The sequence below is a fragment of the Flindersiella endophytica genome, from assembly GCF_054779015.1.
Genome location: NZ_BAAGYY010000015.1, coordinates 216,176 through 331,518, shown reverse-complemented (window position 1 = coordinate 331,518; position 115,343 = coordinate 216,176). Strand labels below are relative to the sequence as shown.

Genomic DNA, 115,343 nt, shown 5'->3' with positions numbered 1-115,343 from the left:
TTGCCGCGGATCTGGTTCGCGGCACCGGCCATCAGGCCGGCGCCGGAGTTGTCGCGGATCGTGTTGTGCTCCACGACCCAGCCGTCGCCGGAGTCGTGGTTGACCACGCCCTCGTCCCGCGGCGCGACGAAACCGGTGATCGTGAGGTACTGGATGGTGACGCCGGTGGCCTGCTGCGTGAACGCGTAGCGGTTCAGTCCCTGCCCGTCCAGCACAGCGCCGGGCGCACCGACGAAGGTCGCGCCGTCGCCGGGCATGATCTGGGAGTACGGATCGGTGCCCAGCCGGTGCGTACCGGTCTGGAAGTAGTACGTCGTGCTCGCCTGCCGGAAGTTCACGCCGCTGTTGTCGCCCGCCGGCACCACGACCGCACCCGAAGGCGGAGTGGCCGGCCCGGTCAGCGACGAGCTGCCGCAGACCACCGCCGGCGGCGCCGTCGGGTAAGCCGTCGGTTCAGCCGCGTCACCGCTCGCCGGCGCCGCACCCGCCACCAGCACAATCATGGCGACGGCCGCGAACGTCCCAGGCCCTTTTCCGCCCATTCCCTGCCTCCCCATCAGTCCTGGCCAGCCTTGGCCGAGAGGACCATAGGGCCGGAGCAGGTGTCCCCGCTGGGAAAGGCAGCAAAGTGTCTCGTCCTTCTCGCTGTGTGAGGCAGCTGTGAGAGAACCGCGAGCACGGCGCCAGAGCTCCCTGGAAGAGTCGTATTCGCAGGCGTCCGCTACGAGGGGAGCCGACATGCCGTGCAACGACAAGGAGGAACTGCAGCAGATCGCGACTCGGGATCTGCCGCAGGTCGCGGGTGCGATACGCGCTGCCCAGCAGGCGGTCGCGGACACGTCGCATGATTGGGGCGCGCCGTTCGCGGAGTCGGCGCCCGGTGGCTGGCTCCGGTTGTACGAGAAGACCGGTCCGGAGTGGGTCAAGTCGCGAACCGCTCTCCAGAAGATCCTCACCGACGCCGCGGCGAACGTCGATCGTTCGGCGCAGGGCATCGTGACGATCCGGACGAACTACATGCGCGCCGAGGACGAGGGCGCCGCCCGCATGCAGGGAATCCTCCAGCGGCTTGGCCACGGGTGAGCGGATGGGCGATCCCGTCACCGACGACGCCGCCTTCGGGCAGGCGATCGAGGAGAAGTTCGACGCGATCAACCACGCGTTCACACATGAGCTCGGCGTGCCCATCAACGACGAGCAGCTCAAGGAGTACCAGGAGGCTCTGAAGGAGCCGTGGTATCTCCTCGAGCAGCTCAAGGGTGCGAGCACGGCAGCCGCTGTCGCCGCCATGCACAACATGGCCGACGCCGCGCTGGCACTGAAGCCGGAAGCGCTCAACGAGTACGGCAGCGCCATCAAACGCATCAGGGACAACTGTGTCTGGGACGGTGGCGCGGGCGACGACTTCCGGGCCAAGTACCTCGATCCGCTGGAGAATGCCCTCCAGTTCCAGGTCGAGGCGATCGCGGCCTTGCACGGTCTGATCTCGGCGCACTGCGAGCTGGTGTGGGCCGCCCGCGAGGGTGCGTTGCAGATCTGCGACGAGGCGCTTGTCGCGTTCAAGAAGATCGAAGAGGATCAACGGGGGAAGTACGAGGACAAGCGTGGACAGGACTGGGGCGCGATCCTGACCCAGGGCTTCTCGATCGCCGGCGCGATCGCCGGTGCGCCCGCAGGTGGCGCTCTGGTCGCCGGCGTGGCTGCGGGCGTCTCAGGGTTCGGGGGAATCATCTCCGGCGCCATCGCGGACGTGAGCACCGGCCCCGACCCGAAGGAAATCCTGCGGACGATGGCCGAGGCGGTGATCGACCTGCGCTGGAAGACCCGTCGCGAGGAGGACAAGCTGCTGATGGGCTTCGTCGGTGACGGTACGGGGACCGCTGTGCTCCAGGCGTTCGTCTCCGACGAGGGCTCACGCCGTCCTGAGATCGTCGGCCCGGTGATCGGCTAGCACATCTAGTCGAAATCGCCATCATCTGTTGACCGTTCGGCTACCGGGGCGTATGAATCAAAACGATTCACGCGCGCGGTCGGGCCACGGATTTCGACGGTTCGGAAAGGTCGACGATGGGCGTCAGATCACGACTCTGGCTCTGGAGAACCGCACTACTGCCTGCGTTCGCCGTTGTCGCGTTGGCGGCGGGCGCGTTGAGCAGCGCTGGTCCGTCGCAGGCGGCGGGGGTGCTGCCGTGCGATATCTACGCCTCCGGCGGTACGCCCTGCGTGGCCGCGCACAGCACGACGCGGGCGTTGTTCGGCGCGTACGCGGGCAACCTCTACCAGGTGCGGCGGGCCTCCGACAACGCCACCAGGAACATCGCCGCGCTGTCGGCCGGCGGTTACGCCAACGCCGCCGACCAGGACTCGTTCTGCGTCAACACCACCTGCGTGATCTCGGTGATCTACGACCAGACGTCCCGGCACAACGACCTCACGCCGGCTCCGCCGGGCGGCGTCGGCGGCCAGGACAACCCCGTACCCGCGGACGCTCTACCGGTGACCGCCGGCGGTCACATCGTCTACGGCGCGGAGTTCTCCGGCGTGATGGGCTACCGCGACAATTCCACGTCCGGCGTGGCGACCGGCAGCCAGCCGGAGGGCATGTACGCGGTCATGTCCGGCACGCACTTCAACAGTGGTTGCTGTTTCGACTACGGCAACGCCGAGACCAACAACCTCGACAACGGCAACGGCCACATGGACGCCATCTACTTCGGCACGCTGTGCTGGTTCTCCCCGTGCAATGGCAGCGGCCCCTGGGTGATGGCCGACCTGGAGAACGGCCTGTTCCAGTCGAACACCGGCGGCAGCCAGAACACCTCGAACACCGGCAATCGGAACCCCTTCGTCACCACCGCGCTGAAGAACAACGGCACGAACTTCTTCGCCCTGAAAGACGGCAACGCGCAGTCCGGCGGTCTGGCCACCCGGTTCTCGGGTGCGCTGCCGACCTTCCGGTCCGGCTACTCGCCGATGCACAAGGAAGGCGCGATCATCCTGGGCATCGGCGGTGACAACAGCAACAGCGCCATCGGCAACTTCTTCGAGGGCGCGATGACCGCGGGCGTGCCGTCGGACGCGACAGAAAACTCCGTGCAGGCCAACATCGTGTCGGTCGGCTACGGCGGACCGAGCCCGGTCGCGGCCGGAACGCTCAACGCCGGTTCGACGATCTCGCTGCGGGCGACCACCGCCTGCTGCACGACCCGCTACATCCGCCACCAGAACAACAACGCCGTCACGGCCGTTGTCACCTCGGGCAGCGCGGCCCTGGACAAGAACGACGCGACGTGGATCGTACGGCGAGGTCTGGCCAACAGCTCGTGTGTGTCGTTCGAGTCCAGGAACTATCCCGGAGACTTCCTGCGGCACTTCAACTACCAACTGCTGAAGCAGCCGATGGACGGCAGCGCCATCTTCCGCGCCGACGCGACGTTCTGCCCGCAGGCGGGCCGGAACGGGCAGGGCACGTCGTTCGCGTCGTACAACTTCCCGACGAGGTTCATCCGGCACTTCAACAACACGTTGTACATCGCGAGCAACGGTGGCTCGAACGCCTTCGACTCCGCGACCTCGTGGGCCGACGACGTGAGCTGGGCCGTCAGCTCGCCCTGGACGCCGTAGCCGAAACCGGACCGCGCGCGGCAGGTTCGCCATCTGCCCGCGGCACTGCCCGGCGGGACGCGATACTGGTGGCCCGCCGGTAGCGGCGTATGCGGACAGGAGCAGGACGATGCCACGCGACCCCAACATCCCCGACGCGTTCGACGTCTACACGGTCGTGGTTCTGCGGCGCCCGCCCGACGCGCCGGACCTGCCGGAAGAGGAGCTCGACGCCCTGCAGGCAGGCCACCTGGCCTACCGCGCCGGGCTCGCGCGGCAGGGCAAGATCGTCGTGAACGGCCCGTTCGGCGAGCAGAGCGACCCGTCGTACCGGGGGATGTCGATCTTCGCCTGCGACCCCGCCGAGGCCGCGAAACTGTCCGACGGCGACCCGTCCGTCGCTGCCGGAAGGCTCGCCTACGACGTCATGGAGTGGTGGGTACGCGCCGGCTCGCTGGCGTTCCCGCAGACAGACGGCCCGGTCGGCGACCGCCGTTCGATGTCTGACGACTGAGCCCAGGGGGACGCCCAGCCGATCCGCGGGATGCCATGATTGCCGCGTGGTGGACCCTTACGACCCAGACACCGGCACAGACACCGTACGTCCGGCGCCCCCGCAACGGTCCCGCGCGCACCGCCTGCGGGTGATGTCGGGCCGTGACCCGCACGAGTCGCACCGCACCGCGACGCCGCTCGAGCTGCTGTACGACCTGACGTTCGTCGTCGCGTTCGGCCAGGCCGCCAACCAGCTCGCCCACCTGCTGGCAGAAGGTCATCTGGCAGCGGGCCTGGCGGGCTTCGGATTCGCGGTGTTCGCGGTCTGCTGGTGCTGGATCAACTTCTCCTGGTTCGCCTCCGCCTACGACACCGACGACTGGGCGTTCCGGATCGCGACGATGGTGCAGATGGTCGGCGTGATCATCCTGGCCCTCGGGGGACCGCAGGTCTTCCACTCGATCGACGAGGGCCACGCGATCGACAACCGCGTCGCGGTCGGCGGATACGTCGTGATGCGGGTCTCGATGCTGTTCCTCTGGCTGCGCGCGGCCCGCCAGGACCCGTCTCGCCGGCGTACCTGCAAGACGTACGCGCTGAACATCGGCATCGTCCAGGTCGGCTGGGTGCTGCTGGCGTTCGCGCACACCGGGATCATGACGTTCTTCGCCCTGGCCGCGCTCCTGATGCTGCTCGAGGTCAGCGGGCCGGTGCTGGCCGAACGGAAGGGCGGCACGCCCTGGCATGCCCACCACATCGCCGAGCGCTACTCGCTTCTGGTGATCATCACCCTCGGCGAGGGTGTGATCGGCACAGTCGCCTCGCTGACCGCGGTCGTCGAGGCGAACGGCTGGAGCCCGGACGCCGTCCTGATCGCGGTGGCCGGCATCGGGCTGACGTTCGGGATCTGGTGGACGTACTTCATGATGCCGTCCGCCGAGATGCTGCACGCCCACCGCGGCAGGGGCTTCCCGTGGGGCTACTCCCACCTGTTCGTCTTCGGCTCGATCGCGGCCACGGGAGCGGGCCTGCACGTGGCCGCGCTGTACATCGGGCACGAGTCGCACATCGGTGCGGTCGCGACCGTGCTGAGCGTCGCCGTGCCGCTCGCGATCTACCTGCTGACGCTGTACGGCCTCTACACCTACCTCGTCGACGCGGCCGACCCGTTCCACATCGGCCTGCTGGTCGGTACGGCGGCGGTGCTCGTCCTGGCGGTCGTGCTCGCGGCCGCCGGTGTGCCCATGACGATCTGCCTGATCGTGCTGATGCTCGCCCCCGTCGTCACCGTCGTCGGGTACGAGACGATCGGGCACCGGCACCAGTCCGAGGCGGTCGCCCGCGCGCTCGCCCCGGGCTGAGCGCGCTGGCCTCACCCCGAGTCGAGCCCTGCGAGCTTGCCGCGTACGGCATCGGCGTCGGGGTGACCGAGCTCCTCGAGGGTGGCCAGCGCCTCCAGCCAGCTGTCGCGGGCACCGGCCTGGTCGCCGACGGCCTGCTGGGTGTCGCCGAGGTGGACGAGGATGTCGGTCGCGTTCTTGCGTTCGCCGAGCTCACGGCACAGCGCGAGGGCGTGCCGATAGCAGGCGAGGGCCTCGTCGTAGGCCCCGAGCCGGTGGTGGACATAGCCGAGGCTGTCCGACGCGTTGGCCTCGCCCGTACGCTCGCCGAGCTCCTGGAACAGCTCCAGTGCGCTGGTGCAGTTGGCGAGCGCCTGCTCGTACTCTCCGAGCTCGGCCTGGCACCAGCCGACCGCGTTGAGCCCGCTGGCCTGGCCGCGCCGGTTTCCCGCCGTGATGAAGTGCTCGAGCGCGCGCTCGGAGTTGTCCAGGGCCTCGGCGTGTCGGCCCTGCTGCGCGCTGATCAGAGCCAGTGAACGGTACGTGTGCGCCTGCCCCTCGTGGTTGCCGACCTCGATGAGGAGACGGAGTGCCTGCTCGAGATGCGCACGTGCGTCGTCGACCCGGCCGAGTTGTGTCTCCGCGCCGGCCAGCCCGTGATAGGCGCGGGCCTCTTCCGACCGGTTGCCGAGCCGGCGGGTGGCTGTCAAGGTGAACTTGCCGGTGACGAGCAGGTCCTGCCACTGACCGCGGCGCAGCAGGTACGGATCGAGCGACCAGGCCAGCTGCCAGACGTGGGTGTCGAGTCCGAGCCTGGTGGCGTAGCCGAGCACGGCGATCAGGACCGCCTGCTCGCGGCCGAACCAGGCCATCGCCTGGGCGTAGTCGCCGAAGGTTTCGGCGGTGCTGCCCGGCGCCGGCGCGGGAGGCGTGATCGGGTTCCTGGCCGGGGACAGCAGATCGTCCGCCGCGAACGCGGTGTGGAGGTAGTGGTCGAGCATCCTGCGGATGGTGCCGTCGCGTACCTCACAGCTGTCGACGGCGTTGGTGAGCTCGGCGGCGTACGCGCGAAGGAGGTCGTGGAGGGTGTGACGGCCGGGCGTGGGCTCGGTGACCAGATGCGCGTGGACCAGTTCGGCCAGCACGGTCCTCGCCAGCTCGGTCGGGACGCCGGTCAGGCTCGCCGCGGCCGGTGTGGAGATGTCGGGGCCGGGGTGGAGCCCCAGAAAGCGGAACAGCCGTTGGGCTGCCGGCGTCAGGTGCCGCAACGACCACGAGAACACCGCCCGTACGTCCGAGCTCGGATCGCCCGTGACCGTGAAGGGATCAAGGCTGTCGCGGCCCGCTGCGCGCAGGTCGTCGGCCAGGCCGCGAAGGGGAGTACGCAGCTGGGCGACGGCACGGGCGGCGACGATCGCCAGGGCGAGGGGCAGGCCCGAGCAGGCGGTGATGATGTCGTCGGCTGCGGCTGGTTCGGCCGCGATCCGGTCGGTGCCGAGCCGCCGCTCCAGGAGCTGCCGGGACTCGGCGCGGGTGAGCAGGTCGAGCGCGAGCGGACGGGCGCCCTCCTTGACGACCAGGCCGGTGAGGTCGTTCCGGCTCGTGACCAGGGCGAGGCAGCCGGGGTCGCCGGGCAGGAGGGGACGGATCTGGTCGACGTCGCGGGCGTTGTCGAGCACGACGAGGACGCGCTTGCCGGCCAGCAGCGAGCGGTACAGCGCGGCCTGGGCGTCCAGGTCGGCAGGGATCCGCTGGGGTGCGATCCCGAACGCGTCGAGGAAGCCGCGGACGGCATCGGCGGGTTCCACGAGCGTGCCGGTCGGGTCGAAGCCACGCAGGTTGACATAGAGCTGGCCGTCGGGGAACCGTTCGACGGTCCGATGCGCCCAGTGGACGGCCAGCGCCGTCTTGCCGACGCCCGCCGTACCCGAGACGGCGGAGATCACTACCGCGGCGGGCTGTCGTTCGTCGGTTGCGAGCATGGCGTCCAGCCGCGCCAGCTCATCGCCGCGGCCGGCGAAGCCGTACACGTCGGCGGGCAGCTGGGCGGGCGCCGGCGACAGCGGTGGTTGTGGCTTTGGCGGCGGGGCTTTCGGCGCGTCGAGCTTGCCGCGGAGGATCGCCTCGTACAGCTGCTGCAGGTCGGGAGTGGGATCCGCGCCGAGCTCGTCGGCCAGGTGGTTCTTCGTTCGCCAGAAGACGTCCTGGGCGTCGGACTGGCGGCCGGCGGCGTACAGCGCTCGCATGTACAGGCCGGCGATGCGTTCCTGGCGCAGGTCGTTCTCCAGCAGCTGCGCGAGCTCGGGGATCAGCTTGGTGTGCCGGCCGAGTGCGAGGTAGACCTCCGCCCGGCCGATCGAGGCATGGAGCCGGAGGTTGTTCAGGCGTTCGATCTCGGGTTTGAGGAACAGGCAGTCCTCGAAGCCGGCGTACGGATTGCCGCGCCACAACGCCAGCGCCTGGTCGAAGAGACGGGCCGCGTCGCCGAGCCGGCCGGCGGTTTGGGCCGCTTCGGCCTCGTCGAGCAGCCGGACGAAGTCGTACGCGTCGAGCTCCTCCGGCCGCAGCCGCAGGACATATCCGGCCGGACCATGCTCGATCCGGCGCGGGTCTCCGAGAGCGGTTCGCAGCCAGAAGACGGTGCGCCGGGTGTTCTGCCGTGCGGAGACCGGCGGGTCACCGGGCCACTGTGCGCCGATCAGATCGGTGACGGAGACGTATTCGCCGGCCCGGGACAGCAGCACGCACAGCACCCGCTGGGTTGCACCCGGGCGGATGCCGACCGCCCCGTCGTGACCGTGGACCTGAAGTGGACCAAGCACCTCAAACCGCACCGCCGCACCCCCTCCGTCAGCCATCATAGTGACGGAAAGAGCGGTGAGATGTTGTCTGTAAGCGATCTGCGTACCCGGCTGAAGAGCACGTTCCAGTGGCTGGGCGACCGGACCGACAGTTCTTACCAGGCCGAGCTCTCCGGCTGGTGGCGCGATCCGGACCTGCTGGCGGCGCTGGGCCCGGCGCTTGCCGCCCCGTTCGAAGCTGCCGCCCCGACGGTCGTGCTCGGCCTGCAGTCGAGGGGTTGCCTGCTCGGCTCGCTGGTCGCGGCCCACCTCGGGCTGGGCTTCGTGGAGGTGCGGAAAGAACCGACTCGCAGCGCGAACAGCGAACGGCTGTGGGAGCGCACCACGTCGCCGGACTACGAGGATCGGCAGCTCCGGCTGGGCTTTCGGCGAGATCTCCTCGACGGCAACGACCGGGTGCTGCTCGTCGACGACTGGATCGCGACCGGATCGCAGGCCGCCACCTGTCAGGCGATCGTCGCCGATGCCGGTGCCACGTGGCTGGGTATGTCCGTCATCGTCGACGCTCTGGAACGTCCCGAGCTACGCCGGCCACTGCGCCTCCAGTCGATTCTTCACGAGCGGGATCTCTGAGCGAAACGCGCCGTTGCCGTTGTTTCCAGGACATCGGCATCCGCCGTGGTGAACAATCGCCCGGTGGCGAACAGCGACTCGAGTGCGTTCCTCGACAGGCTGGAACGAATGTGGGTGGGGCAGCCGTTGCCCTGTCCCGCGGCCGGCGACGCATCCGAGAACCCGACCTACCTCGCGTACGAGCCCGCGCAGGGCCTCGCGGTACCGGCCGCCGGTGACTTCGGCTGGCTCCGGGCTGCCGGTGAGCCACCGCGGTTCGACGGCCAGTCGGTGACGACGCTCGCCTCGCCGGTGTTCGGCGTACCGCGGCACACGCCCCTGGCGCCGTCGACGCTCGCCGACCGGCTCGGCGACGACGTACCCGTCGACCTCGCGGCGTTCGCCGTGAGCGAGCTGCCCGGCCTCGTTCCGACCGTGACCGACTGCTACCTCGACCTCGCCCACCACGTGGTCGACGCTCCGGGCGGCGGGCGTCTCCTGCATCTGCTGGCCGACTCGCAGGGCGTCCTGCACTGGCTGCTCCACCTCGCCTGCGACGGTACGCAGGCGATCCTCTGCACCGACGCGTGGTTCGGCTACGACCTCGGCGCCGAGACACCTGCACTCGACCCGGACGACCTTCCGCTGCTGGTGATCGTGGCCGGCTCGTTCACGGAGTTCATCTGGCGGTTCTGGCTCGACAACACCGTCTGGCTGCTGGCCGAGGCCGGGCTGCCCCTCTCCACTGCGGAGCAGCGCTACGTCGACTCGCTCGTGCCTCAGACCTAGGCCGCGTTTCGTCAACGAATGCTTGGCGTCGTGGGCGATTGCCGAGCAGACTGGCGATGCCGACGACTGAGGGAGATCGATGTACCCGCTGGCGGAGCTGGATCCGACGTGTGCGCCACCCCTGCTGCCGGCAGGCGACCCGGCCGCCTGGCCGGAGCGACGAGCGCGGATCTCGAAGGTGTGGCAGGAGTACGTGGGAGCCCTGCCCGAGCCGCTGCCGGTGAGCTGGCGAACGCTGGGCGAAGAACGGCTTCCGGCCGCTGATGCGTCGGACGCCTCGGAGGCGTCGGATGCCGTGACGCGACTGCGCATCGAGTACGACGCGCCGCCCGGATGGGACGCCGCCGGTGCGGAACGCGTGACCGCGTACCTCCTGATCCCCGACAGTGCTCGTCGCGAGCCCGCGCCCGCTGCGCTGGCACCGCACCCGACGCACCAGCGCGGCAAGGACGTCGTGTCGATCCCCGGCGTCGGCGTGAACCGGGACTACGGCTGGGAGTTGGCCCGTCGCGGCTACGTCGTCCTCGCGCCCGACATCGTCGGCAGCGGCGACCGGCTCGCGCCCGGCGAGGATTACTGGGACACCTCCGGCTTCTACCGCCGAAACCCGGGCTGGACGATCATCGGCCGGATGTTGGTGGACCACCGGCAGGGCGTCGACCTGCTCGCCGGCCTGCCCGAGGTGGACGCCTCGCGGATCGTCGCGATCGGCCATTCGCTCGGCGGCTACAACTCCGTGTTCCTGGCGGGCCTCGACGAGCGCATCCGCGCCACGGTGTCGAGCTGCGGCACCTCGATGTGGGCGGGAGATCCGCACCCCGGCCGGTGGTTCCGCGGCCAGCCGTTCATCCACCTTCCGCGCCTGGCCGACGACTTCGATGCCGGCGTCATGCCGTTCGAATGGCACGAGATCGCGGCGCTGGTCGCCCCGCGTCCGCTCCTGGTGTTCTCGACCCGCGAGGACGACTGCTTCCCCCACTACGAGTCGGTCGCCGCGGGCATGGCGGAAGTGCGGAAGCTGTACACCGCTCTGGAACGGCCGCAGGACTTCGAGTTCCTGCTCGGCAGCGGCCGCCACGACTTCCCGCCGTACGTCCGGCAGGCCGCCTACGCCTTCCTCGACGCGGTGGTGCGTCCGCGATGAGAGTGGGAGGCCGGCGGCCAGGCCAGGCCCGGGCGTGCGGGGGCCTGGCCTCGCGTACCTACGGCTCGATGATCAGCAGCCGGTCGGCCTGGTCGAGGGGGAGCTCCGGCACCGAGGCGTCCTGCCCTGGCGCGACCTCACCGACGATGACCGGCTGGCCGGTGTCGATGTCCTGTAGCTGCACGGGAACGTTCGTGTTGTTGATCAGGCGGTAGACGCCGTTCGCCCAGGAGCCCGTCGGTCCCGGACCGGGTGTGTAGCGGAAGAGGTCGATCATCTGGCCGGTCGGCTGGTCGAAGGTGAACTGCTGCGTGCCGTCCTGGCTGAAAACACAGACGTCGCCGGCGTCGCACGCGGCGTTGGTCGCAGCTGCTGACGCCACACCGGGTAGCAATGCGAGGCTGACGACTGCCGAGGTGGCTACTGCGCCCACCGCCCGTCTGAGCGTTCGGCTCATGCGAAACCTCCATCGTGGTAGGGATGCCCACGAGTATGCGGACGCGCGCTGGCGCGGTGCTGGCGTCGAGGTGGCACTCGCATGAGGGGTGGCGATGGTGTCCTTCTTGTCGTGCGGCCATGATGGGTTCGTGGAGTTCGAGCCGTATCGGAACGAGTTGGTGGCGTACTGCTATCGCATGGTGGGCACGTTCCACGAGGCCGAGGACCTCGTGCAGGAGACGATGCTGCGCGCGTGGAAGGCTCGCGACCGCTACGACAGCGCCCGGGCGTCCGTACGCACCTGGCTGTACCGGATCGCGACGAACGTGTGCCTGACCGCGTTGGAGGGTCGCGCGCGCCGGCCGCTGCCGTCGGGCCTCGGTGCGCCGAGCGACGATCCGGGGGCGCCGCTGACGCCGGCATTCGACATCCCTTGGCTGCAACCGTTTCCGTCGGCGCGCTTCGACCTGGACGCACGGGCTGACCTGCGGCTGGCGCTGGTAGCGGCGCTGCAGGTGTTGCCGGCCCGGCAGCGGGCGGTGCTGGTGCTGCGGGACGTCCTGGAGTTCAGCGCGGCAGAGGTCGCCACGCAGTTGTCGACGAGTGTCGCCGCCGTCAACAGCACGCTGCAGCGGGCCCGGGCGGCCGTTGGTTCGGTTGGTGGCCTGGACTCCGTGCCGGAGCCGTCCGATCCGGATGTACGGGCGGTTGTGCAGCGTTATCTGCGGGCGTTCGAGGCGGCCGACGTACCTGCTCTGGTGGACCTGCTGACGGCCGACGCGGTGCTCGAGATGCCGCCGGTGCCGCTGTGGTACCAGGGCGCCCGCGACTACGGGCGGTTCATGGATCGCGTCTTCGAGCTGCGCGGGACCGGCTGGCGGGTGCTCGAGCTCACGGCGAACGGCCAGCCGGCGCTGGCGGCGTACGCCCCGGCACCCGGCGGTGGTGGGTATCGGCTGCACACGCTCCAGGTGCTCACGGTCACGGGCGGCCGGGTCGCGCACAACGTCGTGTTCGCCGATCCCGCGGTGTTCCCGGCGTTCGAGCTGGCTCCGGAAATTTCTTCTTGAATGTTCTGCCGCGCGCGATGAGTCGGCGAGGTGCCGCCGGTATGTACCGGCGAAACCACAACGACCAAGGAGACACCATGAGCGTCATCGTCATCGAGTTCGTCACGCTGGACGGCATCGTCACCGACCCCGACGGCGCCGGAGGCACCCCGCTGGGCGGCTGGGCCTTCCGCCACGGCCCGGCGACCGTCGCGGGAGACAAGTTCCAGCTGGGCCGCACCCTGGACGACGGCGTCATGCTGCTGGGCCGGCGTTCCTGGGAGCTCTTCTCGCGGATCTGGCCGGGCCGCGACGAACCGTTCGCCGCCCGCATGAACGCGGTGCCGAAGCTCGTCGCCTCCCGTACGCTGACCGACGTCTCGGCCTGGCAGAACTCGCAGGTGCTGTCCGGCGACCTGGTCGACGCGGTGAAGCGCGAGCAACGCGACATCGTGATCACGGGCAGCCTGAGCATCGTGCACACGCTGATGGCCGCCGACCTGATCGACGAGTACCGCCTGCTGACCTTCCCCACCGTGCTCGGCGCGGGAGAGCGGCTCTTCCCCGAAGGCGGCGCGCCCGCCTACCTCGAGTGCCTCTCCGCCGAGCCTTCCGGCGCCGCCGCGCTGACCCGCTTCGGAAGGCCGGCAGCCCCGTCCGCCTGACCCCCGCCCGGCAGCGACCCGAGGACGGCGATGCTTTCCCGGGTCGCTGCTCGCCCCGCCCACTGATTGGCCAGGCCGGACGTCACGGCGCCTGGAGGAGTGCGGACAGCGCGGCGAGCTTAGGGCGAACGGCGGTGTAGTAGACCCATGTGCCCCGGCGTTCGGAGGTCACCAGGCCGCTCTCGCGCAGGACGCGGAGGTGGTGGGAGATGGTCGGGGCGGTGAGGTCGAACGTGCCGGTCAGGTCGCAGACGCAGGCCTCCCCGGCCGGGAAGGAGGCGATCAGCGACAGCAGTCGCAGGCGTACGGGGTCGCCCAGGGCTTTGAAGCCGCGGGCGAGCTCGTCCGCGGCCGCCTCGCTGACGGGGGCCGCGGCCAGCGGTGTGCAGCATGTGACCGTCGCCGTGTCTACCAGGGGCAGCTCCTGCTTCGACATGCATCTATCTTGACAACTATCGAATCAAGAGGCAAGCTCCTGCTTAGACGTTCATCGAAACAAGCGAGAGGGGAGCCCGCGCTCATGGCCACCACCGACACGCCGGACCAGACCGCGCTACGCGAGCAGGTCCGCGCCAACTACGCCGCCTCGGCGCTCCGGGTCATCGGCACCGACCAGGCCGGGCCGGCCTGCTGCGGTCCGAGCACCACCACCACCACCACCAACACCGCTTCCCAAACGGGTGCGTCGAGTTGTTGCGGTGACGCCGAGGTCGAGGAAGGCTTCGGCGCAGGCCTGTACTCCAAGGAGGAACAAGCCGACCTCCCCGCCGAAGCCCTGCTCGCCAGCCTCGGCTGCGGCAACCCCCTCGCCGTCGCCGCGCTGAACCCGGGCGAGACCGTGCTCGACCTCGGCTCCGGTGGCGGCATCGACGTCCTCCTGTCCGCGAAGCGGGTCGGCCCCACCGGCAAGGCCTACGGCCTCGACATGACCGAGGAGATGCTCGCCCTCGCCAACGCCAACAAGGCCAAGGCCGGCGCCACCAACGTCGACTTCCTCAAGGGCGAGATCGAGAGCATCCCGCTCCCGGAGGCCACCGTCGACGTCGTGATCTCCAACTGCGTCATCAACCTCTCGGTCGACAAGCCCGCCGTGTTCGCCGAGACCTTCCGGGTGCTCAAGCCAGGCGGACGAATCGGCGTCAGCGACGTCGTGGCCGAAGACCGGCTCACGCCGGCCGACCGCGCCGAACGCGGCCCCTACGTCGGCTGCATCGCGGGCGCGCTGTCGATCAGCGAGTACCGCCAGGGCCTCACCGCCGCGGGGTTCGCCGACGTCGAGATCGAGCCGACCCACGAAGTAGCCGACGGCCTGCACTCCGCGATCGTCCGCGCCACCAAGCCCGACGTCTAGCCCTGCCGGCGGCCGCATACGGGAAGATGGGGCCCGGATCGGAGGGTTGGCCATGCGTTTCGAAGTACTCGGGCCGGTACGAGCCGTGCGCGGCGGCCAGCCGGCCGGCCCGATCTCCGAGCTGCGTCGCCGGCTGCTCGCCGTCCTGCTGGTCCGGGCCAACCGGTCGGTGTCCTCCGACGTCATCGCGCGGGTCTTGTGGGGGAGCGCGGTGCCGGAACGGCCCGGCAACAGCCTGCACATCCACGTTCACCGGCTACGCCAGGTCCTCGACCGGCCCGACCGCCTGCTCGCCACGCCGGGTGGCTACCAGCTGAACCTCGCTCCCGACGAGCTCGACGCGCTGGTGTTCGACCGCCTGCACGCCGAGGCCCGGCAGGCGCTCGCGGACGGCGGCGACCGGGCCGAAGCGGCCGCCCAGCTACGCGAGGCGCTCGCGCTGTGGCGGGGCGCTCCCTACGCCGGCGTCGACGAGCACGAGGTGATCACGCCGGAAGCCAAGCGGCTGGCCGAAGCCAGGTTGGTGGCGTACGAGGAGCTGTTCGACACCGAGCTGAGCCGCGGCCGGGCGCGCGAGGTCGTGCCGGAGCTGACCGAGCTGGTCGCCGAGTACCCACTGCGCGAGCGGTTCGCGGGCCAGCTGATGCTGGCGCTGTATCGCTCGGGTCGCCGGCCCAGGGCGGAGGCGGCCTACCACGCTGTCCGGCAGCGGCTGGCCCGGCAGCTGAAGTCGCAGCCCGGCCGGGAGCTTCGGGAGCTGCACGACGCGATCCGCGCCGAGGACCCCGAGCTGGACCTCCCGGCGAGCGGCTCCCGTCCGGCCCGAAGCCAGGACGAGCCGGCCAGGCCGCGACGGCCCGCCCTTCTGCCGCCCGCACCCGGAGCGTTCTTCGGACGCGAGACCGAGCTCGCCGAGCTGGAACGGATCGCGAGCCAGGCATCCGACGACGGTTCGGGTGGCCTGGTTCTGCTCACCGGCATGGCCGGGATCGGGAAGACCGGCCTGGCCGTCCGCTACGCGCACTCCGTCGCCGCCCGGTTCCCCGACGGCCAGCTCTACCTCGACCTGCGCGGGCACTCACCCGGCCCGGCGCTGGATCCGCTGACGGCGCTCGGCCAGCTGCTGCGTGCGCTGGGCGCGGATCCCAACCGGGTCTGGGAATCCGAGGCGGACGCGGCCGCGGAGTACCGCTCGTTGCTCAGCGGCAGGCACCTGCTGGTGCTGCTCGACAACGCAGCGTCCGCCGACCAGGTACGCCCGTTGCTGCCGGCCACGCCCGGCTGCCTGACGTTGGTCACCAGCCGCAACCGGCTGTCGGGCCTGATCGCCCGCGAAGGCGCCCACCGCATCGGCATCGGCGAGCTGCCGCCGGCCGTCTCGCACACGTTGCTGGAACGCCTGGCCGGCAAGGAACGATTGGCGAACGAGCAGCAGGCCGCCGCCACCCTGATCGAGGCGTGCGCCGGCCTGCCGCTCGCACTGCGGCTGGCCGCCGCGCAGCTCGCCGACGAGCCGCACCGCCCACTGGCCGACTACCTCGCCGAGCTGCGCGACCGCGGGCTCGCGACGTTCGTCCTGGAGGACGACGAGCACTCTGCGGTCGCCGCCGCGTTCGACCTGTCGTACCAGCACCTCGCGCCCGCGAACCGGCGCCTGTTCCGGCTGCTCGGGCTCGTACCCGGCAACGACTTCACCGCCGGCGCGGCCGCCGCCCTGAGCGGCAGCCCGGCCGCCGAGGCACGAGCGGTCCTGCGCGCGCTGGCCGGCGTACACCTGCTGGAGGAGCACGCCGACGGCCGGTACCGCTTCCACGACCTCGTACGCGACTACGCCCGGCACCACGCCGAGTCGGCGGAGACCGAGGCCGAGCGCGACGAGGCGCTGGAGCGTCTCTTCGCGTGGTACTACCAGGGCAAGCGGGCCGCGGTCGCGCACCGCAGCTCGATCCGCCGCCACCCACCCGCGCCCGCGTTGCCTGCCGGCATCCCCGGGACCGCCGTCGTCGACGGGGAGGCGGCGATCGGCTGGTTGTGCGCGGAGTTCCCCAACCTCGCCGCCGCCGTCCACGCGGTGGTGGACCGGCCCGGCCAGGCGCACTGGAGCTGGCATCTCACGGTGGGCCTGGTGGTCGCGATGGCCGAGCAGGGGTACGCGAGCGAGGTCCATGCGATGGCGGAGACCGCGGCGGACGCGGCCCGCAAGGCGGGCGACCGGCACGCGCTCGCGAACGCGCTGACCGAGCTCGCCGCCGGACTGCACCGAAGCGACCTGCCGGTGAACGTCGCCCTGATGGCCGAGGCGCTCGAGCACGCCGAGCAGGTGGGCGACCGCGCGCTGCTCGGCTACTGCCTCAACGTCGCCGCGGTCGTCCACAAGACGAAGGGCGATCTCGAGGTCGCCGAGCGGTACCTCACCCGTTCACTCGAGCTGCAGAGCGCGGACGGCGACCAGTCTGGGCAGGCCAGGGCACTCGACAACCTCGCGCTGATCGCGTACCAGCGAGGCGACCTGCGGCGAACCGAGCGGCTGTACGAGCAGATCGTGGCGCTGTCGGGCGACCAGGCCACCAGGCTGACCGCGCTGGGGCTGCCCGGTCTGATCTGGGCCCGGGTCATGCTCGGCCGGGTCGACGGCATCGACGACCTGATCGCGTCAGCGGAGGAGGTGACGGCCCGGTTCGGGCACCGGATCAAGCAGCACCTGCTCCGGCTGTACCGAGCGATCTGGTATCGCGACACGGGCCGCTTCGCCGAGGCGTACGAGCAGGCGTCGGCCGCGGTTCGTTCCGCCGACGAGCTCGACCAGCCGCTGGCTCGCGGCGACGCGCGCTATCAGCTCGGCAGCTGCCAGTTGCTGGACGGCGATCTGGCCGCGGCCCGGGCGACGTTCGAGCGGGCTCGGGAGCTCGCCACCTCGACACAGGTCGCCGGGTGCCTAGCACCGGCGTTGCGTGGGCTGGCGGAGACCGAGCTGGCGGCGGGCCGGCTGGAGCTCGCGGAATCCCTTGCGGCACGGGCGATCGAGTACGCCGAGGAGCGGCCGTGGAGTCCGGTGCAGGTGGCCGGTGCGACGGTGACACTGGCGCGGGTGGAGCTCGCGCTCGGCAGGCCGGAGGCGGCGGTGGCGCATGGCCGGCGGGCATTGGCGATCCACCAGGAGACGGGGCACTTCCTGGGACTGGCGCGGGCGCATCGAGTGCTCGGTGAGGCGACCGTCGGTGCGGAGGGCGTCGAGCATTTGAGGGAGGCGCTGCGGAGGTTCGAGGCTTACGGGTCTCCCGAAGCCGCCGACGTACGGACCCGGCTGGCCCGGCCGGCGCGGTCGGCACCTTCGGCAGGGTCGGCACGGCCGGCGCGTTCGGACGAGTAGGACAAGTCCTGGCCGGCTCGGTCGCACTGTCCGGCTGGTTTCTGCCCGCTTTCCACCTGCTTTCCGCTGGAGGCGGCGAGCGCCGATCGGCGGCTACCTTCCTCGGGTGTCCGTTCAGCCGCCGTACCCGCACCGCCCTCCAGGCCCACCGCCGCCACCACCCGGGCAGTACGGGCCACCGTCGGGGCCCTTTCCAGGAACACGGCCAGGACCACCGCCCGGGTCACCGCCACCCGGCCCGGGCGGTTTCGGCCCTGGCGGCCCCGGCGGTCCGTGGCCGCCGCACGGACCGCAGCCCTATCGCGGGAATCGCAAGAAGAAGAGCCGTGCGGGCCTGGTCGTCCTGCTGATCGTGCTGCCCTTCGTCCTGATCGCCGCGGTCGTCGGTGGCGGTGCGTTCTACTTCCGCGACCGGCCGGGCGGCCTCATGAGCCTGTTCAGCCCCTCCCGCCTCGACGTCGACCAGGAGCTCGCCACCGTGCTGGAGGCGCGGTTCGACGAGAACTATCAGCCCGCGGAAGGTCTCGGTCTCTTCAAGGAGCGTTGGTGGACCACGAAGCACCTGGTCCGCACGATGCCGAACGAGGTCGTGGCGTACGACCTCGCGAGCGGCAAGGTCGCCTGGAAGGTCGACGTTCCGCGGAACCACTACTGCAGGGCGTCGGGACAGCAGTCGGCGAAGGGCTACGTCGCGGTGCTGAGCGGCACGCGGGAAGACGGCTGCCGCAAGCTCACGATCGTCGACATCAACAACGGCAAGGTGGTGTGGACGAAGGACCTGCCGCCCGCGGATCCCGGCCGCGGTAAGAACGCCCTCGTGACCGACTTCCCGCGCGCCGACCATCGCCCGGTCGTGCACGGCGAGCGGGTCTACGTCCCCACCGACAAGGGCGGGCACATCCTGAACGTCGCCGACGGATCGGTGGTCCAGAGCCCGAACCCGAAGAACAAGTGCTTCACCACCCACTACGACGCGATCGGCGAGGTCGGGCTGGCGTACCGGAACTGCTCCCACACCGGCGACGAGGGCCGGCACCTGACCGGGTTCGACCCGGCGGGCAAGGTGATCTGGCGGTGGAACCTGCCGGAGGAACGCGGCAAGACGTACAAGCTCGTCGGTGTGCTGTCGAACGATCCGTTGCTGGTCAGGGTGTTCGGCGAGTACGGACGCAAGGAGATCTGGCGGGTCAAGCCCGGCAAGCCCGACGGCACCGGGGGAGAGCACGTCGTCGTGGCGGACGTGTCGGAGAACAAGAAGGCGCTGGCACCGCAGGACCCGTGCGAGATCGCGGGCAGCGACGGGCTCTACGACTGCTCGCGCGCCGCGGTCGCGGATGGCACGCTGTATCTACCGCAGCGTAAGGGATCCCAGTCGAACGACATCCGGCACGGGATGGCGGCGTACGACATCGAGACCGGGAAGCAGTTGTGGTACAGCGAGTGGGACATGTCGCACAACATCACCGCGCCGCTGGGCCTCGACGACGCCGGTCACCCGATCGCCTACCTCTTCCCGACCGAGGAGGATCCAGCCGCACTGGTGCGCGTCGATTCGAAGACCGGCGCGATGACGCCGGTCGCGAAGCTGCCGCCGCCCAACGAGTCGCTGTCAAAGCTTGGCCAACGGGGGTTGGCAGAGGCTCCGGAGGCGGGGAACGTCGAGTGGCACAACGGATATCTCGCGTTCTTCCGCACCCAGGCCGGCGAACGGGAAGCGGGGTACGGCGCCACAGTCGTCTACAAGTGACCCATCGGCCCGGTGACCGGCTTCTCGCTGGTTCATCATCGCCTTGTAGCTGGGAACCGGGTCGGCGTGCGAGCCCAACGGGATCACGCCTTCCACGGCCTCGCTGCGGTGCGGCTGCGTACACGGAACGACCCTGGTCGCGTCGTCGAGCGGCTCGCCGGTGAGGCATCGGCGCAGCGTTCCGAGTCCGTCGCGCAGGACGCCGGCGCGTGAGCCGGTCCACGAAGCGGCCTCGTCCCCTGGGTTTCGTTCGAGGACCGCGCAGGCGTACCAGCGCCGGCCTGCCTGCCACTGTTGCGGCGTGGGCCAGATCACGCGGCGTTCGAGGCGGGTCGCGTCGGCGTTCGGGCTGCCGAGGTAGGGCGTGAGAGCTGCCTGGCAGATCGGTGAGACCTTCGGGTCCTGAGGCGGGAAGTCGTCCGGCGGCTCGGCACCGGCCGGCGGACGACCGGACCTGGTCACCTCGGCGTAGTGCTTCTTCTCGCAGCCGATCTTCTGGTAGCCACTGCCGGAGCTACCCTGCATCGGGAATTCCACAAGAATACTTGTACAAGTTTTCTTGTCGATATAGGATCCACCGGCATGGAGCCGGAGGACGTGGAAGAGGCCATGCCCGCACCCCGTCGAGTTGTCGACCCGGCGGTACTGAAGGCGCTGGCCCATCCGCTGCGACGCCGGGCGATCGAGGCGCTGATGGTCGCCGGGCCGGCAACCGTGGGGATGCTCGCCGAGACTCTCGGCGAAGCGGTCGGCAAGGTCTCGTTCCATGTCGCTCAGCTGGCCAGGCACGGCCTGGTCGAGGAGGTGCCAGAGCTCGCCAAGGACCGGCGCGAACGCTGGTGGCGTACGAGCGGCTTCAGCTGGTCCGACGCCGACTTCCTCGACGACCCGGTGGACAAGGCCGTGGCCGACGCGGCGTTCGCGGTCAACGTGAACGGCCACCTCGAGCGCGTCCTGCAGTACCGCGAGGAGATGGCCGGCTGGGGGAAGGACTGGGCCGATGCGGCCTACAGCACCGGCAACTGGCTGGAGTTGACACCGGCGGAGCTTCGGCAGTTCACCTCCGAGCTCGAGGAGGTCTTCGCCCGCTGGGCGAAACCTGGGACACGCGGCGAGGACGAGCACCGGGAACGCGTTTACTCGTTCATCTACGCGTTCCCCCGCCGGCTCTGAGTCGACCGAGCATTCGTTACAGGGGAGGGCATGCGAGTGGACGGCATCGTGGACCGGTTCCTGATCAACCCGCGATTCGCCAGGATCTGGCTGGCCGGGGCGATCTCGTGGGTCGGCGACTTCGTGTTCGATACGACTGTGCTGCTGTGGATCTCCACTGAGCTGGCGAAGGGCAAGCCGTGGGCTCCGGCCGCCGCGTCGGGGGTGATGATCGCGATCCTCGTACCCAACGTCGTCGTCGGTCCGCTGGCCGGTGTGTTCGTCGACCGTTGGGATCCCAGGCGCACGATGCTCTGGTCCGATCTGATCAGTGCGATCACGGTCGGAGCGCTGGTCGTGCTTCCGCTGTTGCCGAATGGCGTTCTGCCGTTGAGGGTTCAGCTCATCCTGCTCTACACCGCGATCGTGCTGATCACGGTCGTGTCGCGGTTCTTCACGCCGGCCAGGTTCACGATCATCGCCGATATCGTGCCCGAAACCCAGCAGTCGCGGGCGGCCGGCATCACGCAGGCGACCAGCGCGACCGCGGCGATCATCGGCCCGCCACTGGCCGCGCCGTTGCTGTTCACTGCCGGCGTGCAGTGGGCGCTGGTGCTGAACGCGTTGAGCTTCGTGGTGTCGTACCTGCTGATCCGCGACGTCCGCGCGACCCGGACGGCGTCTGCCGCGGGCGGCGCGCGAGCCGGCTTCTGGCAGGAGTTCCGGACCGGGCTGAAGACGATCGTGGACAGCCGGGTCGTCCGCACGGTCCTGATCATGGGCGTGATCGCGAACATCGCCATGCAGGCGTTCAGCGCGCTCGGTGTGTTCTTCGTGATCGACAACCTCCACACCGAGGCGAAGTTCTTCGGCCTGCAGGACACGATGCTCGGCCTCGGCGTCGTCATCGGCGCCGCGATCGCCGGCGCGTTCGGCGAACGCCTCGGCCTGGTGCGGGTGATCTGGGTCAGCATGGTCTTGCTCGGCGTGGGTTTCGGCTTCTACGCCAGGACGGCGAGCTTCGTCGTGGCGCTCGGCATGCTGTTGCTGACGGCAGTTCCGCTCGGTGTGATGAACACCGCGTTCAGCCCGCTGCTGATCCGTACCGTGCCGAGGGACGTGCTGGGCCGGGTGTTCGCCACCACCACACCGGCCGTCCAGGCCATGGGAATCGCGGGTGTCGCGGTCGCCGGCTGGCTGTCGAGCTCGGTGCTTCGCGACCTCGACGCGGACGTCCTCGGCGTGCACTTCGGCACCTACGACACGATCTTCGTCGCCGGTGCGGTGCTCATCGTGCTCTCGGGCCTCTATGCCGCGGCCGCGTTGCGGCGTACGGAGTGAGCCCGGGCATAACGCCGCCGGGCCTGAGTCGTTGACTTCCTGTATCTGCAGAAGGAAGTTTGCGATGATCGCACCATTGACGAGCAATCAGTTACGGGCCATGTTCATTGATGACCGTTTTTACGGTTATGGCCTGGATCTTTGCGCTTTTTTGCACTATCCGTCACTGTCCGAGGTTGCGGCTGTTGTTCCGCACGGCAGCGCACAACTCCTCGAGCTCACCGACCTGACCGGCGTCGAGCCCGACACCGTGCCGTCCGATCATCCGTTGCGCGCGCTGCACGAGGAAGGCGAGCCCTCGGTCTGGATCAGCCTCGCCGGAACCCTCCTGCTGCTGCAGTACTCCAATCATCCAAGCGCCTCGGCGTTCGCCGACTGGGTGGGCCGCCAGCGTGACTACGAATCGTTCTTCGACGTCCCGCCGGACCTCTTGGACGAAGGCCTCGATCTGCTGGCCTGGGCCTTCGGCCCGACGGTGACGATGCTCGCCGAGATCATGCTCACGGAGGCCGGACGTACGATCGACCCGATCGCCCGGGTGCTGGATCCACCGCCGGTCTACAACCTGACGGACCTGCTCGGCTCCTGCTTCGAGGACGAGGCCTTCGAGGACCAGAACGCCGGCGTCTGAACGGCAACTAGGCGTTGTCGGACGGCTCGTCGTCGTTCCGGCGACGTTTGCCGCGCAGCCGGCCGGCGTGGGCACGAGCGGTCGGATCGCTGCGAGTCCTGAGCAGGCTGGCGATCGTGGTGATGGCCAGCGTGATGCCGATCACCACCAGCGACAGGCCCGTCGAGATCTCGGGGATGCGGTCGTCGAGGTCGACGTGGGCCCAGTGCAGGATCAGCTTGACGCCGATGAACGCGAGGATGAGCGCGAGTCCCGTCGAGAGGTAGACCAGCCGGTCGAGCAGGCCCTTGACCAAGAAGAACAGCGCGCGCAGGCCGAGCAGCGCGAACGCGTTGGCCACGAAGACGATGTAGGCCTCGTCGGTGACGCCGAACACCGCGGGGATGGAGTCGAGCGCGAACAGCAGGTCGGTTCCGCCGATCGCGACGAGCACGACGAACAGCGGCGTGACCACCCGGCGCCCGTCGACGCGGGCGATCAGGCGACCCTCGACGTACGACGTGGTCGACGGCAGCGCACGCCTGGTCAGGCGGACGAGGAAGTTGTCCTCGACGTCGGGGTCCTCGTTGCGATGGCGGTAGAGCTGCACCGCGGTCCAGATCAGCAGCAGCCCGAAGATCAGGAACATGAACGAGAACAGGGAGATCAGCGTCGCGCCGACCGCGATGAAGATCACACGCATGACCAACGCGGCCACGATGCCGAACGTCAGAACCTTGTGCTGATGCCGGTCCGGCACCGCGAACGTGCTCATGATGATCACGAACACGAACAGGTTGTCGATCGACAGGCTCTTCTCGACCAGGTAGCCCGCGAAGTACTGCGCGCCGAAGTCCCAACCCGCCAACGCGCCGAAGACAACGCCGAACAGCAGAGCGACGCCGATGTAGAAGACCGACCACGCGGTCGCCTCACCGAAGCCGACGGCGTGCGGCCGGAACGTACCAAGGAACAGGTCGAGTCCGAGCAACGCGACGATGATCCCGATCGTCACTGCCCAGCCGAGCGCGCTCACCTCCAGCATCGGGCCATGGTACGTGGAGTTTCCCGGAACGCAGGGGATGCTCGGTGCGTGGCGCTCGCGCCGGTTGCCTGGCGCGACTGTGAAATGCTCGAGGCATGTCGCTCGGCAAACACTCCGCCGGTGAGATCGCCGCCATCGTCGTTCCACCGTTCTCCCTTGTCGCCCTGGGCTTCGCCTGGGGACGCAAGCCCGGCCCGATCCTGGTCGTCATCCTCGCGGCGATCCTGGCGAGCGCGGTGCTGGCCGCGGTGCAGCATGCCGAGGTCGTCGCTCACAAGGTGGGGGAGCCGTTCGGGTCGCTGGTGCTCGCCGTCGCGGTCACGGTGATCGAGGTCGCCCTGATCGTCACGTTGATGGTGTCCGGCGGGCCCGAAACCGCAACGCTGGCACGAGATACGGTCTTCTCCGCCGTCATGATCACGATGAACGGCATCGTCGGGCTCTCGTTGCTCGTCGGCGCGTTGAAGCACGGGCTCACGATGTTCAACGCCGAGGGCACGGGGGCGGCGCTGGCCACTGTGACGTCGCTCGCCACGCTCAGCCTCGTCGTACCCACGTTCACCGAGGGCAAGGCCGGACCGGAGTTCACGCCCGGACAGCTGGCGTTCGCCGCGTTCGCATCGATCGCGTTGTACGGCATGTTCGTGGTGACGCAGACGCTCCGGCACCGCGACTTCTTCCTTCCGGTGCAGCCGGAGGGCAAGCCGGCGACGGCTCCGAACGAGGAGGAGCATGCCGCTCCGCCGTCGAAGGGCGTGGCGCTCACGAGCCTCGGCCTGTTGTGCGCGGCGTTGGTGGCCGTGGTCGGCCTGGCCAAGGTGGAGTCGCCGGCGATCGAGGCGGGTGTCAAGGCGGCCGAGCTTCCCGTGTCGTTCGTGGGTGTGGTGATCGCGTTGGTGATCCTGCTGCCGGAGACGATGGCGGCGACCCGCGCGGCGGCGCGCAACCGGGTGCAGATCAGCCTCAACCTCGGGCTCGGTTCGGCGATGGCCAGCATCGGGTTGACGATTCCGGCGATCGCGGTGGCGTCGATCTGGCTCGACGGGCCGCTGCTGCTCGGCCTGGGCTCGACCCAGATGGTGCTGTTCGCGTTGACGGTCGTGGTGAGCGTGCTCACCGTCGTACCCGGCCGGGCGACGCGGCTGCAGGGCGCGGTTCACCTCGTCCTGCTCGCCGCGTTCCTCTTCCTCTCGGTCAGTCCGTAGGTCCTACCGCGTCGCCGCGCGGATGTCGTCGACCGTCAGCCCGCGCAGCTCGTCGGCGTCCGGCATCCGCCCGAGGCCGCGCAGCCGTTGCGCCTGGGCCTTCCGCGCCGCCTCGAACAGCCGCCGGGCCTCGCGGGCGTTGCCGAAACTCGCGTCGCCCGACAACCGGCCGAAGTACTCCGCGAGCACCGGCTCGGCCCCGGGCGAAAGGTGATAGTCGCCGGCCGCGGCCATCCGGTTGGAGATCAGCACGAGCTCTGCCGGCGTGTAGTTCTCGAACTCGATCGTCCTGGCGAAACGGGACGCCAACCCGGGGTTGGCGGCCAGGAACGTCTCCATCTCCGTGGTGTAGCCGGCCACGATGATGGCGATCTCGTCGCGATGGTCCTCCATCAGCTTGACGAGTGTGTCGATGACCTCCTGGCCGAAGTCGCCGCTGCCGCTGGCGGACCTGGACAGGGTGTACGCCTCGTCGATGAACAGCACACCGCCGAGCGAGGACTCGAACGCCTGCGAGGTCTTCTCGGCCGTGTGCCCGATGTACTGGCCGACGAGATCGCGCCTGGCCACTTCCCTGAACGTCCCGCGCGGCAGTACGCCGAGCGCCTTCAGCAGCTTCCCGTACGCCCGCGCGACGGTCGTCTTTCCCGTACCGGGCGCGCCGGCGAAGATCAGGTGATGGCTGGTGCCGCCGACGGCCAGGCCCGCGGCCTCCCGCCACGCGTTCACCTGGATCTCGTCGACCAGCCCGCGGACCTCGGCCTTCACGCCGGGCAGCCCGACCATCGTGTCCAGGCCGGCGAGCAACTCCTCGACCGAGTCACCAACCGCGTCGGCCGGCCCGCCCGCGGGCGCGTCGACGACCACGGGGTCGGCGGTGTCGGCGAGCCGGATGGCGGGTTCGGCCGTGTTGGACGTACGGCAGCCCTCGACCTGGCCACCGCAGCCCGCACCGAACGACAAGCCGCAGCCGCGGGTGTCGTGCACCGACAGCCGGCGCAACGTCGGACGGCTTCCGTGCGCGACGGCGACTCCTTCGGCGCCGGTCTGGGAGATCTCGCACGACTCGATCACCGGCCTGCCGTACTGGTAGACGTACACACCGCGGCCGCCGCACTGGCTGATCGTTCCGCCCCGGACCAGCGGGTCGGCGCCGAGCCCGATCACCAGGCCGTCGCCCAGGGATTCGGCGATCGTGGTGTCGACGACCTGACCGCTGGACGCCAGTACCTGCACGCCGGTCTCGCCGCCGGTGACCGTGCAGCGGGCAAGCCGGAACGAGATGGCCGCGTCGATCACGACGGCGGCGGCTGTACCGCCGCCGACCTGGCAGCGCTCGGCGACCAGCGTGGAGCGGCGGGCCAGGATGCCGGGACCGTGGCCGGCCCGGACCCAGATCCCTTCCAGGGTAAGCGAACCGTCAACCATCGACACCGCGGGCGGCTCACCTCCGGTGGCGTCCAGCACGACGGCCGCGCCTGGCTCGGCCCGCAGTGTCACGGCGCGACCGGAGATCTGCAGGATCTCGGCGTACGTGCCGTCGGCGATCGCGACCACCGCACCGTCGGGAGCTTCGAGCACAGCCTGCCCGATCGTCGGGTACGCGCCCGGCCGCCCGGGCGCGACAACGAGCGTGCGCGTCGAGCCGGTTCCGGGCGGGGCGGCCGGGTTGGCCATGGCGCTCACGCCTTTCGTCGTTGTGTTGGTGTGTGGTCAGCTGGCGCGGTCGAGGAGCCAGCCGCGGTCGGCGGCTTTGGCGCCGGCTTGGAAGCGGCTGCGTGCGTCGAGCCGGTTCGTCAGGTCCGCGTCGGCTGGTTGTGTGGGGGTGGCTTGGTGGGTGGGTGCGTGAGGCGGTTCCGGGCGGAGCTGGTCGGGGCGGCTGGGTTGGCCGGGTTGGTCGGGTTGGCCATGGCGCTCACGCCTTTCGTCGTCGTGATGGCCGTGGTCAGCTGGCGCGGTCCAGGAGCCAGCCGCGGTCGGCGGCTTTGGCGCCGGCTTGGAAGCGGCTGCGTGCGCCGAGCCGGTTCATCAGCACCGCGACCGTGCGGCGGACGGTGCGGACCGCGACGCCCAGTTGGGCGGCGACCACCTCGTCGGTCGCGCCGGCGGCGAGCAGGCGGAGCGTCTCCTGCTCGCGGGGCGTGAGCTCGAGGCCGTCGGGGACGTCCTGGTCGGCCAGGGGTACGGCATCCGGCCACAGTCGTTCGAACAACTGCCTGGTCGTGGCCACCACACTCGGCAGCCGCAGCGCGTCGATGCTGCCGACGGCACGTTCGGCCGGGAGCAGGGCGACCCGCTCGTCGACGACGACGGCGTCCATCGGTACGTCCGGCATGGTCCGTACGTCCGCTCCGGCGAGCGACAGCGTGGCGAGATGTCGGCACAGCTTGGGCGCGGTGCGCGCGACGTCGGGGAACAGCGCACGGAACCGCACGCCGCGCCGGACCGCGTGCCCGCCGAGGTAGCGGAACGAGACGTTCGCCGGCGACAGCGTGCTCATCGCGAGCACCTCGGTCGTGGCCGTCGCCAGTACGTCGGCGATGCCGGCCGGCCCATGCAGCGGCCGGATCGGGGCTTCGACCGGCTCGGGCTGCTGCCCGACGAGGGTCAGTGGCGCGGGCTGGAGGAGATCCGCCCGGTACAGCGGCTCCGCGGTCATACCAGGGTCCTCGCAATCGGTAGAGAAGCTGCCACTCCGGGGCCGTGCCGGCCCTCGAGTCGTTCCGGATGTACGCCGTAGGCCCGGACCAGCCGGCTGAGCACCGTGATCGCGACGTCCAGTGCGCCGGCGCTGGCGGCGGCCACCCGTACCACCGGCTCGCGGCGCTCGACGCTGTTGGCGTGCGGACCCGGCGCGGCTGCCACCCGGGTGCTGACGGAGACCGTCACCGAGGCGGTGACCGCCGTACCCGCCAGCGCCTCGATCAGCGCCGAAGCGGCGCCGGGCTGGAGCTTGGTGAAGCCGCCGAGACGTAGGCAGGCCTGGCTGACCGGGCCCGCCGACCAGGTGGTCCAGCGCTCGCGAACGTGACCGCGGCCGGCGTTCGCGTGCGCCAGTGAGACGAGCGTGGTGGCTGCTTCCTGGTCGTCGACCTGAGCCGCGGCCGCGCCGGACCGTTCCAGCTGACGCAGGACGCGGCGGGCGGCGTTCTTCACCAGCATCGTGAGGCCGGCGTCGCTGCTCAGGTCGTGCGTACGGTTCGCGGCGATCGCGATCCAGCCGCGCGGCTGGCTGTCGTGCCGGAGGCCGGCGTGCACCACGACCTGGATCTCGACGTCGGCCGGCTGCTCGTCGAGTGTGTCCAGCAGTCCGGCGTCCGGCTGGAGCAGGCAGGCGAGCGCCGCGCCGACTCCGGAGCCGGCCGGGTCGACCCGGAGCAGCGCGCTCACGGCGGCCTGGTTGCTGACCAGCGCCAGCGGGCGGTCGCGTACGGCGGTCGCGTCGAACGTCGTGCGGCCGAGCCACGGCTCGAGCAACGCCGAGGCGACCGCCGCGTTGCTCGTCTGCGAGCTCTCCGGCAGTTCGGCCCGGCGCCGCCGCAGGAGGAACCGGGCGGCGATCCCGGCCCACTGGTGCGGCCACGCACCGCGAACCGGTACGGCGGTGAGCGCGACCAGCCCGGCCGCGGCCGCGCTGGTGCCGAGCAGGACAGTGAGTGACCCGTTGGCGGCAACGGCGACCGCGACCAGCGCGAGCTGCCAGCAAAGGATCTGGGCGAGCCCGATCCGGGCGCCTGCGGCCCGGGGCTTGGCGGGTTGCGCGCGTGCCGTGCCGGCAGCCGGCTGTGCCGCGGCTTGAGCGATCGCCTGCGGAACGGCCGCGGGCGCCGCGCCCGCTGCCCACGCAAGCGTCGGGACCTGAGCCGGCGCCGGTACAGACGCAGTCGCCGGTGCGGATGCCGCGAACGGCGCAGGTGCTGCGAACGGTGCTGGTGCTCCCGGTGCCGCTGCCGGCGTCCCTGTTGGTGGCGCGAACGGTGCCGGTGCCGTGGTCGGTGGCGCGAACGGCGCCGGTGCCGGTGTTGGTGAGGCGAATGGTGCTGCGGGTGTTGGCGGCGCGAATGGCGCTGCGGCCGGTGTCCCTCCTGCGGTTGGTGACGCGAACGGCGAGGCAGGCGGCGGCGTCGCCGGCTGGATCGGCTGGCCACCTTGCTGTTGGAACTGCGCCGCCTGCTGAACCGGCTGCGGGACTGGCTGCTGGAACTGCGTCGCCGGCTGCTGGACCGCCTGCTGGATCGGCTGTTCGGGCTGCTGTGGCGGCGGCGGTTGTTGTGGCTGCTGTTGCGGCTGGTGTTGTGGCTCCTGCGGCAGTGCGACGATCGGCCGGTTCACGCTACCCACGTCCCCTCTGCTCGTACCGGCGTCAGCTCGCTTCCGTCGAGCCGGATCTCCTGGCAGCTGTCGATTCCGGCGTCGATGCCGGTGATCCGGCTGCGGCTGGTGACCAGCACCAGAGCCTCCGGCGTGCCAGGCAGCAGCGGATCGAGCTGGTCGGTGTCGCGTACGCCGTCCAGCAACAGCAGCAGCTGCTTGCCGTGGCTGACCGAGCGCCAGAGCGCGGCGCGTTCGGACAAGGAGTCCGGCAGCCAGAGCCCTGGCCCGGTGACCGAACGGATCAGCCGTGCGAGCGCCTCGAGCGCGGACAGCGACCCGGCTTCCAGGTACACCTGCCCGTCCGGGTAGTGCTCGGCCAGCGCGTGCCCCGCGAGTACCGCGATCGCCGTCTTGCCGGTGCCCGCCGGCCCGCTCACGACCAGCACCGGTGCCGTGCCGGCAGCCGTCGCCGCGTCCAGCAGTGTCCGCACCGACGACCCGTTTCCACGCACCGTCGTCGCTCGCGGGAGCTGGTGCGGCCGCGGCCACTCGCACGTGGACAAGCCCGCCGGCGTGCCGCCCCGTCCACCGGAGAGCGCCGCCTGGTGTGCCGCCGTCAGCTCCGGACCCGGCTCCACGCCGAGCTCGTCCAGCAGTGCTCGCCGCGCGGATTGATAGGCCGTCAACGCTTCCCGGACCCGCCCCGCCTCCCGCAGCGCGTCGATCAGCCGCGCCCAGGCCAGCTCACGCAGCGGATCCTCGGCCGTGATCGCACCGAGCAGCTCGATCGCGTCCGCCGGCTGACCGAGCCGCAGGTACGCCTCGGCCAGCGTCTCGCGCAGCGTGAACCGCGCCTCCGCCAGCCGCCCCAGCATCGGATGCGAGCAGCAGGAGTCCGCGATCTCGTCGTACGGCCGGCCGCGCCACCTCGCGAGCGCGGAGGGCACCCGCGCCACGATCTCCTCCAAGCGCCCCGAACGCAGTGCCTCGCCCGTCCAGGAAGCCTCCGACAGCACCACGCCGGCATCCAGCTCGCCGGTACGCAACGAGAGCCGGTACTCCCCGGACCGGTTCTCGATCCGTTCCGGACCGAGCAGTTTGCGCAGCTGCCAGATGTAGGTCTTCAGGTTGTTGGCCGCCGACGCCGGCGGCTCCCGGCCCGGCCAGACCAGCGAGACGAGCCGGCTGGTCGGCACCCAGGAGCCGGCCTCGAGAGCCAGCGTCACGAGGACGGTTGCCTGCTTGCGGCCGCCGGGGCCGACCGGTGACCCGGTGCGTCCGGTGACCTCAACGGGCCCGAGGATCCGGACTATCGGACCTCGCCCTGTCGTCACGTCTGCGATCACGTCGCCTACGATGCGCGCTTGGGCATGACATTTTGATGACACGGCCCGCCGGGGCGAAACTAGGCACGACCTGGGCCAAGGGGTGACAGACGTGCGCGTACTAGTGGTGGAGGACGACGCGGACCTTCGGGTCGGTGTGCCCACGGCCCTGCGGTCGGCCGCGCTGGCAGTCGACGTCGCCGGTGACATCGCGGAGGCCGACCTGGCGCTGCAGGTCAACGACTACGACTGCGTGGTGTTCGACCGGATGCTGCCCGACGGCGACTCGATCACCTACGTCCGGCGGCGCCGGCAGGAGGGCTGGGCGGTGCCCGTTCTCTTCCTGACCGCGCTCGACACGCTGGCCGACCGGGTGGACGGCTTCGACCACGGCGGCGACGACTACCTCGTCAAGCCGTTCGCGGTGGCCGAGCTGGTCGCGCGGGTGCTCAGCCTCTGCCGCCGGGCCGGCAACGGCCGTCCGCCGGTGTTGCGCTACGGCGACCTCGAGGTCGACACCGCCCGCCGCGAGGTGCGCCGGGGAGGCGTCCTGCTGACGCTGACCGCCAAGGAGTTCGCCGTACTGGAGTACCTCATCGCACGGCCGGAGCAGGCGGTGACGCGTACCGACCTGATCGAGCACTGCTGGGACGCGATGGCCGATCCGGCCTCGAACGTCGTCGACGTGACGATCAAGCGGTTGCGGGCGAAGCTGCGCGCACCGCAGCTGATCCAGACGGTGTTCGGTACGGGCTACCGGCTGGGCCGCGACTGATGCGGGTGCCCCGGCGGCGCGCCCAGCGAGCCGCGACCGAGCGGTTGCGCAAGCTGAGGCTGTGGCTGACCGTGCTGTTCACCGTGATGAACACCGTCGGCCTGGCCGTGTTCGCGCCGCTGATCGTCGAGCTGGACCAGCAGAGCCGGGAGAGCACCCAGGTGGCCGAGCTGCGGCGGGTGACGTCGGCGATGTCCCGGCTGATCCGGTCCACCAGCGGAGACGCGATCGACACCGAACTGCTGCCGGGCGACCCGATGTGGCGCACCTGCCCGCGCTTCGCTGTCGTGTCGGGGGACGCGTCGTTCCCGATCCAGCGCAGCCCGGCCGACTGCGTGAACCTCGACGACGCGACGCTGCAACGGCTCACCACACAGGCGATCGAGCGCGAGCGCTGGCAGGTCTTCGAGGTCGACGGCGGGAGTGGTGCCCGGCTGCGGGTCGTCGTCGAGCCGTACACCGAGCAGGCTCGCCGCTACACCGGCGCGGTCGTCGCCTGGTCCGACGTGGGTTCGCAGGCAGCCGCGCACGAACGGGTACGGATGCTCGTGCTGGCCGGCAGCCTGGTGCTCGTGGTCGGTGTCGCGCTGGCCGGCTACTGGCTCGCCGGCCGCGCCATCCGGCCGGCCGCGGCCGCGCTGGAACAACAGGAACGCCTGCTCGCCGACACCGCGCACGACCTGCGGACGCCGGTGGCCGCACTTCGCGTGTACGCCGAGAACGCCGCCCGCGATCCGGTGCAGGCCGCCGAGGACCTGCCCCGGGCCGTCCGGCTGGCCGGCCGGATGGGCGACATCATCGACGCCCTGCTGATCCGCGCGAGGCTGGCCGCAGGCGTGGAACGCCTGTCGATGCAGCCGCTGATGCTGGACCAGCTGGTCGCCGGCGTCGTCGAGGACACGCCCGCGGACTCCGCCAGGGTCTCGGTGATCACGGCGCCGTCGCAGGTGCTGGCCGACAAGATGCTGATCGAACGAGCGGTGGGCAACCTGCTCGACAACGCCCTGCGCTACGGCCGCGAGCCGGGCCATCAGGCGGTCGTCACGGTGACCGTCGCCGACGGCCGGATCACCGTCGCCGACCAGGGGCCAGGCGTCGACCCGGAGCTCACCGACGAGGAGATGTTCGCGCGGTTCACCAGCGCCCGAGGCTCCTCCGGCCTCGGCCTGTCGATCGTGCGCTGGGTAGCCGAGGCCCACGGTGGCTCGTTGAGTGTCTACAACGCCGACGAGGGCGGCGCGATCTTCGAGTTCCGGCTGCCGCCGATGAACGGCGCCTGACGTGGGAGAACGGGCCGAGAAGGGGGCTGGATTGGACCGGACTTGTACTTCTTCAGGACCGGTCCCAGACCCGGCTCCTCTACTCTGGCGCCCGTGAAGGGGGTTTGCGCCCAGTGCTGACGACAGTGATGACATGGTTGCGCCGGCTCGGGTCGTCCGGGACCGAGAAGACCCAGAAGCCCGAACGTCGCCCGCGCATCGTCCTGGCGATCGTGGTCGCGGTGTGCGTCGCGGTCACCGGGATCGCGGTCACCGGCGCCGGCAACGCGCCGCCTGGACTGAAGTTCACCCAGGCGGGCCACTGGGTCTACAACAGCGTGCTCGGCACGGCGTTCCACGTCGACGGCGGTTCGAAGTCGATCGACGCCCAGGTCAGCATTCCCGGGCTCGGCCCGGGGTCGACGATCGTCCAGACCGACGGCGAGGGCTACGTCCTCAGCCGCGAGCAGACCGTGGAGTTCGGCAAGTCCGACCTGTCGGTCGCCGACCCGGTCGAGCCTGCCGCGGCCGAGGACGCGATCGGGCTGGAGGCGGCCGGCGCCGCGTACGCCGTCTATCCGAAGGCCGGCCAGATCGTGCGGTTCGGCGACCAGCCGGTCACCGTGGAGGCCAACGAGCCGATCGGCTCGTCGGTCGTGACCCGCACCGGGACGCTGTGGGTGCACCGGCTCGACGGCGGCAAGCTGTGCCAGCTGCCGCTCCGCGCGACGCGGCTGACCTGCACGGCGAGCACGCAGACCGGTCACAAGGGCGGGCTCGCGGTGGTCGGCGACCAGCCCGTGTTCGTCGACACGACCGCGAACACCATGACGCCGGTGTCGGGTGACGGCCTCGGCCGGACCACGCGGCTCGACGTCGACCTGCCCGACAACTCGGTGATCGCCGCGAACGACCTCGGCGGCCGGATCGCGATCCTGACCCCCGACGTCCCGTCGGTTCACCTGGTCGACGCGGCCGCCGCGCTCGAGGGCGAGGTCGTCGAGCCGACCACGTCCACGCGGCTGGATCCGGGCCGGTACGAGCGGGTCGCGGCCGCCGGCAAGGCGCTCGTCCTGATCGAGGAGAGCACCGGAACGGTCGTCACGGTCGACGAGCGCGGTGACGTACACCAGTCCGAGAAGCTGCCGGCACCGTCGAAGGCGGCCGATGCCGGCGGCAAGCACAAGCGGGCAAAGGCCGGCCTGTTCCGTGGCGACGACGGACGGGTCTACGTCGACAGCGCGGCCGGCGAACACGTCATGGTGGTCGAGGACGACGGCGAGATCACGCCGGTCGAGGTGACCGGCGACGGCGACGACAAGCGCCCCACACCCACCCAGACCCCGACTCCGACCAGTACGCCTACACCGACGTCGACGCCAACGCCCGAGCGGACGCCGAAGCAGAAGACCCCCGAGTCGCCCAAGCCTCCGAAGCGCGAGCCCAAACGCGAACCGGAGCCGGACCCCGAGCCGGAGCCGAAGAAGACGTCGGACCCGGTGCCGGCCAGCCGTCCGGGTGCTCCGTCCAACGTGAAGGGCACGGCCGGCGACGCCCGGATCACCGTGACCTGGGGCGCGGCACGCGACAACGGCACACCGATCACGGGATACCAGCTGTCCTGGTCCGGTGGCAGCAAGTCCGTCTCCGGCAGCGCACGCAAGACGACGCTCACCGGCCTGCGCAACGGCACCAGCTACACCGTCACCATCCGCGCCGTCAACCGGGCCGGTACGGGACCGGGCGTACGGACCAACCCGGTGACGCCGGCTGCTTCGCCCAAGATCAAGGTGTCTCGCGGGTCGGACACCGACCAGTACTGCGACCCGCCGGACTGCGCCTGGATGCACGTCGTCATGACCGGGTTCGCACCCAACACGGAGTACCACCTGCAGCCGCACTCCTCGAACTCCGGCTACAGCAACGGCGGCGCCGACCTGACGACCGACGCGAACGGCCGGATCGACACCGAGAAGTTCGCCTACGAGTCGGTTGGGTCGACGGTGTGGGTCACCGTGGCCACGCCGAGCGGCACCGTGTCGTCCAACCGGCTGACCTGGCCTGCCAACGAAGGTCCGCAGCTGGTCGTGTCGCGTGGCGACGACACCAGCAGTGACTCGTGCGACGCGCCGGACTGCGCCTGGCTGCACGTGGTGATGAACGGGTTCGAGCCGAACACCGAGTACACCGTCACGGGCTGGGCCAGCGAGTGGGAGGACTTCAGCGAGCCGTCGACCGTGACCACCGACGACGAGGGGCACCTCGTGTTCGAGGACATCCGGTTCGACGGAGCCGGCCAGGACGTATGGGTCTTCACCGACACACCCGACGGCCGGGTCGAGTCCAATCACTATTACTGGGAGCCCCAATGAGCCAGTTGTCGCCCGCGGAGGTCTATCACCGCGTCGCCGAGAACATCGGACGGGTGATCCGCGGCAAGCCCGAGGTGATCCGGCTCGCGCTGACCACGCTGTTCGCCGAGGGCCACCTGCTGATCGAGGACGTACCCGGCGTCGGCAAGACCACGTTGGCACGGTGTCTCGCCCGCAGTGTCGACGCGAGCTGGAACCGCATCCAGTTCACACCCGACCTGCTGCCCGGCGACATCACCGGCGTGATGGTCTACCACCAGCGCAGCGAGTCGTTCGAGTTCCATCCGGGCGGGATCTTCGCCAACGTCGTGGTCGCCGACGAGATCAACCGGGGCACGCCGAAGACCCAGTCGGCGCTGCTGGAGGTGATGGCCGAGCGGCGGATCACCGTCGACGCGGTCACGCGCGAGGTGCCCGACCCGTTCCTCGTCGTCGCCACCCAGAACCCGATCGAGATGGAAGGGACGTACCGGCTGCCGGAGGCGCAGCTCGACCGGTTCCTGATGCGGCTCGAGATCGGTTATCCGTCGCACGACTCCGAGGTCGAGGTCGTCGTCGGCGATACCCGCCGGGCCGGGCCGGACGACCTGTCGCCGGTGGTCCCGCTGGATGCACTGCGAGAGGCGATCGCGGCCGTTCGTACTGTGCACGTCGATCCGGCGATCAGCTCGTACGCCGTCCGGCTCGCGTCGGCGACCCGTGAGCACGCCGCCGTCCGCTGGGGCGCGAGCCCGCGCGGCAGCATCGCGCTGATCCGGGCCGCGCAGGCCTACGCCGCGACCGACGGCCGGCCGTTCTGCACACCGGACGACGTGAAGCAGGTCGCGCGTCCTGTGCTCGCCCACCGGCTCGTGCTCACGCCCGACGCCGAGCTCAACCAGCGGCTGCCGGTCTCGGTGGTCGACGACGTCCTGGCCGCCACGTCCACGCCGACCGCGAGTGCCCGGTAGCTGATCTCCTTGTCCGCGAATGACCACGTTAACCACGTAATTAGCGGGTTAACCACGCCCCGGGGCGTGGCGAACCACCTACTGGCGTGGCGAAGGTTCGCCGGGTTGGGATACGTCTGATGCGCCGCTTGCCCTTGACCAGGCGCGGCTGGACCGTGCTGGTGGCGGCGATCGCCTTGTACGCGGTCGGTGCGCTGGCCGGATACGTCGTGTTCCGGGCGCTCGCGGGCGTGGCGCTCGGCGCCGTGATCGCCGCGGTCCTGCTGACCTCCCGGCCGCCGCGGGTCGAGGTGCGCCGTGACCTGTATCCGGATCGGGTCGAGCGCGGTCGCCCCGCGCTGGCGACGCTGCGGGTACGCAACGCGGGGACCCGCTGGCAGGCCGCGCTGTCGGCCTGGGACGTCGCGGGCGAGGCGCGCGAGCAGGTGGCGGTGCGGCGGCTGGCACCTGGCGCGGAGGCGACCTATCGCTACGAGCTTCCGACCACGCGGCGCGGCCTGCTGCCGGTCGGGCCGCTCGTCCTGGAACGTTCCGACCCGCTCGGGCTGGCCCGGCACCGGCTGGCCGCGGGCGGCAGCACGACGTTGTGGGTGCACCCGAAGCGGCACGCGGCGGGCACCGCGATCGCCGGCCGGCCACGGCACCACCACGAGGGCCGTACCACCGACGACTCGCTGCGCGGCTCCGCCGACCTGCGCGACGTCCGGCCGTATGTCGTCGGGGACGAGGTGCGGCACCTGCACTGGAAGGTGACCGCGCGGACCGGGCAGCTGATGGTCCGCGACTACGTGGACCCGGACCAGCCGCGGCTGAACGTCCTGCTGGACACGCGGACGGGCGTCCTGCCGGAGGACGGGTTCGAGGAGGCGGTGGAGGTGGCCGCCTCGCTGGCGTTCGGTGCGGCGATGGCCGGGCACCGCTGCCGGCTGCTGACGCCTGCCGGGCTCGACCTCGTTCCGCCAGCGGGGCCGGTGGCCGCCCGGATGATGCTGGACACGCTGACCGAGGTCGCGCAGTCGCCGGCCGATTCGCCTTTGCTGCCGACGGTGCTGACGTCCGGCCGGTCGGGCGGCGGCACGTTCGCGGTCGTGACCGGGCCGATGCGGGGCGGGCGGGAGCTGGCTCCGCTGGTGGCGCGCTTCCATCCGGTAACCGTCGTGGTGATCGATCCTGCGGAACAGCGGCCCGGCGGGTCGAGCGAACGAGTGCGCTGGATCGTCGGGCGGGATGCCGTCGCCGCGGTCCGGCAGTGGAACGTGGAGGCGTAGCCGGTGCCCAGTCGACGTTCTGTTGCCGGCGTGCTGGTCGCTGCCGGGCTCGGCGGTTTGTGCTTCGCGCCCGTGTTCGGTGTGCCGGCGCTCGCCGGGCCGGTGCTGGCGGTCTGCGTCGCGGGCTTCCTGGTGGTCGAGGGGACGCGGCGGTGGGCGGCGCTCGTCGCGTGGCGGCCGGTGCTGTTCCTGGTCTTCGGACTGCTGGCCGTGGTCGAGACCATGCTGTTTTCCACGACGCTCGCCGGCGTTCCGACGGCGTCGACCGGGCGGGCGCTGGCCTCGGGCGTACGGTCGTGGCAGCGCACGCTGGAGTCGACCTGGCCGGCGCGTCCCGAACCCGAGCTGGCGTTGTTCGTGCCGTTGCTGGTGCTGCTGGCCGGCCTGCTCGGTGTGGAGTTGCTGTACCGCTTCGGTGGGCTGGCGGCGATGCTGCCGAGCCTCGGTGTGGTCGGCCTGAGCCAGGCGTACCAGCCGGCGAGCGGGTGGCCCGCGTACCTGCTGGCAGTTGTCTATGCGCTGACGGCGGCCGTGGTGCTGGTGCCTGCCCGGGTGGCGCGCGGTGCCGGTGTGCGTCGCACGCGTTCGCGGGACTGGATGCCCTTGCTCGGAGCGGTCGGGCTGACGGTTGCCGGGCTGCTCGGCGGGCTGCTGGTCGCCGGGCTCGCGCCTGGCGGCTCGGATCCGTACACGTTGCGCCGGGCTCAGGCCGAGCAGGTGCCGACGCCCCGGGTGAACAGCCCGCTGGACGAGGTGACGGCTCGGCTGTCCGACCCGGAGGCGACGGCGTTCCGGTATCGCGCGAGCTCGTCGTCCGGGGCCGGCACCGGAACGGTGGGCGGCGGCTCGACCGGTGCTGCTGCCGATGGAGCGCGAGTCGACCGCTGGCGGCTGGTCGCGCTGGACGACTTCGACGGCACCAACTGGACGACCGACAGCCCGTTCCTGCGGTTCGGCGCGGAGCTGCGGCCGGGCCAGTCGCTGCGAGTGCCGACGTCGCCGTCGGGCGCCGAGGTCGACGTGCGGTCGCTGCCCGGGCCGTGGCTGCCGAGCCAGTCGTTGCCGCGGGCGGTCGGCGAGGGTGGTGAGGTCTACGTCGAACCCGGCAGCGGGACGTTGTTCGCGACCGACCGGCCGGATCGGTACACCCTGGCCTGGTCGACTCCGCAGGTCACCGGCGAGGCGCTGCTGGCGGCCGCGGTCGACCGTTCCGTTCCGGTGGGGGACGTGGGCAACCCGCCGCCGGAGATCGTCGCGCTGGCGTCGTCGGCGGTGTCGGGGAAGCGGGCGACGGTGCAGACGGCGCTCGCGCTGGAACGCTTCCTGGCCTCGCGATGCTCGCTGGTGAGTGCGGGCAAGCAGTTGCCGGCGGGGCATGGATGGCCGCAGTTGAAGCGGTTCCTGCTCGAGGACAAACGGGGGACCAGCGAGCAGTTCGCGGCGGCGTACGTCGCGCTGGCGCGGTTGAACGGCATCCCGGCCCGGCTCGTGGTCGGCTTCCGTACGCCCGCGGTGGCCGACCTGGACGGCTGGCTCACCGTACGAAACAAGGACGTGCTGGCCTGGCCGGAGATCGCCGTCGACGGGATCGGCTGGTGGCCGCTGGACCCCGCGGGGCTGGCGGACCCGGCCCGTCCCCGTAACGACTCGCGGGACGCGGTGACGGCGAAGGCCCGGGCCGAGCTGCCGCCTCCGGACCAGCTCGACGACCCTGCCGTGCCGAAGGAGGACTCGGCGCCGGAGGCGAGCGGCGGGCCGGTGCTTCCTTCCGTGCCGGTGGGTGCGCTGGCGTGGCTGCTGCTCGTGCCTGCGGCCTGGGTGACGGGCGCGCCGTTCGCGCGCTTCGTACGGGCCCGCCTGCGCCGCCGCCGTGGCGGGGCCGCGGCTGTGACGGGCGCGTGGGTGGAGGCCAGGGACCGGCTGCGTGCACACGGCGTCCCGGTGACCTCCGGCATGACCGTCCGCGATCTGGCGACCGCGGCCACGCCGATCATCGGGCCGGGGGCCGGAACTCGTACACAGGCAGGCCTGTCGCGACTGGCGCTGGCGGTGGACGCGGCCCTGTGGTCACCCGCCGACCCGTCGGACCAGGTGGTGTCGCAGGCCTGGACCGGCGTCGGCGAAGTCGTCCAGGGCTTGCGTGCGCGGCCGTGGCGTTCGCGCCTGCGGGCAGCCCTCGATCCGCGAAGCCTGCTTGGGGGATGGCAGCAATAGGACTGCCGCGATCGGAGTGTTTCCAGTCGATCTAGCGTTGCGCGCATGCTGAAACTCCGGCTCGCCTTCGTCGTTGCGACAGTTTCCGCGCTGGCAGCGCTCGCGCTGGCCGGCTGCGGTTCGGCGGGGGACGGCGCCCAGCCCACCACGCCGGCGACCACCTCGGTGTCCGCCAGTCCGACTTCGACTCCGACTTCGACGCCCACCTTGACGGCGACGCCGACGCCCTCGCGGACGGCGCCACCGCCGCCACCTATGGCCGCGGATGGCACCCGCTACCAGGAGTGCGCCGACGGCACCTGCGAGGTCGCGATCCCGAAGCCGGTACGGATCTCCCTGAGCTCCGGAAACGTCCTGCGGATCACGAAAGTGGCCGCCGACGGCATCGACATCGACCTCTCCCTGGCGGCGGGCGGCGGCGGAACCGGCACGCTGAGAGGCAACTGTGGCTCGATCTTCCAGTTCGCGCCAGGTGGTGGAGGCAGCGGCAAGTTCTGCCCGGCCGATGGCAGCTCCAACCCTTCCCCGGAACCGATTCCCGGGATGGTGCAGCTCCAGATGGTCGGCTTCAACGCCAACGGCGCTGTGCTCCGCATCGTCTCCGGCTGAGGCTCTCGGGGCTGCCCGAACGTGCAGTCCTTCGGCTCGATCCGTACGCGAGCGGTTGCGCCGGAGGATAGTGGGTTCGGACCGGCCGGGGTTCAGGGGAGGGAGCACCACCATGTCCGATGTGGCTCAGGGAATGTCCGATCGTGTCTTCGCCGCGGTCGACGCGATGAAGGCCGATGCGTTCGTCGAGTTCTTCGCCGAGGACGGCAGGTTCGTCTTCGGCAACAACGAGCCGCTCCTCGGCCACCCGGCGATCGCCGCGGGGCTGGAGGGGTTCTTCGCCACCATCCAAGGCCTGCAACACGAACCCGTCCACGAGTGGATCGTCCGGTCCGACACGATCGTCGAGAGCCGCGTGACGTACACCCGGCTGGACGGCGGGACGGTCACCGTCCCCGCCGTGTCGATCTGGCAGCTGGGAGACGACGGCCTGATCACCGACTACCGGATCTTCGTCGACCTCGCGCCGCTCTACGCGACGTAGGTCTCACCCAAGCTCTTGCGTGACCATCGCCCAGATGAACGCGCCCAGCGGCATCAACACACCGATGGCGCCAGCGTCACAGGGCGCTTACAGCTCGCTCGACGTTCGCTTGCAAACGTCAGTCGTTCCGGCAGACGGCGCCCCGGATCGCGCGGGGGTTGGATTCCCAGGTGTTGGTGCCGTCGGTGCCCTGGATGAGGAAGCAGTACTTCAGGTCTGGGTCGACTTCGGCGGTGTAAGTCGTGGCTGTGCCGCGGAACTTGGTGGAGGTGTCCTTCTTACCTTGTTCGGCGATGATGACCGCGTACGACAAGGGCTTCGAGCTGCGCCAGGCGAGGCGGACCGTGGTGCCGCGGTCGGAGAGCTGGTTGATCTCGATGCGGGCGTTCGGTACCGGTGTGCTCGACGGCTTCGCCGGCCGGGTCGGGCTGGAGTCGCGGTCGGACGGGGTGGTGGCGGTCGGCTGGGTGGCGACGGCCGGTTTCGAGGCATTCGGTTCGGCCTTGTCGTCGTTGCCGCCGCCGACTCCGCCGAGCGCACCCACCAGGACGATGACGACGGCGAGTACGGCGGCCGCCGCGATGGCGATCGACGGGAGCTGCCAGCTCCGGCCCGGTTTCGTGCCCGCCGGCTTCGGTTGTCCGGGATTCGGAACTGGCGGGCCCGGGGCGACGGGGGCGTGCTGTGGCCCAACCGGCCCAACTGATGCGGGCGGCGCGGCCATCCCGGGCGAAGGTGCGGCCACCTCCACCGGCGGCCCTCCAACCGGCGGAAAGTCCGGAATCCCCGACACGCTCGCCCGCGCCGCCGGTAGCTCGTCGCGGAAGTCGTCGAAGTCGGGGCCGGCGTCCTCTACTGAGGAGGGCGACAGCGGCTCGCCGAACGCGGCGGCCAGTTCGCGGAGGACCTCGACGACCTGGGTCGCCGACCCCGGCCGTGCCGCCGGATCCTTTGCCAGCAAGGCGGTTACGAGCGCCGGCAACGCCGGCGGCAGGTCCTGCCCGGTCACCGTCGGCGGTGGCTCGCCCAGCGCGCGCAGCAGCACCTCGCCCGCCGGTTCGCCCGGACGGCTCGGGAACGGCGAGCTCCCCGTCAGCGCGAAGTGCAGCACCGCCCCCAGCCCGTACAGGTCGGCCGCAGCGGCCGGTTCCGTTCCCCGCAGGACTTCTGGTGCGATGTACGCCGCCGCTGCCTCCGGCTGCCGCGGGAACCGGTGCCGCAAGCAGAGCCCGAAGTCCGCCAGCACCGGCTGCCCGGCCGGCCGGAACAACACGTTCGCAGGCGTCACGCCCCCGTGCACGATCCCCACGTTGTGCGCGTCGCTCAGAACGGTCGCGAGAGTTTCGCCCAGCCCGAGGACATCCGGCAGCGCGAGCGGCCCGCCGACCTCGACGAGCTCCGCCAGCGACTGCGCGCACAGCTCCATCCAGATCGCGGCCCGCCCGTCCGGCAACTCTTCCAGCCGGTCGATCAGCAGCGTCGAGGAGACGTTACGCAGCGCCGCAAGTGTGCGTTGCTCCTCCAGCAGCTCGGTCGCCGTCGCCCGGTCGAGGCCGGCCGGGTAGACCTTGACGGCCGCGGCGCGCCCGCCGGCCGGCGGCACGGTCATGTACACGGTGGCCACCGGTCCGGTGCCCCGATGGACGAGCGCGGGTTCGGGTGTCGTCGACATCGCGGTAGTCATCGTGGCATGCCTGTCCCAGGAGGGGTCCCAGCAGCGGTCCCAGGAGCGGTCCCAGCAACGGTCCCGGCGGCGACCGGTTCGACCGTGTCGAGGTACGCGCACCCGTGCGCGAGCAGGACTCGCAGCTCACCGAGTACGTCGGCGAGCACCTTCGCCGGATCGACCAGCGCCGCCAGCGCGTCCCGCCCGTCCGAGCCGGATCGGATCCGGTCCTGGCAGTGCCGCCACAGGGTCGGCGCGACCCCGCCCCACTGCCACAGCCGGTACGTGCCGGCGTCCAGCAGCGCCGCCGTCCCGACACCGGGTACGCCGATCGCGTGCAGCTCCGGCTGGTCCGGCGCCGCGCCCAGCCCGACGAGCAACGTGCACAGGCGGTACGCCGTCGCGAACCTCGTGGCGGCGTCGACGCCTTCCGCGGGTACGACCGCCAGCAGTCCGTTCGCGATCAGCCGCTCCAGGCAGGCCTCCGGCTCGGCGATCTCGGCGTCCCGGGCCCGATCGAGTACGTCCGAACGACCCCAGTTGCCCTTGCCGACATCGGCGAGCCCGTGGGCGAGCATCCAGATCCCGAACTCGTCGTCGGTCAGCCGCTCGAGCTTGCGACCCACCCGCACCAGGTGCGCAGTCCCCGGTCCCGCGCCGCCGTAGTGCCCGACCGGGAACACCGCGGCCGCGCTCATGCCGCCTCCCGTACGTCCAGATAGGCCGCCCGCGAGGCGAGCAGCGGATGCAGCGCGGCGACCACCTCCGACAGCACGCGTCCGGGCGGCACGGCGTCCGGCCCGTCATGGGTTCCGGCCGCCTCGACGCAGGCCTGCCAGAGGCTCGGCCGCAGATGCGCCCACAGCCACAGCTGGAACAACGGCTCCGACACCTGTACGACGGGGATGTCCAGCAGGCCTACCGTACGCAGGCTGGGGTCGTTGCCGTCCGGCCCGAGCCCCACCATCAGCGGCAGCAACTGGTGCCGTTCGGCGAACCCGCGTTCGGATCCGGGCTCGATCTCCGCGAGCAGGCCGTCGGCGAGCAGCTCGTCCATCGCGGTGCTGGCCTGCTCGACGTCGAGACCGAGCCGTACCGTCGCGTCGACCACAGCGGTGCGTTCGGGCAGTCCGTTCTCGCTGTCGTGCGCGAGCAGCCAGATCGCGAAGCTCAGGCTGTCCAGGTGCCGGACCCGTGATCCGACCCTGACCAGGAACTCGTACCGTCCCGATTCGGGGCCCTCCTCGACGAGCCGCGGCCCGAAGTCGTGTCCGACGGGGACCAGGAAAACGCTCATCTGCTCTTCGTAGTCGCCGGGCCATTCCCAAGAAGCGCGATGTCCGGTTGCTGCCGCCCTCGCCAACAGCCCTGTGCGCGCCGTGATCCTGATCGCGGAAGAGACGTCGAAAGGGTGCACGAGATGACGATCACCGGGCTGGTGCGGGTCACCGTGGTGGCACCGCAACGCCGGATCGACCTGGCGTTGCCCGAGCAGGTGTCGGTGGCGGAGGTGCTGCCGGGACTGCTCGACAGGGCAGGCGAGCAGTTGCCGGACGAGGGCGTGCCGGATGGCGGATGGGTGCTGCGGCGCGGCGACGGTAAGCCGTTGACGCTCGGCCGTACGCTCGGCGCGCACCGGATCCGCGACGGCGAGCTGCTGCACCTGGTGCCGCGGCGAACCGAGTGGCCGGAGCTGGAGTACGACGATCTGGTCGATGCCGTGGCCGGTGGCTCCAGCCGGCTGGGCTCGTCGTGGAGCAACTGGCACACGCGGATCGCCGGGCTCAGCCTGGCGGCGGTGAGCGTGCTGCTCGGGCTGGCGGCCGTCTGGTGGTCGGGACCGCCGCATCGCCCGCCGGGCTGGGGCGGCACTCCGGGGTGGTCGCTGCTCGCGGCCATCGTCTTGGTGGTGGCCGGCGTGCTGCTCGCCCGCGCGGCCGGCGACTCCGGTGCTGGGGCGCTGGCCGGAGTACTGGCGATTCCGTACGCCGCCGCGGGCGGTGGGCTCCTGCTGGCCGGCGACCGGCCGTTGACCGGGCTCGGCTCGCCGCACCTGCTCACGGCATCGGCGCTGGTGCTGCTCTTCGGCATCGTCGGGCTGGTCGGGATCGTCGACCACGCGGCCTGGTTCGTCACGGCGATCTTCGCCGGGCTGTTCGGCGTACTCGGCGGCTGGCTCGCGACGTTCGAAGCACTCGACTCCGCCGACGTCGCGGCGATCCTCGGCGGCGCGTTGCTGATCTGCATGCCTGGCATGGCTCCGCTGGCGTTGCGGCTCGGCCGCGTTCCGACGCCGTTGCTGCCGCGTTCGACCGCGGACCTGGTGCGCGACGACCCGCAGCCGCCGCGCCCCGCGGTGTACGCGGCGGTGTTGCGCGCCGACGGCCTGCTGACCGGGATGCTGGCCGCGAGCTGCCTGACGGTCGGCATCTGCTCGATCGCGTTGGCCGACTCGGGCAGCCGAGTGGCGACGGCGTACGTGGGTCTGCTGGTCGTCGGGCCGTTGCTGCGGGCACGGTCGTACCCAATCACCAAGCAGCGGATGCTGCTGTTCGGTGCCGCCGCGATCGGCGCGGGCGCGCTGGCGGTCGGCCGGCTGATCGCCGACCGGGCGGATCCGATCGGGCTGACACTGCCCGTCCTGGCGCTGGCCGCCGCACTGTTGATGCTGTGTGGCCTGCGGTACTCCAGGCGGCTGCCGAGCCCGTACCTCGGCCGGTACGCCGAGGTGCTCGAGATCGTCGTCATCCTGGCGATCGTCCCGATGGCGTGCTGGGTGCTCGGGCTGTACGGCCTGATGCGCGGGCTGGGAGGCTGAGGTCGGATGGCGTCCAAGCGCGACCAGCTGCAGTCGTACCAGTTCCTCGTCCAGCGGATGGTGTCCGCGCTCGTGATGCGCGAGTCCGATCCCGAGCAGCCGCCGTTCCGCCGCGCGCTGGCGGCCGGCCTCGGCACGATCGGGATCGCCGCGCTGGCGCTCGGCATCGTGTGGGTCTACGGGATCATCGTGCCCGGCGGCAACAAGGCCTGGCAGGACGGCGAAAAGGTGATCGTCGAGAAGGAGACCGGCACCCAGTACGTCTATCTCGAGGGCCGGCTACATCCGGCCACCAACTACACCTCGGCACTGCTCGCACTGGGGCAGAACACGACCACGGTGCAGGTCTCCCGCAAGTCGCTGGCCGACGTGCCGCGCGGGCCGCGGATCGGCATCGTGGACGCACCCGACGCGCTGCCCGACCGTTCGCGGCTGCTGCCCGGCAGCTGGACGATGTGCGCGGAACCGGCGGTCGACGAGTCCGGATCGCCAACGAGCGAGTCGGTACTGATGGTCGGGCACCGGCCGGCCGGTGGACGTTCGGTGCGGGATGCGGCGCTGTTGGTGGAGGTCGCCGGTGGGGACCAGTACCTCGTCTGGCGCGGATACCGGCATCGCGTCGACCGCGACGACGAGGCGCTGGTCGGGATGGCGATGGGCGCGCAGGCCTGGACCCAGGTCGGCGCGACGTTCGTCGACGTGCTGCCCGCCGGCGAGCCGGTCGCCGCCATCCGGCCGGCGGACCTCGGCAAGCCGTCGCGCGCGATTCCCGGCCGGCGCGGAACCCTTGTGGGGCAGGTCTTCGTGGTCCAGGCGGCTGGAACCGACGTGCGTCGCTACTACCTCGCGGAGGCGGACACGCTGCGGCCGATCTCGCGGTTCCAGCTGGAGCTGCAGCTGAGCATGCCCGAGGTGACCAAGGCGTACGGCAAGACGCCGCCGCGCGAGATCCCGCTGGACGCGGCGCTGGCAGGTACGGCGTCCCGGCTGCCGGACGATCGTACGGTCGACGCGTCGCAGCTTCCGTTGACCAAGCCGGCTTTCCGTTCGCCGGCCACGTCGGAGGATTCGGTGTGCGCGGTGTACGCGCCGGGCTCGTCCGTACCGGGGCTGGTCGTCGATCCCTCGATGCCGGAGGTGGACCCGATGACGGAGACGCCGCGTACGTCAAGGTCGCGTACGGCCTTGGCCGACCGGGTCATCGTGCCGCCGGGCCGGGCCGCGCTGGTCGAGGCGATGGCCGCGGGTACGACTCCACGTGGGACGTTCCTGCTCGTCACCGACATGGGCCGCGCTTACCCGTTGTCCGATCCGGAGCTGCAGGACGTGCTGGGCTACGGCGGTGTGAAGCCCGTCAAGCTGCCCGCGTGGCTGATCGCGCGGGTGCCGATGGGCAGCGGCCTGGACCCGGCCGCCGCGATGCACCAGAGCTGAGCACCACTCCGACGACGGCTTGAACGTCCCGCCTGGGGGTACCGCCCAGTCAGGCCCCCGAAGAAGGAGCGGGACATGGATCTGTCCGACCTGCAGCGCTGGCTGTCCGAGCTGCCGAGCTGGCTGTTCGTGGCCGTGCTGGCGGCCTACATCGCGATGGTCCTGACCGCGTTGATCTTCGCGATCCTGTCGAGGAACTGGAGCTTCTTCCAATCCCTGCTGTGGGTGGTGGTGGTTCTTGCCGTACCGCTGCTCGGCAGTGTGCTGTTCTTCGTCGTGGACGCCAAGTTCAGCCGTGAGCGCAGGACACTCCACGAGGTCGAAGCCGAGCGAGACACCGAGCGAGACGCCGAGGCCGACGCCCCGGCCGGCTGAGGCGCCGGCGTAGACAGGAAGTAACAGGAAAGGCCGGGTGATCCGATCGGGGCGAGGGATCGGACCACCCGGCAGCCTTGGCCGGTAGAGCGGTCAGCGCGTCGGACGCGTCGCGGTCGTCTGCTGCTCGATCTCCCAGAGCTCTTCGTCCAGCAGCTCGACGGTCGCCGGCGCGTCGTCGGTTTCCTTGCGGGAACGGCGGCCGCGCTGCCCGTTCGACATCGCGAACTCGTCGTCTGCCGAGCCGGAGCGGCCGCGCAGCGCGTTCGGCACACCGGCGACCCGCTTGGACTCCACGTCGACGGCCCTGCCGTGCGGAGTCACGACCGGCTTCAGGCGGCCGATCAGGTCCTGCAGCTTGCCGAGCGCCAACGGCGACAGCGGCATGGCACCCATCGGAACGCCCGCCGAGCCACGCGAGCTCGAGCCGCGAGCCGCAGGGGTTTCCGGCAGTACGGGCGCCTGTCCGGAGCCCGCCACGGTGATGCCTCCGGTCACTCGAGCGGCGCGCTGGATCGAGCCGCCGGACCTCGCGGCCGGGGTCAGCGGCACGCTGGAGCCGTACCCGCCGACTCGTCCGATCGGTGCGGTGGTCCCGCCGAGCGGCAGCGAGCCGGGTGCCGTTCCGGTTGTCGCCGGAGCGGCCGGTGGCGTACTGACCGGCGGGATCGTGCTCGGCGCCGGCGCGGTTGCCACGCCTCCGGCCAGTCCGGTGTCGGATCCAACGGGAGTCGCGGCGTTGGCGTTGGCCGCGTTGTCGGCGGCGTTCTCCGCGGCCCGCGCCGCGTCCAGCTGAGCCTGCCGAAGCTGGTCGGCCTGCGTCGTGCCGGCCTGACCGGCGTCCGGCTGGAGGCTGGTCACGGTTTGGAACGGGCGCGCTGCCGTGAGCTCGTCCGAGTCAGCGCCGGGCGACGGTGGCGACCCGGCGGCCGGCCCGTTCCAGGCGTGGCCCTGACCCGCGGCCTGGACCGCCTGGCCGCCCTGCTGGTAGTTCTGGGCCAGCGTGGTGACGTGTCCGGCGGCCTGCATCCGGAGCTGTTCCATCAGATCCTGGATCTGCTTGATGATCGGTGCGAGGATCGCCGCGGCCAACGGACTGGCGGCGGCCATCGCCATCAGCTGCTGCAGGAGCTGCTGGAGCTTGAGCCACTGCTGGTGAAGCTGGTCGACCTGGCTACCGGTGGTCTCGATCTGTCCCGCGAGCTGCTGCAGCACCTGGTCCGGCTTGGCCTGGGACAGGATCTGCTCGGAGTTCTTGATCGAGGCCAGGCCCTCGTCGACCGGAGCCTTGAACGCGACTTCGAACGTCTCGTCCTGCCAGTTCTCGCCGAGCGTGTTGGTGGCTCCGCTGAGCGCGCCGTGGCTCGTGCTGAGCACCCCCGGTGCGGCACCCCACAGCTGGGCGGCGTTCCGTACGGTGCCGGCGTTGTTCAGCTCGGTCTGGGCGATCTCGGCGAGGACCGGCATCTCCAGACTCGAATAATCTGCCATCGCTTTCTCGTCTCCTCACTAAGCCTGGAGGGTTCGGTCGTCGACCGGGACCGTCGTGGGAGCCGTGGTGAACGGGTCCACCGCCCGCTGGGTCTGGACGACGTCGTGCTGGTTGGTCACGTAGGTGTCGCCGATCCGGTTGGCGCCGTCGCGGTAGCCGTAGTGGCCCTGCCGGATCGCCTCGAACTGCGCGACGACAACCTCGGCGGCCTGCTTGTGGGCCTGGTGGAACGCCGTCCCTTCCTGCATCATCGGATGCGAACGGCCCTGGCCGGCCTCGGCGGGCAGCTGCGCGATCGACTCCACGTCGATGTCGAGCTGAGAGGCTCCGGCGAAGTCGCGGAGCGCGCCGGTCCTGATCTGAATATCTGCTGGGTTGTTAGCCATCAGTACTCCCTGACCCTCCTTCGTTCCGTCACTGGACTCGGCTGGTCGACTTCCCAGAGTTCGGAGTCGAGCAGTTCGACGTTCTGGTTCGGCTGGCTCGCCTCGGTCTGCTCCGCCTCCTGGCGAGCTCGGCGAACGGCCGGCCGGCGCTGGCCGTCGCCGCCGCCTCCGGTCCGGCCGCGCAGTCCGGCCGGCACACCCGCCGAGCCTCCGGCCGAACGGTTGCGTCCCGTACCGGTGGCGGGAGCGGTACCGGGCTTGGGCTTTCCCGTGCCCGCGCCGGTTTGCGGCATCATCGGCGGCATCATCGGAGGTACGCCGCCGGCTCCGCTTCCGGCCTGCCCGGCCGATCCGGCGGCCAGCCGGCCCAGGGCCGGCGCCTGGCCGGTGCCAGCGCCCTGCGGAGAGCTGAGGTTGCGGGCGGCCTGCTGGACGTTGGGCGTGTTGGCTCCCGTTCCGCTCCCCGGCCGCGACGAACCGCCGAGGCCGGCCGCCAACGGTCCGCCCCCGATGCCACCGAGGGGGCCTGTGCTGCCTGGCGTGGAAGAGCCGGGCAGGTTCGGCGAGCCCGGCGGTGTCGTGGTGGGAAGGTCCGGAACGGTCGACGGCGGAAGCGTCGACGGGGGAGCACTGGACAAGCCGGTGTCCGGCAAACCCGTGTCGCCGCCGGGAGCCGTGGGATCGCCCGCACCTCCACCTGGCGGCTGTTCCCCGCCGCCACCCCCGGTGGGCTGCTGTTCGCCACCGCCCGGCTGTTGCTGTTGCTGGTCGGGCTGCGGCCCTCCACCTGGCGGAGTGCCGCCCGGACTGCTCGGACCGCCTGGCCCGCCAGGCGCCCTGGGAGTGCGGTTCGGGTCGGTCGGCGCCTCTCCGGCCGCCGGCGCATCGCCCAGATTGTGGTCCTTCATAGCGTCCACTACCGCTCTGGCCGCGTCCTCGAATGCCACGCCGAGGCCGTTCATCACGCCTTTGCCGTCCTGGTCGATCCGCTCCAGCCTGACGATCTCCTCACCGGCCTTGACCTGCAGTTGAACTTGCTTGTTCAGCTCCCTGTCGCCATCCATCGTGTTGGCGTTCGCCCTTGCCGAGGCGAGATCTGCCTGCAGTTGGAGCAGCCTTTTCATCGTGTCGTTGTGATCGGTGACAAGCGGTGGAAGCGCGGTCGCGTTGACTTCTCGGATCACTCCAACAAGCGCGTCCAGCTTGGCGATGTGATCGCCCGTGCTCATCTTGTTTCCTGAGGCCTCGAGGCGACCTTTGTACGCGGTGACCGGTTCCTGGAACGCAGGGTAGAAATTGGGGTCCGGCCAGGCATCCCGTACGCCATGGATGCCGTTCTCCAATTCGGTGGCGCCCTGCACGAGCGCGCCACCGGCTGCCTGCCACATCTGCTTGGCCTGCTGAATCCGGGGCGTGTGGTTTGTCGCCTCGTCCTTCGCCGCTTTCTCGTAGGCTTTGATCGACCAAGGGGCCCCAAGCGCTTCGGTGATTGCCGCGTCGGCGGTGTCTCTGTTCTTGACGATGTACGGGTCTGGAATCATTGCCTTCCCTTTCGGCCTACGCCGACGGCGGTGGGTCGTTGACCTTCTGCGCCAGCAGCAGGTGGTCATCGGCCGCTGGAAGGCCGGGCTCGTGTGGCGAGATGGTCCGCATCGTGTCGGCGACCTCGGCGTCGGTTTGGTCGTACTTGTCGGCCATCCGTTTCGCGCCCTGGCGTAGGCCTTTGACCATCTGGTCGGCCCTGGTGAGGATCTTGATGAGCTCGTCGCTCGCCTGGCGATCGACCGTCCTGAAGTCCACGCAGCCCTTGAGGTTGTCGGAAGTGCAGCCCGATGGGGTGAGGAACTGCTGTACCGGACCGAGGTCGATCTTGATCTGCTCGTTGTAGGCGAACGCCGTCCGTATCCCCTCGGTCCGGACATCAATGTCTGCCATCGCCATCGCCTTTCGTGTACTCACGCTGGTCGGCACCAGTGAAACCGCAAGCAGGGGGCCGAAACGGGGTGCGACAGCAACCGGACACGACTTTGTTCCGGCGCTTGTTTCGGCCCCGCCGCACCTCACTCAGCCGGTGGCCGCCAGGTCAGCTGGACCAGTTGCACCGTCCCGCGGCGGTCGATCAGGAAGCCGCGGCCGGCCGGCAGGATCCGCGCGCGCAGGCCACCGAGCAGCGGCCCTTCCTCCCGGTCACCCGACAGCATCAGGCCCGGCGTGCCGACCTCCCGCAACCGCGCCAGGAACGGCTCGAACAGCCCGCGCCCGGCACCGCCCGACCGCCGCGTGACGATCAGGTGGAGCCCGATCTCGGCGGCCTGCGCGAGGTACGGATACAGCGGCATCATCGGGTGGTCCTTGCCGGTTGCCACCATGTCGTAGTCGTCGACCAGGACGTACACGTCCGGGCCGGTCCACCACGAACGGTTCCGCAGCTGCTCCGGCGTGATGTCCGCGCCCGGCAGCCGCGCGGCGATGGCGCCTGCGACCTGCTCGATCACCGAGGTGGCGATCGCCGGGTTGGTGCCGTAGCCGATCAGGTGGTCGCCGGTGACGGTGCCGAGCAGGCTGTGCCGGTAGTCGACCATCACGATCCGCGCCTGCTCGCTGGTGTAGTTCTCGACGATCCGGCCGGCGATCGTACGCAGGAAGCTGCTCTTGCCGGACTCCGTGTCGCCGAGCAGCAGCAGGTTCGGATCCTCGTTGAGCTTCAGCAGGACCGGCCCGAGCGTGCTCTCCGCGAGACCGATCGCGAGGCCCGCGGATGGGCTGCTCACGCCGGCGAGATCGTCGTACGGCACCTCGGCCGGCAGCAGCCGGATGGCCGGCGCCGGTTCACCGGGCCAGGCCGAGCGGACGGCGGCGACCAGGCCGGGCAGCCCCTCCTGGGCAGGGTCGGTTTGCTCCGCGCCCTCCTCCGTACCGAGGATCGTGCCGATGCTCGATGCGGCCGCACCGCCCGCCGTCACCGGCTCCGGTGGAACGGCGTCCAGGCGAGGCATGGCGGCAAGGAACTGGTGCTTGGTGACCGTGATGCCGCGGCCCGGCGCGTCGGTCGGCACCAGCAGCGCCGTACGCCGGTCGACCATCGAGTCGGTCGGGTCGCCCAGGCGCAGCTCGAGCCGCGTCCCGCACAGGTCGCGGACGTTCGTACGCAGGTCGTACCAGCGCGCGCAGCTGACCATCAGGTGCACGCCGTACGCCAGTCCACGAGTGGCGATGTCGGCCAGCGCCGTCTCCAGGTCCTCGAAGTCGTTGCGGATGGTCAGCCACCCGTCGACGATCAGGAAGACGTCGCCGTACCCGTCGTCGGCGTCGGGCGGCAGCGTGCCGTCGGCCCGCATCCGGCGGTACGCCGCGATGGTGTCCACCCCGTGCTGGCCGAACATCCGCTCGCGTCGGGACAGCACGGTGTTGATCTGAGCGATCGTCCGGCGTACGGCGTCGACGTCCTGCCGGCCCGCGACCATGCCGACATGTGGCAGGCCGCGCAGCGGACCGAGTACGCCACCGCCGAAGTCCAGGCAGTAGAACTGCACCTCGCGAGGCGTGTGGGTGAGCGCGAGCCCGGCGACGATCGTCGTCAGCGTGGTGCTCTTGCCGGACTGCGGCCCGCCGACCACGGCGACATGGCCCGCGCCCGCGGACAGGTCGAGCAGGAGCGGATCCCGGCGCTGCTCCAGCGGCCGGTCGACGATGCCCGCGATCGTACGCAGCGTCCCCGCCAGCTTGGGGTCGGTCGAACCGAGGCCGCGTGCCGCGTCCCGCACGAGCTGCGGCAGTACGCCGTCCATCGAAGGCGACTCGTCGAGCGGCGGCAGCCAGACCTGGTGCGCGGGAGTGCCCCGCCCGGTGAGCCGGTCGACCAGGATGTCCATCAGGCTCTCGCCGAGCTCGTCGTCGCCGTTGCTCGCCGGCACGGCGCTGGCGGCCTCGGCGTTCTCGTCGACGGCGGGCGCGAGGTAACCGGTGCCGTAGCTCATCAGCTCCAGCGTCGGCGCGCCGCTGTTCGCCGGAGCGCCGAGCGTACGGCGGTACCTGCCGGAGACGTAGGCGGAACGGAAGCGCTCCATCGGATCGGTGCCGACCTTCAGGAACCCGTGTCCAGGCGCCCTCGGCAGCCGGAACGCGTCGCCCACGCCGAGCACGACGCGGCTGTCCATCTCGGCGAACGTCCGCAGGCACAACCGGTACGACAGGTGAGCCTCCAGCCCGCGCAGCCGGCCCTCCTCCAGCCGCTGCGAAGCCAGCAGCAGGTGGACGCCGAGCGACCGGCCGACCCGGCCGATCTGCACGAAGATGTCGATGAAGTCCGGACGAGCGGTCAGCAGTTCGCTGAACTCGTCGATGACCACGAGCAGTGTCGGCACCTCGGCCAGCGGCGCGCCGGCCGCGCGGGCCTTCTCGTAGTCGCGCAGCGAGGCGTAGTTGCCGGCCGCGCGCAGCAGCTCCTGCCGCCGGATCAGCTCGCCGTTGATGGCGTCGGTCATCCGGTCGACCAGGTGTAGTTCCTCGGCCAGGTTGGTGATCGTCGCGCTGGTGTGTGGCAGCTTGTCCAGGCGGGTGAACGTCGCGCCGCCCTTGAAGTCGATCAGCGCGAAGTTCAGCGAGTTCGGCGGGTGCGTGACGGCCAGCGCGAGCACGAGCGTACGCAGCAACTCGCTCTTGCCGGAGCCGGTCGCGCCGATCAGCAGGCCGTGCGGGCCCATGCCGTCCTGGGCGGACTCCTTGAGGTCGAGCTCCATCTGCGTACCGTCGGCGCGGATGCCGAGCTTGACCCGCAGCTTGTCGCGGTTCGGCCGCTGCACCCAGGTGTCGTCGGGGTCGAAGAGGAACGGATCGCCGAGCTCGAGCAGCTCGGCCAGCCCCAGGTCGGCGGACATCGGCTGCTCGCCGCCCGCACCGGCGGTCAGCCGAAGCGACGCGAGCTGCCGCGCAAGCCCTTCCACGGTGGGGATATCGGCGGCGTCGGCGGCACCGAGGACCGCCGCCCCGTCCATCGTCTCGCTGTTCAGCGTGCCCGTCTCGTCGACGTCCAGGACCAGCATGCTCGGGTCCAGAGCGCGCGGAGGTGCAGTGGTCAGGTCGAGGACGGTCACGCCCTCGATGCCCGTCCCGGTCATCAGGTGGTCGGAGCCCGCGATGTCGCCGCCGTCGAGGATCACGACGATGTGCGGACCGGACGGAATGGTCGGGTTGTCGACGTCGAACCGCGGCCGCGATACGAGCAGGTCCTCGAGCATCGCCTCGATCGTGGTGACCGTCGGAGCGACCATGCGCAACGGTCCGGCGGCATCGACCTTCTCCGGGTGCAGTGCGTGGGGCAGCCACTTGAGCCACTCCCAGTCCGCGCGCTCGTCCTCACCGGCGCACACCGTGACGCGCAGATCGTCGGGTGCGTGGAACGTGCCGAGCTGGGCCAGCAGCGCGCGCACCATCGCGATCGTGCGTTCACGATCGCCGGGAAGGTAGATCCGGCCGAAGCCGGTGAGTGGAAGCGCGACCGGCTGGTCGGGGATCGACTTGTACGTGGTGAGGAAACGCCGCAGCGCGAGTGCTGACAACGGCTCGAGCCGTTCCAGCGGCTGCGTGTCCGGCGGAACCAGTGTGATCGTCGGATCCTGCGGTCCGCTGCCGATCCGGACCACCGCGAAGTCCTCGTCGTCGCGGCGGCGTTCCCACAGCCGGTAGCTCGGTGCGAGCGACCACAGGGCGTCCGGCTCCGGGTGGATGTAGTCGAGCGCGTCGCGTTGGCTGTCAACCGCACGTAGCACCCGCAGCCGCTGCTGGGCCAGATGTTGCAGGTACGCACGGCGGGCGAACCGCATCTCCTGCTTGTTCGACCCACCGCCGGCGACCAGCCCGACGACCAGCATGCCGATCATCGCGGCGCCGAACAGGCCGAAGAACACGTAGCGGACCGACCCGGCTCCCCCTCCCATAGAGGTGGAGTACAGCACGACCATGCCGCCCATCATCAGCACCATCGGCAGCATCATCAGCATGTACATCCACTGCCGCCCGCCCGGCTCCGGTAGCTCCGGCGGTGCCTCCAGCAGCAGCTCGCCGCCGGGCAGTTCGGGAGCCGGCCGCCGGACCGGCCGCCGCACCACCATCGTCGCCATCTCCCCACCTCCGATTGGTTCCAGCACGTGTCGCAGGACATTCGCTCCTGATCGTCGCGGTGTCGGAAGGTTGGACGTTCGTGCTGGCAGGAACCTGACGTGGCCCGGAACGCAGTGAGATCCCGCTTACCGTCGTCGTGGCAACACGCCGAACTATCGCTTCAACCAGAACGAGAGGAGTGACTCGATGTCCGGGAATCTGCTGCACGGTATTACCGAAGACATGCAGCACCTCGCTGCGCGCACCAGGCAGATCGGTGACTCGATCCACACAAACACGACGACGCTGGGCGGACAGCTCGACGCCGGACTGCGCCCGGGGTTCATGGGCGCCGGCGGGAACGCGTTCTTCACTGGCCAGACCGACTGGGACACGCGGACCAAGACCCTGATCGCGCTGGCCTACCAGGACCAGGGCGACACGGTCGGTCGGGCCGGCCAGCAGTACGACATGACCGACCTCGACGTCCAGTCGCAGCAGTCCGGCGTGCAGGGGTTCGGCAGCGGCAGCATCGCAGGCGCCATCAACCCGTCCGCCTGAGCGGCTGCGGAGTCTGGAAGCCAAGGGGACAGAAAGGAAGAAGCATGCACATCCGAGCCGAGTTCGGCGCGATGGACGCGGCCGTCGGCCAGATGACCGGCGCCCGCCAGCGGCAGGAGGACGACAACCTGCTGCAGCGCAACCAAGTTCTGGCTTCGCAGGATTTCTGGAGCGACGACGCCAACACGCAGGGCCAGTTCATCGCGAACGACATGGTCTTCCGGCAGGGCGTCTCCAGTTGCGACGAGCTGGGGGCGCGTGGCCAGGCCACGACGACCTCCCGGGGTCTGATGGAGAACTGCGTCAACGCGGTGCGTGGCACCTTCTCGGCCTGAGCCGGGACGCCCGCGCGAATCCGCGTACAAAACCGAACGGGCCCGGACAGCGCGAGCTGTCCGGGCCCGTTTCGGCTTGCCCGGTTGGGATTCTCAGGGGTCGAGCAGTCCGGGCGGCAACACGAACGGGTCGTCGGGCTGGTCGTTCGACTGCTTGCGGGACGGCGTGGTTTGGAACAGCTCCTCGGGCGGCGGCTCGTCAGCGCGCGGCCGCTTCTGGTCGACCTCGGCCCGGGCCGGCCGCCAGCGACGACGCCGGCCGAGGACGAGCGCGATGCCGAGCAGCCCGGCCATCGCCGCACCGCCGAGTGTCAGCAGACCGATCGTCCGGGCGTGGGTGCCGGCGTCGTCCCACCAGGCGGCTTCGGCGACCACGGCCGGGTCGGGAGTCGTTCGCTCGGCGTCCGGCACCGCGGCAGGCGTCCGCCCACCCATGCCTTCGGTGACCGCGCGGTACGGGTCGACGACGCCGGCGCCGTACGCCAGCGAGCCCGGCCCGCCGCGCGCCGGTGTCGCGGTGGCAAGCAGCCGTTGCGTGACCTGCTGCGCGGTGAGCTCGGGCCACGCGGACCGCACCAGCGCGGCTGTGCCCGAGACGAACGGCGCGGCGAAGCTGGTGCCCCGGACGTACTGGTGTCCGGCCTGCCGGGTCGCGGTCAGGACGCCGTCGCCGGGCGCCACCAGGTCGACGTACCGGCCGATCTGGGAGTTGTTGGACCGCGCGCCCGCGATGTCGATCGCTCCGACGCCGAGTACGCCCTCGTAGGCCGCGGGGTAGGACGGGAGGTCGGGCGCACCGTCGTTCTCGCCCTGGGCGTTGCCGACGGCCGCGACGATCAGCACATCCTTCTTCTGCGCGTACTGGATCGCGGCACGCACCTGCTTGTGGTCGCGAAGTCCGGACAGCGAGAGGTTGATGACCTTGGCGCCCTGGTCGGCTGCGTAGCGGATGCCGCGGGCGAGCACGTTCGGGTCGATCACCCTGGTGTCGCCGTTGTCGGTCATCTCCCGGTCGCTGATTCGTACCGGCAGGATCCTCGCGTTCGGTGCGACGCCGTGGAAGCCGATGCGGTCCAGCTTGTCGCCGGCGATGATGCTGGCGACGCCGGTGCCGTGCGACACACAGTCGTAGTTGCCGGGCAGCCTGCCGACCAGGAAGAAGTCGCGGCCGCGCAGCACCTTGCCCTTGCGGCGCAGCTGCGGATGGTCGGCGTCGACGCCGGAGTCGACGACGGCGACCGTGACACCGGCGCCGGTGCTGAAAGGCCAGGCCCGCTCCGGGTCGAGATACTGCTGCGCCCACGGCAGCTGGCGGACCACCGGCCGGGCCGGCTCCGGGTTCGTGCATGCGCCCTTGGGCGGTTTGGCCGCGGCGCTCGGCACACCGGCCGGAACCACGAAGACGATGGACGCCAGCAGCGCGGCGCACAAGTACGCGGAGACTCGTCTCACTCGCAGCATCGTTCCCGCCGGCAGGCCGTGCAACGGCCGCCTGGCAGGAACAGGTCATGGTCGCCGTTGCCCGCCCGGATGGACCGATCGTGGATGGCGATGAGCCAGATACGTGGAGATGCGGACGATCCCAGCGACCTGGAAGCGCTCGAGCGCCAGGTCCTGAAGCTGCGTGACGCGCTGGACGACACGGAGTGCACGGCCGAAACCGCCGACGGGCTGATCGAGGCGACCGTCAACGGCCGCGGCAACGTGCTCGGGCTCCGGCTCGATCCGCGGATCTACCGGAACCAGGACTGCGAGGTGCTGGCGGCAGACATCCTCGATGCCATCCGCCAGGCAACGGAGCAGGCGCAGGCGAAGGTCGCGCGCTCGGCCGACAAGGCGCTGTTGCCTCCGGACCTGCCGCCCGAGCTCGCCGACCTCGAGATCGAGCCGTTCCTGCACCAGCTGAACCGACTGAAGGGCAGGCCCACATGAGCGCCGACATGGACATGTTCCCGGACTCCTCGATGAGCGCGACGAGCACGCTGGCCCGGGCGGCTCATGACTTCGCGGCCGCCTGGCCGGGGCTGGCCGCGCAGATCCGGGCAGCGGAGGCCGCGCTCGGAAGCGGCCGCGCGGTCGGAGACATGGTCAGCGGCGCGTTCCGGGAGAAGTACAACCGTGCTGTGCCATCGGTCATGGAGGGCGCCAACGGGCTGGCGCAGATGTTCGGTGAAGGGGTGACCACGTCGCGGGGACACATCGGGAACTACGTCGAGACCGACGGCGTGGCGGTGCCGGCCCTGATGGCATCCGCCAAGCGGGCCTGGGTCTAGGCACCGTAACCGCGTCGAGGGCCAACCGATGATCGACAAGCCGACTGGCGGAGGCTTCGCCTGGCTCGACTGGCTGGTCTCAATGGTCTGGCCGACCATCGACCAGGATGCGCTCCGTCAGCTCAGCACGGCGTGGCGAACCGCCGCGACCCTGGTGGACAAGGCGGTCCGCGAAGGCGACCTGTCGTCCGGCCAGCTCGCGGACGGCTGGCTGGACGCCCAGGGCCAGCGGATCGCCGCGCTCATCCGTGAGCTCGGAGGTGACAGCGGACAGGGCCTGCGTGCGCTGGTCGACGAGATGAACCAGCTCGCCGACGAGACCGAGCACTTCGACAACCAGGTCAGCGACATGAAGAACATGATCCGGAATGAGCTGTACCTGGCGCTGATCCTGCTGATCGCGACGCTGGTGCTGCCACCGATCGTCGCTCAGGGCACGCAGACGGGCATCATCTGGAAGACGCTGGCCCGGATCGCCGCGATCGTCAACCGGATCGCCGGCACGCTGCGGGTCACCGGCCTCGCCGGCGGAACCAAGCCGTTCCTGCTGCGGCTGTTCAGCCTCGAGCAGCTCAAGGACATGGCGTGGGAAGGGCTCGAGGAAGTCGGGCTGGAGATCAAGAGCCAGTGGGACGCCATCCAGCAGGGCTATCGTCAGGGCTTCGACTTCCGGGCCATCGTGATCAACGGCCTGGCGGGTGTGTTCGGCAGCCCGCTTGGCACGATGGTCAACGCGCCGCTCGAATACCTGCGGGCGCTGCTTCGGCGGACGCCGGAACCGCCGCCTGACTCGGCTCGCAAAGCGCTTGCCGACACGCTGCAGGCAGGCGTGACCAACGCCATCACCTCGCCGCCATCGGGCGTCATCGCCGACAACGTCGTGAACGCGGCCGCGCCCGTACAGCTGCCGCCGGGCCAGGAGCGGCCGGCGCTCATGCAGCAGTTGGTGCAGGCCTACCAGACCGGCGCGATCATGTCGTTCGCGATCGGTTTCGGCCGGGCCGGGCTCGTGCACATCGGCTCCTCCGCCGGGGACGCGATGTACAAGCACTTCGGCTGGAAGTACGCGGATGCCAGCGGTGCCGCGGGCAACGGCAGCAACGCGGGTGATGGCGGTGCCGCAGGTGAGAGCGGCGCTGCCGGCAGTGGCGCCCCCACGCCGACACCCAGTCCCACGCCTGGCGGCCCTGCGCCCGGAGCGCCCACTCCGGGGAACGCGTCTCCGCCGGCACCCGTCCCCCAGAGGCCCGCGCCCGTACCTGCTGCGCCCGCACCGCCGTCGGCGCCCACTCCCCCCTCGGCGCCCACACCCCCACCAGCCGCGCCCAACCCTGCACCCGCGCCGGTCCCCGTCGCCGCGTCGGCGGACGTAGATGTCCCGTCGCAACCGCCTTCCGGTCCGCCGGACAGCGGAGGTCCTCCAGCCGTGGTCACGCCCGACGTCGGTTCCGATGTCGTCGCCGCTCAGTTGGATGCCGCGCCGCAGGACGGGCAGCCGGGAGTGCAGCAGCCCGTGGCACCCAGCCCGCAACCGCCGGCAGCGCCGCCGGTTGCTCCGCCGGCCACTCCGCCGTCGACGCCAGTGCCGGCCGCACCGAACGGGGTCACTCCGCCACCGGCCACTCCACCGGCGACGCAGGTGCCCGCGGGTGCTCCGGCGTACGCCTCCGTCACGACGCCCGATGTGGCCACTCCGGACCCGGTCGACCACGCGGACCGAGGCTCCGAGCGGATTCTGAGCCGCGGCCTGGATGGCGTCCCGCCCTCCGGTCCGCGCTCACCGAACTGGCGCCGGACCGAGCCACGCCCTGCAGGCCCTTCTTCGCGATCGGGAGCACCGCCGGGCAACCGGGACGGCCGGCGCACGTCGAGGTTCGGTGGCCCCGACGCCGGGCCTGCCGGAGTCCCGGCGGAAGCCACCACAGCGGGCCCACGTCCGGCAGCGGCCCGTTCCGGCTCGACGGAAGGTCCGGCGCGGCCCCGCACACAGCCGGTGGTCACGGTGGCGGGAGCTCCAGGTTCAGAGGCAGCAGCGCCCGTCGCCGTCGACGGTCCGAGCGGAAACCCAGCCGTCATCGAGTCGGCCGGCACGCGATGGGTCCGCGACCCCGACGGCTGGTACGTGTCGCAGCAGGACGGGTCGTTCCAGCGCGGACAGAACACCGATGGTCAGCCGGACACGGTTCAGGTGCCGGCGGGGTCCAGGGCCGTATTCGACGGCACTGGAGAGCTGCGGCTGGTCGTACTGCCGGATGGCACCAGCTACGACCGCGGCCTGGACGGCATCTGGTCGAGGGGGCGCACCGGCAGCGGCGAGATTGTCGTCGCCAAGACCGACGGGCCGACTCACCTCGACCTCGCCGACGGGACGACGGTCGAGCTGGCCAGTGAGAACGAGGTCGTCCGCGACCAGGTCACAGGTGACGCGGTCGCCTACCGCGAGGTGAGGGACCAGAACGGCGAGCGGCTCAACGACCCACGCGTGTTCGTACGTGCCACGGACGGCGCCTGGACCGAGACACCCGCGCCGGTGCTTGCGGTGGAGTTCGAGGCCTGGCTGGCCGGCGCGAACCAGGCCTTCGATACCGCGAAAACACTGCACGACATTGCGGCAAGATCGGGTCCGAGTGTTCCCGAGAACCAGCGTCTGGTGAACCTCGAGGACGACGCACTGCGCGACCTGGTGTTGCACGGGACCCGCGAGGACGCGATAGCGGCGATCTACGAAGCCGTACTTCGCAAAAAGGGTGTCGCGTTGCGATGGACTCAGATCGAGGCCGTCCACGCGTTCGCCGCAGGCAAGAACGTCAACATGGCCGCAGGAGAAGGCAAGTCGTGGCTGTTCCTGGTCGACGCCGCCCTGCAGGCAGTACGGGATGGCGTTGACGCCGTGCAGGTGATCACCACTCGCGGGAACCTGGCCGACCGGGAGTTCGAGAGCTACGTCGAGCTCCTCGAGCAGTTCGGCTTCGACATCCACCGGATGGACGCCGACGAGATGCCGCCCCTGCCGGTGGACGGCCGGCCCACGATCTACGTCGGTACCAGCCAGGATGTCGGCTTCAGCCATCTCAAGAACAATCTGGTGCCCGGCCAGAGGGAGTCCGGCGTCACCATCATCGACGCCAGCATCGACGAGGTGGACGAGGCGATCGTCTACTCCAACCCGACGTACATCATCAGCGAAGGCGCCGGTCGGCTCGCGCCCGAGGAGGTCGCCGCGCCGGTCAGGTGGGCGAACGACTTCTTCGCCGACAACCTGGCCAACGGAAACCTCACCGAAGCCGACTTCGGTTGGCGGCCAGGGTCCGGTCGTCCGCCGGCGTTGACCAGGGCCGGCCGGCGGAAGGTGAGGCAGCTGCTCGGAAGGCCGTTGTCCAAGGCCGAGCGCGACAGACTGAACATGGCTGCCACCGCGCACCTGGAGTACAAGGCGAAGGTCCATTACGTCGTGCGCGGCGACAAGATCCTCATCGTCGACCAGACGACCCACGAGGTCCTCTTCGACCCCGAGACGTCGACGGAGAGCCGGTGGAACGGCGGGCTGGCTCAGGCGATCGAGGCCAAGCACGGTCTGCCCATCCGCGACGACCCCGAGACCAACAAGAGCATCAACGCACAGCAGCTCTACTCCGGCGAGCCCTACAACCGGGTCGTCGGCGCCTCCGGTACCGCACAAGGCAAGGGTGAGCAGTTCCAGCAGGCAGGCATGTCCGGCGAGATCGCCGGGATCCTGCGCTACTACCAGTCCCGGCTGGGCAGGGAGGCAGCGCACGTCTCCGAAAACGAGGACGCGAAGCTCGACTTGATCGCCGAGCACACCCGCGACATGCAGTCCGACAGCGGACGGCCGCAGGCGATCCTCGCCCACCGCAACGATCTCGTGGGGAAGATATCCGAGCGGCTGCACGACAGCGGGGTGCCGCACACCGCGATCGACGCCGACTGGTTCGCGGAGCAGATGGAGAACGGGGGGAGGGCCGGCGCGGAGGCCGCGTTCAAGGAAGTGATCGAGAGAGCCGGCGAGCTCGGCCACGTCCTGGTCATCAACATGCAGGGCGCGCGCGGCGTCGACATCTCGATCAGCGCCGAGTCCAAGGCCGCGGGCGGCCTGCACGTGCGGGTCACCGCGCACTCCGGAGTGTCGCAGGACATCGACATCCAGGCCGAGAACCGCGCCGCGCGTAGCGGCGACCCCGGCAGCGTCAGCTACTACATCTCGCCCGACGACGACGCGTTCCAGCTGTCGTACAACGAGAACGTCCAGCTCGCGGTCATCAGATACACCGAAGCGGCAGCGGCCGACCAGGCCGACTCGACCGAGACGACGCGGGACTCGTTGACGCACGCCGAGCAGGAGCTCCGCGACCAGGTGTCCGTCGCCCAGGCCGAGGCAGCGGCCCGATCGCTCAGCACCACCACGCCACCACCCGACACCAAGACCTCCAGCGACCCACCGACGACGGACAAGCCACCGCCGACCGGCGACGGCCCTGCCAGCGCCGACGACGGATCCGACGGCCGGGACCGTCTCCTCGACCTCGCCGCTGCCACCACCCGTACCAGCGACGGCACAGTCGACACGGAAGCCCTGCAGCGGTTGCTCGGCGCAGCGCCGGAGGTGCCAGGGCTGGAGGGCACCAGTGAGCAGCAACGGGAGGCGTTGCGGAGCTACGTTGCGGAGGTGCTGGGTGTCCAGCCGCAGGCCATCGACGTCGCGGCGGTGACCGGCCAGACCGAAGGCACCTCGCAGGCATCGGTGTTCTGGGTGGTTGGGCAGGACGGGTCGCCGGCAGCGATCGTGAAGTACTCGCCGAATCTGAACGAGTTCGCTCAAGAGTTGTCGGCGGCGCAGCATGGCCGCGATGGCGGGTTCGGTCGTCTGGCGGTGCCGGCCGTGCTCGGAGTCGGCGTCGGGCAGGTCGACGGTTCTCCGGTCGGCGTCATCGTCTCCTCCGTCGCGCCGGGTCGGGCGGTCGACGAGCTGTTGTCCGAGGTGGTGAACGCGCAGCCGGGCAAGGATCGGGACGAGGCGCTGGCGGTACTGAAGCAGGCGCTGGCAGCGGTAGGGGTGGCGATGGCCGACCTGCACTACGGCGTGCCGTCGCCGGCCGACCCGGCCGCGGCGCTGGAGGAGGACATCGCGCGGGCGATGGCCGCACTGGAGGCGCAGGTCCCGCCGTACCTGAGGCCGTCGTCGTTGGTGCACGGCGACTTCAATCCCCGCAACGTCTTCTACGACCCCACCACCGGCACGGTGACCGCGATCGACCTGCCCTACCTGCACCGGTCGATGGACGCCGCCGGCAACCCGACAGGCACTCCCGCGCGGGACATCAGGGAGTTCCTGCGCGGCCTGACCAACCTGCACGAGGGCCCGCGGGCCCGCAAGCTGCTGCCACTACGCGAGCTGGAAGCGGCGTTCCTCCATGCCTACAACGAGATCGGCGGCCAGCAGGTCGAGCCAGGCTTCGGCTTCCGAAAGGAACGTGGCCCGTCCGGACCGGCCGCGGCCTACCACCAGGCGCGCGAGCACCTGGCCAGGATCACAGATCTGCGCCGTGCCCTGTCCGCGCAGGATGTCGCACCCGAGGACCGGACAGCGCTGGAGGAGCAGGTCGGTCTGCAGCTCGCGCGGCTGCGGGAGTTGCTCGGCGAGACAGGCAACGAGGATGAGGCCCACCCGTCGCGGGAGGACATCGAGCTGTTCGTCGAGTACCACCGGCAGTTCTGGAGTGCCCGCAACCGCCAGTTGACCGACGACGAGATCGCGGCCATCACCGAGCAGCTGCTGGGCGGCGGTCCCGGTCTCTCTGTGGAGCGACCCGACGAGGACGTGCTCGCGTCGGCGCAGGCCCGGATGCGTGACCTGCAAGCCGAGGTCGCCCGGACCGAGGGCCAGGAGGCTCGGGAGGCGGCGATCCATGCCGTCGCCGTGCAGGCGCGAATCGTCGCCAGGCTGAAGCGGGACCTGCCGGCCGACGGAACAGACACAGCGGCACCACAGTGGCACCAGGACGTCGTCGAGGAGCTGATCCCTCGCGACTCCAGCGGAAACCCGATTCCGTTCAGCAACGCCGACATCTGGGGCCCGGCGACCAACAGCGCCCTCCCCGAACGCGACCGCAACTGCGTCGAGGCGGCGCGGGCCCACGTCCGCACCAGGTATGGCGTGCCGACCGCCGCGGCACCTCCGGTTGGTCCGGGCGGCGTACCGTTCGGGGCGCTCGACCTGGAGCTCGAGTTCGGCGGCCGGTTCCAGCAGATCACCACCCTGGAGCAGCTCGAGCAAGCGCTGCGAGAGGTAGGGCACGGCGCCACCGCGCTGATCATTCACCGGGAAGCCGGCAGCGAGCTCGGCCACGTCGTCGTCGCCGAGTACAACGACGCGCCCGACACACCAGAGCACATCCGCGGGGTCTCCTACTTCGACGGCGGTCGCCGGCTCACAAGCCTCGACCTCGCCGCCGGGACGACCAGCGGGTTCGTCGTCGACGCCACCATGGACGCCGTACCCATCACCGACGCGGCCGGGAACGTCCTCGGCCGTGGCCTCGGCAACAGCCTCCCGCCCACGCCCGCCTACTTCGCACCGGACTCGGCCGAAGCTCTTGCCTGGAACGAAGAGCTGGCCGGCGCGCTCGGCCAACCCGTCGTCGAGGAGCTCGTGCTCGCCGGCCGGCCGCAGGACGGCCGGCAGCGTTTCGACATCGAGCTCGCCAACGCGGAGTCGCGTACGGGCGCGCCTGTGCAACTGCTTGTCGACACCGGGATGGAGCCGCTCGCCCAGCCCGCGCAGGAATCCTCCGCCGCGGTTCTCGAAGCCATCCGCCGGGTCGAGTCCATGGTCAGGAACCGGGCGGCCGTGAAGTCCGCACGGGATCGGGTCACCGAGGTACGCCGCCGAAACCGCGCGGCCCGCTTCGTCACCGCCTCGATGCGCTCGGAGCTGGGCAGCGCGCGGGACGCGTGGGACGTCGCGCGCACAGTCGATCGCAGGGCCTTCCTGTTGCTGACAAGAGAAGACGGCTCCACCAGCCGGGTGATGTTGCGAAACGACTGGGGCCGGCTTCCCCGCTGGACGGACACCGACGGGCAGCCGATCGATCGCCGTGCTTTCGTCGCGGCCCTGTCGGAGGTCGTGACGGTGGAGGCTCTGGTCCTGGCCGGCGACGGGACGGCGCTACGGTTCCCGTGGTCTCCGGGCGGTGACCACAGCCACTTCCGATCGACCTTCGACGGACAGGCCGACACGTTCGCCAGGAGCGGTGCGGCCGCACTCGCCGGCGAGGCTCCGGCCGACCATGCGCTGCGGCGCGCGCTCGAAACGCCAAGCCGGCTTGCCGATGCCATCCCCGGCGTACAGACGGTCGAGCTGGTCGGCGAAGGACTGCTGCGGGTCACGACAAAGGATCAGCGGAAGTTCCTGATCGCCGTCAAGCGCGGCGAGCTGCCGGACCTGCTCGCGGAGACCCAGCGCGTTGAAGTCACCGACGAGCTGATCTTCGCCACGACGATCGCGACGCAGGACCAGGCCGAGGCCGACCGCGTCGACCTGCTCATGGACGGGTCGATCAACGACCAGCTCGACGTCGACCTGTGCATGGCGGTGACCGCCGAGGAGATCGCGGTGATCGCCGATCTGGTGGACACGGTCACGCCGGTGACCGAGGCCGTGGAAGCGGTGCAGGCGGTTCTGGGCCGGCAGGGACTGGACGAGGCGAGCCGGACCGAGGTCGAAGGTGTGCTGGCCGGTGCGCGCGAGGCGATCCGGACCCGCGTGCCGGCGGCGCTCCTGGCCGTCGCCGGCGAGCTGGACAAGGCCCTGCCGGAGAATCGGTTCGGCGAGCTCGACATCCTGGCCGTGGAGCTGCGGAACGCCGCCGGCCGGTTCGGCGATCAGCCGGCGCTGCGTCCTGGCTTCGACGTACCGTCCAGGCTCGGACCGCAGGACGTGCGGACGATCACGGCGATCCTCGTCCGCCATCAGCGGGTGGAGGAGTCGCCGGCCGGGCTGGACGGCCGGAACCAGTGGCAGGTGAGACGGTCACGCGTCCGCCGGCTGCGGGACACGCTCTCCGCGGCCGGGCTCGGCGAGAGCATGCTCCACCGCGACGAGCGGTTCGCGCTCCTCTCCGCCGCAGGGCTCGATCAGGTCGTCGACGTGGCCAGGGACTCCGGGGACAAGCCAGGGCTGGCCGCCAAGCTCCCACTGACCGTGGATCGCCGGTGGGTCGTGAAGACCATGCTCGGCCTGGCCGGCGCGGTAGGCGTGACACGCATCGAGCAGGACGGCGATGTGTTCCTGCTGTCGCTGGAGGACGGCTCGTCGTTCACCGTCGCCGTCCTACTGGACGGCGCGGACGTTCCCGCGGAGCGGCCCGACGCCGACCTGGTGGTGTGGCTCGAGTCGCCGCTCGAGGCCGGCGGTGCCCGCAAGGAGTTGGCCGCTCGCCTCCGCCGGCTGGTCCAGGCGTACCGGACGGCGAAGGCGGCCGGGCCGGTCGACGGGACGTTCGCCCGCATGGTGGAGCTCGCCGGGGAGCACGAGCCGGCCTTGCTCACCCCGCGGAAGCTGGGCGGGTTGGTGCGGAACAATCCCGCCTTCGCGCTCGACGATCACGCGGTGGTCGGATGGTTGCGCGCCTTCCGGGAGGATCACCCGGCACCCAACCTCCGCGAGCAGCGGACGCTGCGTGAGTTCCTCTACGAGAAGGGTTTGCTGGCCAGCAGTCCCGACTACGACATCAAGCGGGACGCGCTGAAGGACGTGGACCCCGAGATCGCGACGTACATCGCGAAGCACAACAAGGTTCGGGTGACACCGATGCGCCTGCTCAACGAGGCGGGCGCCGACGTCGGTCGCGAGGCGATCCCGGACTTCGACGACAGCAACCTCCCGGAGCTGGTCCGCTGGCTGGCGAAACGGGGGCTGCCGGTCACCCTGGCCGCCGACGGCAGGACCGTCCAGGTGGACGATCCCGCAGGCGCCATCGAGGTCACCTTCGGGCACGACGACGGGCTTGCTCCCGGGCATGTCCAGCTGGCGCAGGGTGAGACCGCCCGCTCCTACGTCGGCTTGCTGCCGTCGGGCATCGACGAGTACTGGGGCGAGCAGGGGGCGATCCATCTCCTGTACGAAGTCGTCGCACAGCACACAAGCGATCCGGACGCGATTCGGACGATTCAACAGAGCAGCGTGGAGGCGATCCTCGCCCGCATCGATCACCAGCTCGCGACGGCCCCGGACCGGCATGCCCGGCGCCTGCTGCAGGGTGTCCGTACCGCGTACCTGGCCCAGCTGTCTCTCGGGCAGGTCGATCTCGGCACGCTGCCGGGCGTTTCCAGGCGGGACCAGAAGCGGGCGCGGAAGATGGCCAGGAAGCTGGCCACGGACGTGGAGCAGAAGTACCGCGAGGCCATCGGGCGGCACGAGCCTCCACCAACGCGCGTCCCGCGCATGGGCAAGTACCAGACCACCACGATCATGGATCAGGGCGGAATCGGCCTGGTCAACGCCGGAATCGGTGTGCAGTTCAGCGGAGACACGCCCGCCTATGCGAGCCTTGCGGTCTGGTTCGCTCTTGCCCAGGCGTGGTCGTACGCGGTCAACTACGAGCGCACCGATGCCGGGGCCGAGGTCCATGAGCGCGCCCAGATCGAGAGCAGTACAGCCGAACAGGCCCAGCAGGCCGACCAACTGGCCGCGACCGTGGAAGCCGAGCTTCGCAAGACGCTGGAACCGCTGCTCGGAAACCTGCTCGCCTCCGCCGCCCCGCCGTCCGCCGCCGCGGGTCGAGAGGTCTGGTCGACCCGCGCTCACGACCTGGCCGTGGGAACGACGTCGTTCAAGTACCAGCTGGCGGCGAACATCCGGCTGGCCTCCTGGACGGCGGCTCAGTCGGTCGTCCACGTGGGCATTGTGAACCACCTGCCGGGGCTCGCCATCACCGGTGCCGCCACAGCGGTCGCGCAGCTGTTCCTGAAGACCGCCGCCGACCGGTTGATGGTCAGTGCCAAGGTCGCGAACCGGGTCGGGCTGGCCGCCTTCGAGGAGGCCACTGAGCTACGCCAGCGGCGACACGAGCAGGAAGTCCTGGGTCGCCGGCTCGTCGCCGCGGTGTCCGAGCTGGCCGAGCGGGCCGGCACCCCGGTGCCGTCGGGCAAGCTACAGGACACCCGGCGCGAGCTCGCGGACTACCGATGGAGCCGACCGGTCGCGACCCGTCGCCCGAACATCGCTCCGGGCTATCAGCAGGTCCTCCGGGTCCGGCTCCTGGACCGGTTCGCGCCGAACCTGTTCGGTGCCGTGGCCGGCGTGACCCCGCTGGCCGGCGACCCGGTCGCGGCCGCCCTGCAGCTGGGGTCCGGCATCGTGAACACGTGGATGGGCGCGGGAATCGACGCCTACTACAACAACCGTGCCGAGCACGCCATGTTCCGCGTGGCCAACCAGCGCAACGACGCGGCGGAGGCAACGAGCCGGCAGCACCTCGATGCCGACCTCCGCGAGTTCTTCGAAGCCTTGTGGTCGGCGTCGATGGCCGACGTAGGTACGCCGGACGTCCCGAGGCAGCGAGTTCCTGGCGAGCCGTTGCAGAGCGACCTGGTACTGCCCTCGCCACCTGCCTCCGCCATGCCGACCAAGTGGCTGGCGTTCGGGATGACCGGGCTGCTGCCCGCGATCGTCGAGCCGTTGGTGCAGGCGGCGCTGGGAGTCGCGGCCGCCGAGCTCATCCTGGGGGAGAGCGCCTGGCACAAGATCGGCGTCGCCGGGGCCCAGACCGCGGTCGGCAGCATCGCCGGACCGGCGGGCATGTGGTTCCTCAACCAGGAACGGCAGAGGCTCCAGGCGCTGCAGGAGTTCTACCGCCAGCTCATCCGGCAGGTGCTGGCCGACATTGCCCACAAGCGCGCCATCGAGAGCCTCAGAAACGCTGATGACTCTGATGACGATAACGACGGTGACGACGGCATGCCGGTGGCGGGCGGCCCAACGTCGTCGACAGAGGTGTCGCCCGAGGACGAGGTGACGATCGAGGACATCCAGCTGTACGTCGAGTACGTACGCCAGTGGTTCCGGACCCGCAACATCAACCTCACCGACGCCGAGATCGAGGCCATCACCGCCGACCTCAGCAAATCAGACATCAGAGCGCGGCCGGCACTCACAGCGGACGAAGCGGCCGAGCTGGCAACCGCGGTGGAACAGCTGCGCGTTTCGCAAGCCCGTTTCGAACTGAACGCCGGCGACACCAGCGTGCTGGAGGAGGCGACCCGGGCCGCCTCCGATCTGGTCCGGCTCGTTGCCAGGCTGAGCCGGGACACCGAGCGGGATCCGCGGATGCCAGGACCGGCCTGGCAGCAGCGGAGCGTCGAGGCACTGGTGCCGCGCGACAGGGCAGGGAACTATCGGAAGTTCACCAACGCGGACGGCTGGGGACCTGCTGTCAACTACGGCTTGCCCTGGCGTGACCGCAACTGTGCCCCGACGGCGATCGCACACGTGAAGACGAGGTACGGCAGGCCGACGGCCGCCGCTCCACCGGTCGGCCGCGACGGGATCTCGTACGCGACCGCGGACATCGAGGAGGAGTTCGACGGCTCGTTCCAGGAACTTCCCACCCTGGAACGACTCGAAGCCGCGCTGACGTCGGCAGGCCATGGCGCGACCGCTTTCCTCGTCTACCGGCATGCGGACAGCAGGCGCGGCCACGTCGTCGTCGTGGAGAACAACGACGGCGTCATCTCCTACTACGACTGGGAACAGGGAGGCCGGCTCCCCGGCCGGCCCGACCTCACCGGGACGATCAACCTCAACGCGTTCGCCCTCGACAGCGAAGAGAACGCCGTGCCGATCACCGATGCCGCGGGCAAGATCCTGCCGCGCGGCATCTACAACCTGCGCCCACCCACCGCCGCCTACACGCCCGAGCCGGCCGAGCGGCTCAAGTGGCTCGAGGACCTCGCCATCGCACTCGGCCGCCCCGCCCGCCTCACACTGATGCACGGCGCCTGGGAGACCTCGATCAAATGGCTGGGTGAGCTGGTTGGCGGGATGGGCAGCGTCCTGATGGGGCTGGTGCCGACACAGGTCAAGCTCGGGCACACCGTGTACCACGTGACCCGGCTGCCGTTCGGCTACGAGCTCACTCCGGACAAGTACCAGCTCACTCCCGACGGGATAGTGGAGGAACAGGCTCAGGGCGTCCAGTTGCTCCTGATCCGGCCGCCGGCCGGGTTCCAGACCGAGGAGGAGCGGGTTGCTCAGGAGGTGGCCTGGTCCTGGGCGGCGAGCGAGCAGGCTGCCTCGGACTACCGCAGACATCTGGAGGAGCATCCCGAAGCGCGTCCGGACGTCATCCATCTGCACGACGAGTGGATGACACCGGCGTTCCTCGACATCGCCGACGAGCTCGGTATCCCGACCGTGCTGACCATCCACGCGACAGAGGCCGGTCGCAAGGGCGGGAAGTTCGACGAACGCTCGCAGGGCATCCATGCGCTGGAGTGGGAGCTCGTGCGCCGCGTCGACCACATCATCGTCAACTCGCCCGCCATGCGCGACGAGGTGGCCGCGCTGTTCGCGGTGCCGACGAACCGGGTCACCGTGGTTCCCAACGGCGTGGACCTGAGCGAATGGCTGGAGCCGGTGGCCGAGCTGGTCGGCCGGGACGTCAGCACGCAACGTGCGGAGTGGAACGCGCAGGCACCGCCGGACCTGCAGCTGCCAACCGACGCGCCGGTGCTGTTCTTCCTCGGCAGGCTCGCCGAGGAGAAGGGCGTCCAGGACATCATCGAGGCACTGCAGGACATCCAGGTGGAGCATCCGGGCACGACGGTCGTTCTCGCCGGCGATGGAGTCCACCGGCAGGCACTGGAGGAGAGGGTCGCCGAGCTCGGACTCAGCGACCACGTGCGGTTCGTCGGCAAGGACATCCCGCGCGACGGCACGCTGCAGCGGCTCGCGATGGCCGCCGACGTGGCGATCATGCCGAGCCGCTACGAACCGTTCGGAGTCGTCGGCCTGGAGCTGATGGCGCTCGGCGTGCCGCTGGTGACGTCGGATGTCATCGGCTATGTCGAGGACGGGCGGAACGGGCTGCGCTTCCCCGCCACGAACGTACGACGGCTCGCCGAGCAGGTCGACAGGATTCTCCGCGACCCGGAGCTTCGTGACGACCTCGCGGCCCGGGGACGCGACACCGCGAACTCGGACACGTACAAGTGGAAGAACATCGCCCAGCAGACCGCCGACGTCTACCGCGGCGTGAAGCGGCACGTTCGGCGCGATCCCGGCGAGGCATGGCGGCCCGATCAGAACGCGCTCAACCATGTGCTGGTGCGGGTCACCCGAGCCGATCACGCGTACGAGCAGCTCCGCATCCGGCTGGCCGACGGGCGGGAACTCGATCCGGAGGTCGATGCCGAGGGCGCATACTGGCACGTCCCGTTCGGCGAGAACGACACCCAGGCGGCTGTTGAGATCTACCGCGACGGCGAGCCGCTGTACCAGGGCACGGTCGAGGTCACGCCCGGCCAGACCCGAAACCACCTCCGCCTCGGCGACGACCCACCGGCCGCCCCTGCCAAACGTCCCAACCCTGTCGAGGAGTTGCCGCTCGCCGGCACCGAGTCCGATCCGCCGTCTGACCTGCCACAGCCGTCCGACCAGCCGGACGAGCCGTCGCGGATCCCGGTCGCGGGCATCGTACATACACCGGAGCGGGTGCGAGCGGCGACTTATCAGGCACTTCCGCCCGGCGCGCCGCCTGGGGCGAAGCTCGTCAGCTTGCAGGAGCCGAATGTCCCGACCGAGGATTTCGGCGGCGCACGCGACCTGAACGGCGTCCTGCCCGGGCCGTACAGCAAACTCGAGGAGCTCCTGGTCGCGGCGGCCGCCGTGAAGTACCTTCCCGACGAGTTCGACCAGGTCATCCAGCGGAGCAACGGCGAGATCCGCGTCAGCGGGCACCTTGTGCGTGAACCGACCGAGGACGATCCGTTCTTCCGTTCCACCGGGTTCACGGTCCATCCGATCACCGACGAGATCCTGGTCGACGAACAAGGCCGGCCATTGGGTGTTCAGGTGGGCGACGACGCGGACGAGCGGGTCGCCTTCCTGGTGGCCCTGTGGGAGAAACCACGGCTGTTCCGCAGGCTCGAGCAGGCAGCCGGGAAGGAGGACTCTCCTGCCGCGCCGAGTGAGAACGCTGAGGATGCCGCAGGTCTGGCCCGGCTCGTGACAGAGATGACCGGCAGGGCGGCGACGTCTCGCCGACTGCCTCGGCGGGATGGCGAGTTGGACGTCGCCGAGATGATGGCCGGGTTCCGCAGGCTGCGCGAGTCGGGCTGCCCGATCTTCCTACGGACTCGTTCCAGCGCGCGAGCGCCTCTTGTTTCCGGGCTGGAGCCGGAGCAGTGGTTCCTGGTCGTTGGACTCGGTGACGAATCGTTCCAGCTGTACGACCCGCGAAGCGATCTCCCTCACTTCGTACCGATCGATCAGTTCGAGCAAGATTTCTACGACTCACAAGGCGATCCGGCGGACAACGGCTACGTCACCACCGCGCCCGGTCGGGGCCGGGCGGCTGTCGAGCCGCCGACCAGCGGTGTACCCCTGCATGCCGAGGCCGGAACTGGTGACCCGATTCCGCCCGGCTGGAGGCGGGAGTCGCTCGACGGCATGGACGTGGACCTCGAGACCGGTCGGCTCGTTCCTGCCGGTGAGGGCGAGCCGATCTGGTTGCACGACGAGCTCGCCGATCCGAACGACGTGCTGCCCAGCGACCGGCTGGGGGCACTTGCCGAAGCCAGACCAGACCTCGGCCCAGAGCTCAGGCGCCTGCACGAGGCTGACCTGACCGTGATGGCGGCCGCGGCGTCGGCTGCTCCACACAGGTTGCAGCAGGTCTTGTTCCGCGACCCCCTAGGTCAGGTCTGGGTGACGCTGCACCAAACCGCCTGGCCATCAGGTGACGATCGAATCGTCCGCGTCACTGGCGAGCTGCCGCAAGCAGCGATCGACTACGCGCTGCTGGTCGACGAGGACAACGTTCCGGTCGCGGCCCGCATCTGGAAGTCGACCTGGCCGGCGGTGTTGGCGAACATGTTCCTGACGTCGAGGTTGTTGCTGGCCGCGTACCCGCCCGAACAGGCCGACGGGCAGGACCCCGTCCCCATGCTGCTGCGCGAGTGGGAGCGCGAGGCGAGTCCCCTCGGGCGCGCCCAGCTCCTCGCCCGGCTGATCGGTACCGACACCGTCGTCAGGCCCTTCCCTCTCACGCGCGATGGCCAACTCGATGTTGACGAGCTGGTGGGGGAGTTCGAGGCGGCGCGCGAGTCGGGCCGGCCGATCCTGGTCCGGACCCGTACAGAGCAAGGGGTATCGGAGTGGGTCGAGGTCGTCGATGTCGGCGCCCGGTCGCTGGTGATCTCCAGCCCGAGCCTGGGCATCTGGAGCATCGCGAGCGACGACTTCGGGGCGCGGTTCTTCACGCCGAGCGGTTCCGAGTCCGACAACTGCTACGTCACGACGGTGCCCGGCGGCGACCTCGAGTCGATCGACGCTCACCCGTCCGAGCCGGATGACGATGCGACACCCGGACCGTTCGGATCGGATGACGCGAACGTCTGGCCGGAGCAGCCCGAAGCCGACGGCTGGTTGCGCGGCCAGGAGATGTGGGCTCCTCAGGAGCCCGAGGCGACCGGGCGCTACGCGGCCCATGAGGCGCACTGGCGCATGGTGTCCGCGGGCGAGCGTTCGGTCGATCCGTTGACCGGACGCCTGGTGCCAGTCGGAGACGGCAACCGGATCCTGCCGTTCGCCGGTCCACCCAAACCCACCGACGTGGTGGGCGGTTACGACTCGAGGCACAACCCGGCCCTCGCTGTCTGGGCCGCATGCGCCGAGAAAGTGGGGCCGAACCAGATTCAGGTGTGGCCACACGGCCACTACCTCGTGTTGCAGTCTGACGTCGAGCCGCCGTCCGAGAGCGATCCGGTATGGCGGCCCACCGGAGCCCCGAGGCCGATCCTGCTCTCCGACCGGGTTCCGGTCGACGAGCACGACGTTCCAATCGACGTGCGCGTGTCGCCCGAGGGCGCGTCGTGGCCGGTGCTGCTGCGGAAGGCCGACGCCGTCGAGGACCAGCGGATGCCGCCTGGGATGCGGAGTCTGACGGACAACATGTGGCGAGCGTTGAAGCCTTTCGTCGACAGGCAGCGCGACGATGTGAACCTGCCGCCCGCACCCGAGCGGGCGCCGACCGGGTACGACCGTCACGAGATGCCGCTGCCGCCAGGTGGGCACGCGCGGCTGATGGCTCAGACGACCGGTGAGCCGAGCGTTGTTCGGTCGCTGCCGTGCCTCGACGCCGGCCCGGCGGAAGCGGCGCAAGCGGTGCTGGCCGAGTTCGCCGAGGCACGCGCCGGCGGGCGCCCGATCGTGGTCAGGTCCCGCTGGGCGACCCCAGGTGAGCCGGCCTTCTCGCATGGCCTGGCGGAATGGCGCGACTACGCGGTCACCGAGGTCCGAGGCGATGTCCTTGTCCTGTACGACACGTACGACGGGTACCTGCATGTGCCGGTGGACGCCTTTCTGACGTACTTCCTCTACGACAGGTCGGCTGAGGATGCGTGCTACGTCACCACCGTCCCGGATGCCGCGACGGCGGCGGGACAGCCAAGCGATCCCGGCGGGGTGGCTGCCCCGAATCCGGCCGATGCCGACCGAGCCACCGACCAGGCCGACCAGGGCCAGCAGAACCACGACGGGAGCCGAAACACCGACGACGATGGACCGGTCGCGTTCCTGTTCCACGCCGTAGGGCCCGACCAGCCGGCGCACCCGGCCCCGGGCGAGGCGGTCTACCGGCTCAACGGCGAGCCGGACCTCGCGTACGAAGAACGCGCGGCCCTCGTCCGGCAGGCCCGTCAGCAGTTCCCGACGTTCGCGGGGCGGCACGCCGAGCTCGAGGCCGAATGGCGCGACAGTCACGAGCAGGGCCGGCGGGTCGAGGTCACCATGCAGCCGACCTCCAACGGGACCTCCCTGACCTACCGGATCCTCGGACAGGACGGGAAGGAGCTCCCCGGCCGGTCCGGCCGGCTGCGCTTCACCGTGTCCGGACACACCGAGCGCGGCATCGACGGCCGGCTGAACCGACGGCAGCTGCGGCTGGCCGGACCGGTCACCGCGAACGAGCTGACACCCGCCAAGCTGGCCATGCCGGGCACGAAGGCCGCCCGGCAGGCTCTGCGAAGGATCGTGGACCAGGTACTCGCGGCCCGGCGCCGCGGCCTGGACGTCACCGTGACCGTGGAGCGACGGCCAGGCGGCCTGCGATGGATCGGGTACGAGATCCACCGCCCGGACGGGACGCTCGACGACGCATCGGCTGCCGGTCCGGTGCCACAGCCCGCCCCACGCTCCGATCCGGCGAACCCCGGCCATCGCCACCCCTTCCGCCCGAACGCCCTCACTTCGCGGGACCACTCGCTCAGCGGCCGGTTCCATGCCGGGGGCACGCGTTACTGGGGCGACAACCTGATCACCCGCGTACCCGGCCCGGGCGGTCAGGTCGATGAGGTCGAGGCGACCATTCGCGAACGGCACGACCCCGACGGCCTGCCGGGCCGAGTCCTGACCCGGGCCCGAGCACTGCGGCGAGCCCTGGGACTACGGGATGCGGGTTCGTGGATCCATCCGCTCGGCGGCTTCCACAACCTGCTGCCGTCGGGAGTCACGGTCGACGCGGACAGCCCGCAAGTGACCACGCTGCTGTGGGAGCTGGAAGCGCTGGTCCGGGCCGGTCACACGCTGACGATCAACACCCAGCGGGACCCGCGGAACGACAAGGTGCGGTTGACCTACACCGCCACAGCCCTTGACGGCAGCCAAGCCGACTCGGTCACGGTCGAGCTCGGCACCACGCCGGCACCCAACACCACTGGGACCTACGTCATCGCCGGCGAGTTCTCCGGCGGCCGGTCCAGCGATGACCAGCCGTTCCACCTCACGTGGGGTCGATTCTCGAAGCAGGGCGTGGTCCTGCGCACGATCCTGCCGGAGATGTCGCAGGAGGCCAGGCAGCGCCAGCAGGGGGAGGCACAGTCACCGCTCGGCTCCCGGCTGTTCCAGGGCGGAGTAGCGCGGACCATCCGGCACAACGTGGACTGGTCAGGGTACGAGGCCGTCGAGCAGAGCTGGATCGAGGCGATCGAGAACGGGCACGAGGTCTCGCTCAGCTGGGAGCGGATCACTGACACCAAGGGCAATCGGATCCAGATCGACTACCGGATCATCGACCACTTCACCGGAACGACGCACGCGCAGGACAGCCGTGAGTTCGCGGTGCTGCCGACGCCGGTGGCGAAGACGCCGCAACCTGGCCTTTCGCCTACACCACCTGAGAACGTCGTCAACTGGCCCTCCGCCGATCAGAGCCGGCAGCGAGTGATCCAGGCACGGCTGCACGAGCTCGTTTCGACGCCGAGGGCGCGCGTTCCGCGCAAGAACTTCCGGCTGCTCCCGCCGTGGGCCTACGCCGAGGCGGGCACCGACCCGCGCAACTGGGCGAGGATCGACAAGGACCTCGCGCTCGGTCCGTGGCGTCAGATGTGGAACGAATGGCACAGCGCCATCCACGCCGGCCAGTCGGTCAACGTGGCGATCGCCGTTCATCCGGAGGACCGTCCCGGCAAGGACCCCGCCACGGAGCCGCCAAGGGCGTTCACGGTGACCTACACCGTCTTCGGCCAGGACGGTACGCCGATCCAGACGTACACCCAGCGGTTCGCGAACCAGGCGGGCCAGACGTTCGATCCCACGCCGGTCGGAGTTCCTGCGCCCCTGGCCGATCCGTCGGGCGGCTGGTTCGATCCGGCGCCCGGCCGGGTCGGTGCGCAGCATGCCGCCTTCCACGATCCCGACACCGGTATGCCGCTACCGGGCCGGTCGCCGATGTCCGGCAGCGAGTCGGCGACCAGGCAGGCGCTGCTCGACGGCCTGCGCAATCCGGACGTGTGGAACGCCGCCGCGGTCGACCGTGTCGATCTGCCGGCGTCGGGCCCAGAATCGGGCCCAGAATCAGGCACAGAACCAGGTGCGGTGCAGGAAGCGATCGTCCGTCCGCAGGACCCGAACCGCCCTCCGACCCGGCTGATCGCGACCGTCGGCAAGACCCAGGACGGGCAGTCGATGGAGATCGTCGTCGACCGGCAGCAGCGCACGATCCACGTCACCGTGTCCGAGCGGCTGCCCGCCAGGACCCGCGAGCTCGTTGTCAACCGCAACTTGGCGTACGTCCTGGCCGTCGCGGCCGGCTACGACTTTCGGGCCGCCTACCGGTCGGACGTGCTCGGCCAGTCGTCCGACCCGCGCGCGGCACTCGACCTGTCCACGCGCGACCGCGCCCGGATCGCGACCGTACGTTTCCTCGCCGGGCAGCCGGGCCGGACAGCCCGCCGGCTGCTGCGGGAGACGCTCCTCGACATGGGAGTGCGGCGGGGACAGCGGGACGCGGAATGGCGGCTCGCCCTGCTGAACGCCGACGAGCAGCTGTCCCAAGCCGACAAGGATCTGATCAGGGATCTGCGGGAGCGGCTTCCGGCGGCCCAGGATCTCCGTGCCCAACGGCGCCTGTACTTCATCAAGCGGCCGGCGCGGGGCGCCCTGACAGCGTTGGCGCCGGCGCTGATCGTCGGGTTCATCACCGGAAACCCGACGACGAGTGCCATCACCGCGATCCCCACGCTCGCGCACCTGGGCACGCAAGCCGCGATGGAACGCCGGGCCGACGAGGGTCGGCCTGGTAGCACTTCGAAGGCGGTGGGGCCGAAGCCGAGCAGCCGGCTGGGCGAGCTCCTGCAGGGCCAGACCGACGACGAGACGGCCGCCAAGTCCAGCTTCTGGAAGCCGCTGCCGCGCCTCTACGCGAAATGGGCCCCGACCGGAGTCGTCGGCGCGGGTACGACCGCGGGTGTCGACGCGGTCAACGACTGGCTCGTGTCCGTACTGCCGGGCGTGTTCCCGGCCGCGCCGCAAACCCTGTACTACATCATGTACGGCCTCTACGGCTGGGTGGCGGTCATCAATCCGGTGGCCGAGCGGTACGTCCAGTGGAGGCGGGACCGGGCCAGGTTCAAGCTCCTCGACGCGCTGGTCCGGAACGAGGATCTCCAGTCCGGCCGTTATGAGAACCAGCTGCTCCGGTTCTTCCTCAAAGGGCTCGAGGGCATCCAGAACGCCACACAGGAAGACCTGCTGCCGGAGATCTCCGGCGCGTTGTCCGAGCTGCTGGCCGAGCAGCCGGGCAAGCCGCCGAAGCCGATCCAGCTCTCGAAGCCGACCGAGCCCTACGATGTCGGGCCGACGTTTCGGGTGGCCGGCGGCGTCTCGAGCCAGGCCGCTGTCGCGGAACTGATCCAGCTTCTCAACTTCTTCGGCGAGATGCGCTGGCAGCCGCACCAGATCAAGCGTGACGGCGACATCGCCGCGTTCGACACCCGTCAGCGCCTCCAGGAGAGCGACACGGTACTGGCCAGGAAAGTGGCGCCGCTGCTGGACAAGTGGGCTCGCCTGGTTCGTGACGCCGGAGTCAGTCCGGCACCGCGCCCGGGTTCCCTGCCGGTGTCCTCCGATCCCAGGCCGAGCCCGGACGTCCCGACCCCGTACTTCGCGTGGTACGCGACCGGGCCGCTCGCGGCCGGCAGCGCGGCGTACCCCGTAGTGGCCGGCCCGCTGGCGCCCTGGCTGCTCAGCCTGGGCCTCGATCCCAACGTGCTCACGCTCGCCCTGCTGGCGGGGGCGGGTGCGACGCTGTTGGCCCAGCCGGCGACGAAGTGGTATTACAAGCGCTCCCAGCGCAGGATCGCGGACGAGTCGCAGCGTGCGCAGGGCTCTTACGCGGTCGAATGGGATCGGGTCTACGAGAGCCTCGCGGTGGCCGACTACCTCGTGGACCTGGCACGCCAGCGGCAGCAGGCTGCCAGGCGGGGCGCCACCGACTGGACGTTCCAGCCCGGCAAGCTCTACACCGACGGCAACCTGGATACCGGCAAGGTCCGGGCGGCGGTCCGGCAGGCCCAGGTCGCCGAGGCCGTCGCGGCGACCAGCGACCAGCCCTCCGACGACCTGGCAAGACAACGCGCCGACCGGCACCGGCAGCTGCAGTGGATCGAGCGGCTTGCCGACGGCCTGGACAACCTCACCGCCATCGCGGACCCAGGCAACCCCGCCGACGCGCACGTGCTGCAGGTGGCCCGGGACGGTCTCCAGCACGCGATCGACCGGTTCCAGGCGATGCCGGTACCGGGCACCACCCCACCGGTCCTGCCCGCGCATGTAGCCGAGGATCCGTTCGATGGCCGGCATGCGCCGGACCAGTGGCCCAGCCGGCTGCAGCTCGGAGTCGAGCTGGCGAGGCAACGGTTGTCCGCCGCTCCGTCGCAGGCCAAGCTCAGGGAACAACTGGTCCTGCTGGAGCGGACCGAACGCGCCCTCGACGTCGAGCGGCGCGCCCGGAGGCTCGCCGAGCGGACGGGCGACCGGAAGCCGTTGGACCTGGCGGCCGCCGAGCTGGACGAGCTGATCACGGCGTACAACGAACTGCTGGCCGGGCTGCGGATTCCGGGAGCCCTGCCGACCCGGCCGGAGAGCACTCCGCTGTCGGATGAGCTGCCGGAGCTGCCGGTTGACATGGCGGTAGTGCGGTGGCTCGCCGGCCGGGCCGGCCTGGGCCAGCGGCTGGCCGCCGTCAACACCGAACTCGTCACGAGTGCCGACCCTGACAAGCTGGGAGTGCTCACAGCGCACAACGCCTCCGGTGCCACGCCGACAGAGGACGAAGGGAACGTGATCTGGCTCGGCCCGGGCGCGTTCACCACGATCGAACGGCTGCTGGTGACCCTGGCGGAAGAGCTCAGGCACACCGAGCAGCTCAGGGTCGGCCGCGTGCCGCTGAACTCCCGGGCGGCGGACGTGCTCGAGGCGGACGCGAGTGCCTTCGTCAACGCCATCCTGCGGCGGTTCCACGGCCGGCAGGCGATGGTCCCCGCTTTGCCTTCCGCGTATGCGGTTGCCAAGGCGAACCAGGCCGGGGCCAGCCAGTCCGGCGGCGTGGAGTTCCTGTTCCATTCCGAGGAGCCAAACGGACAAGGAGATCCCGGTGATCCGGTTCGAGATAGTGAGAGTCGACGACATTCCGGCCCGAGCCGGGATCCTGTTGACGGGACGGGAACAGGAGGGGATGGTCACGGTCGGCACGACCCTGCTGGACGAGCCGACGGGCAACCGGTGGGAAGTGCAGGCGCTGGAGTTTCCGACGCCATGGACCAGGCAGGAACGACTGACGATCCTGCGGGTGGCCAGGACGGGAGCCGAGCCGCCGGCACCGGGAACGCTGCTGATGGCCTGACCCCCGCCGGCGCCCGGCCGGAGCTGTTCGTCAGCCTCGATCCGGCCGGACACCAGGGTCCGGTCAGCTCCTACCAGGTCACGGCGTCGCCGGACGCGGGGACGCGGGACGCCACGAGGCTGGCCCGGGCCTGGCGCGCCGCGATGCGGGACGAAGCCGTGCTGCGGGCCGCCGGAGTAGAGATCGACGCGCAGCCGGTGCACGAGGACACCGCCGATGGGTACGGAGTCGTGCCCGACCCGGACGAGGGCGAACCGTTCCTCCTGAGCATCGACGTGCGCTCCGAGTCCTTGCTCAACGAGGGAGAGCGCGGCGTAGAGCAGCATCACTCGATCCTCCGGCTGCACTCCCCACACCGCGGCGCCACGCTCTTCGTCTCGCGGGACACCCCACCGGAGGCGGTGCCCGCGTTGCTGGCGGAGGTACTGGCAGCACTGAAGGGCGACCGCGCCGGCGGGCCGGATGCCGCCGCTGCCGAGGCCGCCAGGCAGCGGCTGGAGGAGCTCGTTGTCGAAGCGCAGCAGCCCGATCCGGCCGTGGAGCTGTGGGAACGCTTCAACTTCGACGGCACGCGACAGTTCGGCCAGAACCGCGTCACCCGGAGGGGAGCGAAAGGGTTGGCGTATGTCCCGGCGGGTGGGCGAGTCGTCGATGCGGTGCTCAGTTACATGCTGGCGAGGCCGTCCGGCGTCGAGCTGGAACGGGTCAGGGCGGCCGCCTCGGCGATGGGGACTCCGGTCGACGACGACGGCCTGCCGCTGGGGTGGGAGCTCTTCCCGGGCGGCGTGGCCAACCTGCCCCACAACCTGCCGATCGATCCGATCGAGCTCGGCTTCGCACTGAACGAGGTGCGGATCCTGCTCGGCCTCGGCTGGACGGTGTTCGTCACGTTCTCGCGGGTTGCCGGGCCGGACGGCACGTTCGACGACGGCGGACGGCTGCAGCTGGTCGTACGCACGGTCGATCACCGGGGCGAGCGGACCGCCGGCGAGTGGACCATATCGGCTGGTCCCGTACGCCTGGGCCCACCGGAGCGGTCGGGCGGCGCGACGCCCGGCCCGGTCGACCTTCCCGCCGAGTGGTCGGACTGGCTGGCCGGCCACGACCCGGTGCCCGCTGCGATCGCCGACATCGAGGCGGCGCTCGCCGCCCAGGCCGAGGAGAACACGGAGAACACACCGGACGAGGACACCGGTGACTCCGAGGCAGCCGCCGAGCCGGTCGTACCCGGAGACGACCGGTGGGACGGCTACCAGGTGATCAGACTGGCCGGCCCGGACGGGACCGTCCACGTGGTGACGATGACGGTGACCAGGCCCGACCAGCTCGAAGCTGTGGCGGCGCTGCTGCCGCGGGGCGTCGAGGTGGATCCCGGCGCGCTGGAGTCAGTCCTGGCCACCGTGCAGGTCGCGCTCCAGGCCGGTGAGACCGTGCACCTGGAGCTCTCGCGGTACTACCCACCTGGTTCCGACCAGTACGCCGGTGGCCGGCTGCGCGTGTTCGAGGAGCACCCGATGTCACCCGGCGCCGGCCGCGTCATGGTGCTCGACACCGGACCGTGGTTCTCCCCGCCGGAGCCGTTGGCGGGGTCGCCACCGGCGAACACGGTGAGCCTGACCGATCCGGCGCAGACTTACGTGCTACAGGCACACCCGGGCTTCGCGGCGGTCGAGGGTCGTCACGCCACCGCGCAGGATGCGGCCGGGTTGGTCGAGGCGTTCCTCAGGGCGCTGAACGATCCGGACGTCCAGCAGGCGGCCTCCGGTTTCCGCTCGGATGCCGGGAAGGCCAGCCGGCTGCGGAACGGCAGCTGGACCACCGTCGACGAGGTGGTGGTCAACCCCGCCGAAGCGCGGAGCTTCCGGATCCAGGTGTTCCTCGGCGAGGTGGCCGGTGTTCATCCGGCGCGGGTCGCGCTCGACCCGGAGCGGCGGATCGCCCAGGTCACGATCTCGGACGCGAACCAACCCGGGCTGATGCGCAAGCTGGCGGGGGCGTTGGCCGGCGCTCTCGCGCACGACGACTGGACGGCCGGCCCGGACGCCGGCCGCGCTCAGGAGGTGCTCGATCGGCTGGGCCACCAGGCCGCCGCGCGGAGGGCAGCGAACTGGACCGAACCGTTCGTCGACCTCGGCACCCTCGACGGGAGGGGCGGTGTCGAAGGACGGCTCTATCGGGTGACCGAACTGCCCGGCTCCGGACCGGCCCGGCCGAGGCCGGTGCCCGGTGCGCACCGGCGGCTGGAACGTAGCTATCACGAGGCAGTGCTGGCCGCTCTCGAGAACGAAGCGGTGTTGCGGGCCGCGGGTATCCGGCGGATCGAGGAGCCGACCTACGACGAGCTCCGCCGTGCGACGGAGTGGTTGGTCGTACCCGAGAACGGCGAGCCGTTCCGCATCGCGTCCGGCGCCTGGGGAGCGAGGGAGAAAGGCCTGACTGTACGGCTCCATCCCGCCACCAGGTATGTGCACACCTCGTTCAGCGAGGCCCGCCCGCCCGAACTGGCCGCCGTCGACATCGCGGGGCTACTGGCAGCGCTCGCGGCGGACTGGTCGGGTGGTCCGGACGCGGCCCGGGCGACGTATGCCAGGGTTCTGCTGTTGGCGAACTGGAACGACGGAGCGAGCCGCGAGACCCTCCGTGCTCTGCTGAGGTCGCTCGACCCCGCCCTCGTCGGCCGGATCGCCGATCTGGCCGCGGATGACCCGGCGATCCTCGGCCTCCTCCACCAGGAGCTCCTGGCGCGGCCTGTCGACGTTCCGGCGGTGACGTTCCGAAGCGACGGACCGGCCATCCCGGCAACGCCGGCGCCGGGCGAAGACTCGTCGATCCTGTGGCTCGGCCAGGACCGTCCCGTGGGCAGGCAAACGGGCCACCCCCCATTCGCCGGCCGGGTGCTCGAGGACGTCGACCGGCTGTTGCACGACTCGCGTCTCATCAACGCCGGCCTGGTCAGGTCCGCCACCTTGATCGGCCGTGCGAGAGGCGTCGCTCGCTACACGCTCGACTCCGGAGTCGACGTGGTCGTGAACGTCGACGTACCGTCCGTTGCCGGGAACTATGACGTTTCTCGCGCCGCCTGGCGTCCGGATCGCAACGAGCTCTCAGTGAAGTTCTCACCGAACGCGTCCCACAAGGAGATCCTGCAGGCACTGATACAGATCCTCGGCGAGCTGAACCTGGTGACAGCCCTCGGGCCCGAGTTGGCCGCGGTCGACCCGGGGGGCGTACGCCATCTGGCGAGGTACCACGCCCAGCTCGCGCGAGTGTGGTGGCTCTACAACGGCGACAACATCTCCAGAAAGGACGCGCGCGAAGGACTTGACCTGCTGGACGGCCTCAGGCTGTCCGGTCCGTACCAGGACGACCAGCGCAAGGCTGAGCTGTCGAGGGAGTGGCAAGGGTTCAACCTGGCCAAGCCACGTGGCAACCTGGACCTCGCCGACCGGTTCGAGGAGCGGGCCGCGCGCTCGGCACCGGCGGTCAGGCCGCGGGTGAGATCGCTGACGGAGGAGCTCTACAGCGGACCGGGCAACCAGTGGCGCTACTTCACCGGGTACCAGCCGCGCGGCAGGCTCCAGTCGATCGAGCTGACCTTGCGCGAGCTCGACGATCATTCGGTGGCGGAATTGACCAAGCTCATCGACGCCGGCATCGCGGCGTTGGGTCCTTCCCAGGCTCAGCCCTCGCCGACGCTCGCCGAGGACCTGCGGACGTTGCTCGGGCAGACCTGGCCACAGGCGCTGGCCGACGGCGCCTCTGTCGTACACGTGGTCCTGAACCGGGACACGCTCAGCTGGCGCGCGTTCGAGAGCCTGAGTCCCGATCAGCTTCAGCGGGCCGCCGCGGATCGCTCGGAGCACCACTCGATTCCGCTCACCCGACGAGACAGCCCGCCGGACTTCCGGGTGGGGGTGGGCCGGTCCTCTCACGGGGAGCGGCATGGGGTGCACGTCTCGCTCCGGCACTTGCCTGCGGAAGACGTCGTGGCCGGCGCGCGGGCGTTGGCAGAGCGCCTCGGTCTCGCGACGCCGGACGGCGACCTGCCCTTCGGATGGTGGGTGTGCCCCGACGGCTGGGTCGTCCAGCTGATCCCGCCCGGCGTAACCGTCGACGAGTCCGAGTTCGAGCAGATCATGGCGGAGGTCCGGGCGTACCTGGAGCAGGGCGCTCTCGTCCGGATCGATCTGACTCGCCCGCCTGGGTCGGACAGCGGTCGGTTGCACCTGATGGTGCGGGTGTTCGAACCGGACGGGCACGAGACGCAGCTCTACTCGAAGGAGCTGGGTGCGGGCTCCGCGAGCGTCGAGCCCAGCGAGTTCGTCTACACCCAGATCAAGGTAGAACGCAGCGACGATGGCAGCCTCGCGGTCGTCCGCGAGATCCATGGGATCGATCTGGATGACGTGACCTGGGTGCAGGCGACGCTCGACCCGGCTGCGGCGGACGTCTCGGACGGCGAGCTGACCGCTCTGCTTCCCGAAGACTGGCCTGGGCGGGACGTCTTCGGGGAGCACCTTTGGCGCATCAGGCTGCTACTCCAGGCCGGATTCCGGGTGAAGCTGAGCCTCACCCGCGCGGACTCGGCTCTCACGTACACGATCACCGATCCGGCCATCCCCACGTCGCGCGAAGGGCTCTGGCGGGTCGACGACGACCTCGGACGGGCCGCGGAGCCGGCGGAGCTGACGGACAACCAGCCCGTAGGGCACAACGAGTGGTTCGGCACCGTCCTGCACGGAATGCCCACCAGCGAGGAGCTGCGGGCGGCAGGCCCGATGGGCCCGGTGGGCAGGTACGGCGTCCCACCCGGTGTCTGGGTGGCGCCGGGCGGCCAGGTGGTGCGGCTGCTGCCGAGGACCCTTCGGATCACCCAGCGACTCTGGGACGCCTACCTCGACGAGCTCGTCCCCCGGCTCGAGCAGGGCCAGCGGGTCGCGTTCGTCGCGGGCCTGCCGCCCGCGGAGCACACCGAATCCGTGGTGGTGCGGATGGGCTCGCTGTCCCCGGACACTGAGGCATCGCCCGCCACCGGACCGTCGATCTTCGACATCCTCAACCCCGGAGCCGGCGAAAACAAGGACGAACCTGGTCCGACCGGCGACGCAGACCCGCTTCCAGAGGAAATTGCCGACGCGCTTGACAAGACCAACCCCAAGTACCGGTTTGGTGAGAGCGAGTACGCGGACAACTGTGTCGGTGTGGTCCAGGCCCACGAGCTGCGCAGGCGTGGTCTGGACGTACAGGCCGGCCCGACGGAGAAGATCATGGGGGTGGATCGTGTGGCTGGCGCCCTGGCCCGTTCGCCGATGGCGATCTCACGCATCTGGGGCAGACCGTTCACCTGGATCCCGAAGGGCGAGATTGTCGAGGCCTTCGAGCGCTACGGCGACGGCGCCCGCGGCGCAGTCCTTGTTGTCTGGACAACTGGTGGTTCGCACATCTTCAACGTCGAGAACGTCGGCGGCACAGTTCGTTTCTTCGACGCGCAGCGACGGCCGGCGGTGACCGACGCGTCCCATTACATCCTCGCTGCGGAGATGGACGTGGCATACATTCGGTGGGACGACCGGCCGACACCGGACCTGGACGAGCTTGAGCCCTACCTCGAGTGAGGGGATCACCAGTGGCCGTAACTTATGAGCAGGCGCGCGAGATCCTCCGCGCGGAACTCGAGCCGAGCTGGACACACGGCGCGTTCTGCCTCGACGACCGGCAGATCGTGGAGAACGACGAGCTCTTCGTGTTCTCCGTCGGCGCCCGCGAGTGGCTGGTCGATGGCGACCATGACTACATGCTCATTGGTGAGGTTCCCGTTGTCACCAAGGCGGACGGCACCGCGGGTTCGCGCGCCTCCATCGAGATCGCGATGGACGCCGGCGTCGTCACGCGGCCCAATCCCTCACCCACGTTGCGGATCTGACAGTCTACGATCTCCGATTCCTGATGGCAGGAACGCGACACCGACCGTTCGGCCGGGTGTTCGGCGGTCAGGATGCCCGGTATGGCAACGATTCGAGGGTTCGCATTGGTGGCCGCCGGCGCGGTGCTGGTGGGCGCTGTGGCCTACGTCCCGCTCTCGGCTCGAGGGCAGGCGACGGCAGCCGCCGACTGTGACTATCCCGCGCAGGTGCTCGATCTGCGCGGCTGGAAGCTGCAGTTGCCGATCGGCGAGGAGGAGCATCCGGACGAGATCACGCAGCCCCAGCTCGCGTCGTACAAGGTCGATCCGTGGTTCCTGCCGACGCAGGAGTGCGACGGCGTGCGGCTCCGGTCGGCCGTCAACGGCGTGACGACGGGCGGCTCCAGCTACCCGCGTTCGGAGCTGCGCGAGATGACCAGCGACGGCTCCGACGAGGCGGCGTGGTCGTCGACCGACGGCACGCACACGATGACGATCGAGCAGACCGTGACGCATCTGCCGAACGAGAAGCAGCATCTGGTCGTCGGCCAGATCCATGGTGGCGACGATGACGTCTCGGTGTTCCGGGTCGAGGGCAACAGCCTGTACGTCACCAACGGAGACGACCCGCACTACCGGCTGGTCACCGACAACTTCGCGCTGAACCAGCGGTTCCAGGTGAAGTTCACGGTGTCGGGCGGGACGATTCACGCGTTCTACAACGGCAAGGAAGTTGCGTCGCTGGACGTCGATGTCAGCACGGCCTACTTCAAGGCGGGCGCGTACACGCAGGCCAACTGCGAGAACTCCAGCCCGTGTGACGAGAGCAACTACGGCGAGACCGTCATCCACAAGTTGACGCTCGGTGCCGACGACTCCGGGAAGCCCGGCCGGCCCAGCCCGGGTGATCCGGGCGACCCCGGTCCCGGCGAGCCGAAGCCGGACCCGCAGGACCCGGCGCCCGGCAAGGCGCTGCCGGTCTCCGAGGTGAGCGCCAGCGGTGACGACGGCAACGTGCCTTCCAACACCCTGGACGAGAGCGTTTCAACTCGCTGGTCCGACGAGGGCGACGGAGTCTGGGTCCGATACGACCTCGGCGCGCGCCGGACCATCGGCGCGGTCGGGCTGTCGTGGTACAAGGGCGACAGGCGCACCGCCGACTTCCGGATCGAAACCTCGTCCGACGGCGAGCGGTGGACCACGAAGTACACCGGCACCAGCGGCGGGAAGTCGCTCCGGCCGGAGACGTACGACATCCCTGACACCGCGGCGCGCTACGTCCGCGTGGTCGGGTTCGGCAACACCGAGAACGAGTGGACGAGCATCACGAAGGCTGTGGTGCTGGGCGCGAGCTAGGTCGTTGGTTCAGCGTCGCAGGGGGCAGTCCGGTTCGCAGGGCTGCCCTGAGCGGCTATCCAGTCCTCGCGGAGGAGGACGCAGACGGCGTAGGGCGCGTCGTCGCGGATCTCGTCGATGCCTTCGACCATGCCGCGGCTGCGGATCTCACCGGCGTACCGCATGCCGATCCGCTCCATCACCGCGCGCGAACGCACGTTGTGCCGGACCGTGCACGACACCACGGCTCGTGCCCCGAGCACCTCGAACGCGAACTCCAGCCCGGCCCGGCCGATCTCGGACGCGTACCCCTGTCCCCAGTGCGACGGTCGCACCGCCCAGCCGATCTCCAGCCAGCCGGCGTGCGCGACGAACGGCCGCGGGCTGCCGTACGACTCGCGCACCCACGGCTCGTCCGGCAAGTAGGCGTAGAGCTGCCCCCAGTCGGCGTCGACCGGTGTCCGCGACAACCCACCACGCCCGACGACCTCGCCTGTCGACCGGTCGTAGGCGATCCACTTGTGCACGCCGTGCAGGCGCCACGACTCGCCGATGGACTCGGCCCACTGCCTTGCCTGCGCGACGGTCGGCTTCTCGTTGTCGTACCAGTACGACACCTTGTCGTCGTTGTGCACGAGCCAGAGGTCCGCGGCGTTGGCGGGCCCGATCGGCTCGAGCCGCAGCCGCTCAGTGAGCCTGGAGCGCTTGCCGTCGGAGGAGGGTCGTTCTTCCACGCGGCACAGCGTCCCACGTCAGAAGCGATCGCCGCATCCGATATCGGTCGCTGTCCTTGCCAGTCGTGCAATCTTGTCTGACAATGAATCAAAGTCCGGCAGAGGAGGAGCGCATGGGTGAGGGCCTCGACTGGCCGCAACAGGCGACACGATGGGCTCAGCTCACGCTCACCGAGGACGATCCACCGCACCTGGATCTCGACTTCTGGCTCGGGCTGATGCGCGAGAGTCAGGCGAACGCGACCTGCATCAGCGCCGGCGGCTACATCGCGTACTACCCGACGCGGATCCCGTTCCACTACCGCAGCAAGTACCTCGGCGACTCCGACGCGTTCGGCTCGCTGGTCGAGGGCGCCCGCAGCCTGGGCATGCACGTGATGGCGCGCGTCGACCCACACGCGATCCACGCCGACGCGGCCGAGGCGCATCCGGAGTGGCTCGCCCTCGACGAGCACGGCAACCCGCGCGAGCACTGGTCACACCAGGGCGTGTGGCTGACGTGTGCGTTCACGACGTATCACCGCGAGTTCATCACCGAGGTCGCCCGCGAGATCGTGCGCGACTACGGAGTCGACGCGGTGTTCGCCAACCGCTGGGAGGGCTACTACGGCATCTCCTACAGCGAGGCAGCCCGCCGTTCCTTCCACGACGCGACGAACGGGCTGGAGCTGCCGCGCGCCGAGACGGACGACAGCTGGCAGCCGTACGTCAAGTGGAGAAGGCGCGAGCTCAGCAAGCTGGTCTCGCTGTGGGACGAAGCGGTCCGCGACGTGAGCCCGCACAGCCGCTTCATCCCCAACCTCGGCTCGATGGGCGCCCGGGACCTGGATCGCGAGCTGGTCGAGCGGCACTACCCGTTCTTCGTTCTCGACAAGCAGGGCCGGTCGGGTGCCGAAGCGCCGTGGTCGGCGGGCCGGGCGGGCAAGCGCAACCGGGCGGTCTTCCCCGACCGGCCGGCGACGCTGATCACGTCGGTGGGGCCGGAGTACCGCGAGCATCGCTGGAAGGACTCGGTCGCTCCGCCCGAGGAGACCAAGACCTGGATCGTCGACGGGTTCGCGCAGGGTGCGCTGCCGTGGTTCACCAAGTTCAACGCGAAGGTGCCGGATCGCCGCTGGGTCGGCCCGGTGGTCGAGGCGCTCCAGTTGCACGCGAAGGTCGAACCGGCGATCCGCGACCTGCCGATCACGGCCGAGGTCGCGGTGCTCGACCCGTCGACGCCGAGGAGCTCACCGCACGACGACGGCTTCTACCACGCGCTGCTCGAGGCCCGGATCCCGTTCGAGCTCGTCTCCGACACGGTGCTCTCGCCGGATCGCCTTCGCCCGTTCAGGGTTCTCGTGCTCCCCAACGCGGAGCGGCTGAGCGACGCCCAGTGCCGGACCATCCGTGAGTACGTCGACGCGGGCGGCGGCCTGGTCGCGGCCCACGAGTCGTCGCTCTACGACGAGGACGGCAACCGGCGCGACGACTTCGGTCTGGCCGACGTCTTTGGCGCGAGCCTCACGAGGCCGAGCCGCAAGGTGAAGAACAACTACATCGCGTTGACGGGCGAGCACCGGCTCAACCACGGATACGACGACGCCCAGCGCATCATCGGCGGCACGCACATCCTCGGCGTCGAGGCGAGCCCGGACACGACCGTGCCGTTCCGCTTCGTCCCCGACTTCCCGGACCTCCCGATGGAGGAGGTCTACGCCCGGGCCGCGCCCAGGGATCCGGCGGTCGTCTGCCGCGAGGCCACGAAGGCCGGTGGGCGAGTCGCCTACCTCGCGTTCGACGCCGGCGCGGTGTTCTGGGAGGCGCTGCAGGCCGACCACGGCCGGCTGATCGCCAACGCGGTGGCGTGGGCGCTCGGCAAGCAGCCCGAGGTCAGCGTCGACGGTCCTGGGCTGGTCGACGTCGCCGTCCGCCGCGACGACTCCGCGCTGGCCGTCGCGCTCGTCAACCTCAGCAACCCGATGGCGATGCGCGGTGCGATCCGGGAGACGTTGCCGCTGCCGCCGCAGCGGGTTTCCGTCGCCACGCAAGGGCGTCCGGTCCACCGGGCCAGGCTGCTCGTCGCGGGCGCGGACGTCGAAGCGGCCGTCACCGAAACCGGCGATCGGGTCGAAGTGACCGTTCCGATGCCGGGTCTGCTCGAGATCGTGCATCTCCAGTGGGGAACCGAAGGAGTTCAGCCGTGACCGAGCTGTGGTGGCGCAAGCCGTTCCGGATGTTCCAGACCAACCTACGTGAGATCGACGCCGGTCTGGACGTCGAAGGCGTGCTGGACTTCCTGGAGGAGTTCGGCGCCAACACCTGGCTGCTCAGCGTCGGCGGCATCCTGTCCAACTATCCGACCGCTCTGGAGTTCCAGACCAGAAACCCCAACCTGGCAGAGCGTTCCTCCGGCGATCTCGTCGGAGACGCGGTGACCGCCGCGACCCGGCGGGGCATCCGCGTGCTGGGCCGGATGGACTTCTCCAAGGTCGACCACCGCCGCGCCGAGCAGCATCCTGAGTGGTGTTTCCTTTCCCCAGCGGGCGAACGGCAGGTCTACAACGGTCTCACCAGCGTCTGCCCGAGCGCGGACTACTACCAGAACAAGCTGTTCGGGGTCCTCGACGAGGTGCTCGACCGCTACGAGATCGCCGGCTTCTTCTGCAACTGGATGTCGTTCAACGAGATCGACTACAGCCGCCGCTACCACGGTGTCTGCCAGTGCCACTCGTGCCGGCTTCGATGGGCGGAGTTCGCGCCCGGCGAGCCCCTGCCGACGGACCGCGAGTCGCCTGGATACCCGGCCTGGCAGCGGTTCTCCCGTGCGGTGCTGGACGACCTCACCGGCAGGATCCGCGATCACCTGGCCGAACGCCGGCCGGAGGCGCCGCTGATCCTCGGCGACCGGGCCGACATCGTGTTCCACGAAGCTAACAACGCCGTCGGCCGCCGGCTGTGGCACCACCGCACCAGCGAGGCGGTGAGCGCCGCGAAGACCTACCGGCCGGACGTCCCGGTGCTGACGAACTCGGTCGGCTTCGTCGACATGCCGTACCGCATGGCAGGTGAGGAGCCGCACCACTTCGCGCAGTACCTCGTGCAGGCGATCGCGCGCGGCGCCATCCCCTCGACGTACATCATGGGTACGCCGGACGTCAATCCGTACGAATGCCTGGAGGTCGCGGGCGAGCTGACGCGGTTCCATCGCGACCACGCCGACGTCTACACCGACCTGCAGCCTGCCGCACGGACGTTGCTGGTCCGGCCCGCAGGCACCGAGGCGACGGCGGAGTTCCAGGGCCTCTATCTCGCGCTGCTCGAACGCCACGTGCCGTTCGACGTCGTGCCGGAGGTGCGGCTGCCCGACGTGGATCTCGGCCGGTACGACGTCGTTGTGCTGCCGGATCTCGGGCCGCTCGAGCCCACCGCGATCACGGCGCTCGACACGTACGTGGCGGGCGGCGGGGGGCTGCTCACGACCGGCGGCAGCGCGCTCGCACCCAGCGGCGAGGTCCAGCTCGACGCGCTGCCCGCGGACCGCGCGGTGGCCGGCCACGTGGGGGAGGAGCCGACGCGTTCCCTGCACGTACGCGGGCCGTCCGTCGTCCCGGTTGTCGGCGCCTTCCACCTCATGGCAGCGCGTCCCGAGGCCGAGATCGGCTGGCCGGCGCTGTCGAGAGCACCGTACGGTCCGCCGGAAAAGTGCCACGGCCATCTGGAGCTGACCCATCCGGGCCGGCTCAGCGCGCCGTACGGCAGGGGCCGCGCTGCCATGCTGCCGTGGACGGTCGGCCGCGCCTACCGCGAGGTCGGCCTCAGCGCGCACCGGGACCTGTTCGTCGAGGAGGCGCTGCGCGTAGGCGCGCCACAGGTGGAGACGGAGCTGCCCGAGCAGGTGGAGATCGTGCTGGGCCGGTCCGCGGCAGGGCAGGTCGTCCACCTGCTGAACCGGTCGGGCGACGCCGACCAGCGGTTCGTCCGGCCGTTGCGGATCGCCGAAACCCGGTTGCGGATTCCGGGCCACGGCGCCGGCGAGGTCGAGGCGCTGTGTGCGGGCCGCACCCTGCCGGCCGATCCCGGCGGCTGGGTGACGGTGCCTGCGATCGAGCGCTTCGAGGTCCTGCTCGTCCGCCTGTAGGAGGAACGGCCAACCTTGGCCAAATTGTCAAACAATCGCTCATTGCTGTCTTGACTGGCAGAGGACGAAGACGACAATGCGGAACATGACCAGACTCGACCGGAGGCGGTTCCTCGGGCTCTCGGCGCTCTCGGCGGCCGGCCTGTCCACGCTGGCGCTGGCCGGCTGCGGCAACGGCTCGGGCGGTGGCAAGCCCACCTTGCGCTACGGCGCTTGGGGAAACAGCGTTCGCCAGCGCAACTACACCAAGGCGCTGAAGCAGTTCAACGCCTCGCACAAGGACATGGTCGTCGAGCCGGAGTTCGCGGAGTACAGCGCGTTCCAGGAACGGATGACCACGCAGATCGCCGGCCGCGACGTGCCGGACATCTTCTGGATCGCCTCGCCGCAGGTGGTGACGTACCACAAGAACAAGCTGTACCGGAAGCTCGACGACATCAAGACGCTCGACTTCTCGGCGTACTCCGAGCAGGACCTGGCGACGTTCAGGATCGGCGGCGAGCTGAACACGATGCCGTTCGGCATCTTCGTCCCGGTGGTCCGCTACAACGAGACGTTCGCTAAGCAGGACGGCGTGACCGTTCCGGCCGAGGGCGCGGACTGGACCTGGGACTCGCTCGCCGAGCTGGTGACCGAATACAGCAAGGCCAGCCCGCACGGGCGCAAGGGCATGCCGTACGGGCCGGACCACGACCTCAGCTTCGAAGCCTGGTTGCGACAGCGCGGTGAGCAGCTGTGGACCGAGGACGGCAAGGCCGGCTTCACCGTCGACGGCCTGGCAAGCTGGCTCGACTGGTGGGAGAAGCTGCGCAAGGCCGGCGCGACCCTCTCGCTCAGCGAGCAGGAGGGCATGGGGCCAGACTGGGACGCCATCGGTGGGAAGGTGCTGCTGAACATCGGCAACTCCAACCACATCATCGACGACGCCACGATGTTCCCTGACTACCGGTTCCGGCTGCGGGCGGCTCCGGTCGCGGCGGAAGCCGAGGCGGGCCACAAGTTCCTCTACTACCCGCGGATGGCGATCTATCGGGGCATCGACGACGACAAGGTCGAAGCCGCGGGCACCGTGATCAACTACAACACCTCGAACATCGCGATGGTGAAGACGGTCGGCCTGACGATGGGCGCGCCGGTGAACCCGAAGATCGCGAAGCAGGCCCTGTCGTTCGCCGGGCCGAACGAGAAGGAGATGCTCGCGGTCGTCCAGCAGGACAGGGATGCCGAACGCGAGCCACGCTACGAAGCACCGGCCGGGTCGAGCACCTGGCGCGACGCGATGACCCGCGTCACCGAGCAGATCGCGCTGGGGAAGACCAGCGTTCCGGACGGCGCCAAGTCCCTGCTGGACGACATCAACGCCGGAATCGAACGCGCGAAGTGATCGGCCTGGCTGGACGGTGAGGTCGATGAGCAGGTCGGCGTTCCACATCAACCGGCAAGGCAGGGTTGCGCACATCTTCATGACACCGTGGTTGCTCGGCTTCGTGCTGGTGACCGCAGTGCCGTTGCTGGCGTCGCTCTATCTGGCGTTCACCGACTACGACATCATGAGCTCGCCGGAGTGGAGCGGCCTTTCCAACTTCCGCCGGATGTTCGGCGACGAGATGTTCTGGGCGTCGGTGCGGGTCACGCTGACCTACGTGCTGGTCTCCGTGCCGCTTCAGCTGGCGTTCGCGTTGGTGCTCGCGCTGATCCTCGACCGCGGCCTGCGCGGGCTCGCGTTCTATCGCAGCGCTTTCTACCTGCCGTCGCTGCTGGGAACGAGCGTCGCCGTCGCGATCCTGTGGCGGGAGATCTTCGGCGACGGCGGGCTGGTGATCCGGGCGCTCGAGCTGATCGGTGTGCACAGCGGGAGCTGGCTGCAGAACCCCGACACGGCGTTGTTCACGCTCGTCGTGCTGAACACGTGGACGTTCGGGTCGCCGATGGTCATCTTCCTGGCCGGGCTACGACAGGTGCCGGACGAGCTGTACGAGGCGGCGCGGGTGGACGGTGCGAACATCCTTCGGCAGTTCACGCACGTGACGCTGCCGCTGCTCACGCCGATCGTGTTCTTCAACCTGATCCTGCAGACGATCGGCGCGTTCCAGACGTTCACGCAGGCGCACGTGGTGAGCAACGGCAGCGGCGGTCCGGCGAACTCGACGTTGTTCTACACGCTGTACGTCTACCAGCAGGGCTTCGTCAGCTACGACATGGGTTACGCGTCGGCGCTCGCCTGGGTGCTGATGGCCGCGATCGCGTTGGTCACCGCGGTGCACTTCCTGCTGTCGAAGTACTGGGTCTACTACGGAGACAGCTGATGCGTTCCACGCTCAAACACCTCGGCCTCGGCGCGTTCGTGCTGCTGATGGTCTATCCGCTGCTCTGGATGCTGGTGAGCGCGTTCAAGCCTGGGCACGAGATCCTCACCGATCCCGGACTCGTGCCGAGCTCGATCACATTCGAGAACTTCAAGGAGGGGTGGTACGCGCTCAACCGGCCGTTCTCGGTGTTCTTCGTCAACTCGTTGCTCGTCACGGTCGGCTCGATCGCCGGCAACCTGTTCTCGTGCTCGCTGACGGCGTACGCGCTGGCCCGCCTGCAGTTCCGGATGCGCCGGGTCTACTTCGCGATCACGCTGGCGTCGGTGATGCTGCCGTTCCACGTGCTGGTGATCCCGCAGTACATCTTCTTCTCCCAGCTCGGCATGGTGAACACCTACTGGCCGCTGCTCATCCCGAAGTTCCTGGCCACGGACGCGTTCTTCATCTTCCTGATGGTGCAGTTCATCCGCACGCTGCCGCGGGAGCTGGACCGGGCCGCGTGGATCGACGGCGCGGGGCCGTTCCGGACGTTCTGGCACGTGATCCTGCCGCTGATGCGTCCGGCTCTGGTCACCACGACGATCTTCACGTTCATCTGGACGTGGAACGATTTCTTCGTACCGCTGATCTATCTGACCCGGCCGGAGGTCTACACGGTGCCGGTGGCGCTGAGCTCGATGGTCGACTCCGAGAGCGGGCAGGGCGGAGTCGGCATGCTGTTCGCGATGTCGTTGCTGTCGCTGATCCCGATTCTCGTCTTCTTCACCGTGGCACAGAAGTACCTCATCCGTGGCATCGCGACGACAGGACTGAAATGATCGTAGTTGTTGTAGGGAAGAGCTCCGCCGCTTCGGAGCTGCGGGCGGCGGCGCCTGCCGTCGACCTGCGGTTCGTCTCGTCGCTCTCGGAGGCGGCGGATGTCTGGGCCGAGATGGAGGGCGTGGTCGGGCGGGTGCCGCCGTCGGTGCTGGCCAAGGCGCCGAAGCTGCGCTGGGTGCACAGTCCGGCCGCGGGCGTCGACTCGGACCTGTCGCCGGAGATGCTGGCCAGTTCGGTCGTCCTCACCTCGTCGGCCGGCAATGGCGCGATTCCGCTGGCGGAGCACAGCATGCTGCTGATGTTGATGCTGAGCCGCGACGTGCCGCGCTGGCTGCGCTCGCAGGCCTCGGCGACGTGGGATCGGTTCACGCACGGCGAGCTGACCGGGCGTACCGTCGGCGTCTACGGGCTCGGCAACTCCGGGCTCGACCTCGCGCTGAAGGCGAAGGCGTTCCACATGCGCGTGCTGGGGCTGCGGCGGCGGGTTGGTGAGCCTGCTCCGAACGTCGACGTCGTTTACGGCGCGGACGGGCTGGGGGAGTTCCTGGCGGAGTCGGACTTCGTGGTGGTGACGGCGCCGTACACGCCTCATACGGCAGGGGTGTTCGACGCGGCCGCGTTCGCCGCGATGAAGCCGACCGCGTACTTCATCTGCATCTCGCGCGGCGGCATCGCCGACGACGACGCGCTGCTGGCCGCGTTGCGTTCCGGCGAGATCGCCGGCGCCGGGCTCGACGCTCACGGCGTGGAGCCGCTGCCGCCCGCGAGCCCGTTCTGGTCGTTGCCGAACGTCATCGTCACTCCGCACAACGGCGCCACCACGCCCGACACCGGTCGCCGCGGCATCGAGATCACCGCCGACAACCTGCGGCGGTTCGCGGCGGGCGAGCCGTTGCGGAACGTCGTCGACAAAGCGGCCGGATACTGAGTGGTCAGCGGGTTGACCAGTACACTTGCCTGACCATGGATGGCATGGAAGGGCAGCGCCGTGACCAGTGATGTGAGCCTCGAGCTCGGACCGTCCTCGCTCACCGAGGCGCTCTACGAGTCCGTCCGCAAACGCATTGTGAACGGTCACATTCCGCAAGGCGCCAAGCTCACCGAGATGGGGCTGGCAACGGAATACAAGGTCGCCCGTCCGACGGCGAAGGCTGTGCTCGAACGCCTGGCGGCGCTGGGCCTGCTCCGGCGTACCGCCCACAAGACCGCCGTCGTCCCCATCCTCGACGCCGACGAGATCCGCGACCTGTTCTTCAGCCGCGCCACCGTCGAACGCGCAGCCGTCTCCCAACTCGCCACGACGGGTGAGGTGCCGGCGCCGGCCCGCCGCGCGCAGGGCGCGATGGAGTACGCCGCGCGGGAGGGCTTGTTCGAGGACCAGGTGGAGGCCGACATCGCCTTCCACTCCGCCCTGGTCGCGGCGGTCGGCAGCCGGCGGTTGGCGCGGATGCACGACCTGATCCTCGGCGAGGTCCAGCTCACGATGGGCCAGTACCAAGCGCATCGAACGGCGAAGCCCTCGACGGTGGCCGGCGAACACGCCGCCATCCTCCGCGCGATCCAAGCAGGCGACCCGGACAAGGCCGCCAAACACCTCGACCACCATCTCGGCCAGGCGGAGAAACGAGTCCTGAAGCTCCTGCAGTCGCAGGCCCAGTCGCAGTCGTAGTCGTTGTCGGCCTGGGCCGTTTGTGTGGACGCCCGAGCTCGGTGAGCCGGTGAGCTTCCGGCTCCACAAATGGGACGGGACGCCGCATCGCCAGACACCGATGGCCTACCTCGGCCGGGACGGCCATGGCTGCTGGCTCGGTCACGTGCTCACGCCTGCTGATGGCCCGGGCCGGCCGGGCGTCACGCTGATCCCGCGGCGCGGGTGCTACGTCGCCCATTTCAAGCAGCCGCCGAGCCTGAACTGGATCTACGTCGACATCACGACCGAGCCGGAGCTCGGCCACGACGGAGCCGGCTGGACTGCCACCGCGACCGACCTGGACCTCGACGTCGTCCGCCGCGAGGACGGCCGGGTCTGGATCGACGACGAGGACGAGTTCGCCGAACACGCTGCCGGCTACGGCTATCCGGCAGACGTCGTTGCCGTCAGCCGCTCCACGGCCGATGCGGTCCGGATCGCCGTCCGGGATGCGGCCGAGCCGTTCGGCACCACGTGGCGGCAGTGGATCGACCGGCTGCGGGCCTGACCAGGATCCCATCGAGGACTCTCGTTAGGGTCGGGAGGCATGAGCACCACAGCCGGCGGCATCGAGGTACGACGCGTCTATGACCTGGGCTCCGAACCCTTGCCGGGCTCGACGTTCCTGGTCGATCGGGTGTGGCCGCGGGGCGTACGCAAGGACGAGCTGCGGTTGACGGACTGGCTGAAGGACGTCGCGCCGAGCACGGAGTTGCGGCAGTGGTTCGGGCACGAGCCGGAGCTGTTCGCGCAGTTCCGGGAGCGCTATCGCCGGGAGCTGGCCGCGAACCCCGCCGGCCTCGAGCCCTTGCTGGCCGCCGCGCGCAGTGGGCCGGTCACCCTCCTCTACGCCGCCCGCGACGAGCAACACAACAACGCCGTCGTCCTGCGCGAGTACGTCCTCGAGCTCCTGGGCAAGCCCGCCTAGCCGACGTTGTCGCCGACGAAAGCAGCGGCCGGTGCCAGACTGTGGGGCGGCGGACTGGAGGGCCGGTAGTGCAGGCTGATCTTGCGGACGAAGCGCTCGTCGAGGCGGTGAACCAGGCCGCCGGTGTGCGGCTACGACCCGTCGGGCGGGCGGAGGCGGGAACGTTGGGTGGCGCGATCTTCGTCGAGTGGCCCGACGGGCGGCCCGGTGTGGTGACCCGGTTCATCGGAAGCCAAGGCGACGCCGAACGTACGGCCGGCGTCCTGGCGCACGCCCACCGGTGCGGGCTGCCCGTTCCACGTCACGATCTCGTGGTGAGGGTCGACGAGGACGTGCTCATGGTGCAGGAACGCTTGCCAGGCTCGCCGCCCGGCCGGATGAGCGGCGCGGTGGTCGATGCCGTCGTGGCGCTGAACGACCGCTTCGCCGGTCTACTCGCCGACCGGCCCGACGTTCCGCTGCTGGCCCTGTGCCTGGATCGCAGCGGTGATCCGTATCCGAGGCACGAGGTGCTGGCGGCCCACAGCGAACGCAGCCGGCGGATCCTGGACAGGATCGTCCAGGTGGGTACGCGATCGCCGCGGCAGGCAGGCGGTACGGACCTGCTGCACATCGACCTGACTCCGCCCAACCTCCTGTTCGACGACGCGGGCAGGGTCACCGGAGTCGTCGACTGGAACCTCGGCGCCTATCGCGGCGACCGTCATCTCGCGCTGGTCAAGACCCGCTTCGAGCTGGAGTGGTCGCTGCAGACCCCGAACCCGGATCGCGACGACGTTGCGGCCGCGGCACGCCTCGACGAGGTGCTCAGCGCGCGCGTCCCGGCGGACCTCCTGCAGGCCTACTGGGCGCACCGCGTCCTCTACCAGTTGCACTGGGCACTCCAGTTCTCCCCGCCGGACGTCGTCGAGTGGCACCTCCGGGTCGCCGAGGAGCGCCTGCCGTCGGTCTAGTCGGGGATGTTGACGTCGGGAGGGAGGATCTCCTTGACGTTCAGGGCTTCGTTGAGCGCGTCGAGAGCTTCGCGCACCAGAACGGACTTCTGCCGGACATCCCTCTCGAGGGTGTCGAGGTTCTCCATCATCGAGTCGATGATGTCCCAGGGCTTGGAACCCGTCAGGGCGATGCCGATCGCGGTACCGCTGAGCCTGGTGATCACACCGGCCACAGCACTCCACGGGCCTTCCGTCAGCGCGTTCACCACCAGATCCGGGACATCGGTGGCCAGGCTCTTCAAGCCCTGCAGGGCTTGCTGCTGCCGTGCCTCGGCGGTGCCGCCGAGCTGGGCGATGGTCGCGTTGACGATGTTCAGCGCCTGTTCCCTTGCATAGTTGATGATCGCGCCGTGCGACTGGATGATCAGGGTGAGTGAGGTGATGGCCTCCGCCTGGATCCGGATCGCGTCATGGGTGGCGGGCAGGTGGTTGTACTTGAACTTGAACGATGCCGAGCCCGGATCGCCGTCCCAGTCCTCGAGCTTGTCCGCGATGATGCCTTCGCGGGTGAACTTCTTGTAGAGGTCCTGCCGTGGCCCGTTGCCTGCGGTGAGCTCCTGGTAGGCGCGGTCGCAGGCGTCCACACTCGGCAGCACGAACGACTGCAAGCGGACGAACCAGTCGCTCTTCGGGATCACCAGCCGGCTGAAGTCCCTGGTCGTGTACGGCCCCCATGGGCTGATCGTGGGGTCGTCGGGCGAGATCGCCTCGGCCTTTGCAGCCTGCAAAGCGGCGGCCGCGAGCGCGTCGACCTTGTTCTCGATCGTGCGCCAGTAGGCGCCGTCGCGGAGCTCGACGATGTTGTTGGGGTCCTTGTAGGTCACGGTTACCCCTGCAGCTTCTCGAAGACGTGGTTGAGTGCCTTGGAGTGCGTGTCTTCGGTGTCTTCGTAGTGGTCGGCGCAATAGACCAACGCTCGTCCGGCCCGGTCCAGTCTCCGCACGCCCGTGTCCATGATCGAGAGCAGCCGCTGGCACACGGCGTCCCACTTCGCACCCGTCTGCTCGAACGACAACCGGCCGTCCTGCTCCTGGAACGCCGTCGCCGGAGTCAACGTCGCCGCCTGGGTGTCCCATCGGATGCGCTCCAGGGAGTCGGACATGCGCGGCCACTCCTCCTTCCCGACCTCCCGGATGCGCTTGATGTTGAACGATGCGTGGCTACTCATGTCCACCAGCCTGGGCGCCGGGCCTGGAGGCAACCTGAATCGCCGCGTACACGTTCGCAGGTGCGCATGACATGCTGGGCTGTCGTGGCGCGCATCCGGATGCTCGGACCAGTCGAGGTCGACGGCCCCGACGGGTGGACTCGCATCGGGGCGTCGAAGCAGCGTTCGTTGCTTGTCGCTCTCCTGCTCGAGGCAGGGCATCCGGTATCGGTCGAGCGGTTGAAGGACGAGGTCTGGGGCGAGCAGGTCCCGGCCGGCGCCACCAACCAGATCCACGGGTACGTCGTACGACTGCGCCGGCTGCTCGGCGACGTCGACGGTGAGCTGCTGGCCAGCCGGTCGCCCGGCTACGAGTTGCACCTCAGCCCGGACGAACTGGACGCCGGTGTGTTCGAGCGGCTGGCGCACGAGGGCGTCGAGCTCCTGCGGTCGGGTGAGCCCGGCGCGGCCGCGCGGGTGCTGGTCGAGGCGCTGGCGCTGTGGCGCGGCCAGGCACTCGCCGACGTCGAGCCATCCGCGTCCGTACGTACCGAGGTCGAACGCCTCGAGCAGCTGCGGCTGTTCGCGTTGGAGACCCGGATCGAGGCCGACCTGCGGCTCGGCCGGCATCGCGAGCTGGTGACGGAGCTGCCCGCGCTGATCGACAACAACCCGCTGCGCGAGGAGTTCTGGGCGCAGCTCATGCTGGCGCTCTACCGCTGTGGCCGGCAGTCCGAGGCGCTGGAGACGTACCAGAAGCTGTACGCAGTGCTGGACAGCGAGCTCGCCGTCCAGCCGACCCGGCAGCTTCGAGACCTGCACGAGCAGATCCTCAACGCCGACCCCGCCCTCGACCTCGAGCCGCCCGCGAACGCGCCGGAACAACCGGCCACGGACCGGCCGGTACCCCGCCAGCTGCGCGGGTTCGGTGGTGTCTTCGTCGGCCGGGAGCCGGAGCTGCGGGCACTGGACGAGGCCCCCACCGACTCCGTGCTGACCGTCATCTACGGGCCGGGTGGCGTCGGCAAGACGGCGCTGGCGCTGTACTGGGCCGGCCGGAACGCGCACCGGTTTCCCGACGGCCAGCTGTACGTCGACCTGCGCGGGTACGCCGAGGAGCCGGAGTTGTCCGTCACCGACGCGCTCGGGCAGTTGCTGCGTTCGCTCGGCATCGCCTCGGAACGGGTGCCGAGGGAGCCGGAGGAGGCTTCGGCACTGCTGCGGTCACTGCTGGCCGAGCGCCAGGTGCTCGTGCTGCTCGACAACGCGGCCGACGCCGGCCAGGTCCGCCCGTTGCTCCCCGGGCCCGGAGCCAGCCGGGCGGTCGTGACCAGCCGCAACCGGCTGCCGACGCTGGTGGCGTTGGAGCTGGCGCGGCAGATCGAGCTCGGCCCGCTGTCCTCGGTCGAGAGCACCCGGCTGCTACGACGACTGACCGAAGACCAGACAGGCCAGACAGCCCAGACAGCCCAGACAGCCCAAGCGGACCAGGCAAGCCACGCAGGCGAGCACCCAGCGCCGGACGACCTCACCGCGGAGCTCGCCGAGCTGTGCGGCCGGTTACCGCTGGCGCTGCGAGTCGCGGCCGCCCAGGTGACGGTCAACCGGTTCCGCGGGCTGTCGGGGCTGGTGTCCGAGCTGCGCCAGGTGAACCCGATCCACGGCCTGCGGCTCGCCGACGACCCGGCGGGCACGCCGCAGGCCGTACTCGACCTCTCGTACCGCAAGCTGACCGAACCCGAGCGCCGGCTGTTCCGGCTGCTCGGCGTGTTCCCGGGCGCCGACCTCAGCCTCGACGCGGCTGCCGCGCTCGCCGGTCTTGAGTGCGACGTGGCCGGCGAGCTGCTGGAAGGGCTGGCGAACCGGTGCCTGGTGGAGTACCGCGGCCCGCGTCGGTACGGCCTGCACGACTTGCTGCACAGCCAGGCCCGGGCGCTGGCCGACCGCGACGAGCCCGAGCCGGAACGCGTCCAGGCGCTGGACCGGCTGCTCGACTGGTACGTCGTGGCGGCCGGCCGGGCCGTCGAGCTCGCCTCGCCCAGTTTCGTACGGTGGGAACGCGAGCCGCCGGCGTCCGTGCGGGCACCGTTCGACGACGACGCGGGCGCGCTGGCGTGGATCGACGGCGAGCAGGCGAACCTCGTCGCGCTGACCCGGCACGCCGCCGACGCCGGGCGGCCTGGAGCGTGGCAGCTCGCCGGTGCGCTGCGCGGCGTCTACTTCCTGCGCCGCCGGTTCCCCGACGACTGGCTGGCCACCGCCCGGTCCGGGCTGGCGGCCGCCCGCGCTGCCGGGGACCTGCCTGGCAAGGCGATCTGCGAGCTCAGCCTCGGACAGGCGCTGCGGTGCGTCAGCGACTGCGAAGCCGCCGAGGAGCACATCGACCGGGCCGTCGAGCTGACCGAGCGTTCCGGCTGGCTGTCCGCGCAGGCGACGGCGCTGAACGAACGAGCCGTTCTCTGGCTCGAGCTCGGCGACGCAGGCGCGGCGATCCAGCCGTTCGAACGGGCGCTGGCCGTGCAGGACGAGCTCGGCGACACCGAAGGCAAGGCCGTACTCCGGATCAACCTGGGGCTGGCGCGGTACCAAACGGGAAACCTGCAGGCGGCGGTCACCGAGCTGGAGCAGGCGCGTGAGCTGCTGGGGGACTCCGGGTACCCGTACCGCCGGGCCGGCTGCCTGGTCAACCTCGGGCTGATCTACCGCGAGCTGGGCCGGCTCGAGGCGGCGCGCGAGTCCCTCGAGACCGCGCTGCGGCTGGAGATCCGGCTCGGCGTGGGCTCGATGCTCGTGACGGCGATGGGCAACCTCGCCAACGTGTGCCGCGACCTCGGAGACGCACGGCAGGCGCTCGACCGGTCCGACGCCGCGTTGCTGTACGCACGCGAGTCCGGATCGGAGCGGCTGCTGGCGATCGCTATGACGATTCGCAGCGAGGCGTTGCTGGCGATGGGCTGGACCGGGCTCGCGCTGCGCTATCTGTACGATGCGGTGACGCTGCACGAGTCGCTGGCGAACCCGCTGGAGCATGCCGAGGCGCTGCTGGTGCTGGCCGACGTTCACCTGGCTCGACGCGAGTTCGAGGCCGCGAGTGCCGCGGTCGGCTCCGCGAACTCGCTGGCCAGGACGGGCGGGCACCTGGCCGTACGGGCGAAGGCCACCGCGCTGCAGGCCCGGATCCGGTACGCGACCGATGACCACGCCGAGGCGGAGGCGCTGGCGCGGACCAGCCTGGACATGGCGCGGGAGACGGGTACCTGGGAGGCCGAGCGCGCCGCGTCGGCTGTGCTGGAGGCGCTGTGGTCGGCCAAATGACCGGCCGGTGAACGGCCTTCTAGGTCGGGAGTTTCCACTGCTGGTTGGCGCCGCCGCCGCAGTCCCAGATCTGTAGCTGGGTGCCGTCTTCGGTGCTCCAGTTGGTCAGGTCGAGGCACTTGCCGGCTTTGACGTTGATCAGCTGTCCGGACTGGGCGACCCACTGCTGGGCGGGCGTTCCGTTGCAGTCGTAGAGCTGGATCTTCGTGCCGTTGTCGATGCCGCCCGCGGTGGCGTCCAGGCATTTGTACATGGAGCGCAGTGAGCCGTCGGGGTAGAGCGTCCATTGCTGGTTGACGCCGCCGTGGCAGGTGTAGATCTCCACGGGTGTGCCGTTGGCCGTCTCCTCGCCCTTGACGTCGACGCACTTGTCGCCGTAGCCGACGATGGCACCGGTGGGCGGGACGGCCGGGGCCGTCTCCGTGGGAGTCGGTGTGGGGGTTGGAGTCGGCGTCGGTGTGGGGGTCGGTGTGGGTGTGGCCTTGGGCTTGGCGGACTGCGTCGGCTTGGGCGTCGAGTTGGACGTGACGTCGGCTCGTCCCTCGGTCACGAGGTCCCAGGCCACCGCGACCCCGAGTACGGCCGCGACCGCGAGCGCCGCGCCGGCGGCCCAGATCCAGAACGGGACCCTCGACCGCCGGCCCGGCGGCGGCGGAACCTCCTGCGTGGCAAGGCCTTCGGGGCGTGGAAACTGCCGCGTCGCATCGGCCGGCGGCGTCGGTGTCGGTGTCGGCGCAGCATGGCGGTGCGCCGGCGCGGGTCCTCCGGTGAGCAGGCGGTCGAGGTCGGCTCGCCGCCTTGCGATCTGGTCGTAGACCGCTGCCGGCCAGGGCCGCGGCGTCGGTGCGATGGGCGCGATCGCCTCCAGCAGCTGCGCCGGCGTGGGCCTGGCCGCCGGGTCCTTGGCCAGGCACCAGGCGACGATCCGGCGTAGCCGCGGTGGTACGAGGCTGAGGTCCGGCTGGGCGTTGATGATCGCGTTCAGCGTCGCCTGCAGGTCGCTTGCGACCGCGAACGGATTGCGGCCGGTGCAGGCGGTGACCAGGATCGTGCCGAGGCTGAACAGGTCGCTCGCCGAGGTGACCGGCCGGGCCAGCGCCTGCTCGGGCGACATGTACGACGGCGAGCCGAGGGGGAGTGCGGTGAGCGTCGTCTCGGGGTCGCCGGTGTCGATGGCGCGCACGATGCCGAAGTCGATCACGCGCAGGCCGTCGTCGGCCAGCAGCACGTTGGAGGGCTTGAGGTCGCGGTGCACCAGCCCGGCCCGGTGGATGTCGCCGAGCGCGGTCGCCAGGCGGGCCGCCAGCTGAACGGCGGCTTCCTCCGGCAGGGGACCCGACTCCAGCGCCTCCGCCAGCGACGGACCGGGTACGTAAACCGATGCCAGCCACGGCGTGGGAGCCTCCGGATCGGCTGCGATCACCGCCGCGGTGTACGCGCCCGACACCCGCCGGCACGCGTCGACCTCCCGCGCGAACCGAGCCCGGAACCCAGCGTCGGCGGCATACCTGGGATCGATCCGCTTGACGGCGACCAGTCCACCGTCCGGCCCGCTGGCGAGGTAGACCCGCCCCATGCCCCCGGAACCCAGCTCGGCCAGCAAGCGGTACGGCCCGACCCGCTCCTCCGGCACTCCCCACGGCTGCACAGCTCACCCTCCCTTCAGCCGCACAGGGTATCGGGCGAACGGGCTACCGCTCTGCCCGGCGACGCCAGGCCAGGACGCCGAGGACCAGGCCGGCGGCGATCAGGATGCCGCCGCCGATCAACGGCCAGCGCGGGCGGGAGTCAAGCGTGGAGTCGGTGGCGGCCGCGGGCTTCGGCGAAGGCGTCGAGACCGGCAGGACGGACTCGGCGCGCAGCTCGGAGGCTTCGGTGCCCTTGCCGAGCTGCCACGACACCGTACGGCCGGACAGCGAACCGTTGTGGCGTTGGACCTTCCCCGGCAGGGTGACCTTGATGTCGAACGTCATCGTCTCCAGCAGCGAGCGGGCGTCCTTCAAGGGGCGGTTCGGCCGGACGTACGCCGCCGGGTCGAGCGACAGGGAGAAGATGACACGGTTGCCTTTCCGCATCAGCTGCAACGCCTTGCCCTGGCTGAAGTCGTCGAACGAGAGGGAGCTGAACCGGATGCGCGTGCCGTACTTGCCGCCCTCGTCGTAGACGCTCTCCTCGCCCGGCGGCAGGTCCGGCAGCTCGGCCCGCCACTTCGCGAACGACTCCGCGAGCGATCCCTCCTCTTCGCTCAGCTGGCTTCGGTCGGCGAGGAGCAGCAGCTCACCGCTCACCGTGTTGTTCGGCGCGACCACCAGCGACGACCGGACGTCCAGGCAGCCGGAGAGTGCGAGCGCCAAGCCGACCAGGAGAGCCAACCTCGCCAACACATCGCCCGTTCGCCGAGCCCCGGGAGTCGCCACAGACACATAGTGGCAGCTTCCCGCGACTCAGGACGCGACGTCCAGCAGATGTCTAGGCGGCGAGCAGGGCGCGCGCGTTGGCCAGCCCGCGCTCGCAGGCCAGTCGCGGCTCCTCGAGCCCTTCGAACTCGATCGAGACGAAACCGTCGTAGCCGGACTCGGTCACCGACCGGCAGATCGCGGGCAGGTCCACGTCGCCGTAGCCGACGATCGCCCCGAGGATGTAGCGCCCACCGGCCGTCCGCAGCCATCCGTCGGTCAGCGCGAACGACTCCGGCCGGATGTAGAAGTCCTTCAGGTGTACGAACGACGCGTGCGGCAGGTTGGCCCGGACCGCCAGCAGCGGGTCGTCGTCGACGCAGAGGAAGTTGCCGACGTCCAGCGTGGTCTTGAAGTTCGGCTCGTCGACGGCCTGGATCAGCCGGCGGACGCGCTCGCTCGCGTTGATGAAGAAGCCGTGATTCTCCACGCTGGTGGTGATGCCGTACGTCGCGGCGTGCTGCGCGATCTGCTTGGACGCCTCCGCCAGCACCGGCAGCGTCGCGTCGACCTCGGCGACGCCGGCGTCCTTCAGCGCCCACGGTGTGACGTCGTGGCGGAGAAAACGCATGCCCAGCCGGTCGGCCAGCTCGACGTGGTGCTTGGCGCGCTTGACCTGGGCGTCGACGAAGGTCGGATCACCGATGAAGCTGGAGCCGATGCAGATTCCGGAGAGCTCCACCCCGGACCGCGCACTCGCCGACGCCAGCGCCTCGACCAGCGCCGGGTCGTCGTCGAGGTTCCAGTCGATGTCGCCGCTGTCCGGCGTGAGGCCGAACTGCGCGAGCTCCAGGTGATCGCCGCCATTGGCACCGATCCAGTCGAACACGTCATCCAACGTCATCGTCCCGGCGGTCATCGCCGCCCTGAAGCTGTAGGAGCTGAAACCGATCTTCACTGCCTGCCTCCGGTAGCTCTGGAGCGAACGAGTCGCGGGATCGCGGTTCAGGGCTTGCGGCCGACCGCGCAGTAGCCGAGGCGTCCGCCCTCGCTGTCGGCGGCGTCCGGGTCCTCGGCAGCCCACAAGCCGAGCCAGGTCGGCTCGGGTACGGCGCCGGGGTACGGCGGGACGATCTCGAGCCCGTCGAACAGCCCCGTGACCTCCTGCTTGCTCCGGAAGTTCATCTGCGCCGTCGAGTTGCTGTACGCCTGGACCGAGCCGCTCTCCGCTGCCGGAATCAGCTGGTCGGCCGTCGCATGCGAGATCGCGAGGAAGCTGCCGGACGGCACCGCGTCCAGGTAGGTCGAGATCAGCGCCCTCGGCTGCTCGGAGTCCTTGACGAAATGTAAGAGCGCGACACACATCAGCCCGACCGGCCGGCTGAAGTCGATCAGCTCGCGGACCTCGGGGTGGTTCAGCGTCTTGTCGGGCTCGCGGAAGTCGCCGGAGATGTAGACGACGTGCTCGGTGCCTTCGAGCAGCGACTGCGCGTGCGCGAGGATCATCGGGTCGTTGTCGACGTAGGCGACCCGGGCGGTCGGCCTGATGGCCTGCACAGCCTCGTGGGTGTTGTTCTGCGTGGGCAGCCCGGCGCCGAGGTCGATGAACTGGTCGATGCCGTGCTCGGCCGCCATCCAGCTCGCGGCCCGCTGCAGGAACCCGCGGTTGGCCCAGGCCATGTCGCTGAGGTCGAGTCCGAGGTCGAGCATCCGTTGTACGGCCTCGCGGTCGACGGGCAGGTTCTCGGTGCCGCCGAGGTAGTAGTCGTACATCCTGCCTGAGCTCGGCCGGGTCGGATCCACGCCCGGTGGAATCTCAGCTTGGCTCATCCCTGCTCCCCAATCGGCCCGGCCCTCCAAAGGCCGCCGTCGAGCTGCTCACGTGCGGACGATCAACGGCAACCGCTTCCCAACGGTAGTACATCCTGCCCAGCCCGATTCGGCACGAGCGTCTTTGGCCGGGCCTGGCCTGCTGTGGAACGTTAGGGTGCCAGACGTGCCAGCCGCGTCCGAGCCCGACCCGACTCACGGATGGTCGAGTACGCAGAACAGGTTGCCCTCGGTGTCGCGCAGCACGACGAAGTCCGCGCCCTCGGGGTACGGCCAGTCCTCCACGCGCTCCGCGCCGAGCGCCACCAGCCGGTCGATCTCGGCCTCCTGCTGCTCGGCGCTCGGCGGGCAGAGGTCGAGGTGCGTCCGGTCCCGCTGGTACAGGGCCAGGCTGGGTCCGTTCCCGTCCGGCGGAACGAGGATGTCCGGTGCCTGCGGATGAGGTGTGTATCCGAGGGCTTCCGACCAGAACGCCGCCGCCCGCTTCCAGTCCTTCGCGTTGAGGCAGATCACGCCGATTCTCACCATGTGCCCGAGGATCGCACGCCGTAGTGGACATCCTGTGTCCTCTACAACCGGCTCGTGTCGGAGCTACGCCTTAGGCTGGGCGACGTGCTGCAGCAGCTCGCCGGCCGGGTCTGGCTCTATCCCGCCGACCCGCGCGAGGACAACATCCAAGGATCCGTCGCCGTGATCGCCGATCCCACCGGAAGCATCGCCGTCGACGCCGGAAACAGCCCGGCCGTCGCCCGTGCCGTCCAGCAGGCGATCGTGGAGGCCGGCCTGCCCGCCGTCCGTACCCTCGTCTACACCCACCACCACTGGGACCACGTGTGGGGCGCGTGCGCCTGGCCCGGCGTCGAGATCGTGGCGCACGCCGCGGCCGGACCGCTGCTCGAGCACGAGGCCGCCCGGCCGTGGAGCCACGATTACCTACGTACCCAAGTTGCCGCGAACCCGTTGCTCGAGCCGAGCTTCAGCGCCCGGGCGCGGGCGATGCCGGACTGGGACGGGTTCACGATCCTGCCGCCGCACCGGACGTTCGCCGATGCGCTCGATCTCGACGGAGACGTCCGGCTGCGGCACGTCGGCGGGCAGCACGCCCCCGACTCGCTGGTCGTCGAGGTGCCCGACTCGGGCGTACTGCTGCTCGGCGACAGCTACTATCCGCCGCCATGCCACCTGCGCGGCCCGGACGACGGACCGGACCTCGCACTGGTGAGCGGATTGTTAGCCGACCGGTTCGCGTTCTACGTGGACAGCCATTCCGAACCTCACCATCGCGACGAGGTGGCGAAGCTGCTCGCAGCGTCCTGACCGCCGGCTCGCGTCGTCTTTGGTGGGGCGTCCTGGGTAGTTGGCCGACATGATGGTGTTTTCGCCGTCGCGTCGACCTGGCTGGGGAGGTGAGCAGTGGAGCTTCGCGTACTCGGGCCGGTAGAACTGGTCGCGAACGGCCGGTCGGTGCAGGTCAGCGCCGCCCGGCAGCGCGGCCTGCTGGCCCTGCTCGTGGTCGAACGCGGGCGAACGGTGAGCAGCGAGTGGCTGATCGACCAGCTGTGGCCCGGCGGGCCGCCGCCGGCCGCCAAGGTCACGCTGCAGTCGTGTGTCTACCGGCTGCGGAAGCTGTTCGGCTCGCTGGAGGTCGCGACGACGCTGCACACCCGGTCGGGCGGGTACCAGCTGGATGTACCACCCGGACAGCTCGACCTCGAGAGGTTCGAGCAGAGCATCGAGGCAGGCCAGCGCGAGCTGGCGGCCGGGCGACCCGACGCCGCGGCGGCGCTGCTGCGTTCCGGGCTGGGCCTGTGGCGGGGCGAGGCGTTCGAGGCGATCGACGTACCGCTGGTACGCGACCAGGCCGGGCGGCTGCGGGAACGCCGGCTGGACGCGTTCGAGCAGTGCCTCACCGCGGAGCTGGCGACCGGCAGGCACGCCGACGTGGCCGGCGAGCTGGAGGAGCTGGTCCAGCGGTATCCGTTGCGCGAGTCGCTGTGGCAGCTGCGGATGCTGGCGCTGACCAGGGGCGGTCGCAAGGCCGACGCGCTCGAGGTCTACCGGCAGTTGCACCGGCTGCTGGACGACGAGCTGGGCATCCAGCCGTCCGCACCCGTACAGGAGCTGCACCGGCGGATCCTGGCCGGTGACCCGTCGCTGCACGAGTCGCGTGCCGAGGCACCGGCTGGTGTCGCTGAGGAGCCGGCGACCGTCTCCGAGGCCGGCGGGCGGACGACACCGCGCATGCTGCCGCCCGTGATCGGCGGTTTCACCGGGCGAAAGGCGCAGCTGGCCAGGCTGGACGAGCTGCTGCCGAGCGACACCGGGCAGGGGCGGCCGCGGCAGGAGGCGGTGGTGATCTCGGCGCTGTCGGGAACGGCCGGGATCGGCAAGACGATGCTGGCCGTGCACTGGGCCCACCGCGTGGCCGATCGTTTCCCGGATGGCCAGTTGTACGTCAACCTGCGTGGCTTCCATCCGACCGGGCAGCCGGTCACGCCGGCCGAGGCGTTGCGCGGCTTCCTCGACGCGCTCGGCGTACCCACGGGGAGTGGTGGGCGCGGGATCCCGGCCGGTCTCGACGCGCAGGTCGGGCTGTACCGCAGCCTGCTGGCGGACCGGCGGATGCTGATCGTCCTCGACAACGCGCGTGACAGCCAGCACGTGCGCCCGCTGCTGCCCGGTGCGCCCGGCTGCCTGGTCGTGGTGACCAGCCGCAACCAGCTCACCAGCCTGGTCGGCGTGGAGGCGGCGCGGCCGTTGCTGCTGGACCTGCTGACCACCGACGAGGCCCGCGAGCTGCTGGCCCGCCGGCTGGGCCAGGACCGGGTTGACGCCGAACCGCAGGCGGTCGCGGACCTGATCGAGGCGTGCGCCCGGCTGCCGCTCGCGCTCGTCATCGTCGCCGCCCGGGCCGCCACGCATCCCGGCTTCTCGCTGCGTGCGCTGGCCGACGAGCTGACCGCGGCGGGCAATGGGCTGGACGCGTTCACCGACTCCGACCCGGGCGACACGACGGCCGACGTACGCACGGTGTTCTCGTGGTCGTACCACCAGCTCAGCCCGGCGGCGGCGCAGCTGTTCCGGCTGCTCGGTCACCATCGCGGACCCGACATCTCGCTCGCGGCGGCCGCCAGCCTGGCGGGCGTTCCGCTGGCGCGCGTACGGTCGCTGCTGGGCGAGCTCACGCAGGCGCACCTGCTGACGCAGCACCGGCCCGGCCGGTACACGTTCCATGACCTGTTGCGGGCGTACGCCGGTGAGCTGGCGCGGACCGACTCCCCAGACGCGCAGCGCGCGGCGACGTACCGGATGCTCGACCACTACCTCCACACCGCGCACGCCGCGGACCGCATGCTCAACCCCAGCCGGGAGCCGATCAGCCCGCTACCGGTGCACGTGGGTACGCAACCGGAGTCCTTCGCCGACGCCGGGCAGGCGCTCGGCTGGTTCACCACCGAACACCAGGTGCTGCTCGCGGCCATCACCGCGGCGGACGGTGGCGGCTTCGAGACCCACGCCTGGCAACTGGCCTGGACGATGGTCGACTATCTCGACCGGCACGGCCACTGGGAGGACTGGGTGGCCGCGCAGAGCACGGCGCTCGCCGCCGCCGAACGCGCGGGTGACCGGCCGGCGCAGGCTCGCGCGCACGACAGCCTGATCCGCCCGTACATCCGGCTCGGCCGGCTGCTGCTGGCCTACGACCACGCCCAGCGGTCGCTGCTGGCGTACACCGAGGTCGGCGATGCCGCCGGGCGGGCCCGGGCGCAGCACAAGATCGGGTGGGTGCTGGGCACGATGGGCCGGACCCGCGAGGGCCTGGAGCACATGCGGCAGTCACTCAACCTCTACCGGCGGATCAGCCACAGCGCGGGTGAGGCCGACGCCCTGTCGGGCCTCGGCTGGCTCCTCGCCGAGCTCGGCGACTATCAGCTGGCGGTGGGGTATCTGCGCCAGTCGATCGAGTGGGGCGCGGCGTCGGGACACCTCTACGGCGGGGCATCCAGCTGGGAGCTGCTGGGCCGCGTCCTCCACCTCACCGGCGACCACCTTGAAGCCGGCGACTGTTTCCGCCAGGCGCTGTCCCTCTACGAGCAACTCGGCGACCGGCACAACCAGGCGGGGATGCTGCAACGGCTCGGCGAGACCGAACGGGCCCGTGGTGACGAGGTGGCCGCGAGCGAGCACCTCCGGCAGGCGCAGGCGATCCTGGCCGAGCTCGGGGCGTGAGGTTGCTCGCGCCGGCCGGCGGCTGACGAAGCCGGAGGGCGCCTGACCGTCCGATAGCCTCGGTCCGATGGACGCGGCAGCCTTGATCGCGATCGCGGTGTTCGTGATCGCCTACGTCCTGATCGCGACCGAGAGGGTGCACCGGGTCGCGGCGGCGTGCGGTGGCGCGGCGGTCATGCTGGTCGTCGGCGCGACGGACGCCGAGCACGCGTTCTTCTCCGAGGACTCCGGCATCGACTGGAATGTCGTGTTCCTGCTGCTGGGCATGATGCTGATCGTCTCGGTGCTACGGCGTACGGGCGTCTTCGAGTTCCTGGCGATCTGGGCCGTCAAGCGCGCCCGCGGCCGGCCGTTCCGCGTGATGGTGATCCTCGTCGTGGTGACCGCGGTCGTGTCGGCGATGCTCGACAACGTCACGACCGTGCTGCTGATCGCGCCGGTCACGTTCCTGGTCTGCGACCGGCTGGGCGTACGCGCCGCGCCGTACCTCATCGCCGAGGTGATGGCGTCGAACATCGGGGGCACCGCCACGCTGATCGGCGACCCGCCGAACATCATCATCGCCAGCCGGGCGGGGCTGACGTTCAACGACTTCATCGTCCACCTCGCGCCGTTCGTGGCGATCGTGATGGTCGTGTTCGTCGGGCTGTGCCGGGTGCTGTTCGCGCGGGCCTTCGTACACCACGAGGAACGCGCCGAGTCGGTGATGGCGCTGCGCGAGCGCGACGCGATCGACAACCCGCGGTTGCTCGTCGTCTCGCTGGCCGTCCTCGCCGTGGTGCTGGCGGCGTTCGTCCTGCACACGGTCCTGCACCTGGAGCCGTCGGTCGTGGCGCTGGTCGGTGGCCTCGCGCTGCTCGGCCTGTCCCGCCTGGACGCGGCCGAGGTGGCCAGGGACGTGGAGTGGCCGACGCTCGCGTTCTTCGCGGGACTGTTCGTCATGGTCGGCTCGCTGGTCAACACCGGTGTCATCGACGCGGTCGCGAACGCCGCCACCTCCGCCGTCGGCGACCGTCCCCTCACCGCGACGATGGCTCTGCTGTGGGGTTCGGCCGGCCTGTCGGCGATCATCGACAACATCCCGTACGTCGCCACCATGAGCCCGATCGTCGCCGAGCTCGTGTCGGCGGGCGGCGGCTCGAACTCCGGGCATGGCCACGTCCTCTGGTGGGCCCTTGCGATCGGCGCCGACCTCGGCGGCAACGCCACCGCGATCGGTGCGTCGGCGAACGTCGTGGCGCTCGGCATCGCCGAACGTGAGGGCAAGCCGATCTCGTTCTGGGAGTTCACGAAGTACGGCCTGGTGGTCACGTTGGCCACCATCCTCACCGCGACGCCGTACCTCTGGCTGCGCTACTTCGCCTTCCAGTAGGCGGCGGCCGCCGGCTCAGAGCTTGCGGACGCGGATGGCGCGGAGGCGGAAGCTGTCCTGCTGTGCTTCTTCGTAGTCGAACTCGACCTCGTCGCCGGCTTCGAGCGAGCGGTAGCCGTCCATCTCGATCGCACTGAAGTGGACCCAGGCGTCGCCCAGCCCGGCAGGGAGGTCGGGTGACTCGATGGCGCCCCAGCCGCGCTCGGCCTTGAAGAACTTGACCGTGCCACGTGCCATGCCGTGAGCCTGCCATGCTGGACGGATGCAGAACGGAGCGGCTTCGCAGGAGTGGCGTGTCCTCGGCTCGGAAGTGGTGTTCGACAACTGGATCACCGTCGTCAGGGATCGCTTGCGCAGGCCGGATGGCGGCGAGATGGACTATCACTATCTCGACTCCGCGGGTTCGGCATCCGTTCTGGCGTTCACCGAGGACGGGCAGGTCGTGCTGACGCGGCAGTATCGCCATCCGCTGCGGCGAGTCCTGTACGACCTGCCGGCCGGTGGCATCCAGCCGGGGGAGCAGCCCCAGGACGCCGCGTTGCGCGAGCTGGCCGAGGAGACCGGCTACGTCGCCGGCGAGATCGAGGTGCTCGGGCGCTTCAACCCGCTGCCCGGCACGATGGTGCACACCTGCCACGTCTACGTGGCCCGCGACCTGCGGCCGGGGCCGACCAACCTCGACGAGAACGAGGTCGTCGACGTGTCCCTCCAGCCGTGGGACGCAGTCGTCGACATGGTGCTGGACGGCAAGGCGGTCGACGGGTCGCTGGTCTACGCCGTGCTCCGCTACCTCGCACGCGAGACGGCGCGGCGTTGACGAGCACGACGTGAACCGGGTCGAGTGAAGCGGCTGGCCGGGCCGCGGCGTGGTCAGGCGGTCAGCCGCAGTTCGAGACCGTCGAGGATGGTGGCCAGGGCGTACTCGAACGTGTCGGGCGGCGCGTCGAGGTAGCCCGGCTCCGGATCCTTCAGCAACCGCTGCCGCAGCCTTGGGTACGCCATCCCGATCTCCACGGCCTTCGCCACGGTGTCGGCCATGGCCTGCTCCGGGTCGGCGCCGTCCTTGCGGAGCCGCCGGGCCAGTGAGACCTCCGCGGCCCGGCCGAGCGCCGAGCCGAGCACGAAGATGAAGACGGTGGCCAGCGCCTGGTCCGCCGCTTCGGGCGAGAAACCGGCGTGCTCGTAGATCGCCATGGCGTGGTCGTCGCAGCGGGCCTTGCCGGCGCCGTAGATGAGGTAGCTGCCGAACGCCTGGCCGATCCACGGGTGGCGGGTGAGCATCGCGTGCATGCTGGCGGCCATCGTCGTCGCGGCGGTGCGCCAGCCGACGGCCTCGTAGTCGGGGAGTTCGACCTCGGACCACACCGAGTCGACGGCGAGGCGGACGAGGTTGTCCTTGTTCTCGACATGCCAGTAGACCGCCGTCGCGGCGGAGCCGAGGCGCTTGCCGAGCGCGCGCAGGTTGAGGCCGTCGAGGCCTTCGGCGTCGAGCAGCTCGATCGCGGCCTGGACGATTCGTTCGGCGGTCAGCGTGTCTCGCGGCATGTCGAGAATCCTACTTGCACTTTGTTCAACTCGGCTCTAGGCTCCCACTTGTACTTAGTTCAAGTCGGAGGGATCACCATGACTCAGTTCCAGGAGTTCGTCGCCAAGAAGGCCACCGAGCTGGCCGTTCCGGGTGTGGTCGTCGGCGTGTGGGCGAACGGAGAAGCGACCTACGCCGGCCATGGCGTGACCAACGTCGAGCACCCCGAACCGGTCGACGAGCACACGTTGTTCCTGCTCGGCTCGGTCACCAAGACCTACACCTCGACGGCGTTGCTACGTCTGGTGGCCGACGGCCGGGTCGAGCTGGACGCTCCGGTGCGCCGCTACATCCCGGAGCTACGCCTGAGCGACGAGCGGGCAACGAACGAGGTCACCGTCCTGCAGTTGCTCAACCACACCTCGGGCCTCGACTGGTCGCTCCAGGTCGACACCGGCGAGGGCGACGACGCCCAGGCGCGGCAGACGGAGAAGCTGGCCGAGCTGAAGCTG

The 115,343-nt window shown here is 70.2% G+C and carries 79 protein-coding genes and 1 pseudogene (2 of these 80 running past the window's edge); 51 read left to right on the top strand and 29 right to left on the bottom strand.

Translation table 11 applies throughout. The features are described from left to right. On the bottom strand, positions 1 to 542 hold the 5' portion of the coding sequence (locus tag ACYVF6_RS17015; RefSeq protein WP_460522271.1) for a right-handed parallel beta-helix repeat-containing protein. 1,429 nt of this gene lie to the left of the window's left edge; only the first 542 of its 1,971 coding nucleotides appear in the window; the start codon lies at positions 540 to 542; its stop codon lies off the left edge, out of view. A 196-nt stretch (positions 543 to 738) separates the two neighbouring features. On the opposite strand from ACYVF6_RS17015, the gene ACYVF6_RS17010 reads away from it, so the two are divergent. The 5 genes from ACYVF6_RS17010 (at position 739) to ACYVF6_RS16990 (ending at position 5,459) form a co-directional block, all read left to right on the top strand. Continuing rightward, a complete protein-coding gene (locus ACYVF6_RS17010; protein WP_460522269.1) occupies positions 739 to 1,083 on the top strand; it encodes a hypothetical protein in 345 nt (114 codons plus the stop codon). Further along, on the top strand, positions 1,070 to 1,951 hold the full coding sequence (locus ACYVF6_RS17005) for a hypothetical protein (protein WP_460522267.1): 882 nt from the start codon (positions 1,070 to 1,072) through the stop codon (positions 1,949 to 1,951). Before ACYVF6_RS17010 ends, ACYVF6_RS17005 begins: the two co-directional genes overlap by 14 nt. Before the next feature lie 116 nt (positions 1,952 to 2,067). Continuing rightward, a complete protein-coding gene (locus ACYVF6_RS17000; RefSeq protein WP_460522265.1) occupies positions 2,068 to 3,624 on the top strand; it encodes an alpha-L-arabinofuranosidase B in 1,557 nt (518 codons plus the stop codon). Positions 3,625 to 3,733: 109 nt separating this feature from the next. After that, positions 3,734 to 4,117, top strand: a complete 384-nt coding sequence (locus ACYVF6_RS16995; protein ID WP_460522263.1) for a YciI family protein — start codon at positions 3,734 to 3,736, stop codon at positions 4,115 to 4,117. 46 nt (positions 4,118 to 4,163) lie between these two features. Further along, entirely contained in the window at positions 4,164 to 5,459 is a 1,296-nt protein-coding gene (locus ACYVF6_RS16990) for a low temperature requirement protein A (protein ID WP_460522261.1), read from the top strand. An 11-nt stretch (positions 5,460 to 5,470) separates the two neighbouring features. Here the strand turns inward: ACYVF6_RS16990 and ACYVF6_RS16985 are convergent, their stop codons facing one another. Then, positions 5,471 to 8,260 (bottom strand): AfsR/SARP family transcriptional regulator, encoded by a 2,790-nt coding sequence (locus ACYVF6_RS16985; RefSeq protein WP_460522259.1) that lies wholly within the window; start codon positions 8,258 to 8,260, stop codon positions 5,471 to 5,473. 60 nt (positions 8,261 to 8,320) lie between these two features. Between ACYVF6_RS16985 and ACYVF6_RS16980 the strand changes: the two genes are divergently transcribed. The 3 genes from ACYVF6_RS16980 (at position 8,321) to ACYVF6_RS16970 (ending at position 10,784) form a co-directional block, all read left to right on the top strand. After that, positions 8,321 to 8,872, top strand: coding sequence for a phosphoribosyltransferase (locus ACYVF6_RS16980; protein WP_460522257.1), 552 nt, complete (start codon positions 8,321 to 8,323; stop codon positions 8,870 to 8,872). Positions 8,873 to 8,935: 63 nt separating this feature from the next. Beyond that, positions 8,936 to 9,640 carry a hypothetical protein gene (locus tag ACYVF6_RS16975; protein WP_460522255.1) on the top strand — a complete coding sequence of 235 codons (705 nt, stop codon included), beginning with the start codon at positions 8,936 to 8,938 and terminating at the stop codon, positions 9,638 to 9,640. Positions 9,641 to 9,719: 79 nt separating this feature from the next. After that, entirely contained in the window at positions 9,720 to 10,784 is a 1,065-nt protein-coding gene (locus tag ACYVF6_RS16970) for an alpha/beta hydrolase family protein (RefSeq protein WP_460522253.1), read from the top strand. A 58-nt stretch (positions 10,785 to 10,842) separates the two neighbouring features. On the opposite strand, the gene ACYVF6_RS16965 is transcribed toward ACYVF6_RS16970, so the two are convergent. After that, entirely contained in the window at positions 10,843 to 11,241 is a 399-nt protein-coding gene (locus ACYVF6_RS16965; protein ID WP_460522251.1) for a hypothetical protein, read from the bottom strand. A gap of 130 nt (positions 11,242 to 11,371) precedes the next feature. On the opposite strand from ACYVF6_RS16965, the gene ACYVF6_RS16960 reads away from it, so the two are divergent. Then, positions 11,372 to 12,292, top strand: coding sequence for a sigma-70 family RNA polymerase sigma factor (locus ACYVF6_RS16960; RefSeq protein ID WP_460522248.1), 921 nt, complete (start codon positions 11,372 to 11,374; stop codon positions 12,290 to 12,292). A gap of 77 nt (positions 12,293 to 12,369) precedes the next feature. After that, positions 12,370 to 12,936, top strand: coding sequence for a dihydrofolate reductase family protein (locus ACYVF6_RS16955; RefSeq protein WP_460522246.1), 567 nt, complete (start codon positions 12,370 to 12,372; stop codon positions 12,934 to 12,936). A gap of 82 nt (positions 12,937 to 13,018) precedes the next feature. On the opposite strand, the gene ACYVF6_RS16950 is transcribed toward ACYVF6_RS16955, so the two are convergent. Then, a complete protein-coding gene (locus tag ACYVF6_RS16950; protein ID WP_460522244.1) occupies positions 13,019 to 13,372 on the bottom strand; it encodes an ArsR/SmtB family transcription factor in 354 nt (117 codons plus the stop codon). Between the two features lie 84 nt (positions 13,373 to 13,456). Between ACYVF6_RS16950 and arsM the strand changes: the two genes are divergently transcribed. The 3 genes and pseudogenes from arsM to ACYVF6_RS16935 form a co-directional block, all read left to right on the top strand. Next, on the top strand, positions 13,457 to 14,287 hold the full coding sequence (gene arsM, locus ACYVF6_RS16945) for a class I SAM-dependent methyltransferase (protein ID WP_460522242.1): 831 nt from the start codon (positions 13,457 to 13,459) through the stop codon (positions 14,285 to 14,287). 52 nt (positions 14,288 to 14,339) lie between these two features. After that, a complete protein-coding gene (locus ACYVF6_RS16940; RefSeq protein WP_460522240.1) occupies positions 14,340 to 17,657 on the top strand; it encodes an AfsR/SARP family transcriptional regulator in 3,318 nt (1,105 codons plus the stop codon). A gap of 427 nt (positions 17,658 to 18,084) precedes the next feature. After that, positions 18,085 to 18,792, top strand: a pseudogene (locus tag ACYVF6_RS16935) (outer membrane protein assembly factor BamB family protein); the annotation flags it as partial. Between the two features lie 474 nt (positions 18,793 to 19,266). On the opposite strand, the gene ACYVF6_RS16930 reads toward ACYVF6_RS16935, so the two are convergent. Then, a complete protein-coding gene (locus tag ACYVF6_RS16930; protein ID WP_460522238.1) occupies positions 19,267 to 19,929 on the bottom strand; it encodes a septum formation family protein in 663 nt (220 codons plus the stop codon). A gap of 57 nt (positions 19,930 to 19,986) precedes the next feature. Between ACYVF6_RS16930 and ACYVF6_RS16925 the strand changes: the two genes are divergently transcribed. The 3 genes from ACYVF6_RS16925 to ACYVF6_RS16915 all read left to right on the top strand — a co-directional run bounded on the left by ACYVF6_RS16925 (position 19,987) and on the right by ACYVF6_RS16915 (position 22,528). Further along, a complete protein-coding gene (locus tag ACYVF6_RS16925; protein ID WP_460522236.1) occupies positions 19,987 to 20,577 on the top strand; it encodes an ArsR/SmtB family transcription factor in 591 nt (196 codons plus the stop codon). A 30-nt stretch (positions 20,578 to 20,607) separates the two neighbouring features. Further along, positions 20,608 to 21,897 carry an MFS transporter gene (locus ACYVF6_RS16920; protein ID WP_460522234.1) on the top strand — a complete coding sequence of 430 codons (1,290 nt, stop codon included), beginning with the start codon at positions 20,608 to 20,610 and terminating at the stop codon, positions 21,895 to 21,897. 64 nt (positions 21,898 to 21,961) lie between these two features. Further along, entirely contained in the window at positions 21,962 to 22,528 is a 567-nt protein-coding gene (locus ACYVF6_RS16915) for a hypothetical protein (RefSeq protein ID WP_460522232.1), read from the top strand. A gap of 7 nt (positions 22,529 to 22,535) precedes the next feature. On the opposite strand, the gene ACYVF6_RS16910 is transcribed toward ACYVF6_RS16915, so the two are convergent. Then, entirely contained in the window at positions 22,536 to 23,552 is a 1,017-nt protein-coding gene (locus ACYVF6_RS16910; RefSeq protein ID WP_460522230.1) for a TerC family protein, read from the bottom strand. Between the two features lie 95 nt (positions 23,553 to 23,647). On the opposite strand from ACYVF6_RS16910, the gene ACYVF6_RS16905 reads away from it, so the two are divergent. Continuing rightward, positions 23,648 to 24,757, top strand: coding sequence for a calcium:cation antiporter (locus ACYVF6_RS16905; RefSeq protein WP_460522228.1), 1,110 nt, complete (start codon positions 23,648 to 23,650; stop codon positions 24,755 to 24,757). Between the two features lie 3 nt (positions 24,758 to 24,760). Here ACYVF6_RS16905 and ACYVF6_RS16900 read toward each other — a convergent pair whose 3' ends face one another. From ACYVF6_RS16900 to ACYVF6_RS16885, 4 genes are all read right to left on the bottom strand, one after another. Further along, positions 24,761 to 26,434 carry an AAA family ATPase gene (locus ACYVF6_RS16900; protein ID WP_460522377.1) on the bottom strand — a complete coding sequence of 558 codons (1,674 nt, stop codon included), beginning with the start codon at positions 26,432 to 26,434 and terminating at the stop codon, positions 24,761 to 24,763. Between the two features lie 268 nt (positions 26,435 to 26,702). After that, the gene (locus tag ACYVF6_RS16895; protein WP_460522226.1) at positions 26,703 to 27,416 is read right to left on the bottom strand and encodes a helix-turn-helix transcriptional regulator; all 714 of its coding nucleotides are present in this window, start codon (positions 27,414 to 27,416) and stop codon (positions 26,703 to 26,705) included. Continuing rightward, the gene (locus ACYVF6_RS16890) at positions 27,413 to 29,098 is read right to left on the bottom strand and encodes a hypothetical protein (protein WP_460522224.1); all 1,686 of its coding nucleotides are present in this window, start codon (positions 29,096 to 29,098) and stop codon (positions 27,413 to 27,415) included. The genes ACYVF6_RS16895 and ACYVF6_RS16890 overlap by 4 nt, the downstream gene beginning before the upstream one ends. After that, positions 29,086 to 30,417 (bottom strand): AfsR/SARP family transcriptional regulator, encoded by a 1,332-nt coding sequence (locus tag ACYVF6_RS16885; protein ID WP_460522222.1) that lies wholly within the window; start codon positions 30,415 to 30,417, stop codon positions 29,086 to 29,088. Before ACYVF6_RS16885 ends, ACYVF6_RS16890 begins: the two co-directional genes overlap by 13 nt. Before the next feature lie 91 nt (positions 30,418 to 30,508). On the opposite strand from ACYVF6_RS16885, the gene ACYVF6_RS16880 reads away from it, so the two are divergent. The 8 genes from ACYVF6_RS16880 (at position 30,509) to ACYVF6_RS16845 (ending at position 40,327) form a co-directional block, all read left to right on the top strand. After that, complete coding sequence (locus ACYVF6_RS16880; protein ID WP_460522220.1) at positions 30,509 to 31,171, top strand: response regulator transcription factor; 663 nt, start codon at positions 30,509 to 30,511, stop codon at positions 31,169 to 31,171. Next, positions 31,171 to 32,451, top strand: coding sequence for a sensor histidine kinase (locus ACYVF6_RS16875; RefSeq protein ID WP_460522218.1), 1,281 nt, complete (start codon positions 31,171 to 31,173; stop codon positions 32,449 to 32,451). Before ACYVF6_RS16880 ends, ACYVF6_RS16875 begins: the two co-directional genes overlap by 1 nt. A gap of 113 nt (positions 32,452 to 32,564) precedes the next feature. After that, complete coding sequence (locus ACYVF6_RS16870; protein WP_460522216.1) at positions 32,565 to 34,802, top strand: fibronectin type III domain-containing protein; 2,238 nt, start codon at positions 32,565 to 32,567, stop codon at positions 34,800 to 34,802. Further along, positions 34,799 to 35,752, top strand: coding sequence for an AAA family ATPase (locus ACYVF6_RS16865; RefSeq protein WP_460522214.1), 954 nt, complete (start codon positions 34,799 to 34,801; stop codon positions 35,750 to 35,752). Before ACYVF6_RS16870 ends, ACYVF6_RS16865 begins: the two co-directional genes overlap by 4 nt. Before the next feature lie 119 nt (positions 35,753 to 35,871). Continuing rightward, a complete protein-coding gene (locus tag ACYVF6_RS16860) occupies positions 35,872 to 37,020 on the top strand; it encodes a DUF58 domain-containing protein (protein WP_460522212.1) in 1,149 nt (382 codons plus the stop codon). Positions 37,021 to 37,023: 3 nt separating this feature from the next. Continuing rightward, on the top strand, positions 37,024 to 39,234 hold the full coding sequence (locus tag ACYVF6_RS16855) for a transglutaminase TgpA family protein (protein WP_460522210.1): 2,211 nt from the start codon (positions 37,024 to 37,026) through the stop codon (positions 39,232 to 39,234). A gap of 45 nt (positions 39,235 to 39,279) precedes the next feature. Continuing rightward, positions 39,280 to 39,843 (top strand): hypothetical protein, encoded by a 564-nt coding sequence (locus ACYVF6_RS16850; protein ID WP_460522208.1) that lies wholly within the window; start codon positions 39,280 to 39,282, stop codon positions 39,841 to 39,843. Positions 39,844 to 39,955: 112 nt separating this feature from the next. Beyond that, complete coding sequence (locus ACYVF6_RS16845) at positions 39,956 to 40,327, top strand: nuclear transport factor 2 family protein (protein WP_460522206.1); 372 nt, start codon at positions 39,956 to 39,958, stop codon at positions 40,325 to 40,327. A 118-nt stretch (positions 40,328 to 40,445) separates the two neighbouring features. Here ACYVF6_RS16845 and ACYVF6_RS16840 read toward each other — a convergent pair whose 3' ends face one another. Genes ACYVF6_RS16840 through ACYVF6_RS16830 form a run of 3 tightly spaced genes read right to left on the bottom strand, consistent with a single transcriptional unit; the run spans position 40,446 to position 43,290 of the window. Next, entirely contained in the window at positions 40,446 to 42,011 is a 1,566-nt protein-coding gene (locus ACYVF6_RS16840; RefSeq protein ID WP_460522204.1) for a serine/threonine protein kinase, read from the bottom strand. Next, the gene (locus ACYVF6_RS16835; protein WP_460522202.1) at positions 42,008 to 42,691 is read right to left on the bottom strand and encodes a hypothetical protein; all 684 of its coding nucleotides are present in this window, start codon (positions 42,689 to 42,691) and stop codon (positions 42,008 to 42,010) included. The genes ACYVF6_RS16840 and ACYVF6_RS16835 overlap by 4 nt, the downstream gene beginning before the upstream one ends. Continuing rightward, on the bottom strand, positions 42,688 to 43,290 hold the full coding sequence (locus ACYVF6_RS16830) for a hypothetical protein (RefSeq protein ID WP_460522200.1): 603 nt from the start codon (positions 43,288 to 43,290) through the stop codon (positions 42,688 to 42,690). The genes ACYVF6_RS16835 and ACYVF6_RS16830 overlap by 4 nt, the downstream gene beginning before the upstream one ends. Positions 43,291 to 43,413: 123 nt before the next feature. On the opposite strand from ACYVF6_RS16830, the gene eccD reads away from it, so the two are divergent. The 3 genes from eccD to ACYVF6_RS16815 all read left to right on the top strand — a co-directional run bounded on the left by eccD (position 43,414) and on the right by ACYVF6_RS16815 (position 46,620). Then, a complete protein-coding gene (eccD, locus tag ACYVF6_RS16825) occupies positions 43,414 to 44,811 on the top strand; it encodes a type VII secretion integral membrane protein EccD (RefSeq protein WP_460522198.1) in 1,398 nt (465 codons plus the stop codon). A gap of 6 nt (positions 44,812 to 44,817) precedes the next feature. Further along, positions 44,818 to 46,245 (top strand): type VII secretion protein EccB, encoded by a 1,428-nt coding sequence (gene eccB / locus ACYVF6_RS16820; RefSeq protein WP_460522196.1) that lies wholly within the window; start codon positions 44,818 to 44,820, stop codon positions 46,243 to 46,245. 75 nt (positions 46,246 to 46,320) lie between these two features. Then, entirely contained in the window at positions 46,321 to 46,620 is a 300-nt protein-coding gene (locus ACYVF6_RS16815; protein ID WP_460522194.1) for a hypothetical protein, read from the top strand. 93 nt (positions 46,621 to 46,713) lie between these two features. Here the strand turns inward: ACYVF6_RS16815 and ACYVF6_RS16810 are convergent, their stop codons facing one another. The 5 genes from ACYVF6_RS16810 to eccCa form a co-directional block, all read right to left on the bottom strand. Then, the gene (locus tag ACYVF6_RS16810) at positions 46,714 to 48,111 is read right to left on the bottom strand and encodes a hypothetical protein (RefSeq protein WP_460522192.1); all 1,398 of its coding nucleotides are present in this window, start codon (positions 48,109 to 48,111) and stop codon (positions 46,714 to 46,716) included. 18 nt (positions 48,112 to 48,129) lie between these two features. After that, positions 48,130 to 48,498: a hypothetical protein gene (locus ACYVF6_RS16805; protein ID WP_460522190.1), complete on the bottom strand. Its 369-nt coding sequence runs from the start codon at positions 48,496 to 48,498 to the stop codon at positions 48,130 to 48,132. After that, complete coding sequence (locus ACYVF6_RS16800; RefSeq protein ID WP_460522188.1) at positions 48,498 to 49,727, bottom strand: hypothetical protein; 1,230 nt, start codon at positions 49,725 to 49,727, stop codon at positions 48,498 to 48,500. The genes ACYVF6_RS16805 and ACYVF6_RS16800 overlap by 1 nt, the downstream gene beginning before the upstream one ends. A gap of 328 nt (positions 49,728 to 50,055) precedes the next feature. After that, complete coding sequence (locus ACYVF6_RS16795) at positions 50,056 to 50,433, bottom strand: hypothetical protein (RefSeq protein WP_460522186.1); 378 nt, start codon at positions 50,431 to 50,433, stop codon at positions 50,056 to 50,058. Between the two features lie 125 nt (positions 50,434 to 50,558). Then, positions 50,559 to 54,617: a type VII secretion protein EccC gene (gene eccCa, locus ACYVF6_RS16790; RefSeq protein WP_460522184.1), complete on the bottom strand. Its 4,059-nt coding sequence runs from the start codon at positions 54,615 to 54,617 to the stop codon at positions 50,559 to 50,561. Between the two features lie 187 nt (positions 54,618 to 54,804). On the opposite strand from eccCa, the gene ACYVF6_RS16785 reads away from it, so the two are divergent. After that, complete coding sequence (locus ACYVF6_RS16785) at positions 54,805 to 55,158, top strand: WXG100 family type VII secretion target (protein ID WP_460522182.1); 354 nt, start codon at positions 54,805 to 54,807, stop codon at positions 55,156 to 55,158. Positions 55,159 to 55,202: 44 nt separating this feature from the next. Further along, positions 55,203 to 55,493: a hypothetical protein gene (locus ACYVF6_RS16780; RefSeq protein WP_460522180.1), complete on the top strand. Its 291-nt coding sequence runs from the start codon at positions 55,203 to 55,205 to the stop codon at positions 55,491 to 55,493. A gap of 93 nt (positions 55,494 to 55,586) precedes the next feature. On the opposite strand, the gene mycP is transcribed toward ACYVF6_RS16780, so the two are convergent. Beyond that, positions 55,587 to 56,954 (bottom strand): type VII secretion-associated serine protease mycosin, encoded by a 1,368-nt coding sequence (gene mycP, locus ACYVF6_RS16775; protein ID WP_460522178.1) that lies wholly within the window; start codon positions 56,952 to 56,954, stop codon positions 55,587 to 55,589. A 90-nt stretch (positions 56,955 to 57,044) separates the two neighbouring features. Here mycP and ACYVF6_RS16770 point away from each other — a divergent pair, with 90 nt between their 5' ends. The 5 genes from ACYVF6_RS16770 (at position 57,045) to ACYVF6_RS16750 (ending at position 87,442) form a co-directional block, all read left to right on the top strand. Next, positions 57,045 to 57,425 carry a YbaB/EbfC family nucleoid-associated protein gene (locus tag ACYVF6_RS16770; RefSeq protein ID WP_460522176.1) on the top strand — a complete coding sequence of 127 codons (381 nt, stop codon included), beginning with the start codon at positions 57,045 to 57,047 and terminating at the stop codon, positions 57,423 to 57,425. After that, on the top strand, positions 57,422 to 57,766 hold the full coding sequence (locus ACYVF6_RS16765; RefSeq protein WP_460522174.1) for a hypothetical protein: 345 nt from the start codon (positions 57,422 to 57,424) through the stop codon (positions 57,764 to 57,766). Before ACYVF6_RS16770 ends, ACYVF6_RS16765 begins: the two co-directional genes overlap by 4 nt. A 28-nt stretch (positions 57,767 to 57,794) precedes the next feature. Next, positions 57,795 to 85,799, top strand: coding sequence for a glycosyltransferase (locus ACYVF6_RS16760; RefSeq protein WP_460522172.1), 28,005 nt, complete (start codon positions 57,795 to 57,797; stop codon positions 85,797 to 85,799). An 11-nt stretch (positions 85,800 to 85,810) separates the two neighbouring features. Beyond that, on the top strand, positions 85,811 to 86,107 hold the full coding sequence (locus ACYVF6_RS16755) for a hypothetical protein (RefSeq protein WP_460522170.1): 297 nt from the start codon (positions 85,811 to 85,813) through the stop codon (positions 86,105 to 86,107). Positions 86,108 to 86,188: 81 nt separating this feature from the next. Further along, positions 86,189 to 87,442: a polysaccharide lyase family 7 protein gene (locus tag ACYVF6_RS16750; protein ID WP_460522168.1), complete on the top strand. Its 1,254-nt coding sequence runs from the start codon at positions 86,189 to 86,191 to the stop codon at positions 87,440 to 87,442. Here ACYVF6_RS16750 and ACYVF6_RS16745 read toward each other — a convergent pair. Further along, entirely contained in the window at positions 87,439 to 88,155 is a 717-nt protein-coding gene (locus tag ACYVF6_RS16745) for a GNAT family N-acetyltransferase (protein WP_460522166.1), read from the bottom strand. The genes ACYVF6_RS16750 and ACYVF6_RS16745 overlap by 4 nt on opposite strands. Positions 88,156 to 88,268: 113 nt before the next feature. Here ACYVF6_RS16745 and ACYVF6_RS16740 point away from each other — a divergent pair, with 113 nt between their 5' ends. From ACYVF6_RS16740 to ACYVF6_RS16695, 10 genes are all read left to right on the top strand, one after another. Continuing rightward, positions 88,269 to 90,341 (top strand): alpha-amylase family protein, encoded by a 2,073-nt coding sequence (locus ACYVF6_RS16740; RefSeq protein ID WP_460522164.1) that lies wholly within the window; start codon positions 88,269 to 88,271, stop codon positions 90,339 to 90,341. Then, entirely contained in the window at positions 90,338 to 92,275 is a 1,938-nt protein-coding gene (locus tag ACYVF6_RS16735) for an alpha-amylase family protein (protein ID WP_460522162.1), read from the top strand. Before ACYVF6_RS16740 ends, ACYVF6_RS16735 begins: the two co-directional genes overlap by 4 nt. A gap of 85 nt (positions 92,276 to 92,360) precedes the next feature. Then, positions 92,361 to 93,659, top strand: coding sequence for an ABC transporter substrate-binding protein (locus ACYVF6_RS16730; RefSeq protein ID WP_460522160.1), 1,299 nt, complete (start codon positions 92,361 to 92,363; stop codon positions 93,657 to 93,659). A 25-nt stretch (positions 93,660 to 93,684) separates the two neighbouring features. Further along, the gene (locus ACYVF6_RS16725) at positions 93,685 to 94,581 is read left to right on the top strand and encodes a carbohydrate ABC transporter permease (protein WP_460522158.1); all 897 of its coding nucleotides are present in this window, start codon (positions 93,685 to 93,687) and stop codon (positions 94,579 to 94,581) included. Further along, positions 94,581 to 95,402 carry a carbohydrate ABC transporter permease gene (locus tag ACYVF6_RS16720; protein ID WP_460522156.1) on the top strand — a complete coding sequence of 274 codons (822 nt, stop codon included), beginning with the start codon at positions 94,581 to 94,583 and terminating at the stop codon, positions 95,400 to 95,402. The genes ACYVF6_RS16725 and ACYVF6_RS16720 overlap by 1 nt, the downstream gene beginning before the upstream one ends. Further along, positions 95,399 to 96,331 carry a D-2-hydroxyacid dehydrogenase gene (locus ACYVF6_RS16715; RefSeq protein ID WP_460522154.1) on the top strand — a complete coding sequence of 311 codons (933 nt, stop codon included), beginning with the start codon at positions 95,399 to 95,401 and terminating at the stop codon, positions 96,329 to 96,331. The genes ACYVF6_RS16720 and ACYVF6_RS16715 overlap by 4 nt, the downstream gene beginning before the upstream one ends. A gap of 60 nt (positions 96,332 to 96,391) precedes the next feature. Then, positions 96,392 to 97,072, top strand: a complete 681-nt coding sequence (locus tag ACYVF6_RS16710; protein WP_460522152.1) for a GntR family transcriptional regulator — start codon at positions 96,392 to 96,394, stop codon at positions 97,070 to 97,072. Between the two features lie 49 nt (positions 97,073 to 97,121). After that, the gene (locus tag ACYVF6_RS16705) at positions 97,122 to 97,601 is read left to right on the top strand and encodes a DUF402 domain-containing protein (RefSeq protein ID WP_460522150.1); all 480 of its coding nucleotides are present in this window, start codon (positions 97,122 to 97,124) and stop codon (positions 97,599 to 97,601) included. 39 nt (positions 97,602 to 97,640) lie between these two features. Continuing rightward, entirely contained in the window at positions 97,641 to 98,021 is a 381-nt protein-coding gene (locus ACYVF6_RS16700) for a DUF488 domain-containing protein (RefSeq protein WP_460522148.1), read from the top strand. A gap of 68 nt (positions 98,022 to 98,089) precedes the next feature. Further along, on the top strand, positions 98,090 to 98,974 hold the full coding sequence (locus ACYVF6_RS16695) for a phosphotransferase (protein WP_460522146.1): 885 nt from the start codon (positions 98,090 to 98,092) through the stop codon (positions 98,972 to 98,974). Here the strand turns inward: ACYVF6_RS16695 and ACYVF6_RS16690 are convergent. Both ACYVF6_RS16690 and ACYVF6_RS16685 read right to left on the bottom strand, forming a co-directional pair. Beyond that, on the bottom strand, positions 98,971 to 99,840 hold the full coding sequence (locus ACYVF6_RS16690; RefSeq protein ID WP_460522144.1) for a hypothetical protein: 870 nt from the start codon (positions 99,838 to 99,840) through the stop codon (positions 98,971 to 98,973). The genes ACYVF6_RS16695 and ACYVF6_RS16690 overlap by 4 nt on opposite strands. A 2-nt stretch (positions 99,841 to 99,842) precedes the next feature. After that, on the bottom strand, positions 99,843 to 100,184 hold the full coding sequence (locus tag ACYVF6_RS16685; protein ID WP_460522142.1) for a hypothetical protein: 342 nt from the start codon (positions 100,182 to 100,184) through the stop codon (positions 99,843 to 99,845). An 84-nt stretch (positions 100,185 to 100,268) separates the two neighbouring features. On the opposite strand from ACYVF6_RS16685, the gene ACYVF6_RS16680 reads away from it, so the two are divergent. Next, a complete protein-coding gene (locus tag ACYVF6_RS16680; protein WP_460522140.1) occupies positions 100,269 to 103,478 on the top strand; it encodes an AfsR/SARP family transcriptional regulator in 3,210 nt (1,069 codons plus the stop codon). Between the two features lie 19 nt (positions 103,479 to 103,497). Here ACYVF6_RS16680 and ACYVF6_RS16675 read toward each other — a convergent pair whose 3' ends face one another. From ACYVF6_RS16675 to ACYVF6_RS16655, 5 genes are all read right to left on the bottom strand, one after another. After that, positions 103,498 to 105,126, bottom strand: a complete 1,629-nt coding sequence (locus ACYVF6_RS16675) for a protein kinase domain-containing protein (protein ID WP_460522138.1) — start codon at positions 105,124 to 105,126, stop codon at positions 103,498 to 103,500. A gap of 43 nt (positions 105,127 to 105,169) precedes the next feature. Then, positions 105,170 to 105,832, bottom strand: coding sequence for an LppM family (lipo)protein (locus ACYVF6_RS16670; protein WP_460522136.1), 663 nt, complete (start codon positions 105,830 to 105,832; stop codon positions 105,170 to 105,172). A gap of 115 nt (positions 105,833 to 105,947) precedes the next feature. Beyond that, positions 105,948 to 106,832: a sugar phosphate isomerase/epimerase family protein gene (locus tag ACYVF6_RS16665; protein WP_460522134.1), complete on the bottom strand. Its 885-nt coding sequence runs from the start codon at positions 106,830 to 106,832 to the stop codon at positions 105,948 to 105,950. 47 nt (positions 106,833 to 106,879) lie between these two features. Then, positions 106,880 to 107,704: an SAM-dependent methyltransferase gene (locus ACYVF6_RS16660; protein WP_460522132.1), complete on the bottom strand. Its 825-nt coding sequence runs from the start codon at positions 107,702 to 107,704 to the stop codon at positions 106,880 to 106,882. Positions 107,705 to 107,899: 195 nt separating this feature from the next. After that, the gene (locus ACYVF6_RS16655; protein WP_460522130.1) at positions 107,900 to 108,232 is read right to left on the bottom strand and encodes a VOC family protein; all 333 of its coding nucleotides are present in this window, start codon (positions 108,230 to 108,232) and stop codon (positions 107,900 to 107,902) included. 84 nt (positions 108,233 to 108,316) lie between these two features. Between ACYVF6_RS16655 and ACYVF6_RS16650 the strand changes: the two genes are divergently transcribed. The 3 genes from ACYVF6_RS16650 to ACYVF6_RS16640 all read left to right on the top strand — a co-directional run bounded on the left by ACYVF6_RS16650 (position 108,317) and on the right by ACYVF6_RS16640 (position 113,306). Further along, complete coding sequence (locus ACYVF6_RS16650; protein WP_460522128.1) at positions 108,317 to 109,021, top strand: MBL fold metallo-hydrolase; 705 nt, start codon at positions 108,317 to 108,319, stop codon at positions 109,019 to 109,021. A 96-nt stretch (positions 109,022 to 109,117) separates the two neighbouring features. Then, a complete protein-coding gene (locus ACYVF6_RS16645; protein WP_460522126.1) occupies positions 109,118 to 111,934 on the top strand; it encodes an AfsR/SARP family transcriptional regulator in 2,817 nt (938 codons plus the stop codon). Positions 111,935 to 112,001: 67 nt separating this feature from the next. Next, entirely contained in the window at positions 112,002 to 113,306 is a 1,305-nt protein-coding gene (locus tag ACYVF6_RS16640; RefSeq protein ID WP_460522124.1) for an ArsB/NhaD family transporter, read from the top strand. A gap of 15 nt (positions 113,307 to 113,321) precedes the next feature. Here ACYVF6_RS16640 and ACYVF6_RS16635 read toward each other — a convergent pair whose 3' ends face one another. Continuing rightward, complete coding sequence (locus ACYVF6_RS16635; protein WP_460522122.1) at positions 113,322 to 113,543, bottom strand: cold-shock protein; 222 nt, start codon at positions 113,541 to 113,543, stop codon at positions 113,322 to 113,324. A 25-nt stretch (positions 113,544 to 113,568) separates the two neighbouring features. Here ACYVF6_RS16635 and ACYVF6_RS16630 point away from each other — a divergent pair, with 25 nt between their 5' ends. Further along, positions 113,569 to 114,123, top strand: a complete 555-nt coding sequence (locus ACYVF6_RS16630) for an NUDIX hydrolase (protein ID WP_460522120.1) — start codon at positions 113,569 to 113,571, stop codon at positions 114,121 to 114,123. 53 nt (positions 114,124 to 114,176) lie between these two features. Here the strand turns inward: ACYVF6_RS16630 and ACYVF6_RS16625 are convergent, their stop codons facing one another. After that, positions 114,177 to 114,851: a TetR/AcrR family transcriptional regulator gene (locus ACYVF6_RS16625; protein ID WP_460522118.1), complete on the bottom strand. Its 675-nt coding sequence runs from the start codon at positions 114,849 to 114,851 to the stop codon at positions 114,177 to 114,179. Between the two features lie 78 nt (positions 114,852 to 114,929). Here ACYVF6_RS16625 and ACYVF6_RS16620 point away from each other — a divergent pair, with 78 nt between their 5' ends. After that, positions 114,930 to 115,343: the 5' end (the start) of a serine hydrolase domain-containing protein gene (locus ACYVF6_RS16620; protein WP_460522116.1), read on the top strand. 960 nt of this gene lie beyond the right edge of the window; only the first 414 of its 1,374 coding nucleotides appear in the window; the start codon lies at positions 114,930 to 114,932; its stop codon lies beyond the right edge, outside the window.

Bases quoted from the DNA above. Each gene is read 5' to 3' on its own strand.
- ACYVF6_RS17010 (WP_460522269.1), top strand. From the start codon at position 739: ATGCCGTGCAACGACAAGGAGGAACTGCAGCAGATCGCGACTCGGGAT.
- ACYVF6_RS17000 (WP_460522265.1), top strand. From the start codon at position 2,068: ATGGGCGTCAGATCACGACTCTGGCTCTGGAGAACCGCACTACTGCCT.
- ACYVF6_RS16995 (WP_460522263.1), top strand. From the start codon at position 3,734: ATGCCACGCGACCCCAACATCCCCGACGCGTTCGACGTCTACACGGTC.
- ACYVF6_RS16980 (WP_460522257.1), top strand. From the start codon at position 8,321: ATGTTGTCTGTAAGCGATCTGCGTACCCGGCTGAAGAGCACGTTCCAG.
- ACYVF6_RS16970 (WP_460522253.1), top strand. From the start codon at position 9,720: ATGTACCCGCTGGCGGAGCTGGATCCGACGTGTGCGCCACCCCTGCTG.
- ACYVF6_RS16965 (WP_460522251.1), bottom strand. From the start codon at position 11,241: ATGAGCCGAACGCTCAGACGGGCGGTGGGCGCAGTAGCCACCTCGGCA.
- ACYVF6_RS16955 (WP_460522246.1), top strand. From the start codon at position 12,370: ATGAGCGTCATCGTCATCGAGTTCGTCACGCTGGACGGCATCGTCACC.
- ACYVF6_RS16950 (WP_460522244.1), bottom strand. From the start codon at position 13,372: ATGTCGAAGCAGGAGCTGCCCCTGGTAGACACGGCGACGGTCACATGC.
- arsM (WP_460522242.1), top strand. From the start codon at position 13,457: ATGGCCACCACCGACACGCCGGACCAGACCGCGCTACGCGAGCAGGTC.
- ACYVF6_RS16940 (WP_460522240.1), top strand. From the start codon at position 14,340: ATGCGTTTCGAAGTACTCGGGCCGGTACGAGCCGTGCGCGGCGGCCAG.
- ACYVF6_RS16930 (WP_460522238.1), bottom strand. From the start codon at position 19,929: ATGCAGGGTAGCTCCGGCAGTGGCTACCAGAAGATCGGCTGCGAGAAG.
- ACYVF6_RS16925 (WP_460522236.1), top strand. From the start codon at position 19,987: ATGGAGCCGGAGGACGTGGAAGAGGCCATGCCCGCACCCCGTCGAGTT.
- ACYVF6_RS16920 (WP_460522234.1), top strand. From the start codon at position 20,608: ATGCGAGTGGACGGCATCGTGGACCGGTTCCTGATCAACCCGCGATTC.
- ACYVF6_RS16915 (WP_460522232.1), top strand. From the start codon at position 21,962: ATGATCGCACCATTGACGAGCAATCAGTTACGGGCCATGTTCATTGAT.
- ACYVF6_RS16910 (WP_460522230.1), bottom strand. From the start codon at position 23,552: ATGCTGGAGGTGAGCGCGCTCGGCTGGGCAGTGACGATCGGGATCATC.
- ACYVF6_RS16905 (WP_460522228.1), top strand. From the start codon at position 23,648: ATGTCGCTCGGCAAACACTCCGCCGGTGAGATCGCCGCCATCGTCGTT.
- ACYVF6_RS16900 (WP_460522377.1), bottom strand. From the start codon at position 26,434: ATGGCCAACCCGGCCGCCCCGCCCGGAACCGGCTCGACGCGCACGCTC.
- ACYVF6_RS16895 (WP_460522226.1), bottom strand. From the start codon at position 27,416: ATGACCGCGGAGCCGCTGTACCGGGCGGATCTCCTCCAGCCCGCGCCA.
- ACYVF6_RS16875 (WP_460522218.1), top strand. From the start codon at position 31,171: ATGCGGGTGCCCCGGCGGCGCGCCCAGCGAGCCGCGACCGAGCGGTTG.
- ACYVF6_RS16865 (WP_460522214.1), top strand. From the start codon at position 34,799: ATGAGCCAGTTGTCGCCCGCGGAGGTCTATCACCGCGTCGCCGAGAAC.
- ACYVF6_RS16860 (WP_460522212.1), top strand. From the start codon at position 35,872: ATGCGCCGCTTGCCCTTGACCAGGCGCGGCTGGACCGTGCTGGTGGCG.
- ACYVF6_RS16850 (WP_460522208.1), top strand. From the start codon at position 39,280: ATGCTGAAACTCCGGCTCGCCTTCGTCGTTGCGACAGTTTCCGCGCTG.
- ACYVF6_RS16845 (WP_460522206.1), top strand. From the start codon at position 39,956: ATGTCCGATGTGGCTCAGGGAATGTCCGATCGTGTCTTCGCCGCGGTC.
- ACYVF6_RS16840 (WP_460522204.1), bottom strand. From the start codon at position 42,011: ATGACTACCGCGATGTCGACGACACCCGAACCCGCGCTCGTCCATCGG.
- ACYVF6_RS16835 (WP_460522202.1), bottom strand. From the start codon at position 42,691: ATGAGCGCGGCCGCGGTGTTCCCGGTCGGGCACTACGGCGGCGCGGGA.
- ACYVF6_RS16830 (WP_460522200.1), bottom strand. From the start codon at position 43,290: ATGAGCGTTTTCCTGGTCCCCGTCGGACACGACTTCGGGCCGCGGCTC.
- eccD (WP_460522198.1), top strand. From the start codon at position 43,414: ATGACGATCACCGGGCTGGTGCGGGTCACCGTGGTGGCACCGCAACGC.
- eccB (WP_460522196.1), top strand. From the start codon at position 44,818: ATGGCGTCCAAGCGCGACCAGCTGCAGTCGTACCAGTTCCTCGTCCAG.
- ACYVF6_RS16815 (WP_460522194.1), top strand. From the start codon at position 46,321: ATGGATCTGTCCGACCTGCAGCGCTGGCTGTCCGAGCTGCCGAGCTGG.
- ACYVF6_RS16810 (WP_460522192.1), bottom strand. From the start codon at position 48,111: ATGGCAGATTATTCGAGTCTGGAGATGCCGGTCCTCGCCGAGATCGCC.
- ACYVF6_RS16805 (WP_460522190.1), bottom strand. From the start codon at position 48,498: ATGGCTAACAACCCAGCAGATATTCAGATCAGGACCGGCGCGCTCCGC.
- ACYVF6_RS16800 (WP_460522188.1), bottom strand. From the start codon at position 49,727: ATGAGCACGGGCGATCACATCGCCAAGCTGGACGCGCTTGTTGGAGTG.
- ACYVF6_RS16795 (WP_460522186.1), bottom strand. From the start codon at position 50,433: ATGGCAGACATTGATGTCCGGACCGAGGGGATACGGACGGCGTTCGCC.
- eccCa (WP_460522184.1), bottom strand. From the start codon at position 54,617: ATGGCGACGATGGTGGTGCGGCGGCCGGTCCGGCGGCCGGCTCCCGAA.
- ACYVF6_RS16785 (WP_460522182.1), top strand. From the start codon at position 54,805: ATGTCCGGGAATCTGCTGCACGGTATTACCGAAGACATGCAGCACCTC.
- ACYVF6_RS16780 (WP_460522180.1), top strand. From the start codon at position 55,203: ATGCACATCCGAGCCGAGTTCGGCGCGATGGACGCGGCCGTCGGCCAG.
- mycP (WP_460522178.1), bottom strand. From the start codon at position 56,954: ATGCTGCGAGTGAGACGAGTCTCCGCGTACTTGTGCGCCGCGCTGCTG.
- ACYVF6_RS16770 (WP_460522176.1), top strand. From the start codon at position 57,045: ATGAGCCAGATACGTGGAGATGCGGACGATCCCAGCGACCTGGAAGCG.
- ACYVF6_RS16765 (WP_460522174.1), top strand. From the start codon at position 57,422: ATGAGCGCCGACATGGACATGTTCCCGGACTCCTCGATGAGCGCGACG.
- ACYVF6_RS16760 (WP_460522172.1), top strand. From the start codon at position 57,795: ATGATCGACAAGCCGACTGGCGGAGGCTTCGCCTGGCTCGACTGGCTG.
- ACYVF6_RS16750 (WP_460522168.1), top strand. From the start codon at position 86,189: ATGGCAACGATTCGAGGGTTCGCATTGGTGGCCGCCGGCGCGGTGCTG.
- ACYVF6_RS16740 (WP_460522164.1), top strand. From the start codon at position 88,269: ATGGGTGAGGGCCTCGACTGGCCGCAACAGGCGACACGATGGGCTCAG.
- ACYVF6_RS16730 (WP_460522160.1), top strand. From the start codon at position 92,361: ATGACCAGACTCGACCGGAGGCGGTTCCTCGGGCTCTCGGCGCTCTCG.
- ACYVF6_RS16725 (WP_460522158.1), top strand. From the start codon at position 93,685: ATGAGCAGGTCGGCGTTCCACATCAACCGGCAAGGCAGGGTTGCGCAC.
- ACYVF6_RS16720 (WP_460522156.1), top strand. From the start codon at position 94,581: ATGCGTTCCACGCTCAAACACCTCGGCCTCGGCGCGTTCGTGCTGCTG.
- ACYVF6_RS16715 (WP_460522154.1), top strand. From the start codon at position 95,399: ATGATCGTAGTTGTTGTAGGGAAGAGCTCCGCCGCTTCGGAGCTGCGG.
- ACYVF6_RS16700 (WP_460522148.1), top strand. From the start codon at position 97,641: ATGAGCACCACAGCCGGCGGCATCGAGGTACGACGCGTCTATGACCTG.
- ACYVF6_RS16685 (WP_460522142.1), bottom strand. From the start codon at position 100,184: ATGAGTAGCCACGCATCGTTCAACATCAAGCGCATCCGGGAGGTCGGG.
- ACYVF6_RS16660 (WP_460522132.1), bottom strand. From the start codon at position 107,704: ATGAGCCAAGCTGAGATTCCACCGGGCGTGGATCCGACCCGGCCGAGC.
- ACYVF6_RS16655 (WP_460522130.1), bottom strand. From the start codon at position 108,232: ATGGTGAGAATCGGCGTGATCTGCCTCAACGCGAAGGACTGGAAGCGG.
- ACYVF6_RS16640 (WP_460522124.1), top strand. From the start codon at position 112,002: ATGGACGCGGCAGCCTTGATCGCGATCGCGGTGTTCGTGATCGCCTAC.
- ACYVF6_RS16635 (WP_460522122.1), bottom strand. From the start codon at position 113,543: ATGGCACGTGGCACGGTCAAGTTCTTCAAGGCCGAGCGCGGCTGGGGC.
- ACYVF6_RS16630 (WP_460522120.1), top strand. From the start codon at position 113,569: ATGCAGAACGGAGCGGCTTCGCAGGAGTGGCGTGTCCTCGGCTCGGAA.
- ACYVF6_RS16625 (WP_460522118.1), bottom strand. From the start codon at position 114,851: ATGCCGCGAGACACGCTGACCGCCGAACGAATCGTCCAGGCCGCGATC.